Genomic DNA, 115,343 nt, shown 5'->3' with positions numbered 1-115,343 from the left:
AGCTGCATTTTTCCTCCTACAAACATTGCATCCAAGCCAATACCTCGCTGTGTCGGAAACGGACTGATCGGCCATGAACATTGAGTTTTATTGGTGATGGAAATTTGCCACTTTGGACATAGCGCCGCAGTGTCGCCGGTGATATTTGGGTGAGAGAACACACCTCTTGGTATGTGAGTAACCTTTCGTTGGTAGTTGAAGTAACTTGGTTCACGATGCCTCCTGAAAATTATTGAACCTTCATGCAGCATCATCCTAAAAATCAGTTATTAAACAGACCGCTGGAACAGCCCTTTTTGGGAACTTCAATAATAAATCTCAACACGCTGATATTTAATGACATTTTTTCAACATATAGATTAAAAACAGCCTCAGAAGAGCAAAAAGCTAAGCCATTGATGAGTTGGCCGACATTACCGTATCAATTTATGCGCCAGTGAATAACCAGAGAAAACTTTCACATGTGAAAGTTTTGAGACCTGACGATTTACAACTCTTTAAGACATGTCCCCCATTAAAAATGGAATCGTTTAGCTCAGGTCTTTTATTGGCAATAAAGCTTGTATGGAATAAATCGTACAAGGTCCCCCATCAGATAGTTATTGGAAAGGAATTGGTAGGGTCTTTTGGCCAAGACGTAACAACAAAAAGACCTGTGCGCCCAAAAAAGGCACGAAGGCAGGCGATGGATTAGGTCACACGACAATAAACTGACTCTGTATTCACGACACAGAGGATAATTCTATGACTGACACTTCGAATCCATTTACGACTTTGGAAAAACAAATTGCTGCTTGGAATACTTTTGTCTCAAGCGATGACAAGAAGATAGATCACGACGAGGCAATGCTTTTCACCCGTTCAACATCGCAGCAATATCTGAATTACATACATAAGTCTGTTGAGCTAGAACAATTGCGCTATTACTACATTGCACAACGGGTTGCTGAGTTGTATTGGCAGCACAACAAGGCTCACCGCGGCAAAAATACTCCCGGCTACCCCGGACATTACGGCTGTAGAGTGCGACTTCGCGATCGAAAATTTGAAATGTATTGGTTCTATAACGAATTCACGCGCAAAAAGGGAACTGAGGGCTATAACATCATCAGCCATTATTTGTCTCGTGGCGATCAATATCGCTATCTACGATCAACCTTTTCGCTAGCTCAAGACTGGGAAAAACCTGTAATTGAGGCAGTTGAGGACGCTTTTGCCATCATCCGCAGAGCTAACTCAAATCTAATGCGGGTTAGACAACTATGCCGTTGGAATGACACCAATCTATTCAAAATGACAGGCGATATCGACGATTTTAAGATGGATAATCCTTTATAGTTATGATCTTACAACACAGCCCTCAACTCATTAGAGATCAGGGCTGCACTATATCGGCTATTTATCTTTTTTGAGTATGGCCTTGAGTGCTGCAATATTAGCCCGCGCGCCTTCGGCTTCTTTTAAACGACGGCGCTGCTGGGCAAAGAGGTCAAACTCCAATTTCGCTTTATCATCAGCGTCTTTCTTGGAGATTTTTCCAGCTCCGCTTAGTACGTCCCGATCATTAAAACTTAAAAACTGGTCAAGCTTATCAGCCCAGTCCTGTAAGAATACCTGCTTGCGACGCAGCGCTTGATCTTCGGCAAAGTCGAGCCACATATTGACGATGCGATTAAGCTCTTTGATTTCATCTTCACGCAGATAGTTCTTGGCAACAGTAACGTCTGTCTTGCGAACTTCATCGCCTTTATAGCTGGTTAAGCCCATATCCGGCTTACTGGCATCCACACGGCTGGCGATAAGCTCAGCAGCCGTCATATGCGTACAAGCATAATGCAGCTTGTTCTGAATGGTTTGGAAGAAGCGGTTGGTCTCTTGGTTAGATGGCTCGTAATCAGCAGCCATGGTAAAGATTTCTTTCACCCGCAGATAAACGCGACGCTCACTAGCTCGGATATCGCGAATGCGTTCCAGCATCTCGTCAAAGTAGTCAGGCACCGCAGAGTGACCAACGGGCGGATTTTTTAACCGCTCGTCATCCATGACGAATCCTTTGATCAGGTATTCTTGCAACATTCTGGTTGCCCATTGGCGGAACTGGGTGCCACGTGTTGAGCGAACTCGGTATCCTACTGCAAGAATAACCGGAAGACTGTAGTGACGAATGCTTCGCTTTACTTCTCTGCCACCTTCCAGTTGAACTTGTAAGTAATCCTTACAAGTTGAAATTTGCTCAAGCTCTTCTTCAGAATAGACAGCTTTTACGTGTTGGGTGATTGCTTGAGAGCTAACTTGATAAAGCTCTGCCATTGCAGCCTGAGAAAGCCACAAGGTGTCAGACTCAAAACGACACTCAACGCGGGTTTGACCATCAGCACTGGTGAAAAGAACAAACTCACCTTGAGGAGCTTGTGGGATGTTATCGGCCATTGAATCAACCTTCATATGTTACTGATAATGGGCTATTATTTATCCATAGCGGTTACAGAGTTAGCGAGCCTTTTTTCTTTGCCAAACGGGGTCGTATAGAAGCGTTGTTCAATGCCATAAAGCAGTAACTTCAACTCATCGTCATTAGATATTTCAAACTTCTGATTTTCTTTATCGAATTTCAGCTTCTGTTCACCGCAGTAACCGTCGATATAATCAAGCATGTTAGTTTTATCGTCAGCAGACATCGCATCAAGTGTTGCCATAGCAAGGCCAATACGTTTTCTATTAGGTTTTGAGACGCTATCTACGTTGTAGTCATTACCCAACTCTATAAACTGTGCATCTAAAAACTGCTCAACTTCTTCTTTTGTTGCTTCCTTGTACAACTCATCGATACCTTTAAAAATGCTCGAGATCGTTGCCAGATTTTTGAATATCAAGGTATCGGCCACTTTGAAGTACACTGCATCAGGTAAGGCGTTTATTACTAAACGTGTTTGGCTCTTCTCAATTTCTGCGGCTTCACCAAAAACAAGCGTTTTGCGTTTTACGAATAGGCTTGGAGTGATTTTTTGAAAGTAAAAATCATTACCTTGAATTGCAAATAAGTAGGCGATCTTGGCGAAGTTATCTTTGGTTAAGTCATCGTAGTCTTTTGAATCATAGTCTTTTTTTAGCAGTTCAATACAAAACTCTTTTTGACTAAAGCCTTCAATTTTAAACCATGAGTCTTCGTCAAGGTTATGGTCTGGATTGTATGGAATACAGGCATTTAAGTCGATTGTGACGGTATCAAAAAGAGATTGATCAGAAACCAATTTGAAAATGCGTTTTTTTGCTCTGGTTTTTATATGTGCCAGTACATGGTCCATCATTATCCTCGCTCGATAAATGTGTAATTATTGATTCGATAAGCCAATGGTATTTCGATGTCATCTGGCTTCTTGTAGCGCTCTCGGCTAATAAGGAAAATGGCCGTTCCGTTTTTGGTTGTAATGTTATAAAACTCATAACCAAACAGTAAAAACAATGGGTTAAAGTAGAGTGCTTGCGATAAGAGAGTAAAAACAAACAAAACGCCATAAACAAACCACAATGTCTCCCAGTTACCAATGCTCAACGCCACGAAAAAGTAACCCAAATAACTTGGTAGGAAGCTGTTATTGGCATGCTCAATACTCGCTACTTCACCCGCCTTAAAATCGTCTTTACCCAAATACTTACTCAGCCAAATACTCAATCCAGTCGATAAGACAGGGATAAGAAAATAGAGTAAATATGATACTGCGTTCGGAAGTGCTGCTATCCAATCGAAGCAAGCGAAATCACCAAAGAAATATCCGAGTGAGTACCCTTTTTGTACCGCAAAGATAATCACTAGTAGTGATGTTGCATTGAACGTAAGTAAAACCCGAAACGCAGTATTCATTATTTCACCGCCGCCTGTTCTGCACCTTGCTTCATCATGTCAAAAATCAACTCAACATAACTTGCCATAACTTGTGGGTCTTTGAGTAGCGTTCGGGCTATATCACCTTCTTTGAGCAGAGCTTGTACAACGGCTTGCTTCACCGCTTGTGGCAAGTCGCCTTTGAGGGCTATCGACTTGTCGTGCTTTTCTACTTGCTCAACCACAATTGGGTTTTGGGTGACACGCGTAATGGTGCCGTTGGCAAAGTTTCGGCGGCCTGGCTCATCGCCGACATCGCCAAACAGTTCATTGAGGCGACGAATGATATCGGCAAGAAATGCCTGTTCACGATCGGTAGGGTCGTTGTAATTGGGGCGGATAGGTTCAAGTACCTGATTCACTGCCATTGGAAGCGGCTCTTTGTCATACTTGATTTTGAATTTCTCTAACACCAGAGCACTGAGATCGATGTTTTCTGGTGTTACCCCTTTCAATCGACGTGATAGCAAATGGGCAAACGCGGCAAAGTTTTCCAGCTCAGGATCACCAAACTCAATCAATTGCGCCATGTAGCTGTAATGCTTCACAAATCGAGCCAAATCCGACTTAAAACGCATCAGTGCTTCACGTTGCTTGGTGAACTCACTGCGTTGCGATTCCGCGTAGTTCGCCGCTTTCTCATCACCAGCAAGGTGCGCTTTGTTGTATTGCTGATCCCAATGGTTTGCAGCATCAACCAGCTCTTTGAGCTTAACGTTGAACACATCGGTAGGGCGTTGTGTGGCAGCAAGCAGCTTTTTGTGTGCGTGTGACTTTTTGTCGGGTGCCTGGCCGAGAATCGATTTACCACGCGCTTGCTTAAACAACTCTAAATCTTGATGGTTGTAGATGCTTTGCTCATCCAGAATCTCTTTGATGTCATAAATGACATTCACATCTTGCACTTCGTTAAGCTGCGCGCCGTTGTCGTACTTTTTGAACGCATTGAGAATGGTTTGCGGATCATTGGCAAAATCAATCACGTAAGTGGTGTCTTTGCCTGGGTAGGTGCGGTTTAGGCGCGACAGCGTTTGCACAGCTTCTACATCTGAGATCTTCTTATCTAAGTACATTGCAACCAGTTTTGGTTGGTTAAAGCCCGTTTGGAACTTGTTGGCGACTAACATGACGCGATAGTCGGTTTTCTCAAACTCATGGCGCAGGTCAGCCCCGTGCGTGTCTGGGTTTAAGTTGTACTCGGTGTACTCTTTGTCGAAATCAATCCCCAGCGGGTCTTGACTGTCTTCATCACCCAAATCTTTGCCGGGGACTTTGCCTGAGAAGGCAACCAAGGCTTGAATACCTTCGATACCATGCTTTTTAATGTACTTATCAAAGGCAAGCTTGTATTTCACCGCCTGCGGCCTGCCAGATGTGACCACCATGGCTTTGGCTTCACCTTCCAGAAGGTGAGCGATATTGGCTTTGAAGTGCTCAATAATGAATTCGACTTTTTGGCTGACAGTGGTTGGGTGCAGTGACATCCAACGAGCCAAGGCACGACGGGCTTGTTTGCTGTCTACGCGCTTCTCATCCAGATTGTTCTCACCAATTTTGTAAGCCGTATCGTAGTGGGTGTAATTCTCCAGCACATCAAGAATAAAGCCCTCATCAATGGCCTGACGTTGGGTGTAGAGGTGGAACGATTCTGGTTTGTTTTCATCTGACACTGGCTGGCTAGGGTCTTTCGGGCGACCAAACAGCATCTTAGTGCTGTGCTTGGGTGTTGCTGTAAAAGCAAAGTGCGAGACGTTCTTGGGCATGGCACGCGCTTCTTGCACCTTAGTAAGAATGTCCTCAATACTCATTTGTTCCAACTCTTGAGGGCTCAGGTTTAGCGTAAGCGCTGCGCGTAAACCTTTGGCTGTAGAGCCAGTTTGTGAGGTGTGCGCCTCATCAATGATCACTGCAAAGTTACTTTGTGCCAAAGATTGATTGGTCAGAATTGCTTCTAACGCATACGGGAAGGTTTGGATGGTAACAACAATGATCGGCGTGCCTGTTAGCAGTGCTTCTGTCAGCTGTTTTGATTTCGACTCGCTACTCTTTTCGCGGTCAATCGCCTTAATCACCCCATATTGATGATCCAGCTGCTGTACCGCATCTTGCAACTGCGAATCCAGCACGGTGCGGTCGGTCACAATGATCACGGATTTAAAGACCGCTTTACCATCGGTGCTGCGTAAACGAATCAAATCATGGGCCGTCCACGCAATGGTCGAGGTTTTGCCTGAGCCTGCGCTGTGCTCACAAAGATACTGCATGCCTGCGCCGTTCTGGCGGGCATCATCAATCATCTTGTTTACCGCATCAAGCTGATGATAACGGGGAAAAATCTGTGTTTCCTTACGCTCAACCTTGCCATTGCTATCGGCAACCTCTTTGGTTTCGACATACACAAAGCTGTAGAAAATGCGTAGCCAATTATCTTTTTGGGCAATTTCTTGCCAAAAATAGCTGACCGGATACTCTCCATCTTCACCCGGCAAGTTGATGTGTACGGGCAAATCAGAGGTAGAACCATCATGGCCTTTATTGAAGGGCAGAAAATAGGTATTTTCTCCCGCCAGTTTGGTCGCCATGGCGATTTCTGTATCAGACATGGCAAAGTGCACTACTGCGCCGCGTTTAAAGGTTAACAGCGGCTCTTTGCGCTTGGTTTTTGGGTCAACGGGCAAACGGTCTTGCTTGTACTGCGCTATGGCTGATTCTATCGACTGAGTGAAATCGGTTTTTAGCTCGGCAGTGGCAACGGGTAGGCCGTTGATAAAGAACACCAAGTCAATTTCCCACTCGCGAGTCGGGCAATATTTCAGTTGGCGCACCACGCGCAAAATGTTGTGCTCATAACGGGCAATACGCTCTTCATTACGCGCATCTTCGGGTTTGCGTTGGCCCATGGCAATGGTGCCGCAGCCTGCAATGGTAAAGCCTTTACGCAATACATTAATGGTGCCACCTGTTTTACTGGCAAGGGCTTTTTCTAAACGCTCCAGTAGCACCTGCTCGGCATTCGCACCATGCAGTTTATTCAGTTTGTGCCAGGCATCTGGCTGGGTGGCCTTTACCCAATCCATGACATCTTGCGGGTAAAGGGCGCGTTGTTGGTCATAGTGGTTGGAATGGCCTTCTTTCCAGCCATTGTTCACCAACTGCTCGGTAATATATTGTTCAAAATGCACTTCATGATGTGCTGCCATTACACCGCCTCCCTGACGTCAATTTTCCCTGTTACCGCTGCGCTGATAAGGGAAGTCTTACGTTCTTTTAAAAGAGCAATAGAGTTATTTGTTTCAATAATTAAATCTTCAATTTTTGAACTTACTGACTTTATGTGAGAAGTAATCGCTTCCTGCTCAGTTTTTGGTGGTTTAGGAATAAGTAGTTTTTTAATATTTGCTTGCGATAGGTTGTTTGCTAAGCCTTCAGCACCGCCAATAGCAAGCTCAATTTGGCGTCGCAATGGAAATGAGCCTAAAGCAATTGCTACGAACTCAGCGTCCACGTCTTCTTTGCAATGTAGCCGGAATAACTTATCTGAGAGCATTAGTCGTTCTCTTGTCGCGTAGACATAAGCCGCAGAGCCTATTAACTCTCTTGAACCACTGGCTCGAGACATTATGAGATCGCCAACCTTTACTTCGATTTCTGGTCTTGGAGATAGTGTTTCAGGAAGCTCTTTATTTTCATCTTGACTGTAAACACCCCCATTAACTGCACCAGACTTTAGCACTCCCCATCTTTCGTTTTTGGCTGGGGTAGCTAAACACTCAGGGCTCCAGCCTTGTTCGATTGAATCAATAAGGCGTTTTAGTTGCACGACACTCCAATGCTTCGGCACTTGCCCAATCCACTCAATGCCAGAGTCCTGCATCTCCACATTGGGGTAAAGCCCCTTAGTGACCACATGGCTAATAAGAGCTTGGCGTTTTTCTTTTAGTAGCTTAATAACAGTCTGTTTTTCTTCGATCAGGCTGTCGATACGCTGGGTTTCGTGATCGAGGAATGTCGCAATGGCTTTTTGTTCTGAATCGTTTGGAATGTAAACAGCACAATCTGCGATATCTTTGAAAGAAATGGTTTGTCTGATCCCAGCACCCAATGTTTTCATATGGCGCACATCAAACAGATAAAGCAACCATCTGAGGTAGGCTTTATCAACGACATCTAACGATTTGAGGACGATATAGCCTGAGCTAACAATAACGTCGATATCTGCCAATGCTGTTCGCAAACTCTTCAAGTCATAGTTCAGATTCAAAGGGTTGACGAGAAACTCTCCGGACAATACCTCTTGGTATGCAGCCTTTGTCTCTTCGCTTAAACGTTCTGAATCTTTGAACACGACGTGCCCAAAACTAATAGAGCCACAAGGTAGTTCTAAATTTTGTGTCTTCGTTTTTTCATTGAGTAGGAACTTGAATTTATTCTTGGCCCAATGCTTAGGAACCTTACCTAACCAACTAATATCACTTTGCTGATACTCAGTGTACGGACGCGTCATTCCGCCACCTCATTGAGTAGTGCCTGAATGCGCGCTTCACATGCTTTTAGCTCACTATCAATCACACTCAACTCGCGTGGCGGCACGTATTGGTAGAAATAGCGGTTAAAGTTAATTTCATAGCCGACAATGCCCACTTCGCCGTCCTTTTCATCACGCACCGAGTGATCGATAAAGGCATCCGGCACATGCGGTAGCACTTCTTGTGCAAAGTAATCCTCAACATCACGATCAAAGGGAATGCTTTCGGTGTCTTTGAGTTTCGGGTCGGCGATCACTTGGCCTTTTTCATCCAGAGCAGGCTCGAATTGCGGATCTATCAACATAAAGTGCGAAGTTAAGGCCGTAGCCAGTGCTTTCGGGCACTTACCAAAGTCATTCTTATTGTTATTTTTCTTCACGGCCAAACGCGCCCACTCATAAGGCTGAAGGCCAAGGTTATCAGTGAGGTGTTGTACCCACGCCGCTTGCTGTTCTGGTTTGAGCTTTTGGAACGTAGCTAAGTCTTTCAGCTGGGCGATACCATCCTCAGTGAGATTGAGTTTGGCGCGTAGTGGACGTTGGATAGTGACTTTGCGGTAGGCAAAATCGGTAGTGCTAAAGAGTTTGCAGTTATCACTGGTTTCAAAGCCATCGTACGCACGGACAATATCATCAATCTGTTCATCACTCAGGTATTTGCGTTTACTACCTTGCGATTTACGCATTGGGGTCCAGATATCTGCCAAGTTAATCAGTTGCACTTGATTCTTGCGTCTTGGCTCTTTATGGTTAGACAAAATCCAGATGTAGGTGCCAATTCCGGTGTTGAAGAACATATCGGTTGGCAGAGCAACAATCGCTTCTACCAAGTCTTGTTCGAGCAGCCAGCGGCGGATTTCGGATGGGCCGGAGCCTGCGTCACCGTTAAACAGTGGCGATCCTGAGAGCACGATGCCGACGCGGCCACCACCATTTTCAGGTGTTTCCATTTTCGATACCAAGTGCAACAAAAACAGCATGGAGCCATCAGAGATACTGGGTAGACCAGGGCCAAAGCGACCTGCGTATTTGAGCTGTTTGTGCTCACGTTCCACTTCTTTTTTAGCTTTTTCCCACTTAATGCCAAATGGCGGGTTGGCAAGGCCATAGTGGAACTTGTCGGTACGTAACTGATCGTCGGATAGGGTGTTGCCTTGTTTGATGTTGTTGGCATCAAAGCCACGGATCATCATATTGGTCAGCGCCATGGCATGGGTCGCTGGGTCGAGCTCTTGACCAAAAGGCACCACTTTGGCGCTGCTGCCCATTTCTTCAATTTGGCTGATGGCATCGGAAAGGAAGCCGCCCGTGCCACAGGTTGGGTCATAGATGGTGCGGATCACGCCCTTTTCACTAAAGATATCTTCATCCGCTGCCAGCACCAGTTTGGTGGCAAGACGCACGGCATCGCGCGGGGTCATAAATTCCCCCGCCTTTTCATTGACTGAGCTGGCGAATTTGAAAACCAGCTCTTCATAGGCATCAGACAATACGCGATCAGACACCACATCAGGATGCAGGTCGAGATTGGCAAAGTAGCTCACCATGCGGTAGAGCAGCTTGGCTTTTTCCAGATCTTCTATGGTTTGACCAAATTTGAACTCATCAAAGATGGTACGAACGTTTTTGCTGAACTGGCTGATGTAGAGTTCTAGGTTGTCGCCTGTATCTGACGCGCCTAAGGTTTCTAGGCTGTATTCACTGGTGTTGTAAAAGGCGAATCCCGCGACTTCTGGCAACACTAAACCAAGGTCAATGCCCGATTGTTTCTCGGCCAGATAGAACTTACGCACTTCCTCACGGGTGGGTTCCAACACGCATTCAATACGACGCAGTAGCAAAAAGGGCAGGATGATTCGTGCAAAGTCGGTGTGTTTGAAATCACCCCATAGGTCGTCTGCCATACGCCAAATAGCACTGGAGAGTTTGGCGCTTTGTTCTTTGTCTTGTAAGTTCATTGATACTGCCTAAATAAAGTTAAGTCGTTAAAAATCAGTGTTTTGTTTGTTTTTTTGTGCTAGCTAAAGATGGCTTGCCAACGACAAAACGCATTGCGGTGCCTGTCTGTCCATTGGGTGCAAATCACGTAGGTTTTTTCATCTCTCTGGGCCACTTTAGTGGTGGAGTAGCGGTTGCGCTCTTTGGCATCTTTGGCTGCACTACGAATGTCTTCTGGCCGTGGTGATTTAGCCAGTTTAAGCACCGGGAATGACAACCCAAAGGTGTTGCGACAATAGGTTAGCTGTGTGAGGTTTTCTATTTCACTCTGTGGCAGAGCGTGCTCAACCAGGTCTTGGATAGCCTCGGTTATCTCGGCATTGCTGATTTTTCGCTGTGTTTGAATGTGTGAGGCATCCTGTTCCTCAATATCCAGAGCAACTGAAAACGGAAAGCCTTTGGCCTGAACGGACTTTGCTAGAAATACGTTGATGGCCTGCTCAATCGGTAAACCTAATTCAGCAAAGATACTCGTTGCTTTTTCAAGAAGTTGAGGGTCTATCTTGGTTGCCTTCATATGACTCACAAAACCTACAAATTGTAATTTTTGTATCCTATAGGCTTTGCATTTTCACGGCTAGCAATAAAGTCAAAAAATGAGAAATAATTGATCTTAAAAGACTTAAAACTGGCTAACAAAACAGCAGTTACACTTGTCATGCCTTATTGAATAACTTGCTAGTGAGAGGAACTTATCACTTTCGATATTGATGCAATCAGGTGCCGCGAACACCCCAACATGTCCTGAATGTCACTATAGCTATGGCCAGTCTTCAATAGGCTGGCTATGTGCTGATGCCGTTTAAGGTCAGGCTGACGCCCATTGTATTTACCATCGGATTTAGCCTTTGCGATTCCCTGTGATTGACGACGTCGCCGGTCATCATAATCTTTGCGAGCAACGGCAGCGAGCATGTCCAACATCATGGCATTAACCGCTTGTAAAATCGCACCGGTAAAGTCAGTTTCGCTATGTTGTTGTAAAGCCAGCCAACTGGTAGGAAGTTCTGGTGAAACAATGGCTAGACGTTTGCTAGCCAGCTTTTGTTTCAACGTATCCCAATCACTTTGTTTGAGCCGCGCCAGACGGTCGATTTGTTCAACCAGCACAATGTCACCCTCGCCTGACTCAGCAATCAAACGCATCAACTCAGGTCGGTGCAAAGTGGCGCCAGAAACATTCTCTATATAAAAGGCAGCGATTCGCTGGCCATGCTGAGCAGCAAACTGAATGAGTGATTCGCGTGCCCGTTCAGCATTTTGTTCTTTGGTTGATGCACGAAGGTAAGCTCGAATGAACATCTAGGTCTCCACAGTCTGTTATAAGTGGTGCTTTATCTCTGGTCTGGTTTAGGTGGTTCTGTTGGTAGTAAAACCAGTCTGATGGCTAGTTCCGTTGATGTGTACTCAAAAGGAACCAGCTAAGGGCCAAAAATCAGTCATTAAACCCAATATGGTTTCGGTAGTCGTAATCAAAGCTATCAGGAATGCCAATACCAGTACCTAAATGCCCGCGTTTATCTATATCTATTGAGGTGTAATCACCATAGAACTCTGAATCGTACTTACGACTTTTCACCTTTTTACGATTATTTATTGGGTAATTACTATTTAAATCAATTGGATATTTAAAAGTTGCAACCACTATATATCCAATCCAAAGCGCCAAAGACATTTGCCAACACAAATAAGTAAGTGCACACCAAAAAGGAACGGCTAGCCACCATCTGCGTTGGATAAATGCGAAAGCTTTAAAACACCAAATAGCTAATGGCAAACCTGCAAGCAAGAATCCCCATGCAGAGTCTTGAGCCAGCATCAATCCGAGTAGCAGAACACCAAGCAACATTATATTTACTAAATCATTTTTGAGATTTTGAATCATGTTTCCCCTCCCACTTTTCGGCTTGAGGTTTGCCTTGGCCTGACAATTTCTGGTTGGCTCTATAGCTGTAAAGACACCAGAAGGTGACCAAACTAAAAAATAGGAATAGCCCAAGCATTCCCCACTCAAATGCAGTCATAGCAACCTCCGCTCACTCGAATATCCAGTCCTTGCACACTGAATAACTTGGAAAACATAAAATCAGTCATTTCATCGAGTTCAGATGGTTCGAATTCAGGCACGGTAAGAGGCATACCGAAATACTGAAGGCTCCGGTAGGATGATGGCTCGAAAATGCCTTGCGGATAGCGGTCGAACGTGTTGAAAGCCTGATTCAGTCTAAGATCAACAGTCCAACCGCCTGGAAGCTCAATCCAGCTATGGGGATAAACTAGTTCTCCCGTGCTCTTGCATTTGACACATCCCACTCTAGGCTGATGAAACACCGAATTTCTCGTCAATAGATAACTGATCAGGTAAGTAAGAATTACGGGGTCCGTTTGGACTTCATCCATCGCCAAAACAATATTGTCTAGCTCCTGATATTCACTTTTCATAATGCAGGCTCCTTAAACAGCAGTTGTTCCCCTTGCTCATACAACACTGGATATTGGAGAGATTGGCCATCCTTAACCACATGGTTTGGTGGGTAATAGATCACCATCCACGATGGCAATGCAGCACTGACGGCTCTATAAAACTCATCAATTGGAAAGTCTTTTGGGCCTGACTGGCGGAAAACAAAGCGAGAATAGTTCTTCAGGTGATTAGCAGCGATGTTATAGCTTTCTGACTCACCATCTTTAATGTAGAGCGGGCTCTTCCAGAGATAAGGAGTCGTAATGTTGTAAGCAACCACACATTGACCAATACCGCATCCATGCTCAGCGCTTTCAACAGACCAAAGAATCATGGGATGACCATCAATTTCTGGCGTTTCTACATTACTCAGTTTAGTGACATTCAATGCCATATCATCGGCCACATGCTGGATAGCCTGATCGACAAGATGCACATATTTCTCATAAGCCTGAGATTCTGAGGTAGCAGCAGATGCCGGCATCCATCCCATTAGACTTGGTCTAGCCGAGGGATTGTCTGGTGTCATCATTATATCGGTAGCGTTAAACGCGAACGTCTGCGTACCAGAAAGACGCCGAAGCGGATCATCAAATGAAGTCGTTAGCCTGGCGAGATCAAGCAATGGAACCAACATACTCTTACTATAAGAGTGGGTACCATCGTGGGAATCTCTCAAATCCAAATCGTAGATGCCCCCGGCTCGCGCTAGATTTAAAGCCCGAGATTCATCTTGAGCATAATGACGAAGTCCGGCTGCACAACCTGACAAGGACACACATAAAGCAATTAATGATAAAGACGGGTATTTTTTCATGATTACCTCCTGCTTTATAAAGATTCGCATGGAGGCAGAAAAACGCAAGGGCGTTTACTAAATTTTTATTTAAAATCAATAGCTTGTACTGATAAAACAAACTTCAAAATGAGTAACAATAAAGATAATAATTTTGTCCCACTTTCCCAGACATCCCACTTTAAAAATGCTGCAAATCCCCTAGAATGGGTTCTTCCATGGCAAAACCTAACAAAAGGTTGCACTCCATATGTGCGCCAATAGCTTTCTAACACTTTGAGTGGTTTTACATTTTTAGTTTCTGTATCGGCAAATAATTTCGCGTTAGCGGTTAGTTAAACTATCCATAAAAAATCAGCCCACTAAGTTCGCTTAGGGGCTGATTTTTTATTTAAAGGCGCTTTGTCTTAAATGGTTAACCTAGACTTGGCGATAATGGTCCTGCATTTGATAGGACCTAGCATAGAGCGCAAAGATAACCGCCGCCAAGATCGCAAATCCCGCGAAGAAGAACATTTGGAATGCCGTCACACTCATCCCGGTTTGGACGATTTGCTCCGTCACCGCAGGGCTTTTTACGCTCACATTGGCCAGTAATACCCAAAGGTTACCGACGGTGACTGATAAGGTCCAAAAGCTCATAATAGTGCCCTTCATTGCCTTAGGAGCTTGGCTGTAGGCAAATTCTAAACCCGTCGCCGAAACTAATACTTCACCAAAAGTCAGTAAGGCATAGGGTAAGATCTGCCAGAAGATAGATAACGCCGAACCACCGTCCATCATCAACTGAATCGTCCCAACCACAATCCAGCTTAAGCCAGTTATCGCGATCCCCGCCCCCATTTTACGCAGCGCGGTTAATTTCACGCCCATACGCTCAATCGCAGGATATAAAACGAAGTTATTGAATGGAATCAACAGCATCACTAACAGCGGGTTTAATGCCTGCATCATCGCAGGTTCAAACCACGAAGGTTTAACCATATCGTTAGCCTGCAAAATCCAGGTCGACGCCTTTTGATCGAACAAAGACCAAAATGGCGTCACTAAGGCGAACAACACTAAAATACGTAACACTGAACGCACGCCATCCACGGCCGCATCTGGATGAATCCCTCGCGCGCGCTCAAGCTGTAATGAAGCTCCAAGGCCAACAAATCCCATCAGCAGCACCATAGCGCTACATAAACCTGCCACAATCCCGAGCGTCGGAATATTCACCAGCGCATAAGCAGCTGAAACACCACCAATTAAGGCTAACACTAAACCGATATTAGCCTTGCCTTCGACCTTAGTAAGCAAGGCACTGCGGATCACGGGTAAAAATCCATGGGGATCCTTTGGCTCTGGTGGCATATGCACATAACGTTTGCGACCCAACCAGAAAAATACCGTGGCGATAAACATCAACACACCGGGGATCCCGAAAGCCACTGCAGCGCCAAAGTTTTTGAGTAACAATGGCATAGATAAGGATGCGAAGAAGGAACCAAAGTTGATCGTAAAATAGAACATATCGAAGGCTTTTTGCGCCAAAGACTTGTTGCTCTGATCAAACTGATCGCCCATAAACGAAGAAACTAAAGGCTTAATCCCGCCCGAACCTAAGGCAATTAAAAATAAGCCAGTGTAAAAGCCTTGCACGCTGTGCTCAAAAATCGCCAAGAACGCATGGCCCAGACAGTAAAGTAAGCTTAGCCACAGAATAGTGTTGTACTTACCAAAGAATCTATCTGCAATCCAACCACCGAGTAAGGGGAAAAAATACACCCCTATCACGAACGAGTGGAACACATCCTTGGCCACAGCTCCACGAAGATCTTCGGGAATAGAGAGCAAAAGTGCCGTCATCAAGAATGGTGTTAGAATGTTGCGCATGCCATAAAAACTGAAACGCTCACACGCTTCACTGGCAATAATATAGGGTATTTGGCGTGGCCACTTTGGCGCATCAGCAGGAGTAGTCATCAGTTATCCTATTATAATTGTTATAAAAACCTTACGGCCTATGTATAAAACAAGGATTGCAGCCAAGGATACTAGCAGACTGCAAATCAATAGTGAGTAAATTTATACAGCAAAACACTGTAAGTAGATGTAAGCCCCAAAAATGATAGAAATTAACGACCACAGAGAGCAGTAACAATGACCAAGATCGCGATATTAGTCGGAACCACCCTCGGCAGCAGTGAATATATAGCGGATGAAATGCAGGCCCAGCTCACTCCATTAGGCCATGAAGTCGATACCTTTTTGAGCCCAACTTTGGATGAATTGCAATCATATCCCCTTTGGATCATCGTTTCATCGACCCATGGTGCCGGCGATCTGCCCGACAATTTACAGCCATTTTGTAAAGAACTGCTGCTAAACACACCGGAGCTGGCCAATGTTCAGTTCGCCTTATGCGCGATTGGCGATTCGAGTTATGACACCTTTTGCCAAGGCCCAGAAAAGTTAGTTGAAGCGCTGGAATATAGCGGTGCAAAAGTCATTGTGGATAAGATCCAGATCGATGTTCAACAAGCTCCAGTGCCAGAAGACCCAGCTTTAGCGTGGTTGGCACAATGGCAAGATCAAATTTAAGATCCTCTCTTGGAAAACATACCAAACCACCCACAGTTTAGATCTTATTTATCCACAAAAAGCTACTTATATGTATATTTTTGTGGATAAACTATTATTTAGATCTGATCAACCTCTGTGCTATTCACAACCTGATCTGCTTAAAGATCCCCCTTGTGGATAAATAGCCGATCTATCCCCACCTTTTCTGGCAGTAGATCTCGGCTAGATCACAAGAATAAAAGCTCGTTACTGTTTGATCTAAATAAGAAAATAAGCTTACCCACAGGAAAGTGCGATCCTAATAGTAAACATAGTAAGAAGATCTATATAAAGATCTTAAGATCTATTAGTCCCGATCCTATGGATCCATTTTCTAAAAATGATCATTCACCTCATTCAAAGCAAATGCTAAAATGATCGGCTCACGTTGGGTCTCTTAAGTTACTAAAGGTAGGGTCATGCATTTTCATGAACGGTTTGATGTTATTGTTGTAGGTGGTGGTCATGCCGGAACTGAAGCCGCATTGGCTGCAGCAAGAATGGGCTCTAAGACATTATTGCTGACGCATAATCTTGATACTTTAGGCCAAATGTCATGTAACCCTGCGATCGGCGGTATTGGCAAAGGTCATCTGGTAAAAGAAATCGATGCGTTAGGCGGTGCAATGGCGATCGCAACCGACTATGCAGGGATCCAATTTAGAACCCTAAACTCGAGCAAAGGCCCAGCAGTAAGAGCGACTCGTGCTCAGGCTGATCGCGCTTTGTATCGTCAGAAGATCCAAAATATTCTGCAAAACCAAGCCAACTTACGTATTTTCCAACAAGCCGTAGATGATCTGGTTGTTGATAACGATCGCGTAGTCGGCGTAGTGACCCAAATGGGCTTAGCTTTCGAAGCGCCTGCAGTGGTCTTAACCGCGGGTACTTTCCTCAGTGGTAAAATTCACATTGGTTTAGAAAACTACAGTGGTGGTCGTGCTGGCGATCCGCCATCTATCGCACTCGCCCACCGTTTACGCGAGTTACCAATCCGTGTTGGCCGCTTAAAAACCGGTACACCACCACGTATCGACGCCAACACCATCGATTTTACCCAGATGACAGAGCAGAAAGGCGATACGCCATTACCTGTGATGTCGTTTATGGGCGATGTGAGCCATCACCCGAAACAAATTTCTTGTTGGATCACCCATACCAATGAAAAGACACACGATATTATTCGTGGAGGCTTAGATCGCAGCCCTATGTATTCAGGCGTGATCGAGGGGATTGGTCCACGTTACTGCCCTTCTATCGAAGACAAGATCCATCGTTTTTCAGATAAATCATCGCACCAGATCTTTATCGAACCCGAAGGCTTAAACACCAACGAGATCTACCCTAACGGTATTTCCACCAGCTTGCCTTTCGATGTGCAGTTAAATTTGGTTCGTTCGATCCAAGGTATGGAAAATGCTGAGATTGTTCGCCCAGGTTATGCGATTGAGTACGACTATTTCGATCCAAGGGATCTTAAAAACTCGTTAGAAACCAAAACTATCAATGGTTTATTCTTCGCGGGCCAAATCAACGGTACCACGGGTTACGAAGAAGCTGGTGCCCAAGGTTTACTCGCGGGGATGAACGCTGCATTGCAGGTTCAGGGCAAAGAAGCTTGGTGTCCTCGCCGTGATGAAGCCTACATCGGTGTATTGGTTGACGATTTATCAACCTTAGGGACTAAAGAACCCTACCGTATGTTTACTAGCCGCGCCGAATACCGCCTATTGCTGCGTGAAGACAACGCCGATCTGCGTTTAACGGCAAAAGGTCGTGAACTGGGTCTGGTGGATGATGCGCGCTGGGCCTCTTTCAGCGAAAAAATGGAATCGATCGAGTTAGAACTGCAGCGTCTACGTAGCCAATGGATCCATCCAAATTCTCCATTGGTGCCAGTATTAAATCCGCATTTAAACACGCCGATCTCCCGTGAAGCGTCGTTTGAAGAGTTGCTGCGTCGTCCTGAAATGGATTACAGCAAGTTGATGCAGATTGAAGGCTTTGGTCCAGGACTTGCCGATCCACTCGCAGCCGAGCAAGTACAGATCCAAGTGAAGTACTCTGGCTATATCCAACGTCAGCAGGAAGAGATCAACAAAGCGGTACGCAATGAGAACACAGGTTTGCCATTGAATCTTGATTACAAAGAGGTTCCAGGGCTTTCAAATGAGGTTATTGCTAAGTTAAATAGCCATAAGCCCGAAACCATTGGCCAAGCATCGCGTATCTCAGGTATTACTCCGGCGGCGATTTCAATTCTACTGGTGCATCTGAAAAAACGCGGTTTATTACGCAAGAGCGCGTAAAAGCTAGCTTAATCGCCAGTTTGGTCGCAGAAGGGAAGCATTCAGGCTTCCCTTCGACGTTTCAGGGCTTCATAATAGCCAGCGAGTTTATAATCGTATCTTTATTGAGGTTGTTCAGTGTTATCTGCCCAGTTAGAGGCCTATTTAGCCGAAATTAATCTGCCCGCCACGGCTGAGCAGAAAAAACAACTGCTTGATTTTGTTAGTATGCTCAACAAATGGAATAAAGCCTATAACTTAACCTCGGTCAGAGATCCTGAGGCGATGCTTGTCCGCCATATCATGGACAGCTTAGTGGTGTCGCCCCATTTGCAGGGCGAGCGCTTTATCGATGTAGGTACTGGTCCTGGGCTTCCCGGCATTCCTTTAGCGATTATGAATCCAGATAAAACCTTTGTGCTGCTCGATAGCTTAGGCAAACGTATCCGTTTTCAAAAGCAAGTAGCCTTTGAACTCGGGATCCACAATATTAGTTCGATAGAGAGCCGAGTCGAGGCCTATCAACCCGAGCAAAAGTTCGATGGAGTGCTCAGCCGCGCCTTTGCCTCAATCCATGATATGTTGACATGGTGCCATCACTTGCCTGCCGAGCATGGACAATTTTATGCGCTCAAGGGACAACTGAGTGATGAAGAGATGCAACAAATCCCCGCTGGATTTGTGGTGACCGAAACCATCGAACTCCAAGTGCCTAGACTCGATGAGCAAAGACATTTACTCAAAATAATCAAAGAATAACAGGCTTAAAGCTCCTCATTTCGCATGGATTTTTAAGTAGGCAATAAACCAGAATTTACATACAGGGTGACATTGTGGGTAAAGTAATTGCCGTGGCCAACCAGAAAGGTGGCGTAGGGAAAACAACAACTTGTGTCAACTTAGCCGCCTCTTTAGCCGCGACTAAGCGTAAAGTGCTGCTGATCGATCTCGATCCTCAGGGCAATGCCACCATGGGCAGCGGTGTCGATAAATACGAAGTCGAAAACACGGCTTACGAACTGCTGGTTGAAGAAAAGCCCTTCGATGAGATCGTGGTTAAAGACACCACGGGGAAATACGATCTGATTGCCAGTAACGGCGATGTGACCGCGGCAGAAATTAAACTCATGGAGTTCTTTGCCCGTGAAGTGCGGTTACGTAATGCGCTCGCACCGATAAAAGATCAATACGATTATATCTTTATCGATTGCCCGCCTTCGCTCAACATGTTGACGGTTAATGCCATGTCGGCGGCGGATTCCGTGCTAGTGCCAATGCAGTGTGAGTATTTTGCACTGGAAGGTTTAACCGCCTTGATTGATACCATCACCAAATTAGCGGCGGTGGTGAATCCTGGTTTGGGGATTGAAGGGATTTTGCGGACCATGTATGACCCGCGTAATCGCCTGTCAAATGATGTGTCCGATCAGCTAAAACAGCATTTCGGTGATAAGGTTTATCGTACTGTGATCCCTCGTAATGTGCGTTTAGCCGAGGCGCCAAGCTTTGGTGCACCTGCCATGTACTACGACAAATCGAGTGCAGGGGCTAAGGCATATTTGGCGTTAGCGGGTGAGATGATCCGCCGTTCCGAACAGAAAACTCAGGCTAAGCGAGCGTAAAGGATAACCATGACGTTAAAGAAAAGAGGGTTAGGTAAAGGTTTAGATGCTTTACTGAGTAACAGCCACGCCGCGAGTAAAAAACACACGGAAGAAGTGGTTGTTGTCGATAAAAAAGAAGAACTTATTCATCTGGATCTTGACCTGCTACAACCGGGTAAATACCAACCTCGTAAGGACATGTCTCCCGAGGCGTTAGAAGAACTCGCCCATTCCATCCGCAATCAAGGCATTATTCAGCCGATTGTGGTGCGTCCTGTTAGCGATAGCCAGTATGAAATCATCGCCGGTGAGCGCCGTTGGCGCGCGTCCCAATTGGCGGGTGTCGAAAAAATCCCTTGTATCGTTAAATCGGTTCCCGATGAAGCGGCGGTTGCCATTGCGTTGATTGAAAACATTCAACGTGAAGACTTAAATGCCATGGAAGAAGCCATTGCATTACAACGTTTGATGCAAGAATTTGAGCTGACTCACCAACAGGTTGCCGATGTTGTGGGAAAATCTCGCGCGAGTGTATCTAACTTGTTACGGTTAAACGGGTTAAATGAACCGGTTAAGCGTTTACTCGAGTATGGCGACATTGATATGGGCCATGCACGCGCTTTGCTCGCAATTGAGGGTGAAGAACAAACAAATCTGGCGAGATTAGTGGCTGCCAAGGAATTAACCGTTCGCGAAACTGAACGATTGATTAATCAAACCTTAAATCCGCCCAAACCCGTCGAAACTACGACTAAAGATCAAGATGTTTGTCGTTTAGAGCAACAGTTAATTGAAAGATTAGGTGCTAAGGTTTCGATCGCTCATAGCAGTAAGGGTAAGGGTAAAATTGTAATTAACTATCAGAATCTGGCTGAATTAGACGGAATTCTTAGCAAAATTCGTTAATGTCTGTAGATTAACAGTTTTTAATGTAAATTTGTGACATATGTTAATTTTGGATTTTGACTGTTTTGGCGCTATATCACGTTAAAAGTGCTGTTTTTCCTTATCTCAAAGTTGCAATGAAGGCGTGAAAAGGTATACTTTCGCAAGCTTTTTGTGCATCGACAAAAATACGGATATTTGTCATCCGGTCATCGAAACAAAAAGTATGAATGCGGAGAGGATGAGTTGAGTAAGGTTTTAGCGCGTCGTGGCCGGTGGTCAGCCTATAAATTGGTGATGATGCAGGCGGCGGTGGCTGGGGGTGCTTCAATTCTCTTTTTCGTCGTGTGGGGAGTTCAGTTTGGCTATTCTGCGTTAGCAGGTGGTTCAATTGCTGTGCTCCCTAATTTTGTATTCGCAACCCTCGCTTTCTCTCATACGGGAGCAAGTTCAGCAGCAAAAGTGATTAAAACTTTTTACTGGGGGGAAGCGGTAAAGTTGCTGTTAACCATCGCAATGTTTTCATTGGTGTTTAGCAAGCTTGAGGTGGCATTTATGCCGCTTTTTGTTTGTTATGTGCTGACGTTAATAGTGCATTGGACAGCTCCTTTATACTTCAAGCAAAGTTAAGTGGGATGAATCATGGCTGCACCTGGTGAAGCGTTAACACCGCAGGGCTATATCCAGCATCACCTTACCAACTTACATGTTGGTGAAGGTTTCTGGACATGGCACATTGATTCGTTGTTCTTTTCGGTTGGTCTTGGTGTTCTGTTCCTGTGGATTTTCCGTAGTGTTGGTAAAAAAGCGACTTCAGGGGTTCCCGGTAAGCTGCAATGCTTTATCGAGATGATCGTTGAGTTCGTTGATAACAGCGTGAAAGAAAGTTTTCATGGCCGCAATGCCCTGATCGCGCCTTTAGCTCTGACCATTTTTGTATGGGTATTCATGATGAACTTCATGGATATGCTTCCTGTTGACTGGCTGCCTTGGTTAGCAAGTTTAGCGGGCGTTCCATACTTGAAAGTGGTTCCGACAACTGACGTAAACATCACCTTCAGCTTAGCTATCGGTGTGTTTGTGCTGATTATTTACTACAGCATTAAGGTCAAAGGCGTGTCTGGTTTTGTTAAAGAACTGACGCTACAGCCCTTTAACCATAAGGCAATGATACCCGTCAACCTCCTATTAGAGACTGTTACTTTAGTTGCTAAGCCAATTTCATTGGCATTGCGTCTATTCGGTAACTTGTACGCAGGTGAGTTGATCTTCATCCTTATTGCGCTGATGTATGGTACCAACTTGTTATTATCTTCCCTGGGTGTGACTCTGCAACTAGGTTGGTTAATTTTCCACATTTTGGTTATCACGCTGCAGGCGTTTATCTTCATGATGTTGACCATTGTTTACTTAAGCATGGCGCATGAAGATCATTAAGGATTGCTGAAGAAATTTTAAACTAAATCATCAACTAATTAGATTTAGATTTTAGATACTGGAGATACAGATGGAAACGATTTTAGGCATGACAGCTATCGCTGTTGCTCTGCTGATTGGTATGGGTGCTCTTGGTACTGCAATCGGTTTCGGCTTATTAGGTGGCAAGTTCCTGGAAGGCGCTGCGCGTCAACCAGAAATGGCTCCTATGCTGCAAGTTAAAATGTTCATCGTAGCGGGTCTGTTAGACGCCGTAACAATGATCGGTGTTGGTATCGCATTATTCATGCTGTTCACCAACCCACTGGGTGCAATGCTGTAAGAAAACGCTTCTGTCTTAACTCTAAATAGGAGGCTGTTGTGAATTTCAACGCTACCCTAATCGGTCAGACGGTCGCCTTTATCATCTTCGTGTGGTTCTGCATGAAGTTTGTATGGCCCCCTTTGATGAATGCCATCGAAGCGCGCCAAAAAAGGATTGCTGACGGTCTAGCTGATGCTGATCGTGCGGTAAAAGACCTAGAGTTGGCTCAAGCGAAAGCGACTGACCAACTAAAAGAAGCCAAGGTGACTGCTAACGAAATTATTGAGCAAGCTAACAAGCGTAAAGCTCAAATAGTTGAAGAAGCTAAAGCCGAAGCAGACGCTGAGCGTGCAAAAATCATCGCTCAGGGTAAAGCAGAAATTGAAGCTGAACGTAATCGCGTGAAAGAGGATCTGCGTAAGCAGGTTGCTACTCTTGCCATCATGGGTGCTGAGAAGATCCTTGAGCGTTCTATTGATCCAGCCGCCCACAGTGACATAGTTAATAAACTAGTCGCTGAAATTTGATAAGGGAGTTTGAGTTATGGCTGAATTAACCACCATCGCTCGCCCTTACGCAAAGGCAGCTTTTGACATTGCTGTTGAACACAATGCAGTGGATACCTGGGCAGAAATGCTCACGTTTGCCGCTCTGGTTAGTGAAAACGAAACCATGCAGCCACTGCTAACTGGCTCTTTAGCCAGTACTAAACTTGCCGCACTCTTCATTAGTGTTTGTGGTGAGCAAATCAATGAGCAAGGTCAGAACTTGATAAAGGTAATGGCTGAAAACGGTCGCTTAAAGGTACTACCTGCTGTATCTGAGCTTTTTGCTCAATACCGTAATGAGTGGGCAAAAGAAGTGGAAGCCGATGTGGTTTCTGCAGCTGAGCTCAGCTCTGAACAACAGCAGCAGATCAGTAATTCTTTAGAGAAACGTCTCGCACGCAAAGTTAAGCTGAATTGCAGCACTGACGCCGCGCTCATCGCCGGTGTAATTATTAAGGCAGGTGACTTAGTCATTGATGGCTCTGTCCGCGGTAAGTTATCGCGTCTGTCTGAAAAGCTGCAGTCGTAATTGGGAGTTTGAGCATGCAACTGAATTCCACTGAAATCAGCGATCTGATTAAGCAGCGGATCGAGCAGTTCGAAGTCGTTAGCGAATCTCGTAACGAAGGTACTATCGTTGCGGTAAGTGACGGCATTATCCGCATCCACGGCCTAGCCGATGTGATGCAAGGTGAAATGATCGAACTGCCTGGTAGCCGTTTTGCAATCGCGTTGAACCTTGAACGTGATTCTGTCGGTGCCGTAGTAATGGGTCCTTATGCTGATTTAGCAGAGGGCGTAAAAGTTAAAACTACTGGCCGTATTCTGGAAGTTCCAGTCGGTCGTGGCCTGTTAGGCCGTGTAGTTAACACTCTGGGTGAGCCAATTGACGGAAAAGGCGCTATCGATAACGATGGTTTCTCTCCTGTTGAAGTTATCGCTCCAGGCGTTATCGACCGTAAGTCAGTAGATCAACCAGTTCAAACTGGTTATAAAGCCGTTGACGCTATGATCCCAATCGGTCGTGGCCAACGTGAATTGATCATTGGCGACCGTCAAACTGGTAAAACAGCTATGGCGATCGACGCAATCATCAACCAGCGCGATTCTAGCATCAAGTGTGTGTACGTAGCGGTAGGCCAAAAGGCTTCTACAATCGCTAACGTAGTACGCAAGCTAGAAGAGCACGGTGCATTAGCTAACACTATCGTTGTAGTTGCAACAGCTTCTGAAGCTGCAGCACTGCAATACTTAGCACCATACTCTGGTTGTGCTATGGGTGAATACTTCCGCGACCGCGGTGAAGATGCTCTGATCGTATACGATGACCTGTCTAAGCAAGCAGTTGCTTACCGTCAGATCTCGTTACTGCTGAAGCGTCCACCAGGCCGTGAAGCTTATCCTGGTGACGTATTCTATCTACACTCTCGTTTATTAGAGCGTGCTTCACGCGTAAACGAAGATTATGTAGAGAAGTTCACTAAGGGTGCTGTAACAGGTCAAACCGGTTCTTTAACCGCGCTGCCTATTATTGAAACTCAGGCGGGTGACGTATCTGCATTCGTACCGACCAACGTAATTTCTATTACTGACGGTCAGATCTTCCTTGAGACCGATCTGTTTAACTCTGGCTTACGTCCAGCGGTTAACCCAGGTATTTCTGTTTCTCGTGTTGGTGGTGCGGCTCAGACTAAGATCATCAAGAAACTGTCTGGTGGTATCCGTACCGCTCTAGCACAGTATCGTGAACTTGCTGCGTTCTCACAGTTTGCATCTGACTTAGACGATGCAACTCGTGCTCAACTTGAGCATGGTGTGCGTGTTACCGAACTGATGAAGCAAAAACAATATGCTCCTATGAGCGTAGCCGCTCAAGCTGTGTCAATTTTCGCAGCTGAAAAAGGTTACCTGAAGGGCGTTGAGCTGAACAAAGTCGGTGATTTCGAAGCCGCTCTGCTCTCGTACATGAACAGCGAGCATGCTGCTTTAATCAAGCTTATCAACGAGACTGGCGATTATAACGCCGATATCGAAGCTGAATTAAAAGCTGGCCTCGACAAGTTCGTAGCAACCCAAACCTGGTAACAATGATAGAGGTGTCTTAAGGCACCTCAGGTCCAGATTGGAGAGTAGAGATGGCCGGCGCTAAAGAGATTAAAACCAAGATCGCGAGTGTGAAAAACACTCAGAAGATCACGTCCGCCATGGAAATGGTGGCAGCCAGCAAAATGCGCAGAGCGCAGGACCGCATGGCTGCAAGCCGTCCATACGCGGAAAGCATGCGTAAGGTGATCGGTCACGTAGCGCAAGGTTCTCTCGAGTATAAACACCCCTACTTAGAGGTGAGAGAGGCTAAGCGGGTTGGTTACATTGTTGTAGCAACCGACCGTGGCCTTTGTGGTGGTCTGAACGTCAACCTCTTTAAAAAGGTTGTCGCAGACGTGAAAAGCTGGAAAGAGCAAGGTGCAGAATTTGAATTTTGCCCAATTGGTGCTCGTAGTGTTCAGTTTTTCAAAAGCTTTGGCGGTCATGTATCTGCCCATGCTTCAGGTTTAGGCGATGCGCCAAAGCTCGCTGACCTGATCGGGACAGTACGTGTAATGCTAGATGCTTACAACGAAGGCAAACTGGATCGTCTGTACGTAGTGTTCAACAAGTTTGTAAACACTATGACGCAGACTCCTGTGATCGAGCAGCTGCTACCTTTGCCTAAATCGGAAGAAGATGAGGTTGCTCATCGTTGGGACTATATCTACGAGCCAGATCCAAAAGCCCTTTTGGATACCTTATTGGTTCGTTATGTAGAATCTCAGGTTTACCAAGGTGTTGTTGAAAACATTGCTTCTGAACAGGCTGCCCGTATGGTGGCGATGAAGGCGGCAACAGACAACGCGGGTACACTGATTGACGATTTGCAATTGGTCTATAACAAGGCTCGTCAGGCTGCGATTACGCAGGAACTGTCGGAAATTGTTTCTGGTGCCTCTGCGGTTTAGGTTAGGTAACGAATACAAGTTTTAGAGGATTAATCATGAGCACAGGTACTGTTGTCCAAGTGATTGGCGCGGTTGTGGACGTAGAGTTTCCACAAGATGCCGTACCTCAGGTATATGACGCTCTGAAGATCACAGGTGAAGGCTCCTGTAATGGTTTGGTGCTGGAAGTTCAGCAACAACTAGGTGGTGGTGTAGTTCGTACCATCGCTATGGGTACTTCTGATGGTCTGCGTCGTGGTCTTGAGGTAGTAAACTCAGGTTCACCTATTTCTGTTCCTGTTGGTACCGCCACTCTTGGCCGTATCATGAACGTATTAGGCGACCCTATTGATGAAGCTGGCGCAATTGGCGAAGAAGAACGTTATGTGATTCACCGCAGCGCTCCTTCATACGAAGAGCAATCAAACACGACTGAACTGTTAGAGACTGGTATCAAGGTTATCGACCTTGTATGTCCATTCGCTAAGGGTGGTAAAGTAGGTCTGTTCGGTGGTGCGGGTGTTGGTAAGACAGTTAACATGATGGAACTGATCAACAACATCGCTAAAGCTCACTCAGGTCTTTCTGTATTCGCCGGTGTAGGTGAGCGTACTCGTGAGGGTAACGACTTCTACTACGAGATGAAGGATTCTGGCGTTCTCGACAAAGTAGCCATGGTTTATGGTCAAATGAACGAGCCACCAGGAAACCGTCTGCGTGTAGCACTGACCGGTCTGACTATGGCTGAAAAATTCCGTGACGAAGGTCGTGACGTTCTGTTGTTCGTTGACAACATCTACCGTTACACCCTAGCCGGTACTGAAGTATCAGCACTGTTAGGTCGTATGCCTTCTGCAGTAGGTTACCAACCCACTCTGGCTGAAGAAATGGGCGTTCTGCAAGAGCGTATTACTTCAACTAAGACTGGTTCTATTACCTCTGTACAAGCGGTATACGTACCTGCGGACGACTTGACTGACCCGTCACCAGCAACAACCTTCGCTCACTTAGATGCGACTGTTGTATTGTCACGTCAAATCGCTTCTCTGGGTATTTACCCAGCGGTTGACCCACTGGATTCTACTTCTCGTCAATTAGATCCATTAGTAGTTGGTCAAGAGCACTATGACGTAGCTAACGGTGTACAAACTGTTCTGCAACGCTACAAAGAGCTGAAAGACATCATTGCGATTCTCGGTATGGACGAACTGTCAGACGAAGATAAGATGACCGTTTCCCGTGCACGTAAGATTGAGCGTTTCTTGTCTCAGCCTTTCCACGTAGCAGAAGTCTTTACTGGTTCTCCTGGTAAGTACGTATCTCTGAAAGACACTATCCGTGGCTTCAAGGGAATTCTGAGTGGTGAGTTCGACCACATTCCAGAACAAGCGTTCTACATGGTTGGTTCTATCGACGAAGCTGTCGAGAAAGCTAACAAAAAGAAATAACTAAGTAGTCATACTTAGTTTTTTAAGGAGAACGGGATGGCAGCCATGACAGTACAGCTTGATATAGTAAGCGCAGAGAGCAGCATCTTCTCAGGTCGCGTAGCTAGCCTACAAGTGACCGGTTCTGAAGGTGAGTTGGGCATCATGCATGGCCACGCTCCACTGTTAAGCTATATCAAACCTGGCATGGCGCGCATCGTCAAACAAGACGGCAGCGAAGAAGTGTTTTATCTTTCTGGTGGTTTACTGGAAGTACAACCTTCTTCTGTTTCTGTGTTGGCTGATGTGGTTATGCGTGCCAAAGATATTGATGAGCAGGCAGCATTAGAAGCCAAGCGTCGTGCAGAAGCCCATATGGCGACTGCGGGTGCGGACTTCAATTATGACGCCGCTATGGTTGAGTTAGCGAAAGCAATGGCTCAACTACGTGTTGTTGAAACCATCAAGAAAAACATTGCCAGATAAAGGTTATTGTTTGTGATAAAAGGCGGTTATCGAAAGATACCCGCCTTTTTTGTTGGTTTTTTCGCTGCATTTTGAGTTCTGCCTTTCGCTTTGCTGCGCCTTTCCGTTAAAATTGCGCCATTAAATCGAGCTCAGTTTATCCCTTTGGGATGTTAATCAAGGATATGGCAATGGCATTAAATGTAGTTATCTTAGCGGCAGGAAAAGGAACTCGCATGCGCTCGGATCTTCCCAAGGTATTACATCCTATCGCCCACAAGAGCATGGTGCAGCATGTTATCGATACCGCCCACTGCATCGGCAGCGATGCCATTCAACTAGTGTACGGCTATGGCGCCGACAAATTAAAATCCGCACTGGGTGAGCAGCAGTTAAATTGGATGTTGCAAGCCGAGCAGTTAGGTACAGGCCATGCGGTCGCTCAGGCGATTCCCAATATCGATGATAATGACACTGTGCTGATCCTTTACGGTGATGTGCCGTTAATCCAAGCTTCAACCCTCGAAGCTCTGCTTGCCGCGCGTCCTGATCAGGGCGTGGCGATTTTAACCGTCAATCTAACCAATCCAACTGGCTATGGCCGCATCGTGCGCGAGCAAGGTAAGGTTGTTGGTATCGTCGAGCAAAAGGATGCCAATGCTGAGCAGTTAGCCATCAATGAAATCAATACCGGCATTATGGCGGTGCCTGGTAAGGCATTAAAAACCTGGCTTGGCCGCCTATCGAATAACAATGCTCAGGGCGAATACTACCTGACTGATATTATCGCCATGGCTCACGCCGATGGCGTTGAGATTAATACCGCTCAGCCACAATCAGCCATTGAGGTGGAAGGCGCCAATAACCGCGTGCAGCTTGCACAACTCGAGCGCGCTTATCAGGCCCGTGAAGCCGAAAAATTAATGATTGCTGGGGCTAATCTACGTGACCCAAGCCGTATCGATATCCGTGGCGAAGTGACTGTGGGTATGGATGTGATGGTCGATGTGAACGTTATTTTCGAAGGTAATGTGGTGATTGGCAATAACGTTAGCATCGGCGCTGGCGCGATTCTTATCGATTGTGAAATTGCCGATAACGCTGAGATCAAACCTTACTCTATTATCGAAGGCGCTAAGCTAGGCGTTGCCGCCAGTGCGGGGCCTTTTGCTCGTTTACGCCCAGGAGCAGAGTTAATGCAAGATGCCCATATCGGCAACTTTGTTGAGATGAAAAAAGCTGTTTTAGGTGTGGGTTCTAAGGCGGGTCACTTAGCCTATTTAGGCGATGCGCAAATCGGTGCGGGTGTGAATATTGGTGCTGGCACTATTACCTGTAATTACGATGGTGCCAATAAACACTTAACCGTGATTGAAGATAATGTGTTTGTGGGGAGTGATACTCAGCTGGTGGCGCCAGTGACCATTGGTAAAGGCGCGACGCTCGGTGCGGGGTCAACAATTACCCGTGACGTGGGTGAGGATGAGCTAGTGATCACCCGTGTTAAGCAAAAACATCTAACTGGCTGGCAACGTCCGGTAAAGATTAAGAAATAACGGCGCTGTACCCAGTAAACATAAAGCGGCTTATTGCCGCTTTATGACTTTTTTGTCAAAGCTAAAAATCCCTATCAAATAAAAATCAGCTAAATTAATGTTCAATTAAGACTGTGATGTTATGGCTAATTCATTGTTTTTATTCAAAGTTGATCCAAGTCACGCTAGATTGTAAATTCGTGTAAAGATAGTTAAATAAAAACAATTCTTATTTATATTGCCTGCAATTCTAAGACGAAAGGTCTACTTGAGGTGTTGGCAATGGTATTTAAATATTCAGTGGTTGGTTTGGCCGTAGGGTCTGCATTAATGGCGATGCCTGTTATGGCTGAAGCGCCAAATGATGAGAACATTGAGCGCATTAATGTGACTGGCCGTACGTTTAACGACTATAAAGTCGGCAGTGCATCCGGTGCTATGCGTGGTGATATCGATTTAATGGATACACCACAATCTGTAAATGTTATCCCCGACTTTGTGACCGATGAGCAATTAGCGACTAACCTTGCGGAAGTCTTAGTTAATGACTCGAGCGTAACGGCGGGAACCACTCGCTGGAACCGCCAAGTCTTTAGTATTCGTGGTTTTGAATTAGATTCAGGCAACGGTTATCTGATCAACGGCCACCAGCAATGGTCTCACTACGTTCAACCTATCGAAACTCTGCAACAAGTCGAAGTGCTGAAAGGCCCTTCGAGCATGTTGTATGGCCAATCTGGACCTGGCGGTTTGGTGAATATGGTCACCAAGAAACCCACCTACGATTCTATGCTCAACTTAGGGTTTGATACCGACGGTTACGGCTCTACCCGCGCACAGTTAGATGCTGGTGGCAGCTTAAACGAGGCGCAGAGCATTCGTTACCGCGGTGTGTTAGTCAAACAAGACACTAAATACTGGCGTGAATATTCAACGACCGATGAAAACCAAGAGCGTGATCGTTGGTTAGGTTATTTGAACCTAGAATTTGATATCAGTGATGATTTGTTATTGTCACTGAAATACGACCATACCCAAGATAAAACCGGTATCGATGCTGGCAGTTGGTTAGATAAGCAAGGCAATGTTGTCGGCCAGCGTAAAACCATCTGGGATGCGCCTTGGGCCTTTACCGATAACACGGTTTCAAACTTAGGTGCCGATTTAACTTGGCATATGAATGACGATTGGAAAGTTAAACTGGGTTATAACGATCAACAGTTTAATCGCCAGCGTTTCGATTCTGCACCGCAATATAATGAAGATCCATTCACCTCGGGATACAGTATTAGGCCATTCGATCGTTACGATGATTGGCAACATAAAACCGCTTATGTCGATTTTACGGGTGAGTTTGCATTGGCGGGTATGGAGCATCAGTTGCTGATCGGCGCTAACTATCTCGATTATTTCTACCAGCAACAAATCGCTCGTGGCGCAGCTCAAACCGTTATTCCTGGTCAGCCGGTGATTCAGCCGGATCTTGATTACCATACAGGTAAAAAAGGTACTCCAAGTGAATACAAATACTATGGTTTCTATCTGCAAGATTTAATGACCATCAATGAACAATGGAAGTTGCTCGCAGGGGTTCGTTATGACGAACAGAAAAAAGATGGCGAAGGTGAAAACAGTTATGCCGTATCGCCTAAATTTGGGGTGATCTACTCACCTACAGATAACGGCAGTGTTTATGTTAACTACTCAAAAAGCTTCACCCCGCAAGGTGCGGTGAATAATGAATACGATATCAATAATAAACTTAACCTAAAGCCTGAATACGGCATTCAATATGAAGTGGGAACAAAGTGGGAACTGTTTGACGACAGCTTGCTATTAACGGCAGCGGTATTTGATATCACACTTGAAAACATTACTATTTCAGAAAAATTGCCTACACCTATCGGTGATTTCACTGATATCACCACCCAAGGCGGAGAGCAAAAGCACCGCGGCTTTGAAGTAGGTGCCCAAGGTAAGCTAGGCGATAGCTGGTTTGTGACTTCATCTATGATGTACCTCGATGCTGAGTATCAAACGGGTGATGAGCGCGAAGGTAAAACTCCTATCGATGCCCCTGAATGGTCGGCTAATATCTGGACTCGTTATGAAGTAACCGATAACTTTGCAATGAACTTCGGTGCTATCTATGTTGGCGAGCGTTTTGCAAACGTGGATAACACTATCAGTAAAGACGGTTATGTCCGCTTCGATATCGGTGCTGCCTACACTATGGATATTATTGGTAAAGATGTAAGCATCCGCGCGAACGTGAGAAACCTGTTTGATACCGATTATATTGATGGCGGACAATACAATATGGTGACTCTAGGCCAAGACCGTAACTTCAGCGTGGCACTTGAAGCTAAGTTCTAACTTCACTTTCTATGCTTAAGTTTTAGCTCCCTTAAAGCAGTTCACCGATAGGTGGACTGCTTTTTTATTGCTTTTCATTAGGTTAATTTTAAAAACTCATCTATTTCATCACTTTCATTCCAAAAACACCTTTCGAATACTAGTAAAAATGTTTCGTTTCTCTATAATGTAACTTTCGAACCGAAAGTTAACTGAAAGGTTTTATGAATAAACGAAACACACAGCAACGACGCCACAGTATTATCAGCATTCTGAATGAACAGGGTGAAGTGAGTGTCGATGAGTTGTCATTACGTTTCGAAACCTCAGAAGTGACTATTCGTAAAGACTTGGCCGAACTTGAAAAAACCGGATTACTGCTGCGCCGCTATGGCGGTGCTGTGGCTATACCTGATGAAGTCACGCAACAGTTTTCTGCCAAGATTGCCCCTAATAAGTTATCCATTGCTAAAGCAGCGGCGCAGCTGATCAAAGATCACAATCGCATCATCATCGACAGTGGCACCACCACTTCTGGCCTGATCGCCGAGCTGAATCACAAGCGTGGGCTGGTGGTCATGACCAATGCCTTACATTTGGCTAATGCGATTCATGAGCTTGAAAATGAGCCCACCCTATTGATGACTGGCGGAACCTGGGATCCGCATTCAGAGTCGTTCCAGGGGCAAGTGGCCGAGCAAGTATTACGCTCCTATAACTTCGACCAACTCTTTATCGGTGCTGACGGTATCGATTTAGCGCGCGGCACCACCACCTTTAATGAGCTGACGGGGTTAAGTAAGGTGATGGCAGAGGTTTCCCGCGAAGTGATCGTTATGGTGGATTCGGACAAAATTGGTAAGCGGATCCCTAACTTAGAACTACCTTGGTCGCAAATCAGCGTACTAGTTACCGATGCTCGCATCGAAGAGAGCGCCCTTAACCAAATTACCGAGCAAGGCGTGAAAGTCATCTTAGCGCCCTACTCGTCTTAGGCATTTGCCCGTGATAAGCCAAAGCAAATGTCTCAAACAACTTCATTTTTATTTTTCATTTTATAGGTAAAAACTATGTGCGGAATCGTTGGCGCAGTGGCGCAAAGGGATGTGGCCGAAATTCTGGTCGAAGGTTTACGTCGTTTAGAATATCGTGGATATGACTCCGCTGGTGTTGCCGTTATCCACAATGGCGAACTTAATCGTACTCGTCGCGTGGGTAAAGTGCAGGAGCTCTCTGCCGCTCTCGAAACCGACCCGTTAGCGGGGGGCACTGGTATTGCACATACTCGTTGGGCTACCCATGGTGAGCCAAGCGAGCGCAATGCTCACCCACATTTATCTGAAGGCGATATTGCCGTGGTGCACAATGGCATTATCGAAAACCATCATAAACTGCGCGAAATGCTAAAAGAGCTGGGCTATCACTTCAGCTCTGATACCGACACCGAAGTGATTTGCCACTTAGTTCATCACGAATTAAAAACGCACGACACCTTACTGGCCGCTGTGCAAGCCACAGTTAAACAACTCGAAGGCGCTTATGGCACTGTGGTTATCGACCGCCGCGATAGCGAGCGTATGGTCGTTGCGCGCTCAGGCAGCCCATTAGTGATTGGTTTTGGTTTAGGTGAAAACTTCGTTGCATCTGACCAATTGGCGCTGCTGCCTGTGACCCGTTCTTTCGCGTTTTTAGAAGAAGGTGACGTGGCAGAAGTGACTCGTCGCACCGTGAGCATTTTCGATGTGCATGGCAATAAAGTTGAGCGCGAAGTTAAAGAATCAGAAATCACCCATGATGCCGGCGACAAAGGTGAATATCGCCACTATATGCTCAAAGAGATTTATGAGCAGCCATTGGCACTGACGCGCACTATCGAAGGTCGCATTGCTAACAAGCAAGTGCTCGACACGGCTTTTGGTGATAACGCCGCAGAGTTTTTAAAAGATATTAAACACGTACAGATTATTGCCTGTGGTACTAGTTATCATGCGGGGATGGCGGCGCGTTATTGGTTAGAGGATTGGGCTGGCGTTTCATGTAATGTCGAAATCGCCTCCGAATTCCGCTACCGCAAGTCGCATTTGTTCCCTAACAGCCTGTTGGTGACCATTTCTCAATCCGGCGAGACTGCCGATACGCTGGCGGCGATGCGCCTAGCCAAAGAAATGGGCTACAAGGCGACGCTAACTATCTGTAACGCACCTGGCTCTTCCTTAGTCCGTGAGTCTGACATGGCATACATGATGAAAGCGGGTGCTGAGATTGGCGTTGCCTCTACCAAAGCCTTTACTGTGCAGTTGGCTGGTTTGTTAATGCTGACGGCGGTGATCGGTCGCCATAATGGCATGTCGGAGCAAATGCAGGCGGAGATCACTCAAAGCCTACAGTCTATGCCAGCCAAAGTGGAACAAGCATTGAGCTTAGATGATGCGATTGCTGAATTGGCGGAAGATTTTGCCGACAAACACCATGCGCTATTCCTTGGCCGTGGCGATCAGTATCCGATTGCGATGGAAGGTGCGCTGAAACTTAAAGAGATCTCTTATATCCATGCTGAGGCGTATGCCTCTGGCGAGCTGAAACATGGCCCACTGGCGTTGATTGATGCCGACATGCCCGTCATCGTAGTCGCGCCAAACAACGAACTGTTAGAAAAGCTGAAATCTAACGTTGAAGAAGTGCGTGCCCGTGGTGGTTTAATGTATGTCTTTGCCGATGTGGATGCTGAGTTTGAATCTGACGAGACCATGAAGGTTATCCCAGTTCCACACTGCGATATCTTTATGGCACCGCTGATTTACACTATCCCATTACAGTTGCTGTCGTATCACGTTGCCTTAATTAAGGGCACGGATGTGGATCAACCGCGAAACCTCGCTAAATCGGTGACGGTGGAATAAATCGGAAGTCATAAAAAACCGCCTGAATGGCGGTTTTTTATTGGGGCTTTATTAGAGTATATGCTGGTGGCTAAGTGTGTTAAGCCGTTATAGCATTAAGTGCGTTTTGCTTTTTTTCTTCGAAACGCTTCCACACTTTATCGTGGAAATAAAACACTACCGTGTTTATTGCGGGTTCAACTAAGGCAACGGCACCACCTACCAAAACACTACCGGTTAATAAATAGGTAACGGTGAAGGCGACGCTGAAATGTAATACGGCAAAAGTAAATGTCTTGGTCATGATCTTATCCTCTAATGTAAGCCCCAATTGGGAATGGTTAGATGATAACAGTTCTCATTAAAATTTAAACCCGTATTTTGAGATTAGTTTAAACGGTTTTTTCTATCTATAAGCGCTAAAAAATATAAAGCCCTCAAATGAGGGCTTTATATGACAATCAGCTTCGATTAGTAATGCCAAGGAAACGCTGAAAAGTCCTGATCGCGTTTTTCGAGGAAAGCATCGCGCCCTTCCTGAGCTTCTGCGCTGGCATAGGCTAAGCGTGTCGCTTCACCCGCAAACAGTTGCTGACCGACCATGCCATCGTCTGTCATGTTAAAGCCGTACTTCAACATACGCATCGCTGTTGGCGATTTGGAGTTAATCTCTTTGGCCCATCTTAATGCTTCGACTTCGAGTTCTGCATGGGGAACCGATTTATTGACCATTCCCATGGCAAAGGCTTCATCGGCACTGTAGTTAAAGCCGCAGAAGAAAATTTCTCGCGCGCGCTTTTGGCCAATCATTTTGGCAAGATAAGCACTACCATAGCCAGAATCGAAACTCGCGACATCGGGATCGGTTTGTTTGAAGACGGCGTGTTCCTTCGAGGCTAAGGTTAAGTCGCAGACAACGTGTAAACTATGGCCGCCACCCACCGCCCAACCCGGCACGACGGCGATCACCACCTTAGGCATAAAGCGGATCAATCGTTGGACTTCGAGGATATGTAAACGCCCCATTCTGGCTAAATCGGCTTTGCCTTCTTCTGCGCCTTCATATTTATAACCATCTTTGCCGCGAATACGTTGATCGCCACCGGAGGAAAACGAATATTGTCCTTTGGCGGAGGGGCCATTGCCTGTGAGTAACACACAACCTACATCGGACCATTGGCGAGCGTGATCGAGGGCGATATACAACTCGTCGACCGTCTTTGGGCGGAAGGCATTGAGGCAATCTGGACGGTTGATGGCGATACGCACTGTGCCGTGGGCTTTGGCTCTATGGTAAGTGATATCGTCGAAATTAAATCCGCTGACTTCATCCCACAGTGCGGGATCAAAAATATCTGATACTGGTTTAGTCATGATACAAGGCCTATGTAATTGAAGTTCAAAGGCTAGGCGGAATCATGTCTTTGGTCAATCGCCTAAGCGTCATGCTTAGTGATGGGCTGCAAAATTCCGTTTGCCTGTAAGTGGGATTAGAGGTTATCGCAGATAAAAAACAGGTTATCTCGGCTAAAAATGGGGTGCTCGGGCGCTTTAGTGCCGCAATAGCTGTCTTTAAAATCGGCAATGCCGTCTTCGGTAAGTGGGATTTTATTAAATTCTTCGACTTCAGGAGCCGATAGTCGCTCCAAAATCTCTTTTCGAGCCTTAGTGCGTTTCTGATCGATCTTAATAATTTGGGTGCCCGTCATCGAACCCATTTTATTTTCTATCTTCTGAACCATTTCCTCTGTTTTAGCTATAGGTGCATCTAATTTGTCTGTTTCGGTGTATAAGTAATATAATGCACCACACAGGAGCGCTAATATGATCCAACCTTTCATCTTTTAGTCCAACATAAGTGAATAACCATTAATAATATGGGTATAATAAGCCAGTTTTCGTCCAATATTAAAGCAGTAAAAGGCTGTCACGATGAACGCAGAATCTAATAACAAGGACTATTCGAAAACCAATCGAATTAAGATTCACCAGCCAGATGAAAATAAGGCTGATCGCTTTAACCCCCGCAACCGGATTTATGTCCGGGCAATCGATGGATTATGGAGTAGCGTACGCCGCCGTATGGGTTGGGTCGCAATGCTCTTCTTCCTTATTCTGCCGTGGATCCCTTGGGGAGATCGTCAAGCCGTTTGGTTCAATCTGGGCGAGCAGAAGTTTCATGTCTTTGGCCTCACCATTTGGCCTCAGGATCTCACCTTACTCGCGGCTCTCTTTATGATAGCTGCCTTTGCACTGTTTTTCGTCACAACCTATCTTGGCCGCGTTTGGTGTGGTTATACCTGCCCGCAAACCGTGTGGACGTTTATGTTCATTTGGTTCGAGGAAAAACTCGAAGGTGCACGTAATAAACGCATCAAGCTAGATCAAATGCCATGGAACTTTGACAAACTTTGGCGCAAGACGGCAAAACACACTGCGTGGATTTTATTGTCGCTGCTCACAGCCATGACCTTCGTGTCTTATTTTGTGCCGAGCCGCGAAGTGTATGTCGATGTCTTTACCCTTAACGCATCAGGCGCAATCTACTTCTGGGTGGTGTTTTTTACCTTCGCAACATACGGTAATGCGGGTTGGATGCGTGAAATTATGTGTATCCATATGTGCCCCTATGCCCGTTTCCAATCGGCGATGTTTGATAAAAACACTTATATCGTAGGTTACGATGCAAAACGCGGTGAGACCCGCGGCCCGCGCTCACGCAAAGCCGACCCGAAAGAAATGGGATTAGGCGACTGCATCGACTGCGACCTCTGTGTCCAGGTTTGCCCAACGGGTATCGACATTCGTAACGGCTTGCAATACGAATGTATTAACTGCGGCGCCTGTATCGACGCTTGTGATCAAACCATGGAGCGGATGGGATATCCTCTGGGGCTGATTAGCTATACCACAGAGAATAAACTCGAAGGTATCAAAGAGAAGGTATTGCGTCCTAAGCTGGTGGGCTATGGCGTGGTGTTGGCTGCCATGATCCTGATCTTTATCTACGCGAGCGCGACGATTGCACCCGTGCGTATGGATATCATCCGCGACCGTAACCAACTTTATAGGGAAAACAATCAAGGGCTGATTGAAAACACCTTCACCCTGAAAATTCTCAATAAGACAGAACAAGCCCATGAATACACCATGAGTGTTGAAGGCCTCAACAACTATAAATGGTATGGACCAACCTCAGTGACGATTGCGGGTGGAGAGGTGTTAACTCTACCTATCAGTGTCGGGGTCGATCCGGTCGAACTTTCGCGCTCAGTGACTAACATCGAGATAAAAGTGAAAACCCATATCGATGGTGAAGAAGTCGAAGTCGAGCAAGAATCGCGTTTCTTCAGTCCGTAGTAAGTTTTTTGTTAAGTAAATGCATTCAAAAAGGGGCTGTTTAGCCCCTTTTTTATTCATATTGCTGGATATCTAGGCGTCTAGATGATTAATCGAAACTTTCTGTCAAAAAGCCCTTGCGTAAAAAGTTCTGCTGCCTATAATGCGCATCCACTGACACGGCAGACAGCGAAAGCAACCGCGGTGACAGTGCGAATCGAATGCAAAATGTGCAGTTGGTTCGAAAGCCTCAAGAAGTTTGCAAAAACGCCTTGACGCGACAGGGGAAATGCGTAGAATACGCAGCCCTGACCCGCTGAGCGGTAACGCGAAAGCTGAGGTCAAATGCTCTTTAACAATCTAAACAAGAAATCTGTGTGGACACTCACAGGTGTTGAGTTAATCGAAATTACTCTGCCGTTTGGCGAGTAATCAAAATTTAAATCAATGAATGAGTGTTCATAGCAATATGTACAACGACTTATTAAGTTAAGTCGATTCAGAATTCATTGAGTCGAATCTTCGGATTCACAAAACTTTTAATTGAAGAGTTTGATCATGGCTCAGATTGAACGCTGGCGGCAGGCCTAACACATGCAAGTCGAGCGGCAGCACAAGGGAGTTTACTCCTGAGGTGGCGAGCGGCGGACGGGTGAGTAATGCCTAGGGATCTGCCCAGTCGAGGGGGATAACAGTTGGAAACGACTGCTAATACCGCATACGCCCTACGGGGGAAAGAGGGGGACTTTCGGGCCTCTCGCGATTGGATGAACCTAGGTGGGATTAGCTAGTTGGTGAGGTAATGGCTCACCAAGGCGACGATCCCTAGCTGTTCTGAGAGGATGATCAGCCACACTGGGACTGAGACACGGCCCAGACTCCTACGGGAGGCAGCAGTGGGGAATATTGCACAATGGGGGAAACCCTGATGCAGCCATGCCGCGTGTGTGAAGAAGGCCTTCGGGTTGTAAAGCACTTTCAGTAGGGAGGAAAGGTTGTAAGTTAATACCTTGCAGCTGTGACGTTACCTACAGAAGAAGGACCGGCTAACTCCGTGCCAGCAGCCGCGGTAATACGGAGGGTCCAAGCGTTAATCGGAATTACTGGGCGTAAAGCGTGCGCAGGCGGTTTGTTAAGCGAGATGTGAAAGCCCCGGGCTCAACCTGGGAATTGCATTTCGAACTGGCAAACTAGAGTCTTGTAGAGGGGGGTAGAATTCCAGGTGTAGCGGTGAAATGCGTAGAGATCTGGAGGAATACCGGTGGCGAAGGCGGCCCCCTGGACAAAGACTGACGCTCAGGCACGAAAGCGTGGGGAGCAAACAGGATTAGATACCCTGGTAGTCCACGCCGTAAACGATGTCTACTCGGAGTTTGGTGTCTTGAACACTGGGCTCTCAAGCTAACGCATTAAGTAGACCGCCTGGGGAGTACGGCCGCAAGGTTAAAACTCAAATGAATTGACGGGGGCCCGCACAAGCGGTGGAGCATGTGGTTTAATTCGATGCAACGCGAAGAACCTTACCTACTCTTGACATCCAGAGAATTCGCTAGAGATAGCTTAGTGCCTTCGGGAACTCTGAGACAGGTGCTGCATGGCTGTCGTCAGCTCGTGTTGTGAAATGTTGGGTTAAGTCCCGCAACGAGCGCAACCCCTATCCTTATTTGCCAGCACGTAATGGTGGGAACTCTAGGGAGACTGCCGGTGATAAACCGGAGGAAGGTGGGGACGACGTCAAGTCATCATGGCCCTTACGAGTAGGGCTACACACGTGCTACAATGGCGAGTACAGAGGGTTGCAAAGCCGCGAGGTGGAGCTAATCTCACAAAGCTCGTCGTAGTCCGGATTGGAGTCTGCAACTCGACTCCATGAAGTCGGAATCGCTAGTAATCGTGGATCAGAATGCCACGGTGAATACGTTCCCGGGCCTTGTACACACCGCCCGTCACACCATGGGAGTGGGCTGCAAAAGAAGTGGGTAGCTTAACCTTCGGGAGGGCGCTCACCACTTTGTGGTTCATGACTGGGGTGAAGTCGTAACAAGGTAGCCCTAGGGGAACCTGGGGCTGGATCACCTCCTTACCTATACGACTAACTCGATGTTTGTTGAGTGTTCACACAGATGGCTTGTTGAACTTCTCGAAAGAGGAGGGAGAGCGAAATGCACCGCGAGCCGGTAAGCATTGTTCTTTAACAATTTGGAAAGCTGATAGTAATTAATACAATGATATCTGTCGTTGTGTTAATACGAAAAAAATTGAGTTCTTAAAACACTTTTTAAGTGTCTTGAATATTCAAGTCTAAGGCGAGTCCATCTTCTTGGTCGAAGATGAGACAAGTAAAACCAGCTGGTCGCAACAATTCAAGTGAAACTCATTTGGGTTGTATGGTTAAGCGACTAAGCGTATACGGTGGATGCCTTGGCAGTCAGAGGCGATGAAGGACGTAGTAACTTGCGAAAAGCGTTGGCGAGCTAGTAACAAGCATTTGAGCTAACGATGTCCGAATGGGGGAACCCAGCAGCATAAGCTGTTATCACTACATGAATACATAGTGTAGTGAGGCAAACGAGGGGAACTGAAACATCTAAGTACCCTTAGGAAAAGAAATCAACCGAGATTCCCCTAGTAGCGGCGAGCGAACGGGGATTAGCCCTTAAGTCAGAGGGGTGTTAGTGGAATGGTCTGGAAAGTCCAGCGGCACAGGGTGATAGCCCCGTACACGAAAACTAACCTTTGATGAAAACGAGTAAGGCGGGACACGTGATATCCTGTTTGAATATGGGGGGACCATCCTCCAAGGCTAAATACTCCTGACTGACCGATAGTGAACCAGTACCGTGAGGGAAAGGCGAAAAGAACCCCTGTGAGGGGAGTGAAATAGAACCTGAAACCGTATACGTACAAGCAGTGGGAGCGGTTCTTGAGACCGTGACTGCGTACCTTTTGTATAATGGGTCAGCGACTTACGTTTTGTAGCGAGGTTAAGCGAATAGCGGAGCCGTAGGGAAACCGAGTGTTAACTGCGCGTTTAGTTGCAAGGCGTAGACCCGAAACCCGGTGATCTAGCCATGGGCAGGTTGAAGGTTGAGTAACATCAACTGGAGGACCGAACCGACTAATGTTGAAAAATTAGCGGATGACTTGTGGCTGGGGGTGAAAGGCCAATCAAACCGGGAGATATCTGGTTCTCCTCGAAAGCTATTTAGGTAGCGCCTCGGACGAACACCTTTGGGGGTAGAGCACTGTTAAGGCTAGGGGGTCATCCCGACTTACCAACCCTTTGCAAACTCCGAATACCAAAGAGTGCTATCCGGGAGACAGACGGCGGGTGCTAACGTCCGTCGTCAAAAGGGAAACAACCCAGACCGTCAGCTAAGGTCCCAAAGTGTATGTTAAGTGGGAAACGATGTGGGAAGGCTTAGACAGCTAGGATGTTGGCTTAGAAGCAGCCATCATTTAAAGAAAGCGTAATAGCTCACTAGTCGAGTCGGCCTGCGCGGAAGATGTAACGGGGCTAAACATACCACCGAAGCTACGGGTGCAATCCATTAGGGTTGCGCGGTAGAGGAGCGTTCTGTAAGCCGTTGAAGGTGAAGGGGTAACCCACGCTGGAGGTATCAGAAGTGCGAATGCTGACATGAGTAACGATAAAGGGGGTGAAAAACCCCCTCGCCGAAAGACCAAGGGTTCCTGTCCAACGTTAATCGGGGCAGGGTGAGTCGACCCCTAAGGCGAGGCCGAAAGGCGTAGTCGATGGGAAACAGATTAATATTTCTGTACTTCCGCTAACTGCGATGGAGAGACGGAGAAGGCTAGGCTAGCGCGGCGTTGGTAGTCCGCGTTTAAGGTGGTAGGTGGAACGCTTAGGCAAATCCGGGCGTTCTTAACACTGAGAGCTGATGACGAGTCCCCAAGGGGATGAAGTAGTTGATGCCATGCTTCCAGGAAAATCTTCTAAGCTTCAGGTTAGCGGGAATCGTACCCCAAACCGACACAGGTGGTCGGGTAGAGAATACCAAGGCGCTTGAGAGAACTCGGCTGAAGGAACTAGGCAAAATGGTACCGTAACTTCGGGAGAAGGTACGCTGCTGTTGGTGATGGGACTTGCTCCCTAAGCTGACGGCAGTCGCAGATACCAGGTGGCTGCAACTGTTTATCAAAAACACAGCACTGTGCAAAATCGCAAGATGACGTATACGGTGTGACGCCTGCCCGGTGCCGGAAGGTTAATTGATTGGGTTATCGCAAGAGAAGCTCATGATCGAAGCCCCGGTAAACGGCGGCCGTAACTATAACGGTCCTAAGGTAGCGAAATTCCTTGTCGGGTAAGTTCCGACCTGCACGAATGGCGTAATGATGGCCACGCTGTCTCCAGCCGAGACTCAGTGAAGTTGAAATTGCGGTGAAGATGCCGTATACCCGCGGCTAGACGGAAAGACCCCGTGAACCTTTACTATAGCTTGGCACTGAACATTGACCCTACATGTGTAGGATAGGTGGGAGACTTTGAAGCGGGAACGCTAGTTCTCGTGGAGTCGTCCTTGAAATACCACCCTTGTAGTGTTGATGTTCTAACTTGGGCCCCTAATCGGGGTTAAGGACAGTGCCTGGTGGGTAGTTTGACTGGGGCGGTCTCCTCCCAAAGAGTAACGGAGGAGCACGAAGGTTGGCTAAGTACGGTCGGACATCGTACGGTTAGTGCAATGGCATAAGCCAGCTTAACTGCGAGACAGACACGTCGAGCAGGTACGAAAGTAGGTCATAGTGATCCGGTGGTTCTGAATGGAAGGGCCATCGCTCAACGGATAAAAGGTACTCCGGGGATAACAGGCTGATACCGCCCAAGAGTTCATATCGACGGCGGTGTTTGGCACCTCGATGTCGGCTCATCACATCCTGGGGCTGAAGTCGGTCCCAAGGGTATGGCTGTTCGCCATTTAAAGTGGTACGCGAGCTGGGTTCAGAACGTCGTGAGACAGTTCGGTCCCTATCTGCCGTGGGCGTTGGATGATTGAGGGGAGTTGCTCCTAGTACGAGAGGACCGGAGTGAACGAACCGCTGGTGTTCGGGTTGTCATGCCAATGGCATTGCCCGGTAGCTATGTTCGGAATCGATAACCGCTGAAAGCATCTAAGCGGGAAGCGAGCCCCAAGATGAGTCATCCCTTGGACTTTAAGTCCACTAAAGAGCCGTTCGAGACTAGGACGTTGATAGGTCAGGTGTGTAAGCGTTGTGAGGCGTTGAGCTAACTGATACTAATGACTCGAGAGGCTTAACCATACAACCCAGATGGGTTTTACTAAGTAATCCTTAGACGAATACAAACACTTAAGAAGTGCAACTCAATCCAGCTTTCCGAATTAACTGGAATAAGAATTTATCAACTACATCCATGTAGTTGACCCTAACGGGCCGCGCTAAAGCGCGTTAAAAATTGTTCCAGACAATTTTTTGCTTGGTGACAACAGCATTGTGGTCCCACCTGATCCCATCCCGAACTCAGAAGTGAAACGCAATCGCGCCGATGGTAGTGTGGGGTCTCCCCATGTGAGAGTAGGTCATCGCCAAGCGCCTAATTAAACAATGAAGCCAGCTGAATAAGCTGGCTTTTTTGTTTTTGTGTTTGCCATTTCAAGGTTCAGTTCTTCAAGTTTCTATTGATTATCGATTCCCTGCTCTTATCCCGTAGATTCTATTATTTAGTCTAAAATAGCGGCACTTATGTTAAGTCTTTTTGCTTAGTCATCGGTTTCCCGTTAGCATACGAGGCGTCCATCTCTTTATTGTAGATATTTGGCTACCCATGCTTCGCAAACTCTCGCTCGCCGTATTGATACCTGCATGTATGCTGGCACTGTATTTAGTGTTAGTGACGGCTGAGTATTTTTATGAGAGTGAGTTGGTGCGAAATGAATTAGCCGACCGCCAAGTCAGCCAGATCAAGCAGCAGTTATTACGTATGCAAGCCGTGGTGCAATCGGCGCAAGCGTTACAAGACATCGAACGGATTGAGCAGGAAGTCTCTCTGGCAACCTTAGATATGAACGTTATGGTTTATATCTTACTGGACGCAAATAGTCGGATCCGCTTTGCAAATCATACCGTTTGGCGTGATAGCAATGCCATTGAGGTTATCGATGGATATGATGTAGTTAAGCATCATGCGGTAGTGCAATCCGGTCAGGCGAGCATTTTGGTGAATCCTGAGCGGTTGTCTATTCAAGCTTATTATCCTGTGGAAGCTCAATATCCAGGCGCGACAGAGCTCGTCTATCTCGAGTCGGATTTAGCGCCTCTGGTTGCGAGGGCTTCAACTGAGCAACAACAACGATTTATGCGTGTCTGGGGGCTTGGGGCGCTGCTGTTAATCGGTTTTACCTTCGTTTTATATTATCTGCTGATCCGCCCATTCAAGATGTTGAGTCAATCGGCCAAACACGTTGGAACTCCCGAATTTTCAACTCAAGTGCCTTGGAGCGCGTCCGAGGTTTTATCCCTACAGACAAGTCTGCAGCAGGTTCATGAGCGCTTAGCGCGAGCCGTTAAGCAGCTAAACGACAGTGAGCAACGTTGGTTGTTTGCGGTCGAAGGCTCGCGAAATGGTATATGGGATTGGGATATTCGGACTGGCGAGGTGTTTTTGTCTGATCGCTGGAAGGAAATGATTGGCTATCAGCCCGACGAACTCGAAGGTGCATTCCAGACTTGGGAGAGCCGTTTGCATCCCGATGATAGACAAAGCGTGCTGGACTGTCTGCAGGAATACGTCAGCGGCAAGACAAAAGAATTTGAGAGTGTGCATCGTTTACTGCACCGCGATGGCCATTATGTCTGGGTATTCGACCGTGGCATGTTGGTCGATTGGGATCATCTCGGCCGCCCCACTCGTATGATCGGTATTCATGTGGATGTGTCTGAGAGTGAGCGAAATCATGCCGCTATCGCCGAGTTGGTTAAGCAGTCTGAGTCTGACGATAGAATGCTGCCCGAAGCTTTTATGCAACAGTTATCCCAATATATCAGCCAACGACCCTGCACAGGTCATTGGGGCGCGTTATTGTTACTCAATGTGGAAACTCATACTGTTAGCAATACGCTAACACCCCACGAACTTGATCGCTTGTTGTCGCAACTGAATGCGAGGCTCTCAAGTTATTTTGCTGAAAATATCCTGGTATCCCATATCGAGCTTGGGCGTTTTGCCATTTTGACCAAAGAGTTGGCGGCTGACGCTACGATGGCCGGGCGCAGAGCCTTGGCGTTAGCAACCGAGTTAAGGCACATGACGACGCGTCCATTCCATCAAGGCGAGCAAAGTGTCAGCTTCAATGCCGATATTGGTATTTGTTTATTGGATTCGGTTGAAACCCTCGCTCCCGAAATCGCACTGCGCCGCGCCGAATTGGCGCTGCAACATGCTCATTCGTTCGAGCAGGCCGGTTGTGCCTTCTATCATCCTGATTTAGAACATATTCAAGATCCCGAATTGTCGTTATGCCAGCAATTAAAGCGTGCGATTACAGACAATCAGTTGTCATTGATGTTCCAGCCCGTTGTGGATATGCAAGGGAAGATAGTCGCTGCGGAAGTCTTATCCCGTTGGCATTTAGCCAACGGTGATATTATCCCCGTCGCGAAGTTTATTGGCCTCGCCGAGCGCCATGGTCTGATTGCATCACTCGATTTAAATGTGGCTACGCGCGTTTGCCAGTTGATTAAACAATTTAAACAGCAGGGCATTAGCCTGCCTCGTTTAACTTTGAATATCAGTACTTTATCTTTCTGCCAAGCTGATTTCGTCGAGCAATTAGTTGCCTTAACCCGTCGCTATGAGCTGGATGACAATCAGCTGGGGATTGAGTTAACCGAGAGTGCATTACTAACATCAGCCTCCTTTATTCAGCCGAGGATCAGTCTGCTTGCGGAAGCTGGAATTGCGATAACATTAGATAACTTTGGTGCGGGACAAGGCGCCTTGAGTTGCTTGCGTCACTATCCCTTGAATGAGGTGAAGCTCGATTTACATTGTGCCGCTAACTTAACGACTGATACGAGCTGGGGCCAAGCGCTGATTCAGTCGGTACAAGCCTTTAACTTGTCTATCGTGGCCAAAGGTGTCGAGTCACCACAGCAACAACAACTCTTTAGCCACTTAGGTTGCACCCACTTCCAAGGCTACAATATTGCGCGTGCCTTAAGTGTTAATGACTTTAAACAGCTTGTTTGTCCACGTCCCTTGTTGCGTAGCGTTTAAAAAAGTCGAGCGCGTAATTAAGCGCTTGATTACGGTAGCTATCTTTCTCCATAAAAATCTCATGGGCAGCCCCTGCAATCACCTTTAATTGGCAATTTGAGCTTACCGCCAGATTTTGTGCGGCATTATCGACGATCTTATCTTCACTGGCTTGCAGGATTAGAATAGGCGTACGGATATGTGCTGTGGCCAATACACAGGCATCGGCCGCGTCTAAGGATTCAGTCAACCAGCGGTTAGTGGGTGAGCCTAACTGCAGCTTTGGCGCCGCATCGTACAATTCTCGGTAGGCTTGATAACGACTCTGGCAATGGGTGAGATCATTGCCCTTAAAAGGAGCGGCCTTATAGTTTTGCCCGCTGAGGACATAGTTAGGCTCTCCGCCGTTGAGACTGGCATCGAGTTTACTCGCAAGCCAACGGACAAATCCTTTGGGCATAGGTAACTTAATGCCATACATGGGGGCTGAAAATGCCGCCGCGGTAAACACATCCGGATGTTGTTTGAGATACAAGGTACCGATGGCGCCGCCCATAGAATGCCCGAGCAAGAATAATGGCGAAGTGGCATGTTTGAGTACAACGGTTTGCATAAACAGGGCAAAGTCGTCGATATAGTCGTTGAACCGCCGCACGTGGCCTTGATGGGGATTGGCCGTCATGCGACTCGATAATCCCTGGCCGCGGTGATCAATAGCAAATACCGAATAGCCTTGCTGATACAAATCAAAAACGAGTTCTTGATACTTTAAGTAGGACTCAACCCGGCCACTGCTGATGACTATGCTGGCATGGGCCTTGGGATGCTTGACCATCATATAGGCCAAAGTTAATCCATCGGGCGTTTTGAGTGTGTCTTGGACAACGGTTTGCCAGAAGGCTTGCTGTTCAGAAGTATTTAAATCGTGTTCCGTTGAAAAAGCTACCTTGGAAAACTCTTCCCTTGGAAAGTTTAGGGGCGTTTGGCTCATACTCTGTCGCACATCTCGGGCAAAAAGGTTTGCTAGAGTGTATCAGAGAACTGGGGCGGGCAGGAAAGGGAGCTGGAAAATACCCGCTCCCTTGGGATGAGCTTAAATCGCGGCTTTTTGCGCTTCGATAAAGTCGTTTATTTGCTGCTCCAGCACCGACATAGGCACAGAACCATTTTCTAATACGGCGTCGTGGAAGGCGCGAATATCAAATTTATCGCCTAAGGCTTGCTCGGCTTTCGCGCGTAGGCGTTTAATGGTTAGCTCACCAATCTTGTAGGAGAGCGCTTGCCCTGGCCAGGTAATGTAACGGTCAATCTCAGTCGTTACATTGTGGAGCGATAACGCCGTGTTGCTCGCCATAAACTCGATGGCTTGTTCTCGGCTCCAACCTTGGGCGTGCATCCCCGTATCGACAACGAGACGAGCGGCGCGCCACATCTCATAGGTTAGACGACCAAAGTTACTGTAAGGGTCTTGATAGAATCCCGCTTCTAAGCCTAAGTACTCGCTATACAATCCCCAACCTTCACCAAAGGCCGAAATATAGCTGTAGCGACGAAAATCGGGCAATGAACTCAGTTCGGAGTTGAGTGAAATCTGCAGATGATGCCCGGGCACGGCTTCGTGCAGCGTTAGTGCTTCGAGTTCATAGAGAGGGCGCTTATCTAAGGCGTAGGTATTAACCCAGTAGTAACCCGGCTCGTCATCACGATTAGATCCTGAATAACGGCCTGAGGTGTATTTAGGGGCGATTTCGGCCGGCACTGGCGCGATACCATAGGGTTTTCGCGGCAATTTACCAAAATATTTGGGCAAAATGGCATCGGCTTTTTTGGCAATAAATGCTGCTTCTTTCAGGAGCTGATCCGCACTGGTGGTGTAAAACTGGGGATCGGTTCTTAAGAAATGTAAAAAGTCGGCAAAGCTGCCTTTAAAGCCAACAGACTTAATCACTTGCTCCATTTCCTGGCGGATACGCTTCACTTCTTTTAAACCAAGCTCGTGCACTTCGGCCGAGGTCATATTTAAGGTCGTGTAGTAACGAACGCGGTTCTCATAGAAGGCATCACCATCGGGTAAGCTGTTGGCGGCAATATTTTCCCGAGTGTTGGGCATATACTCCTGAGTCATAAAATCATAAAAAGCCTGATAGGTCGGGAGCACATTCTGCTCGACCGATGCTCGGCCTTCTTGGGTCAGTTGCGCTTTTTGCGCCTCAGTAAAGTGGCTTGGGTATTGAGTAAAAGGCTTGAAATAACTGCTTTTCTCTACCGGTAAGATGTAAGCACTAATGCTGTTTTCAAATCCCTTGAGCGTGGCTTTAGGCGGTGTAATACCTTCCTTTAGTCCTTGTTTTAACCAATGGGTTTGCTGGGCAAAATAGGTCGGTAGCGCCTTGAGCTTACCTAGGTAGTTTTGGTAATCCTCTAGGGTGTTGAATCGCCCTTGCGCAATGGAAGATATATAGGCGTGGAAGCCACTCTCTGCGGTGATCGGCAGGTAGTAATCCTTGTATTTATACAGGTCGACCTCGTTTTGGATCTGATCTTCGAGGATTTGGGCGTTGATTTTATCCTCTTTACTCAGCTTGCTGCGATCCAGTGCTTTCAATTGGGCGAGAATGGCCATTTGTCCCTGATTGAGCTTAGCTAAGGCTTCGGGAGACAGATCTTGCAGTTTACCCGCAGCACTCTTATCCCCCATTCCATAGGCCATTTCTGGGCTGGCACTGAGTTGGAGTTGCCAACTTTGATCCACAATCGCTTGCAGTGCTGGGGCCATAGTCTTGGCTGTGGACTGCGCAACGGCTACCGTTGTTTGTTTGGTGGATTCGACTGGGGGCTGAACCGCGCTACAGGCACTAAGTGCGCAAATCAGTAAGCTTGGGGTAAAGAGTTTATGCATGATTTATCTCGGATATTTTCGTTGTTATTGAACTCATTATGCCTGAGGTTTACCCCAGATTGTTGTACGCATATTAAGCAGAATTGTGACTGAATGTGAATTTAAATCCCGCCCTTAGCTAAGTGCCACCAAAGAATGCGTGTTAAACTTAGGGTCCGCCCTAGACCAAATAACAAAAGCATTGGCTGGGTAGTTCACATAGGGGTTAATTATGATCAATACATCCATTCCATTGGTGGATTTGCATCGTCACTTAGATGGTAACGTGCGAGTGAACACCATTTGGGAACTCGGACACCAACACGGCATTGCTTTACCTGCCGATTCTTTAGAGACTCTCGCGCCATTTGTACAAATTCAGGGGAAAGAAACCAGCTTAGTCGCCTTCTTGAAGAAGCTTGATTGGATGGTGGCAGTGCTAGCTGATTTAGATGCGGTAAAACGTGTCGCCTATGAAAACGTGGCCGATGCGGCGTTATCTGGCCTTGATTATGCGGAGCTGCGTTTTAGTCCATATTACATGGCGATGAACCATAAACTACCGATTGAAGGTGTGGTTGAAGCGGTTATCGACGGGGTGAAAGCGGGCCTGAAAGATTACCAAGTTAAAATCAATCTTATCGGGATTATGTCGCGCTCATTCGGCCAAGCTGCTTGTACTCAGGAGCTCGAAGGCCTGCTCGCCCATAAACAACATTTAGTCGCGATGGATTTAGCTGGCGATGAGCTAGGCTTCCCTGGCGAATTGTTTAACGAGCATTTTAAGCGAGTGCGAGACGCGGGCTTAGCCATTACCGCCCATGCGGGGGAAGCGGCCGGTTCACAAAGTATGTGGCAAGCGATTCAGGAGTTGGGTGCAACACGTATCGGCCATGGTGTGAATGCGATTCACGATCCTAAGCTGATGGAATATCTCGCTAAACACCGTATCGGTATCGAATCTTGCCCAACCAGCAACCTGCACACGTCGACCGTGTCTTCCTATGCTGAACATCCCTTCAGAACCTTTATGGATGCTGGTGTGTTGATAAGCCTTAACACCGATGATCCAGGCGTGAGTGCGATTGATATCAAGCATGAATACCGCATTGCCAAGTCTGAACTGGGCCTAAGCGATGCTGAGCTGGCTCAAGTGCAACGCAACGGGGTGGAAATGGCGTTTTTATCCGAGAGCGAGCGCAAGGCGCTATATGCGGCTAAAGCTTAAGTAAGCGGCTCTATTTCCCAATAAAAAAATCCGACATTAGAGTCGGATTTTTTATTGGAGATGCGTCTGTGTTAGATCACACGGGAGAACTGTTGTTGACGCGCTTTTTGACGGTAGTAAAGGTCGAAGCACATACAGATATTGCGGATCAACAGACGGCCAGTGGGGCTGATAGTGATCTTTCTGTCGGTTACCTCGACTAACTTATCGTCGATAAAGGTTTGCAGCAGTTTTAAGTCTTCGGCGAAGTATTCCTCAAACTTAATACCTAGTTTTTCGTCCATTTTTGCCATATCTAAATCGAAGTGGCAGATCAGTTGTTTGATCACGACACGGCGAATTTCGTCGTCACGATTCAGGCTACAGCCTTTCCACAGTGCATGTCCGTCTTTGTCGATGGCTTCGTAGTAAGGACGAATGTCCTTCTGGTTTTGCGCATAACAATCGCCGATTTGGCTGATAGAAGACACGCCAAGACCGAGCAGGTCGCATTCTTCTTGGGTGGTGTAACCCTGGAAGTTGCGGTGCAGTTTGCCTTCGCGTTGTAACTTAGCCAACTCATCATCGGGCTTAGCGAAGTGGTCCATGCCGATGTACTGATAACCCGCGCCAGTTAAAGTCTCGATTGTTTGATGCAACATCTCGAGTTTTTGTTTTGGCGAAGGTAAATGTTCATCTTTAATTTTACGCTGCGCGGCAAAACGCGCGGGTAAGTGGGCATAGTTGAACACAGATAGACGATCGGGCGACAGGTCTAACACGCGCTGCATGGTGGCGGCGAATGTTTCGGGTGTCTGATGTGGCAGACCGTAAATTAAGTCGATATTGGTTGAGACAAATCCCATGGCCTTGGCTTTGGCCATTAAATCGAAAATAAATTGCTCGTCCTGCTCACGGTTAACCGCGACTTGTACTTCTTTATTGAAGTCCTGCACCCCGATAGAAATGCGGTTAAAGCCCGCTTCTTTCAAGGTATCGAGCATTGAAAGCTCAATCTCACGCGGGTCAACTTCGATAGAGAACTCACCTTCATCGGCAAAGTTAAAATTAGCCTTGATTAAGTCGGTTAACTTCAGAATTTGCTCAGGATTTAAGAAGGTTGGAGTGCCGCCGCCCCAGTGCATTTGGGTGACTGTGTAGTGCTTAAACAGCGGAGCGCGCTTAATAATTTCGTGGCTTAAATACTCGATATATTGATCGGCCTTGTGGGCGTGGCGAGTGATAACTTTATTACAGCCACAGTAGTAGCAAAGTTTGGCGCAGAAGGGGATGTGAATATACAGCGACAGTTTGTCACTCTTACTGTTTTCAATCGCCGTTAACAGGTTTTGTTCAGTGAATGAATCATCGAACTCCAGCGCCGTTGGGTAAGAAGTGTAACGGGGACCGCTGTAGTTATATTTTTCGATCATCGACTGATCCCAGCTTATCTGAGTGGGCTGCTTCAAGGCGTGTCCTCCGAGGGTAAATTAGCAACAAGCGAAGTATGCAAGGTTCTTAGCCAAATAACCTTGATCTAGGTTGTAAAAATGATGTCTGTCCTTTTAGAAGTTACGCAATATCTATGAAAAAGGAGCCAATGTCTGTTGTTTTTTGGAGGTTTTGTGCACAGGCTCACGTGAAGCCGTACTCTGTGTGGGAAAAGAAATGCGGGAGCGATTGGGCCTCAAAGCCAAGGTTTTGGCCTTGAGGTTAATGTCGTCAGCTTAATGTGGGGCTTTTAATTGATAATTTGAGAGCTTTTTGGCATCGGCGGTAATACCCTCAGCCAGTTCTGCTTCAGATTTCATGCGGACAAAATCGAGCTTCATGCGTTCTTGCTTTGGCAGGGCTTGGCGAGCTTCCATAATCGGGTGATCTTTAATGAGCTCAAAGTGTTGGAAGAATGCTGGGAACTCAGGCGCCACGCGCTCGCTCAAGGATAAAATTTCAAATAAACGGCCAATCCTCACCACACCTTCAGAGATTTCGCAGCGGTCATCGATCATGGCAGTGGCGATATAACGAATATCTTCCAGTACTTGGGCGCGCTTCGCGTTAGCCGCCGCTTCACGTTCTGCTGTGAGCGCCTGTTGGCGTTGTTTCTGTTGCTTGAGCTTGAGGAGTAAGAAAGTGGCGTAACTACTGAGGGCAACAATGATGATAAAACCAAGCAGGATAAGAGTGGTAGACACGTAAACTCCTTGTTTAGACTGCATAAAAACAAAGGCTGAGCGCTTTGTTTTTATGCATATTCTAAGATTTAAAACTTATCTTGATAATCTTTTAGCAGGTCGGCACCCGATTCAAAGCGATCGAACAGGTCATCATCTGAATCGACTTTAGATTTTTTCGCTGGCGCTTCATCTTCTAACTCATCGCTGATACCCAGTTTAATCATCAGGGCTTCAATCTTGTTCAGCTGCTGATCTAACCATTGTTGGTCGTCATTGCTTAAGTTACGGCCTTCTTCCAGCATATCGAGTAACTGGTTCAGTCTTGGATCTTCTTCCAGCTTCAACAGTTTTTGCTCGTCAGTTAACTTGGGTTGCTTAACCTTTGGTGTGGCTGGTTTTTCTGTTGCAGTTGGTAAAGCCAATGCCACAGGCTTTTTGCTGCCATGGCGAGGATCTTTCTTCTGTGCAGCCTTTTTCTGTGGTGCTTGAGCCTGGATCAGCGCCTCATTATGACGACTGCCAGACTTATTGCCCTTTTCGGCGCGCTTGCCAGTGACTTCTGCACGGTCCTGCTTTTTCACTCTTGGCTGTAATTTAGGGCTATTCTCGCCGCCCTTGCGTGTTTTCTTGCTACGAGACATGATTTTCTCAATTGTTTACAACGTGTGGCCTAGCCGATACGGGATCGACTCGGTACTAAATTCGGTCGGCTGTTATACCAGATTATGATGTTTTTTGCATCAAAACGAGGTCTTTCGCGGCAAATAATAGTTCAAAATCGCTATTACTCGCTAGGTATTCAAAGGTTTGTCTTTGGTAAAAACTCACGTGAGTGAGATTGTTTTTATAATGCCATTTAGCAAAGCCTTCTAAATCAATTAATAAGGGTGTGCTAATCGCTAACCAGCCCCCCGATTTGAGTAAACGGGTCAGTAAACTCCATTCTCTACTGGGGTGCTGAAAATGCTCAAAGACTCGGTAGCAACAAATAAAATCATATTCTTGCTTAAGTGTTTCGTGGTCGGGCGCGAAGAAAGGATCATACTGCTTGAAAGTGTGTCCCGCCGATTCAATGGTCGCCAGACTGGTTTGATCTAACACGCGTCCAAAATTTAAGCCTTTGAGGCTCCCTTTTTGCTGCAATTGTATTTGTGTCAGTAGCGGTAAAATAAATTGTGAGAGTTGGCGTTGTTTGGCGGCAATCCGCGAACGGCCATAACGCTGTTTTTCTGCCGTGGGAGGAAGATGGCTATTTGCGTCTGCAAAGGTGAGTCCGCATGTCTGGCAAACATAAAAACACCGTTTCTTGTCCTGAAGGAGCAACAGTGTTTGCGTGCTATGACAAAGGGGACATCTGCGCATTGAGTCAACTAGAAAAGTATTAAGGTCTTGATTGTAACAATTATATTGCGGAAGTGCACTTTCGGTGCTGGATGTATGCTGGTGGAGAATCACAAAGAAAAAAGGCGGCAGTTTAACTGCCGCCTTACAAACGGTGCATTTTGCACCCTATTCTGATTCCAAGTATCCTTACTTGCTATGCGACTTTCCCGGTCGGTATCCTTCTTTTTTTTACTGCTTTCCCTGCATCATTTTAGTTATCGGTCTTCCAGACACTTAATTAGTTTCTGTTGCCATCCAGACCACAGTTTCCGTAGATGGTCTCAAGACACATCTTTATTACAGCGTCATCAATGACGTTAAGTTAACCATCCATGTTGCTTGAAGTACCTTCCAGTGATAACAAGCTTCCAGCCAGTGCATCCAAAGCTATTAGCTTCCTTTGCTACAGTTTGAATCATTCAAACTGTGTCCTGATGGGGCAAGTTACCCTGAGTGTAAGGCGATTTGCTTATCGCAAATTGGCGTTATCGGCCATCCCTTACAAAAATGTACTGACCGGGATTTCAAGGCGAAATCACTGCTCTTATTATTATTAGAGAGTGGTCTTAGTTATATTATTGTTATTGAGAGTCTTTATTCTTATATCTTGAATGTTAATTATACCGAAATCTGCAAGTTATTATTAATTTATTTGTACAAACAGATGGGTTTATCTCGGTACGGGGCTTATTAAACCCAAATCTGTGATCTATGTCAAGCATGAATCTTTACCAGTTTACGTTAACGTAAACTTTGTGGCGATAAAAAAGGGTGACAGTGCACCCTTTTTTATCGCTAAAACCTATTTCAGGCTAGCAATGTACTTAGATAATGCTTCGATATCACTGTCGCTTAACTTTTTCGCGACATCTTGCATCATGCCGTTGAGGTCGTTGTGGCGACCAGCATCACGGAACTTAGTCAGTTGGATTTTGATGTAGTTAGCGTGTTGACCGGCTAATGCTGGGAAACCAGCTGATTCAGCACCTTTAGCATCTGGACCATGACATGCCATACAAGCTGTGATGCCGCGAGATACATCGCCACCTTTGTAAAGTTTTGCACCTAGCTCAGGAACATCTTTCGCTTCAGCAACTTGGATTGCTTGGCTAGAGAAATAAGCGCTGATATCAAGAATATCTTGATCGCTTAGAGGCATTGCCATACCACTCATGATAGGATCCATACGACCATCTTTACCGCCAGATTGCGCCGCACTACGGAAATCATGTAGTTGCTTTTGGAGGTATGTGGCGTGTTGGCCCGCAAGCTTAGGGTACATATCGATCATACTGTTACCGTCCATGCCGTGACAGGCAGAACAAACGATAACTTTAGTTTTTCCCGCTTCAGCATTACCTTCAGCAATCGCAGGTGAAGATATGGCGGCAACTACAACAGACAGCGCAAGAGCTAACTTTTTCATGGCGTTCCAACTTCTGGTTAAGATTATTATCCTGAGCTTACTAGGGTGACCCGCAAGCGTGGTAAAATATGTTTAATGTGATCGGGGTAATATTTTACACGAAAACGTGGAAAAGTAAGCAATTCTTCATAAATTATGGTATTGCGCAGTAAATATATTGGAGTAAATAGTGACTGAATCTCATATAGATTTTCGCAGGGCGAAGTTTTTAATCAGTGCACCAGACATTGCACATTTGGATCAATATCTGCCCGGCGACGTTGGTGTTGAGATTGCTTTTGCTGGTCGTTCCAATGCCGGAAAATCGAGTGCACTCAATGCATTAACTGAGCAGAAAAACTTAGCGCGTACCAGTAAAACCCCGGGGCGCACTCAGCTAATTAACGTATTTGAACTCGATACGCAGCGTCGATTAGTCGATTTACCGGGTTACGGCTTTGCCCAAGTGCCTCTAGCCATGAAATTAAAGTGGCAACAATCCCTCGGCGAATATTTGCAGAAGCGTGCGTGCTTAAGTGGCGTTGTGGTATTGATGGATATTCGTCATCCGTTGAAAGATTTGGATATGCAGATGATCGAATGGGCGGTTGCGAGTGAAATTCCAGTACTCGCATTACTGACTAAGTCCGATAAATTGGCGCAAAGCGCGAAGATGAAAACCGTGAACGAAGTGCGTAAAGCGCTGGTTGAGTTTGGTGATTGGGTACAGGTTGAGCCTTTTTCTGCGCTCAAAGGCACGGGCAAACCTAAAGTGCTTAGTATCTTAAATGAATGGTGTCATCCGCAATGGTTGGCCGATGAGTTAGAAAACCAAGACGACGCCGAGTAAGTCTTTTGCTTTTATGGTCGGATGCCATGAGTGCATTCGGCCATTTCTTTCTGCAATATCCTCTTATAAAACATCGATTTCACCCCGCAAATTTTGGGCAAAAAAATAGCCGATAACATTAGTCACCGGCCAAAATTTTAGCTCTTTTGGGGAGAAGCTAAATTCAACAAGACTCAAGCACCATCAAATTACCTTCAATGGTTCTCAATGAAGACAGCATACATCGAATTTACCTTTTATTAAAGTAAATACTCTAAAATTTACTCGCCTTTGTTGAAATCATCCCTAGACCGAAAAAAGAGCAAAAAAAAGCCCCAGCAAACAAGTTGCTGGGGCGCCAGAATTTGGCTCGTCACTATAAGTGAAATAAAGGTCTGAAAGATAGAACATCTTAACCTCTGTACCCTACGCAGAGAATAATACGCTATTTATCTCTAAATGGAAAACAGTTTTTTTGAAAAAGTGATAATTGTGTGCGGTAGATCTCAAGTTTTAGGTGAAAAAAGCAGCGGTGTTTGATCTGATATTTTCACAAAAGACATTTAAACCACTGATTTCGCTAAATTTACCGTATTTTTAGTACAGAACTGATCAATTCGTCAGATTTAATGTTTTTACTCTATTTTGGTGATTGTTCTGGGTTGTATCCATCAGCGAACGATTGTTTAGGCTTGTATGGAGTGTCACGCAGATAGCTGGTTGTGTTTATAGCGGTGTTGAAGCTGCGAGAATTGAGGGGAGATAACATTTAGTGACTGAGAGTATTGTATGGAGAGTCGAATGCTGCTTCCCGCTCTTGAGAGGGGAGCCCATCAGGGGATTCGCCAGAGTAAACAATTTCTCCTCATCTTGTTCTCTGCGATGTCGAGTTTAGCGGCACCTAAAAGTTGCACCAAATACAAAGGCCCATCCTGTAACGGATGAGCCTTAGTACGAGTCAGCAACGAGTGTTAGAAGTTAAAGTCTAGCGTTTGAATGCTAGTGGGCTTGGTCCCAGTTATCGCCAATACCAGCTTCTGCCAGAAGTTCCACATCCAGATTGGCTGCTTTTGCCATAAGTTCACACACCTTGAGCTTGAGTGTTTCGGCTTTATCTGCATCGACTTCGAATACTAATTCGTCGTGGACTTGCATGATCATGGCGATTTCACCTTGGGTATCGGTTTTTATCCAATCGGCAATGCTGATCATGGCTTTTTTAATGATATCCGCGGCGGTGCCTTGCATTGGGGCGTTAATCGCGGCTCTTTCTGCTGCTTGGCGGCGCATAGCATTGCGGTCGCGAATTTCGGGTAAATACAAACGGCGCCCAAATAGCGTAGAGACATAGCCAAGTTCTGCTGCACTGGCTCGTGTTTCTTCCATATACCTTAATACGCCTGGATAGCGAGCGAAGTAAGTGTCGATGTAAGTTTGTGCCTCGTTGCGGGGAATGTCGAGCTGACGCGCCAATCCAAAGGCGGACATGCCATAGATAAGGCCAAAGTTAACGGCTTTGGCGCGGCGACGCTGCTCCGAGGTGACGCTGTCAAAGTCGGTGCCAAATACTTCGGCGGCGGTGGCTCTGTGAATGTCTTTGCCTTCAGCGAAGGCTTTGAGTAAGCCCGCATCTTGGGATAAATGCGCCATGATCCGTAATTCAATCTGCGAATAGTCGGCGGCCAAAATCTTACGTCCTTGAGGCGCAATAAAGGCTTGGCGAATACGACGACCTTCCTCGGTGCGGATAGGAATATTCTGTAGGTTTGGTTCGCTCGAGGATAAACGCCCCGTTGCGGCGTTGGCCTGATGGTAGCTTGTGTGTACCCGACCCGTTTTCGCGTTCACCATTAGAGGGAGCTTGTCGGTGTAAGTACTCTTTAGCTTGGTTAGGCTTCTATGTTCAAGGATCACTTTAGGTAGAGGGAAATCCAGCGCCAACTCAACCAGTACTTCTTCCGCGGTAGAGGGGGCGCCCTTAGGGGTTTTTTTGATGACAGGATAACCCAGCTTTTCAAAAAACAGCACTTGTAGTTGCTTTGGTGAGCTTAAATTGAATTTTTCACCTGCAATATCATAAGCTTTTGTTTCTAACTCATCGATTTTACGGGCAAGTTCATCACTCTGTTGGCCGAGCAACATACTATCGATAAACACACCTTGGCGTTCAATATCGGACAGTATTTGGATCAGCGGCAGTTCAATATCGGTAAAGACTGAGGCTAATTCGGTCTCTTTTTCGAGTCTTGGCCACAAATGTTGATGTAGGCGTAGGGTAATATCGGCATCTTCCGCCGCATAGGGCGCAGCTGTTTCCAACGGAATTTGGTTGAAGGTCAGCTGTTTAGCACCTTTACCTGCGATATCTTCAAAGGCGATATTTTTATGGCCTAGGTATTTAAGCGCCAACCCATCCATATCATGGCGTGAGGCGACCGAGTTAAACACATAGGATTCGAGCATAGTGTCGAATATCACGCCTTGGAGTTGTATGCCTGCATTGGCCAATACGCTGATGTCATATTTCAGGTTTTGACCGACTTTTTTGAGCTTGGCGTCTTCGAGTATCGGGCGCAGTTTTTCGAGTGCAGTTTGCTTGTCTAATTGTTGAGGCGCGCCAACATAATCGTGGGCTAAGGGCAGATAGGCGGCTTTACCCGCTTCAAGTGCAAAGGACAGGCCAACCAATTCCGCAACCATATAGTCGAGGCTGGTGGTCTCGGTATCCACGGCCATTAATGGCGCTTGCTTGAGTTTGGCAATCCACTCATCGAGCTGAGCTTCGGTCAGAATCGTATCGTATTGAGTTTCAATCGTGACGCTGGGCGTTGATTCTTCTTGGGTTTCGGTCGTTTCGACTTTTGCAGCGACCGTTGTTGGCGCTTTATTATCTAAGACTTCGGCAAGCCAGCGTTTAAATTCCATTTCGCCATAGCATTTGATCAGCTCATCCCTGTCAGCGGGTTTGGCTTCGAGTTCATGCCAATCTTGTTCGAGCTCGACATCGGTTTTAATGGTAGCAAGCTCATAGGACAGTTTTAGCATGTCGGCATTGTCGATTATTTTCGCCGCCATGGTTTTTGCGCCCCTAAAGCCTAATTCGGTGACTTTTTCGGGCTCTGCAAGCAAATTGGCGACACTACCCGCCCCTGTGAGCATAGCTAATGCGGTTTTTTCGCCTACGCCGGGTAAACCGGGAATGTTATCTGCCTTGTCGCCCATCAACGCCAAGAAATCGATAATTCTGTCTGGGCCAACACCATATTTAGCCGCAACCTCTTCAGGACCCATGATGGTATCTGTCATGGTGTTGATCAGCGTGATATTTTCATCAACCAGCTGCGCCATGTCTTTATCACCAGTGCTGATGAGTACAGCGCGGTTTTCGCGGCTCGCTTGGCGAGCGATTGTGCCGATAACATCGTCCGCCTCAACACCAGGAATAGAGATTAAGGGCAGGCCTAAGGCACGGATAATACGGTGTAGTGGTTCAATTTGTGAGCGCAGGTCATCCGGCATAGGCGGGCGATGTGCCTTGTATTCTTCATATAAGTCATTGCGGAAGGTTTTGCCTTTAGCATCGAACACCACAGCGATATGGCTAGGTTGATAACGGCTTAATAAGCTGCGGAGCATATTCACTACGCCATAAACAGCACCAGTAGCTTCGCCCTTTGAGTTTGTCAGGTGAGGAGGCGCATAATAGGCGCGATATAAATAAGAAGATCCATCCACAAGGACAAGTGGGTTATTGGCTATGGTAGGCATAAGTAATTTTCGTTTATCGATGACTTAGATGGCGGTAAGCATGCCACAGATACGGTATTTCAGCCACGGCAAATTGACTCTCAGCCTGTGGATAACTCTGTGAGTGAAAAAGTCAACTGTGAATAATGGCGATGTTTACGGCTTGGTGCGATATTTTTAAGTTGTTGATTTTTATGTTTTTAAAATATTTGTGTGAGTTCAATACTGTTTCTTGAAAAATCTTCCTGATTTGTGGATTTTTTCTTGACTCCGTAAAATACCTAAAGGCTGCGTTAATTTTCACCGACCCTTAGATTCGACGAACTAAGTTAGCATGATTTTTAAGCAGATCAACCATTTTGTTTACAGTTTGTTAAAACCAAATGACATAAGAAGGATATTTATAATGAAAAAAATCGCAGTATTGCTCAGTGGGTGCGGTGTTTTCGATGGAACAGAGATCCATGAATCGGTTTTAACGTTATTATCTCTGTCGAAAGCGGGGGCTCAATATCAATGTTTTGCTCCCGATATCAATCAGATGCATGTTGTTAATCACTTCACGGGCGAAGTAGACAAGACGGCGACACGAAATGTGCTGGTTGAATCGGCACGTATCGCCCGTGGCGAAGTAAAAGCAACCACCGAACTTGATATTACCGATTTCGATGCACTGGTTATCCCTGGCGGATTTGGGGCGGCGAAAAATCTGTGTAACTTCGCCACCAATGGTAGTGAGTGTGAAGTGAATCCACTCGTTACTGATTTTATTAATGAATTTATTCTAGCGAAAAAGCCTGTCGGCTTTATTTGTATCGCGCCTATGATGATCCCGCGTTTATATGGACACGGCGCTAAGGGCACTATTGGTAATGATGTGGATACGGTAGCAGCCTTTAATCTGATGGGCGGCCATCATCAGGCGGCGACTGTGCATGATATTGTGGTGGATGAGGCGAATAAGATTGTCAGCACGCCCGCTTATATGCTTGCGGGGAACATTGCCGAGGCGCACTCTGGCATCGAGAAGTTGGTCGCCAAAGTATTAGAGTTGGCCAAGTAACGGCACCTAAATGCAGCAGGGTAAACTCTAAGGCTTACCCTGCATTTGTATCTGAATATGGAAGAAATCGCGGTGAGTTAGCGAGTGGCTTTACTGCGACTATCAAGCCAGCCTTGGGCGAGACCTATCAATAGCCCACCAATATGGGCGCCATTCGCAACTGAAACACCTAAGAAATCCGTAAAGCCTAACACCAGCCAAATCAGCATAAATCCCATGTAGGATGGCGGTAAGCCTATACCCGCCTCTGGTTTACGTCGCCCCATGACCCAAGTGTAACCGGCGACCGCATACACTACGCCTGACAGCCCGCCAAAGTTGGGACCGCTAACATAGTATTGGACGATATTGGGCAAAGTACCCGCGACCAGTAGCAGGATTAACAGCGGGGCTGTGCCTATGCGAGTCTCGATTTTTCCACCCAAATACCACCACCAGAGCAAATTGAAGATGATATGCATGGCGGAAAAGTGCATCAGGCTTGGGGTAAACACGCGCCAGAATTCACTAAAACTGGTGTCAGACACTGCGCCAAAATAGGAGAGTGCTTGGTAAACGGGGCTGGCGAAGCCTAAATTCATCGCAGCATAAATCAGTACACAGAGGCCGAAGATGATAAGAGTAACTGGGCCTGCGCCTGTGATAAATTGGGTAAATAGCTGTAAAGAAGGGGCGCCATAGTCGAGCTTAGTATTGGTATCACCATGCTCCCACGAGGCTTGTAAGTATTTGTTATCGTAAGGATGAGCGATAAAGTGGGCAAATTCTTTACGGGCTTGCTCGGCATCCTGATCGCGGATAACCAGAATAGCGACTCCCTGCGGCAATGGCTGAATTTGGCAGTCTATCTGTTCACCTTTGAGGTAATCGACAAAGGCCTGCGCGGCTCTGCTGTTGGGGAGTCTGCCAATCTCTATCATGCATTGGCCTCATGCCAAGCGCTAAAGCCACCATCTAGGCTATAAACGTCATCAAACCCTTGCTCACACAGATATTGCGCGGCATTTTGGCTGCTGATGCCATGGTAGCAAACCACCACTAAAGGACTGTCCATATCCGCTTGGCCAATAAAGTGCGCCAGATTCTCGTTATTCAAATTAAATGCGCCATCAATGTGGCCGTTGTTAAAGCTGTGACCATCGCGAATATCGACGATTTGCACTGGCTTTGACTCGGTCATTTGCACTAATTGATTCACGCTAAGGTGTTTAAAGGAAGACATAATAAAACCTGAAATAACTTAAAAGGGATAAGCGATGGGATAAGTGTGCAACATGGGGCTGCATGTGTACAGCCCCGTGATTGGCATAGCTAAGAGAATTAATCCCAGCTGAGGATGACTTTACCAGATTGGCCCGAGCCCATAGCGTCGAAGCCTTTTTGGAAATCATCAATCTTGTAGTGATGGGTGATGATAGGCGAAATATCTAAGCCAGATTGGATCAAGCTTGCCATCTTGTACCAGGTTTCGAACATTTCACGGCCGTAAATGCCTTTGATGACCAGACCCTTGAAGATCACTTTGCTCCAATCAATCGCCATTTCACCACCCGGAATACCGAGCATCGCGATTTTGCCGCCGTGGTTCATGGTATCTAACATGGCGTGGAAGGCAGAAGGTACGCCAGACATTTCTAGACCCACGTCGAACCCTTCAGTCATACCGAGTTCTTTCATCACGTCTTTCAGGCTTTCCTGAGCCACGTTAACTGCGCGGGTAGCACCCATTTTACGGGCCAACTCTAAGCGGTATTCGTTAACGTCGGTAATGACCACATGACGAGCGCCAACGTGGCGACATACGGCCGCAGCCATAATTCCGATAGGACCAGCGCCAGTGATTAACACGTCTTCGCCCACTAAGTCGAATGACAGCGCAGTGTGCACTGCGTTACCGAATGGGTCGAAAATAGAGGCTAAATCGTCGCTGATATCATCGGGGATTTTGAAGGCGTTAAAGGCCGGGATAACCAAATATTCGGCAAATGAACCTTCGCGGTTTACACCCACACCTGAGGTGTTACGGCATAAATGGGTGCGACCAGCGCGGCAGTTACGGCAGTGGCCGCAGGTGATATGGCCTTCGCCAGAAACGCGGTCACCAATGTTAAAGCCACGAACTTCTTGTCCGATATCAACCACTTCACCCACATATTCGTGACCTACCACCATAGGTACAGGAATGGTTTTTTGTGACCATTCGTCCCAGTTGTAGATGTGCATGTCGGTGCCGCAAATGGCGGTCTTTTTAATCTTGATCAGCAGATCGTTATGGCCCATTTCAGGTTTAGGCGCATCGACTAACCAAATACCTTTTTCGGCTTTTAACTTGCTTAGTGCTTTCATTTTGTAGGGTCCTAAATAATCGCCATTTCTTTAGCAATACGGGTAAAGGCTTCAATTGCTTTGTCGAGTTGCTCACGGGTGTGGGCCGCTGACATTTGCGTACGGATACGGGCTTGTCCCTTTGGTACCACAGGGAAGGAGAAGCCGATAACGTAAATATGTTCTGCTAATAAGCGGTTAGCGAAATCGCTCGCCAATTTGGCATCGCCAATCATCACAGGGATAATCGCGTGGTCGGCACCGCCTAAGATAAAGCCTGCCGCTGACATTTTCTCGCGGAAATAACGGCTGTTTTCCCATACCGCTTCACGCAGTGCTTGGCCCGATTTGAGCATCTCTAATACATGGATAGAGGCCGTTACAATCGAAGGCGCCAATGAGTTAGAGAATAGGTAAGGGCGAGAGCGTTGGCGTAACCAGTCGATGACTTCTTTTTTACCTGAAGTGAAACCGCCCGATGCGCCGCCTAAGGCCTTGCCTAGGGTGCCAGTGATAATATCGACACGGCCCATCACGCCACAGTGTTCGTGCGAACCACGGCCGTTTTGACCAACAAAGCCCACGGCATGTGAGTCATCAACCATGACTAATGCGCCGTATTTATCGGCTAAATCACACACGCCTTGCAGATTGGCGATGACGCCGTCCATTGAGAATACGCCGTCGGTGGCGATCAGAATATTGCGCGCGCCAGCGGCTTTTGCGGCGATCAATTGCGTCTCTAAATCCGCCATATCGTTGTTGGCGTAACGGAAACGTTTGGCCTTACATAAGCGCACGCCATCGATAATAGAGGCATGGTTTAGGGCGTCGGAGATAATGGCATCTTCGGCATCTAACAGGGTTTCAAACAGACCTGCGTTGGCGTCGAAGCAAGAAGAATACAGAATCGTGTCTTCCATGCCGAGGAACTCGCTCAGGCTGGCTTCGAGTTGTTTGTGGATGTCTTGGGTTCCACAAATAAAACGGACCGACGCCATGCCAAAGCCGTGGCTGTCTAAGCCTTGCTGTGCGGCTTTAATCAGTTCTGGGTGGTTGGCTAAGCCTAAGTAGTTGTTGGCGCAAAAGTTAACAACTTCTTGGTGATTAACTTGAATGGCAGTCTGTTGCGGTGAGGCAATAACACGCTCGCTTTTATATAAACCTTCGGCTTTAACATCGGCAAGCTGTTGATTAATCTGTGCGTAGAATGAGGTAGAGGCCACCTGATATCTCCTTAGTTAACTTTATTCTGATTCTGGGAGTTGCGGCATTTTAACGCTAAACCCTATCGGCCTACAGCCTTTTTTTCATGCAGGTTAGCTAGATAAATTAGTTTAGGGCTAAAGGGGTTGTTACATTATAAAAACTAATGTGCAACATGGTCGGCTACGCTGCACTTTGAGGGTTGCATCACCGCAGAGGGTATAAATTGAGCCCGCATTTAGCACCTTTAACCTGTTGAGTTTAGTGCTAAATGCGACGGCTTGGGGCGATTAGAGCGAATCTTGGGTCGCTAGCTCGTGGTAGTGCTGCTCTAAACGGCTGAAGGTCGCTTGAGATGTTGGGGTGGCGTAGGCCTTAAAAATCATCAATACCCGCAATACACCTTCGTACAGAATGCCTTTAGTGATGGTTGAGGTGCTGGATTGGGTGAGTTGATAACCAATCCAAAAACTCACAATCATCTTAATGGTGTCGGCAAGTTGGGTGATTTTGTCATTGTCGATATTTAAAAAACCGTCCTGCTTGAGTTTATCCAGCACGTGGCTCGAACGCGTTAATACTTGCTGCTGCGCCTGCAGATAACGGCTTTTTAATTCTTCATCGCGGGCGAGAATATCGGCCAGATTGGCGTACATAAAACGGAATTGCCACAGGGTATAAAACATCGCGTCGAAATAGCCGATCAATTGCTCCACATTGACTTGCTCGCCTTCATAGGGTTGGAATCCCGATTCGAGGTGCGCCTCGTAGAGACTGAAGATCGAGCGAATAATGTCTTCCTTATTACGGAAGTGATAATAAAGATTCCCGGGACTCATATTCAGGTGAGCGGCAATATGATTGGTGGTGATATTTCGTTCGCCGTGCTCATTGAATAGCTCAAGGCTGGCATAGATGATTTTGTCGCGGGTTTTCATATATTTTCCAAGTGGCTAGTGAACGCTACAAATTGATTAAAGAAGGCTAACCAACGACCGCTACACTGCTGGTAAATTATCCCTAATTTAAAATCGTATGGATTCATCTCAATGAACAAAAATTCAATACGATTGATATCCCCAAACAATCTCAAGAGGCTGAAACTCGTATCTTGAGGTCGCTTGGGGATATTATGCTAACATTGCCACTATTCATCAGGCAAAAACTCATAAGCACGATTTTTATGAATCGATTTTTTTACAGTGTGCTGCTTTATCTATTATCCCCTCTGCTCATTGTTTATTTGGCGTTCCGTGCCATTAAAAGCCCTGATTACCGTGGCCGCTGGGGCGAACGTTTCGGATTAACACGACTGGCACCAACGGATTTACTGATCCACTCGGTTTCTATGGGCGAGACGCTGGCGGCGATTCCATTAATCCGCCAGATCCAACAGGCGCATCCACAGCTTAAGATTACGGTCACAACCTCAAGCCCGACGGGTTCTGCTGAGGTGCGTAAAGCCTTTGGTGATCAAGTGCAGCATTGCTACTTACCCTTCGATTTGCCTTGGTGTGTGAACCGCTTTCTGCGCCAGTTATCCCCTAAATGGTGCATCATTATGGAGACTGAGCTGTGGCCGAATCTCGTGGCGCTGGCGGCTAAGCGCGGCGTGCGCTTGATGCTCGCTAATGCTAGGTTGTCGGCTAAATCGGCGGCGCAATATGCCAAGCGTCCACAGTTGAGTCGCCCCATGTTGCAACGTTTAGATGTGGTTGCGGTGCAGACGCAAGCCGAGGCACAGCGGTTTATCGACCTTGGGGTGCCTGCTGATAGAGTCACAGTCTGCGGCAGTTTGAAGTTTGATTTAACTATCACCCCTGAACGATTAACCCTAGCGCGAGAGCTAAGGCAGACTTGGGGGAAAGAGACTGCGCCCGTATGGGTGGCTGGGAGTGTTCACCCCGGTGAGTTTGATGCAGTGCTGAGCGCCCATAAGCAGCTGCTCGCTAAATGGTCAGAGGCGTTATTGGTGATTGCACCGCGTCATCCTGAGCAGTTTGCGGCGGTGGCCGATGTCGTTGCCAGCCAAGGTTTTGAATTTGTGCGCCGCAGTGAGGCTCAAGCGATTACTGCCACGACGCAGGTGCTGGTGGGCGATACCATGGGTGAATTGTTAACCTTCTATGGCGCAGCCGATCAAGCCTTTGTGGGCGGGACGTTAATTGAAAATGGTGGCCATAATCCCTTAGAGCCCGTGGCCATGGGCGTACCTGTGATGGTGGGGCCGAATCATTGGGACTTTGCCCAAATTACCCAAATGTTGGCTGACGCGGGCGGCCTGCGAATTGTGAGTTCAGGCCAAGAGTTGGGTGAGAATTTAATTCAGTATTTTGAGCTGCCTGCATTACGCCAACAAGCCGCTGAGGCAGGCCTTGCCGTAGTAGAGGCTAATCGTGGCGCCTTGCAGCGCCAGTTTGCTCTCGCCGAGTCGTTACTCTCGCGCCAAACAGCCTAACGCTATTCAGGTCACTAGGCTTGGGGAATAACTGAGTGATAGCCCGCGAGCAGAGCCGTCCAGTCGGCGGGCGTAAAGGCGAGCGTAGGCTGTTTTCCTTGTTCTTTATTGAAGGAGCGTAGCAACCTATCAAGGTTCGCCTTCTGCCATTGCGCATGGGGCGTTTTGATTTCACCCCTGTCAAAATCAATCAGATAGAAACGTTCTTGTACGCCATCCGTTTGCTGTGGTTGCCACAAAATATTCTTTGCGTTTAAGTCGGCATGGTAAACGCCGCGGCGATGAAATTGGGCAATGGTGGCGCCTAATGCTTGCCACTGCTCTGGAGTCATAGCGCCTTTGGTTAACTTAGCGACCAAGTCTTCGGCGCCATTGACCCGCTCGATAATAATGTCGGCACGGTAGAACAAGCCATCGCGCACAATATTGGCGGCAATAGGTTTAGGCACCGCAAATTGCTCGCGGTAGAGCAAGTCAAGTAGCCTTAATTCGCCCATGGCGCGGGTATTTTCAAGCCCGGTATAGAAGTAGGCATCCTTACTGAATTTCTCCATCAGGCCACCACGCCAGTAATGTCGCAACACCCAATGACGCTCGCTAAAGGCCACAAACCAAGTGGTGTAACGTCCCTTGGATGATCCCACTACCGCGGCTTTTTCACGCCAGAAATCCACCGAAAACCAAGCCGGAGTAATGTCTTCAGGCGTATCTTGGCAAAGTGCCATATAGCCATCTGCGGTATTTATGATTTTGATTTGTGCGTTCATGGGAGATTTGTTGACTTAAGCGTGGCACCTGCGGCCATTCTACATTAAGATCCTTAGCTTGCGCCAAATAACCTTAAGAGCTATTCGCTTGAGTTTAAATCCCAACACCATGAATTCTCTCTGCCTGCTTAGGCTATCGGCTATCGGTGACGTCTGTCATGCCGTGGCTATGGTGCAGGCGATTCAACGCCAATATCCCCAGCTCAAAATCACTTGGGTGATAGGCAAGCTCGAATACCAACTATTAAAGCACTTGCCCGGTATTGAGTTTGTGATTTTCGATAAATCCCAGGGCTGGCGCAGTTACCTTAATCTGCATAAGGCGCTGAAAGGCCGTCGCTTCGATGTCTTGCTACATATGCAAGTGGCGCTACGTGCTACCTTGGCCTCCCTCGCGATTTCGGCAAAGGTTCGGGTCGGATTCGACCGTGCCCGCGCCAAAGAAGGTCAATGGCTGGTCACCAATCATAGAGTCGAACCTTTAGCAGAGCCCCATGTGCTGGACGGCTTTATGGGATTCGCCAAGGCGATTGGCGTGAGCGACATCACCCCGAGTTGGAATATTCCAGTCCCTCAAGCGGATACTGAATTTGCCCAGCGCCAGATTGCCGATGGCGAGAAGGTATTAGTCATTTGCGCGGCTGCCAGTAAAGCCGAGCGAAATTGGCTGCCCGAGCGCTATGCCGCCGTGGCGCAACATGCGGTGAATAAGGGTTATCGAGTCATTCTCTGCGGTGGCCCAACAGCACTTGAAAAGACATTGGCCGACGATATTGCCAATGCATGTTCTGCGAAACTCGATAACTTAGTCGGCAAAACCAGTTTGACTCAATTGCTGGCTCTGCTGAAACGCGCCAGCCTAGTGCTAGCGCCCGATACAGGCCCTGCACACATGGCGGTCACGCAAGGGACGCCTGTCATAGGTTTATATGCCCATTCCAACCCAGGTCGCACCGGGCCTTATTTATCGCAGCAGTATGTGGTAAGCGCCTACCAAGAGGCCATCGCCTCACAGCAAAGCGGTGAGGTGAAATGGGGCACCCGTGCTAAGGGTGAGCACCTTATGGCGCTAATTAGTGTCGAAGCCGTGATAGAGAAATTTGATCAGGTTATTCAGCAGACACACAGTTAACCACTGTTAGCCTGTCACCCTGAGTTTTAGATTATCGTTTAGGAGAAAAATCATGCGGATAGCCATAGCCATCGACAGTTTAGCGGGTGGTGGAGCCGAGAAGGTCATGATTACCTTGGCAAAGCAGTTTATTAGCCTAGGGCATGAGCCGCATTTTTTGGTCATGGAAGATAATCGTTATTACGAAACTCCTGAAAATTTACCTGTACATCAATGTTTTGCCGACAAAGATAAAGATTATGACCACTTCGGGCGCCTAGGGGCATCGGTCGATAAGTTACGGGCAAAGATTGCCGAGATTGAGTACCGAGTCGGTAAGTTCGATCTGTTTTTATCTAATCTTGATAAAACCAATTTGATGATGACCAAAACTGGGGTGACACCACTCTATGTGATTGTGCATTCATCGGTTGAAGAAGAGTTGAGTCGTCAGTTTAAGTTAGGCCCCTTCGCCTACTATAAGAAACTGCGGGCGAAAAAAGCGCTCAATGGCCAGCATTTGATCACAGTGTCCAACGGCATCGCCAAAGAGATTCAAGCTAAGGGACGCTTGCAGCCAGCATCCATGCGAACTATCTACAATCCATTTGAATTTAATGAGATTGTTGCTCAGTCACAGCAAGATAATCCGCAAATCCCTCAAGGTGACTATCTGATCCACGTGGGACGTTTTGCTAAGCAGAAGCGCCACGATGTGTTGTTTGAGGCCCTTAAACAGACCCAAAATCAGTTACCCGTAGTGCTGTTATGCCATAACCATAAGAAGGCGATTAAAGCGGCGAAGAAATACGGCATCGAGAAGCGCTTAATCATTCCTGGATTCCAGAGTAATCCTTTTCCTTGGATCAAACGTGCGAAAGCTCTGGTGCTGAGTTCCGATTTCGAAGGATTGCCGACGGTATTAATCGAATCCTTAGCCTGCGGCACGCCAGTGGTCAGTACCGATTGCCCACATGGGCCTAATGAGATTTTGACCGGCAATTTGGCTCCCTATCTTGTGCCCCGTCGTAATCCTGCTGCCTTGGCCAAGATGATTGACGCCGTGGTCGCCCAGCCGCCATCCCTCGACAATGTGGAGATTTTAGCTAAGGTGGATGCGACTGCGATTGCCGAACAATATCTCGCGCTAGCGAAATAATTTACCCAAGGAGAAAGCGGTGGAAGCGCGTAAATCAAATAAAAGACGTTATTTGTTCTACATAGCACAGAACTATTCCTATGCGATGCTAAGGCCGCTGCAGCAAGTGATTCTGGCGCGTGGCGATGAGGCGTGTTGGTTCCTCGAAGGCCGTGAAGTCGACCCCAAATTCCTTAAAGCGGATGAAAAACGCTTACCCGATATCGATGCCGTTAAGGCATGGAAACCCGATGCCGTGTTCGTGCCGGGTAACGTAGTGCCAAGCTTTATCCCTGGAGTAAAAGTGGGGGTGTTCCACGGTTTTAATGCGGGCAAAATGAATCATAAGGGGCGAGAAGATCACTTCGAAATCCGCGATTGCTTTGACTTGTATTGCACCCAAGGGCCCGCGACGACGTTGCCTTTCCTTGAGCTAGAGAAAAAAATCGGCACCTTTACCGTGGCTGAAACTGGCTGGCCAGCGCTCGATCCTTTATTTATTGAAAATAAAGACAATCCTTACATTAAGCCCGATGATCCTCGGCCTGTAGTGCTGTTTTGCTCTACATTCTCCCCCAGTCTGACCTGTGCGCCTGAGGTATTCGAGCAGATTAAAGCCCTGTCGCAAAAGAGCCAGTGGCGCTGGTTGGTACAATTCCATCCTAAGATGAAGCCAAGTATTGTTGAGCAATACAAGACTCTCGAAAATGAGAATCTGCAGTTTGTGGAAACCGACAACGTGATCCCGCTTCTGCAGGCGGGAGATGTGATGCTCTGCGATACATCCTCGATTTTATTGATGTTTTTAATGCAGCGTAAGCCTGTAGTGACCTTTAAAAATCAGTCACCGAAGGCGCATTTAATCGATATTAACCGAGTCGAAGAGATTGAACCTGCACTCACTAGAGCACTTAGCCGCCCCGATGATTTGATGGCGCATATCCATGATTATTGCAATCAAATCCACCCCACGGGAGATGGTCAGTCTAGCCAGCGTGTACTCGCGGCGACCGATGCCTTGATCGATAAGGGAACCGCTTGGCTTAAACCTAAGCCATTGAACCTACTGCGACACTTTAAAATGCGCCGCAAGTTAGGCTATTGGAAATTGTTTAGCTAATTGTTTCATGAATGTCTGATTTGTGTTTTTTATTTGGTTTTGTGATGGCGTATATAATATAGAACTGTATTATCATAAAGTTTATTTTTATGTTATTTTACTGTGCTTGAATAATTGAAAAGACGTCTTTAGGATTGAAGTGAATATGGAAATTTCAAATATACACCCTGTAATTTCTGTTATTATTCCAGTTTATAATGTTGAGAAGTTTTTAAGAAGATGTTTGAAAAGTGTTGTGTCGCAGACATTTAAAGACTTTGAAGTTATTTGTGTTAATGATGGTTCACCTGATAATTGTGATGTTATTTTAGATGAATATAAAAAATACGATGCAAGAATTAAGATTGTAAACCAGAATAATCAAGGTGTATCAGTCGCTCGCAATACTGGCTTAAACGTAGCTCTAGGTGATTACATTTTTTTTATCGATCCAGATGATGCGATACAACCGCAAACATTAGAAATAGCCTATTATTTTGCGCAAAAAAATAAAGCGGATTTGGTTGTTTGGCAGAGTGTTTATTCTGATGGCTTCGATCATCCAGATAAAAAGTTTGAAATTGAAAAAATAAATTATAAAGTAATCTCGGACCCTTTATATCATAAAAATAAAAAGCCTTATAAAATTGGATCGGTTGTGTGGAATAAGTTATATAAGAAACAGCTTGTTAAAGGGCTTTATTTTATTCCTGGAGTCAACTATGAAGATATCTCGTACAGTTTCTCCATTTTAGCAAAACGTCCAAAGACAGTCGTTATTCCAACCCCATTATATCTATACACAAGGTATGAGAATTCGATAACACAACAAAAGCCAACTCCAAAGCTTATTCGTGATTATCACATAGTAATCAATTCGATCTACAACACTTACCAAAAAAACTTAGGAAGTAAGGAGTTAAGCCATATAAAAAATACTTTGATGCGGCCTCTTTTAAGTTATCAGCTCAAAAAATGTAAGCAAGCAGGATTGGAACAACAAGCTGAAATGTTACCAGCATTTGCAGAAGAGTTGAGAGATCTTGATAGCAAAGGTTTGCTTACATGGCGCGGGCATCGTCTTTCACGATATATAGCTTATAAAAAACTCATGAAAACTATTTAGTTTTTATGATGATAATAGTCGTTAGTTAATACTCGTATTGTGTATATTTATTGGTATTTTAAAACCACCTCCTTTGGAGATGATGATCGTTCATGTGAGGCTTTGCCCGAAGAATGCTCATACAATTACTGCCTTTGTTACCAGTAATTGTATGAGCAGATACGAGTCATCATCGCATATATCTTACCGTTGTCAGTATCATCAGAAGATATGTAAGGCACCAAGATAAAGTCGCGAAAGAGGAAGTCGAGAGACTGATTCAGTTAGGATATGGAATATTAGTTTTTTAGCCCCCCCTTCTAGGGGGCTATTTGAAAGCCACCTGCTATAAAGGTGGAGTTTCACAATGGAGTTCTCAATTTTAATTCTTTCCCAGAGCAATATATTGAGCGGCAATATATTGGCTGTCTACGGCTTTTAATATTTCGAGATTGTCTAAAGCTGGCGGTGAAGCCAAGCACTCCAGTGTCTTTTGTGCAAGTAGAGCGGGTTGTCGAACGGGGACAAGATATTGTGCTAAATGTCCTGTGAGAATCTCGCTTGGACCATAAGGGCAGTCAGTGCTAACAACTGGAGTGTTACAGATTAATGACTCAACTATGACTAATCCAAAACCTTCAAAATCAGAACTTAATAGCATCAGTTCAGCATTTGCAATCCAAGGAAAAGGATTTTGTTGAAAGCCTGGAGTTATAATTCTATTTTCTACCCCATATTTTTTGGCTATTTTCCGTGCGCGCTCTGGACGATTAGTTAGTAAAACTAAGTCTGGTGCGTTTGGTGCGAGTTTCAAGGCTTGAAAGAGAATATCATGCCGTTTTTGGCGCGTAACTCGGCCGACGTGAATCATGTAAGGCTTATTAGGAATGTCAGCGTTGAATTCTTTTGACTTATTACGAATCTCTTCGATTTTAAAAGGATTATAAATAGTCTGTACGCTCTCTGGCTTAAGCCAAAATGTAGCTCTGAGTTCATCGGCGATGCCATTGGAAACTGTAATGATTTTTTTGCCAATCAGTGCCTTAGCCTTTTTCCAGCGACGCCAGAAATGCACTGGACCACGCTTTAATTCCATCAAGAGTTCTTGCTTAAGGGCGCAGTGGCAAAAGTAATAGCAGGGATCGAAATCGCAGCCGGAAACAACGACATCGCAATCGGTCGAGTTACTTAAAAATAGCGAGAACTTACCCGATTGTTCCGCTTCGGCCACCTTGGCCTGCAGGCGTTGTCTTTGCTCCTGTAGGCTTGGCTTTTGACCGGCGTCATAAAGATAATGAATCGTCACATTTTCTGGTGGCATAAAATCCCCCTCTTTATGGAACACAAAGAGGTGAACATCTTGCCCGGCTTCTTGCAGCACTTCGGCCTGAGATAAGGCGACTTTTACTGTACCGTTAGAGAAAAAGTTATGGCAAAAAATGGCGATTTTTTTCATATAAGTGCTCTGATTACGTGGACTTAATCGGTTGTGGTGTGGTTTCAATCCATCGAGGTTGGACGAAAAGCCGCTGCCTACTTAAGCCAATATATAGCGAGTCGGCATTATATCAGTTCATGCCTTTACATGGGCTTAATCCGAGGAATTCTTGCCAGTATTTCAATTTTTAACGGGATTTTCAGCGGTTTTTATCGGGATGATTCACTCAAGTGGCTAAAACGAGTAGACTGGCGGCAATGATTTTTGGGTATCTATCTGAGTTGAGTCAGCAAAGTGCATACAAGAGCGATTTATCCTGGGACTTTCGATCCCATTACCAATGGTCATGCCGATTTGATTGAGCGTGCGGCTAAGTTGTTTAAGCATGTGATTATTGGCATTGCGGCCAATCCATCTAAGCAGCCAAGGTTTACTCTCGAGGAGCGCGTTGAGTTGGTAAACCGCGTCACAGCCCATTTGGATAATGTGGAAGTGGTTGGTTTTTCGGGCCTGCTGGTGGATTTTGCCAAGGAACAGCGTGCGAGCGTGCTGGTGCGTGGTTTGCGTGCGGTTTCCGACTTTGAGTATGAATTCCAATTGGCCAACATGAATCGCAGATTAAGCCCTGATCTTGAGAGCGTGTTTTTAACGCCGGCCGAAGAAAACTCTTTTATTTCTTCCACCTTAGTGAAGGAAGTCGCGCTGCATGGCGGCGATGTGAGTCAATTTGTACACCCTGAGGTGGCAAGCGCGTTGACCGCCAAGCTTAACCTCGCAAAAGCCTGATAAGGCTGAGTATTTCCATAAAACCTTTGAGGCATCAGGCCTCGCGATGATAATGAAAAGGATGTTATGAAGGCTTTTTTGACCCCCACTATCCTCGCTGCTAGCGTTGCATCTGGTTTACTGTTTTCTGCTTCCGTTGCTGCCGCCCCTTGGGTGGATGCCTCGGATATTTATTTAAGAGCCGATATTCAAGCACTGGCCGATGCGGGCGTGATCCGTGTGCCAGTGAATACCTTTCCCTTGATGTGGTCTGGTATTGGTGGTGACTTAGCTAAAGTCGAACCCGAGCTATTGTCTCCCCGATTAGTGCAAGCCTTTGCTCGAGTTAACTTTTACTATCAAAATGCCGTCGATAATCGCGGCAATGCTAGGGTTAAACTCTCGGGGGCGACCGATCCTGCTCGCTTCCAGCATTATGGCTCAGACTACCGTGAAAAGGGTGAGGCTAAAGCCTCCTACGAATACTTAGGCTCACGTGTGGCCTATAAAACCACAGTTGCCGAGACCTACGATCCGCAAGATAACAAAAACTTTCGTCTCGATGAGTCTTACTTTGCGGTAATCATGGGTAACTGGATTGCGACCTTAGGTACGGTTGAGCAGTGGTGGGGGCCGGGATTTGATTCGGCATTGCATCGCTCTAACAATGCGCGCCCAATGCAGTCACTGTCGCTCAGCCGTAATAATGCCGCCGCCTTCGAAACGCCATGGTTATCTTGGATTGGGCCTTGGACCTTTAAGACCGGTTTTAGCATGGCTGAAAAAGAGCGTGCCGTGCCTAAAACGGCTGAATGGGATATGCGTTTCACCGCCAAACCCCTTCAGCAGCTAGAAATAGGCCTGTCTTGGTCGACGCTATTTTGTGGCGAAGGACAGAATTGCGACTTCGATTCTTGGTGGGACTCAGTGGCAAGCAATGCGGTGTGCATCGACGGTTCGGATTCTTGTCTTGCCGATCAACGCCGTGACGCGGGCCATAGAACCCAGAGCATCGATTTACGTTATGCCGACACTTGGCAGGATATCCCCGTTGGTTTGTACCTTGAGCATAGCTGTGAAAACGGCAGCGATTGCGGCTCACTTTGGGGGATAGATACCCATTTCGGTACATCTGGTAAGCAATTCAAGTTATTCATGGAATACTCGGATACCTTTGTCGAGTGTGATGGCAAGCCTAACTGCTTCTATGAAGATCCTGTTTACCTCAGTGGAGCGCGTTACTACGGCAGAGCTTTAGGTTCGACCTATGATAGCGATGCTCAAGTCTTTGTGTTTGGTTTGGTTGGTCAGTTCCATAACAGCCGAGGTTTTACCTCGCTCCTGCGTTATGCCAAGTTGAATAAAGACGGCACCAATGTGGCGACCACATGGGCGCCACAGCCACCGAAGGAAGACTTGTTGATGCTGGAACTTTCTTACCGTATGCCGGTGTGGAAGGGCATGTGGAGTCTGGGCGGTACAGTATCGAGATCGGAATTTGATGTACAAGAAAACGATACTAATGCGACTTTCTTCAGCAGTTTTGAATACCGTTTTTAAGCGCTAATCCAACAAAAAGGCCTGCTAATCAGCAGGCCTTTTTGTTTTCTCAGAGAGCTTACTTCGCATAAAACGCGCGGTACCACTCGACAAATCTACCCACCCCAGTATTGATATCCACTTGGGGTTTATAACCCACCGCCTTAAACAGGTCTTCGGTATCGGCCCAGGTGGAATGCACATCACCGGGCTGCATGGGTAAGAATTGTTTGTTAGCCTCAATGCCGAGTGCACTTTCGAGTGCGGTAATAAAATCCAGCAATTGCACAGGGCTGCCATTGCCTATGTTGAATACGCGATAGGGTGCGCTGCTATTAGCAGGTGTACCAGTTTCTACACGCCAGTCCGGTGTGGGGCGAGGAGGTTTGTCTTGTACCCTGATGATGCCCTCAACGATATCGTCGATATAGGTGAAATCACGGCTGAGATCGCCATGGTTATACACATCGATAGAGTCGCCTGCGAGAATGGCTTTTGTGAATTTAAACAAGGCCATATCGGGTCGTCCCCAGGGACCATACACAGTAAAAAAGCGCAAGCCTGTGGTGGGTAACTGATAGAGATGTGAGTAAGTGTGCGACATTAATTCGTTGGCTTTTTTGGTCGCCGCGTACAGGGATATCGGATGATCGACACTGTCCTCGGTCGAAAATGGCATCTTTTGATTCAAGCCATACACAGAGGATGAAGAGGCATAGACGAGATGCTCAATCTTATGGTGGCGACAGCCCTCTAAAATGGTGAGATGCCCAACTAAATTGCTATCGGCATAGGCGAGGGGATTATCGAGGGAGTAGCGCACCCCAGCCTGCGCGGCGAGATGGATAACCCGTTGAAAACCTTGTTCTGCAAACAATGCTGCTATGCCGTCTCTGTCGGCTAAGTCCAGTTTGATAAAACGGAAATTGCTTAAGGCTTCGAGCGGTGCCAGTCGGGCTAGCTTTAGCCCTACATCATAATAGTCATTGAGGTTATCGATACCTACAACCTCATGGCCCTGTGCGCAGAGGCGCTCACTGACTTTAGCGCCGATAAATCCGGCGGCGCCTGTGACTAAGTATTTCATAGTAAACCTTTAAATTTTGGACGCTTAGTCGTGATGGAACAGATCCCGGGTGTACACCTTAGCGGCGACATCTTCGAGTTCATTGGCCATACGGTTAGAAATAATCACATCGCACATGGCTTTAAATTCATGTAAATCACGGATCACCTTCGAGTTAAAAAACTCGTCTTCCTTGAGTACGGGCTCATAGACCACGACTTCGATGCCCTTGGCCTTTATACGTTTCATTACACCTTGTACCGCCGAGGCGCGGAAGTTGTCTGAGTCGGATTTCATGATTAAGCGATAGATCCCCACTCGCTTCGGTTGCTTACTGATAATAGCGTTGGCGATAAAATCTTTGCGGGTCGTGTTGGAATCGACAATGGCGCTGATGAGATTGTTAGGCACATCGTTATAGTTGGCCAGCAATTGCTTAGTGTCCTTGGGCAGGCAGTAACCGCCATAACCGAAGGAAGGATTGTTATAGTAATCGCCGATGCGCGGATCTAAACATACGCCTTCGATAATCTGGCGGGTGTTGAGCCCTCGGCTCTCCGCATAGGTGTCCAACTCATTAAAGTAGGCGACGCGCATGGCTAAAAAGGTGTTGGCAAACAACTTAATTGCCTCGGCCTCAGTGCTGTCTGTGAGTAAAATTGGAATATCTTGCTTAATGGCGGCGCGAGCAAGCAGATCGGCAAAGGCTTGGGCGCGCTCTGAACGTTCACCCACTATGATCCGCGAGGGGTGCAGGTTATCGTAAAGCGCCTTACCTTCGCGCAAAAACTCTGGCGAAAATAAGATATTGTCACTGTTGAGTTTACTTCTCAGCCCTTCGGTAAAACCCACTGGCACAGTCGATTTGATGACAATAGTGGTGTCAGGATTTAGGGCTAGCACTTCCTTCGTGACCCGTTCGACCGACTGAGTATTAAAGTAGTTGGTTTGTGGGTCGTAATCCGTAGGAGTGGCTATGATGACAAAATCGGCTTCTTTAACGACGTTTTTATCGCTCGTGGCACTGAGATTTAAGACTTTATGCTGCAGGTATTCTTCAATCAGACTGTCGGCGACAGTTGGTTTACGCGCATTAACTAACGCGATGCGCTCGGGCATCAAATCAATCGCTACTACATGGTTTTGCTGGGCGAGTAAAACCGCGTTCGATAGGCCAACATAGCCCATTCCAACTACAACTATGTTCATAGGTTTTATACAGTTTGGCATTTTGTTTCCCAAACTAGCATTTTCTGCGGCATTAGAATATGTCATTTCGATGAAATCCACAGTTCCAAATTAAGTGCTCTTTTCTCGATTTTCACCCGTATACAATGCTGGGCTCGCGTTCCGTTTAATTCATAACATCCTATCAATGCAGATTTTTGTTTGCCACAATCCTATGTTACCGTACTCATGGTTATTAAGCTTGGAGCCTTAACGTGATTTCAGTCGTGATCCCCGCCAAAGATGAAGTGGGCAATATTGGCCCATTAATGAAAGAGATATGCCAAGCCCTGCAAGGGTTGACTGAGTTTGAAATTCTTGTTGTCGACGACGGTAGTCAGGATGACACTTTTGGTGAAGTTATGCACACCGCAGAGGTGATGCAATGCGATGCTAAAGCTATTCGTCACGAGCGCAGTACGGGCCAAAGTACCGCTATTTCCACTGGCGTTTTACATGCCCGCGGTAAATACATTGTCACCTTAGATGCCGATGGGCAAAACGACCCTGCGGATATTCCCGCCATGTTGGCCCAATTGCCGCAAATTCATGCCGAACATTTTTGTATTGCCGGTTATCGCAAAAACCGCAAGGACACGGCGTGGAAGCGATTCCAGTCCCGCTTTGCGAATAAAGTGCGTGATGCACTGTTACACGATGGCGTACCCGATACCGGATGTGGCTTAAAACTCTTCCCCCGCGAAACCTTCCTGCGCATGCCTTACTTCGACCATATGCACAGATATATCCCAGCACTGGTGCGCCGCATGGGGGGCGAAGTGTTTATTTCTGTGGTTAATCATAGGGATCGCCAAGTAGGCGTATCTAAATATACTGCTTGGAATCGGGTCTGGGTCGGAATTGTCGACATCATGGGCGTCATGTGGCTCGGTCGTAGGGCGAAAATCGCTAAGGTCGCCCGTAGCGAAACCAGCTGGCACGATTAAGATGAAGCGACTCTATAAGGCGATTTTTATCGTCTTTATTTTGCTGGTGTTAATGTTTGCGGCCCAGCAAGGGTTATTCGAGCATGTGACCGATAGCAATTGGGTGGCACATTTTATTGCCGCTCAAGGGGCCTATGCGCTGGCGGTGTTGCTGATGGTTGGCGCCTTGTTTACCGCTGTCGGTGGGCCGAGGCAGGTGATCGCCTTTGTATTCGGCTTTGCCCTCGGTGGAATCTATGGTGGTTTATTTTCCACCTTAGCGGCATTGCTGGGTTGTGTGCTGGCGTTTTATACCGCGAGATTAACCATTCGAAGCAGTCTGCAACGACGTTTTGGCAATCGTTTACAAAAGTTTGAGGCGCTGATCATTCATCGGACTTGGTTAAAAGTCTTAATGATCCGTCTGTTGCCCGTGGGCAGTAATCTGCTGACGAATCTGTTTGCGGGGGCGACACATATCCCCGCGGGGGGATTTATGTTTGGCAGCGTGCTGGGTTATTTGCCGCAGATGCTGATTTTCAGTTTTGCGGGCGCGGGCATTGGCTTATCTGATCATAACCAACTGGGGATCAGTATCGGGCTGTTTATTATCTCGAGTCTTATCGGTGCTTACCTGTACCGTTCTAGCCTGCGTAAGCAGGTGGATGAATTGGAAAACTAAATAGGGATTAGGAATGGATGCATTGAATCGTCGTTTCAATAGCGAAGATTATTACCAAGTACTCTGGCCGCTGCTGTTGATGAGTTTGCTGATCTTGCTGGTTGGCATAGGTTTTCGTTCCCCTTGGCCCGCCGACGAGCCGCGGTTTGTTGAGGTCGCGCGGGAGATGGTTGCCTCGGGTCAATGGTTATTCCCTACCCGGGGCGGGGAATATTATCCCGATAAGCCGCCAGTATTTATGTGGGCGATTGCCCTGTTTTATCAACTCACAGGGTCGTTAAAACTCTCCTTCTTACTCCCCAATGCTTTCTGCGGCTTGCTGACGGTATTCCTTGTCTATGATCTGGGTGCCAGATTGTGGAATGTGCGGGTTGGCCGCAACGCTGCACTATTGCTCCTTATCGTGCCGCAGTTTTTGATGCAGGCGAAAAATGCCCAGATAGATGCCATGGTGATGTGTTGGATAACCGTGGGATGTTACGGATTAATCAGGCATTTTATGCTTGGGCCTAAGTGGCATTGGTATTTTATTGGCTGGGCATTTATGGGACTTGGGGTGATCACTAAGGGGGTTGGTTTCTTGCCCCTGTTGTTGCTCATTCCAATTGGGATTTACGCCTTCAAAGATAAGACCCGTTTCGAGGGCCGCTTAACTTGGCTTTGCCTCGCGGGGCCTTTGGCCATGCTGGCCGTGATTGCCTGTTGGTTAGTGCCAATGGTGATGACGGTTCAAGCCCATGGCACGCCCGAGATGGTTGCCTATCAAAATAACATTTTGTTTAAGCAAACGGGCGAGCGTTACGTCAATGCTTGGCACCATATCAAGCCATGGTACTTCTTCGTGCTGAGCGTGATCCCTTGGATGTGGTTCCCGATTTCGTTACTGGTGGTCGCCTATTGGAAACAGTGGGTGCAAAAGGTGAAAGCCGATCCCACCATCGCGATTCTGCTGATTTGGGTCGGGCTCGTGGTGCTGTTTTTCAGTATCAGTCCGGGCAAGCGCAATGTGTATATTCTGCCCGCATTACCTATGTTGGCCCTCGCGGCATCGGCGGTATTAACGGGTATTTCCCCCAAAGCTTGGTTTGAAAAACTAGTCACTGGTGTGCTGTGGTTCTTGGGCGCACTGGTGTTAGTGGCCGGCGTGCTGGCATTTATCCATCATCCTGCGCTTGTCAAAGCGCTGGCGGACTATACCGATGATCTCACTGGCATTGGTTACTTATTTATTTTGCTCGGGGTGCTTTGGTGTGCCTTGCTGTGGCTGGCGCGTCGTCAGTTTGCACTGGTGAAAGTGGGGTTAGTTTCAGCCTTGGGCTGGGTGCTGGTGAGCACTTGGGGTTACGCTATGCTCGATGAAATGCGCACTCCCAGAAGCCTGATGCTACACACTGCCGAGGTGATAGGTGAGGATGCCGAACTTGGCTTAGTAAACTTTAAAGAGCAATTTATTCTGTTCTCGCCCATGAGTGTGACGCACTTTAGTTATCTCGCGCCGGTAGAAGAACAAGAGCGTAACGCGTGGCAATGGATGCAGGAGAACAAACAGCGTTATGTGTTAGTGCCTAGCGGTGCTGAGCTGAGTTGTTTCGATATCAAAGGCGGTAAGAGCATGGGGATTGCCCACCGTGACGAATGGATTTTGTTATCTGCGTCAGAGCTTAAGCCTCAGTGCCAAGCGCCAGAGCGTGTTTACCGCTACTTTACCGATCATCCTGGCCGTTGGTTAAAAGAGTAATCAACAGCCATATCGAAGAAGCTAAAAATGCCTGCAATTGCAGGCATTTTTATCGGCGAGATTAACGCGTCTGGCAGATGCCGCAAAATACTGTGGTGCGTTGACCCAGGCGGATTTCGCTGAGTAGATTGCCGCACTGAGTGCAGGTTTCGCCGCCGCGGCCGTAAACATGCAGCTTTTGCGCGAAATAGCCGGGTTTACCCTCGGCATTGGTGAAGTCTTTAAGTGTAGTACCGCCCTGTTTGATGGCGTGGGCGAGGATTTGTTTGACCTCGGCAACCAGTACCGTTAAGCGTTCAATATCTATCTTGCCTGCCTCCGCCTCGGGGTGTATTCCTGCGGCAAAGAGTGCTTCGTTGGCGTAAATATTCCCCACACCTACCACAATATGGTTATCCATCAGGCAGAGTTTGATGGCCTTCTTCTTGCCCGCCAGTGCGGCAGCTAACTGATTGACGTTAAAGGCGTCGGTCAAAGGTTCTGGCCCGAGTTTTTCCAGTAGCGGATGGGCTTCCTCTGGCAATTGGCACCATAACCAAGCGCCAAAACGTCTCGGATCGTTAAATCGCAGAATTCGGCCATTGGCGAGGACAAGATCGATATGGTCGTGCTTCTCCACTGGCGTGTCATGGGGCAGGATCCGCAAGCTGCCCGACATCCCCAAATGCACTATGCTGGTGCCAGCATCGGTATCGATTAACAGATATTTAGCGCGGCGACGCACTTGGCGTATGGTTTGGCCGATGATCTGTTTGGCAAGTTCGGGAACGGGCCAACGCAGTGAGGCGTTACGGATTACGAGGTCAACTACGGTTTGTTCGACAAGATGTGGGGCTATGCCCTGACGGGTGACTTCGACTTCTGGTAATTCCGGCATGATTGAGTTCTTTTAGGTAATAAATTAGCTGGTAGATTTTGCATCGAGAATAGGCTGTAAATCGGCCCTTAGGCTGGGGGGCACTAAATACCAGTTGCCAGCGGGTGATTTGAGCACACCGTCCTCGGGGAAATAAATCCAACGTTGCGATTGGCGGATCTCGGCAATTTGGATCACCAGTTCCTGCGGTTTGCCTGTGGGTTGTGGTGCCTCGCTGAGGGGCGAGACTTTTAGGCCTTGCCAAGCCTTGGCCCATTGGGCGCAGTTGAGCACCAGCGGATCGCACTCCCAACCTGAGGCTTGTTTATGCAGCCACACACCATCTAGCTGCAATTGCGCCAGCGGCGCATTGTCATCAAATAACAGTTGGGCATCACTCGGCACATTATGGGTTTTCTTATCCATAAACGTCAGCACCGCAATGATAAAAATGCAGGCAAGAATAATGATGTTATTCCACTGTTTACGAGTAAGCGCCATAGGAAGAGTGACACAAAAAATGGGACTGATGCCATGAGTGTATCACGGCAAAATAGAGATGCTAGCCCTAGGACGAAGGGGTTAACCGCCAGTGCTATTCATAAAGCGCAGGATTTGCACGCCACTATTATCGAAAACATGCTGCTTAGGCTTGAGCTTGATACCTTGGAGAATCGCGGTTTTAAGGCGCTGAATATCCCCGGGGTATTCTCGCACAATGCTTTTTAAATCAATGGAGTGTTCATTACCTAGGCAGAGCAATAATTGCCCCTCTACGGTTACGCGCACTCTATTACATTCGTGGCAAAAGTTGTGGCTATGGGGTGAGATAAACCCGATATGAATCGGACTATCCGCCATGGTGTAGTAACGCGCGGGGCCGCCAGTACGTTTATTGGAAAGTTGCAGGGGATAATGCTCGTTAATCATGGCCTTAACTTCATCACTGCTGCAATGACGCGCGTCTTTACGCTCGTCCATTTCACCCAGCGGCATTTCTTCAATAAAGGCGATATCTAGGTTTCGGTCACGGCAAAAATTAACCAGATCAATCACTTCATGGTCATTTTGCTGTTTAAGGATCACCGCATTGATTTTAATTCGCTCAAAACCTGCGGCGATAGCCGCATCAATCCCTTCGATAACGCGTGCTAATTTGCCGTTACGTGTCAGTTGGGTAAAGAGCTCGGGGTTAAGGGTATCTAGGCTGATGTTTAAGCGCTTAAGACCCGCATCAAACATAGGCTTGGCAAACTTACTGAGCCTAGAACCATTAGTGGTCATCGATAAATCTTTAAGCCCTGGTAGCTTGCCCAGTAAGTGCACCAGTTGATCGCAATCGCTACGCACCAAGGGCTCGCCGCCGGTGAGGCGAATTTTAGTCACCCCAAGTTCAGTAAAGGCTTGGGCAATCCAAGCCAACTCTTCGAGGTGCAGAACATGGTCTTTGGGCAAGAAGCAGGGATCTTCCGTCATGCAGTAGACACAACGGAAGTCGCAGCGATCCGTCACTGAGAGTCGTAAATATTCGACCTGACGGCCAAAGGCATCCACGAGTTGGCTCATAGGGACTCAGTGGCTCTTATAGAAGATCGGCAAAAGGCTGAATAAACACGGTTTCACCCGCATTCACCGCTTCAGCATCATCTCCAATGATGATAAGGCAATTGCCTTTGACCATAGAGCTGAGCATGCCCGAACCTTGGTTACCTGTGCTGGTGACGTGCAGCCTGCCATCATTACCGAGGCGATAAATTCCGCGGATAAACTCAGTGCGGCCCGTGCGGCTACGCAGGGTTTCATCGGTAATCGCCGGGAATAACGGCGCCTGCCAGTTTGTTTCACCGCCGAGTTTACGCAGCGCAGGTTGCACAAATTGCAGGAACGACACCATCACAGCCACCGGATTGCCGGGTAAGCCGAAGAATAGACTATCGCCGACCTTACCAAAGGCGAGTGGGCGACCGGGGCGCATATTGATCCGCCAGAAGTCGATATTGCCAAGGCGTGTCAGCACTGCCTTGATGTAGTCGGCGTCGCCAACGGAAACACCGCCTGAGCTGATCACCACATCGGCCTGCGCCGCGGCTTTGGTTAAGGTCGCTTCGAGTGCGCTTTCGGAATCTTCAATAATACCTAAGTCAATGACGTCACAACCTAAACGTTTTGCCATTGCCTTGATGGTGTAACGGTTCGAGTCATAGATACAGTTTGGATTTAGTGCTTCGCCGGGTTGGCTGACTTCATCACCTGTTGAGAACACGGCCACGGTCGGGCGACGATAAACCGTTACTCGGTCAAGGCCGAGGGAGGCTAATAAGCCCTGTTCGGCGGCGCTTAGGCGTGTGGCTTGGGTGAGGGCAACTTGGCCTTGGCCTATGTCTTCACCTGCAAGGCGAACGTGTTGGCCCTGTTGAATGCGGCCATCGAAACTGACCTTGGCATTAGCCTCGTTAGCCAGCTCTCGAGGTTGAACTGTATCTGCGCCTGCGGGTACGGGCGCGCCCGTCATAATGCGCACGGTTTCACCCGCTTTGAGTGTGCCCGAATATTGATGTCCGGCTAATACTTCACCGACTAAGTTGAAGCTCGCTGGCAGCGGATCTTGATAGGCGAAGGCATAACCATCCATCGCCGAGTTGGTTTGCTGCGGGACATCCACGGGCGAAATGCTGTCGCGGGCGAGCACGCGGTTATCTAATGCATCTAAACCTATGTCTTCCACCTCAGTCACGGGGACGACATGGGATAAAATCTGCGCCAAGCCTTGGCTCACGCTGAGGTTTTTATCGCTGCCCAAGGTGCAGGCATCGACAGTCGCGATCGGTAATGCGGGGTTGGGTGCTTGCCAGCTATTGGCGTATTCCATAACAAAGTCAGCAATTTGCGCGACATTGTTAAGGTCGAGTCTTCTTAGCTCACTCGGCAGTTCTGTGTCATCACAGCAAGCGATGGCGAGAATGTTGTCGTCTTGGGTATAGATAAACGGCTTACCGTGGGCGGCGCGGTGCAGCTCAATTTTCGGTAATGTGAGTTTTTTAAAGCCTTCGACTAAGACGATATCGACTTTATCGGCTTCAATTTGCTTGAGTAGGTGGACTAACTCTGGGTCGCCATCGCGGGCATCTTCGGTCATTAGCGCCCAACGCACATGGGAGGCGACTAGCATTTGCCGCGCGCCGGCTTTGCGCATCTCGTAGCTATCTTTACCGGGAATATCGACATCGAAATTGTGGTGAGCATGTTTGATCACCGCCAGACGCAGGCCGCGCTGATTTAATTCGGGGATCAATTGCTTGAGTAGGGTGGTTTTCCCCGTGCCGCTATAGGCACAAAATCCGAGAACGGGAATAGATAGCGGATTGACGAAGGGAGTACTCATTTGCACCTCTAATCTAGGAAATTTGAAGCCTTAGCTTTGGTTTATCTCTGCTGCCAGTCGTTGTTTTTGTTCTGGCGTGTTCACATTGACGAAGGCATTGGGTTGATCGGCAAAGGCCGCCACGGCAAAGCGATGTTTGGCATACCAAAAATCAATTTTACGCTCACCCGCTTCGAGAAAGGCGGTCATCGACTCGCGCAGACTTGGCTTTAGTAACATCACCACCGGCTGCTCACGCTCACCATCGCTGGCAACGGCAAGTTCAGCATCGTTTGCCTCAATGGCGGCCAATAAACGGGCGACTAAATCCCGCGGCAGCAGCGGACAATCGCAGGGCACCACGAGCAGATAGTCTGCTTGAGTGTGACCCATAGCAGTGATCATGCCCGCCAAGGGGCCGAGAAACCCTGTATGCTCATCGCTCAACACCGTAAAACCGAACCCAGCATAACGTGTTTGGTTACGATTTGCGTTGATCAGGATCTCCTTAACCTGAGGTTTTATCCGCTCGATAGTGTGTTCAATCATGGCCTTGCCGTTTAGCTCGACGAGGCCTTTATCGTCCCCGCCCATACGGCGCGCCATACCACCGGCAAGAATTACGGCATCAATTTGCAACGACATATAAAGATCCCTGTGTGGAGTTTGTGGGCGTTTGCTGACGGGAGGTTATCACCTGTTGGTCTTCAATGTGCCACTGCTGCTCGCAAATGGCGGTGAGCGCACAGTTTTGGTGGCTGCTTAAGAGCATTCCCGTTCCTTGCTGTTTGAGCTGTTGGATCATTTGCAGCACTAAGGCTTGGGAGTCCTTATCCATATTGGAGGTCGGCTCATCGAGCATCAGTAACTTTGGCTGCAAAATCCAAGCGCGGGCGATGGCGAGTCGTTGCCTTTCGCCGCCGGATAAATTGCTGGCTCTGGCCTGTAATAGCGAGCCTAGTTGCGCCATCTCAATTGCTTGGCCAATTCTGCGTTTGGCTTCGGTTTTTGAGGCCGCAAAGGGTAAGCCGTAGGTCAGGTTGTAATTGACTGTACCATCGAATAGATAGGGATGCTGGTGGAGGTAAATGGCTTTGCCCAGCAAAGGGTTGCGTGTCCACCATGCGTCCTTTTTAAAGCCGCTGACGTCAATCTTGCCCTTAGATGGCTGCTGTAGACCCGCGAGGATCTTCATCAGGGTCGACTTGCCCGAGCCGTTGTCACCCTGCAAATAAATGACGTTCCCTTGGCACAACTCTAGGCTATGGGCTTTGAATAATAAGCGCGGGCCAAAGGACATTTCCAAGTCACGGGCGATCAGTTTGGCTTGGGTCATAAGTTAATGGCTCCTTGGCGTTTCTTTGCCGCGTAAACTACCTAAGGCAAAGTTGAGGATCAAGGCCAAGATTAGCAGCACTAATCCGAGGGCGATAGCTTGGGCGAAATCGCCTTTACTGGTTTCCAGTGCGATAGCCGTCGGGATATTACGTGTTACGTTTAAAATGTTGCCGCCGACCATCATAGAACAGCCGACTTCGGTGAGAATACGGCTAAAGGCTGCGACAATTGCCAGTAATAACGGCATACGCAGTTCGCGGCACACGGTCCAGACCGCGCTAAACCAAGAGGCGCCTAGGGTGCGTGAGGTTTCCCATGCACGGCGATCGACACTAGTGAAGGCCGCTTGACTCATGGCTATCATCACGGGGGCGCAAATCATCATTTGGCCGAGGATCATCCCCTCTTGAGTGAACAACCACTTTAAATCCCCAAGCGGGCCGTTGCGGGTCAAGATGAGATACACCAGCAGGCCGATAACGACAGTGGGGATCGATTGCAGCGTTTGTACTAAGTTAGTGACAAACCACTTTCCGGGGAAATGGGCAAACGCCAACACAAAACCGAGCACCATAGAGGGGACTAAGGTGATGAGCAGCGCCGCGAAGGATACCGAAAACGAGACAGAGATGATGGACCAAACGTCGGGGTCCAATGAAAACAGCAGGCTTAACGCCTGCTGTAACAGTGCTAACCAGCCTTCGCTCATTCGCTATAGGTTGCCTTGAACAGTTGCTCGCCTTCAACTTTGAAGTTGTTGATCATGGCTTGACCTTCTTTGCTGATCAGCCAGTCACTGAAGGCTTTAGCGCCTTTGTGGTTCAGATCTGGGTATTTAGCTGGGTTGATCAGAATCACTTGGTATGGGTTCGCCAGCGTTTTACCGCCATCGAAATCCACACCTAAGTCCAGCTTAGTTTTGTACGCCACGAAAGTACCACGGTCAGACAGCGTATAACCTTGTAATTCGTTTGCCATCAGCAGGGTTTTACCCATGCCTTGACCTACTGAAGTGTAACCTTTGAAGTCAGGAGTTACGCCTGCGGCTTTCCATACTTCTAACTCTTTGATGTGGGTGCCAGAGTTGTCACCACGAGAGACGAAAGGTAAGCCTGATTTGGCGATTTTCGCGAAGGCTTCTTCGGCAGTTTTGCTTTCACGTAGTTTTGCTGGGTCGTTTTTAGGACCTAACACCACGAAATCGTTTTCCATAATGCCACGTGGCTCAACACCAAAACCGTCGGCAACAAATTTTGCTTCAGCACTTGGGGCGTGGGTCATCACTAAATCCACATCGCCTTGCTCGCCCAGTTTCAGGGCTTTACCCGTACCCGTTGCGATAACTTGTACTTTGTAGCCTGATTCACTTTCAAACTTAGGCAGTAATTCTTTTAACAGACCTGAGTTTTCAGTACTGGTGGTGGTGGCTAACTTGATCACTTCAGCCGATTGAGCGGGTAACACTGTGAGCATGCTGGCTGCAACAACCAGGCCCAGTAATGACTTCATATGGGATTTCACGTTTAGCATGGATACTCCTTGGCGAAAAATAGGGTTCCGACTCAATTGCCTACTGAGTGGGAGGTTCCGTAAATTGTAATGCGTTCGATTGAAAGCAAATAGGATGCCAAACCAACAATGACGCATTTACGTTCACAGCTTGATCTAAATTGTGACCCCGATCTCAGGCTCAACAAATAGTTTGCAGACAAATTGTCTCAGCGCATGCTTCTTATGGTTCATAGTGACCTATTTGTCTAGTTTCAATGCTAGAATTGGTCGCAATTGAGTCAAAATGTCCAGAAGTGAGCACTATGAGCCAGATAGATAATAACCTCAAGCCCCTTCCTTCCGCTGTGTCTGTCCTGATCGTCGATGACGAGCCGGGGATGCGTAGCTTTTTGAATAAGGCGCTCTCGAAAAAATTCGCCTTAGTCGAAACGGCGGGCAGTATTGAAGATGCTGAGCAGTTACGTAGTCGCTGCCACTTCGACCTATTGATTGTCGATATCCGTTTACCGGGTCGCTCTGGCATCGAGTGGCACGAAGCCTTAGATGAACAAGGCCGCCGCTCCGATGTGATTTTTATGACTGGCTATGCGGATTTAGAAGTCGCGATTAAAGCGCTGCGGGCTGGTGCCTCAGACTTTATTATGAAGCCCTTCCACCTCGAGCAGATGATGTCGGCGGTTGACCGTTGTATTGAACGCCGTTTGCTGCGCCGCGAAAACTTAATGCTGCGCCGTGAAGTCTCTATCGGCTATTCCTCCACCATTATCGGTAGCAGCGAGGCAATGAAGTCGGTCAAGCAAGTAATTGAGCGCGTGGCACCGACCAATGCCGTGGTGTTAATTCAAGGCGAATCGGGCACGGGTAAAGAGCTTGTCGCGCGCCAATTACACTTACTCAGCGGCCGCCAAGGGCCATTTGTGCCCGTTAACTGCGGCTCTATCGCGCCAGAACTACTGGAGAGTGAACTCTTTGGCCATACGGCAGGGGCATTTACTGGCGCTAAGGGAAATCGCGAAGGCTTATTCAGTTTTGCCTCCGGCGGCACTATTTTCCTCGATGAAATTGGTGAGATGCCGCTCAAGATGCAGACGGCACTGCTCAGGGTATTAGAGCAAAAGGCGATTCGCCCCGTCGGCAGTGAGAAGGAAGTGAATATCGATGTCCGGGTGATTGCGGCCACTAACCGCACGCTGGTGGATGAAGTCGAAGCGGGTAACTTCCGTCGTGATCTTTATTATCGCTTGAATGTGCTGGATATTTTAATTCCTCCCCTGCGTGAGCGTCCGGAAGATGTGGTCGAATTGACCCACCACTTTACTCGCCAATTAGCAGCCGAATTGGGTGTGCGCGAAGTCGTGTGGAGCCATGAGGATATGGTGAAGCTGCAACAGCACGAGTGGCCAGGCAATATCCGTGAACTGCGCAATATGATTGAACGCTGCATTCTGCTTGGCAAGCCGCCTGCAGAATACTGGAAACAACAGGTGAAGACAGAGTCTTCGGCTTCCCAGGGTTATCCCTTAGATTGGCCGTTGAAAGAAGTGGAAAAACACCATGTGACCAGCGTGGTGGATCTGCACTCTGGCAATAAATCAGCAGCGGCGAGGGACTTAGGCGTTTCCCGTAAGACCTTAGATCGCAAGTATAAAGAGTGGTTTGACGTTAGCGACGAGCAGGAGTTCTAAGTGTCGTTTTTTACTCACTTTTTTGGTGTCAGTTGGCAGCAAATGCAGGCCAAAGTGCGTTATCGCATTCTGATCCTCACCTTGCTGCCGATTTTGCTCACCTTGGTGAGTTTAGTGTTTATCACGATTTACTGGAATATCAGTTACACAGGCAAGCAACTGTTTATGAAGGTAAAAGCCGATCTGGCTGTGGCTGAAAATACCCTGCAACAGGTGCAAGTTCGTCAGGAGAAACAGCTCGAGAGAGTGATGACCTCATGGACTTTTCAAAATGATTTTCGGCCCATTCTCACTGGCGAATTGGCCCACAGGGCGAGCATCGATGCCTTTTTAAATGAGCAAAAAAAGCAACTCGATCTGGATTTTCTAAGGCTTGTCAGTGTGGCCGAGGCCGCGTCTGACCCGGATTTACGACAAATTTTACCGAAAATGGGTGGTCTTTTACCCTATTCGGGGCTGATGGTGTTATCACCTGAACGTTTGGCGCGGGTTGATCCGGATCTAGCCCAAAGGGCGGCGATTCCCTTACTGGCGACATTGCGGGCGCAAAGCCCGAATAAACAAGTGGAAGACCGTGGTCTACTGAGCCGTAGTTTGCTGCCGATCCCCGATTTTGAGGGCAAAGTGGCTTGGTATCTCGATGGAGGCGTGCTGTTTAATCGGGATACGCGCATCGTCGACCATATCCGCGACCTCGTGTACGACAAGGGCACGCTGCCGGAGCGTTCCATCGGCACTGTGACCATTTTCCTCGACAATATTCGTGTCTCAACCAACGTGCCTTTACATTTTTTCCCACAGTCGAATGAACCCCAAGGGCGGGCACTCGGTAGTTTAGTGTCGGAGGAAGTGCGCGAAAAAGTGCTGAATCACGGTGAGTTATGGGTCGATCGCGCCTTTGTGTTTAACGATTGGTTTATTTCCGCCTACGCGCCCTTAGAGGATATCCGTGGGCAACGTGTTGGCATGATCTATACCGGATTCTCAGAGTCGCCCTTTATTCATAACTACCTGCTTAATATCATCGAGTTAGGCACGATTCTGATGCTGGTGCTGCTGATCTCCGGCTTATTGGTTTACCGCGGCGCTTACAGCTTGTTGCAACCGATTGAGCGCATTCACCATGTGGTGCAAGCGGTGCAGTCTGGTCGCAATGTGCGTATTGGCGCCTTGGGGCTGGACAGGGATAACGAATTATCGAATCTTGCCGAGCAGTTCGACCGCATGCTCGACTTATTGCAGCGGCGCAACGCGCAAATTCAAGCTGCCGCCGAACAACTCGAGATGAAGGTCGAGGAGCGGACTCGTAGCCTGCAGGATAAGACCTTAGAGTTGCAGCGCAACGTGGCGCTACTCAATGAGACTCGTCAGCAGTTAGTGACCAATGAAAAGTTAACCGCGCTGGGTGAGCTAACCGCAGGGATTGCCCATGAGATCAATAATCCAACGGCGGTGATCCTCGGCAATATGGAGCTGCTGCGTTATGAGCTTGGAGATAATGCCGAGTCGGTAAAAGAGGAAATCGACCTTGTTATCCAACAGGTTGGCCGTATTAGCACTATTATCCGCAGCCTGCTGCAATACAGTCGTCCTGGTGAGTTTAACGCTCCCTTAGAGATGCATCCAATTACGCCTATCATCGAGGAAATGCTGGTATTAGTACGGCACTCGATTCAAAAACAAGAAGTGGTGCTGATCACTGAACTGAACGCCAGTTGCCCAGTACAGGTTAACCGCCCGCAGTTGCTGCAAGTGCTGATTAACCTTGTGGTTAACGCCGCCCATGCGATGGATGGTAAGGGCAGGATTTGGGTGCGAACCTATGATTGGCTACAGCAAGATATGCCGATTGGGGTGAAAATTGAGGTTGAGGACGAAGGTTCGGGGATTGCGCCTGAGCAACTAGGGCGGATTTTTGATCCCTTCTACACCACGCGTAAAGACGGCACAGGCCTTGGATTATCCTTAAGTTACGGCATTATCAAGCGTATCGGCGGCACCATAGAAGTGAGTTCTGTACTGGGTAAGGGGTCTATCTTCACTATTGGTTTGTACCATGAGGCGAAGGAAGATCAGCAAAACAACCCCTACGATGGCTTACATTTTTCCGGCCAAAGCACCGAAATGTCATCTTAGAAGCGACTCTGCACGAAATGCTATGAGATTGATTCACGGAATAAAAAGCAAAAAAAAGCCGGATGATGAATCCGGCCACAAAAGAGTGTGTGTGAGCAATGTCGTGCTTGCAAACTCAGGAGCACTTTAACAACGTCAGATTACCAGTCATCCGTGTTAAAGATGAGTTTTGGAACGCAAGTTAACGATAATCATTCTCAATTAGCTTTGCAAGCTATTTCTCGCAAAAAATACACATTTTTATGTAAATCGCCTTTAAGCAGTCGCAATCGACTTGCTTAAATGCAGTTTATGGTCGATCAGGCTTTGCGGATCGGCCTTCAGTTCAGTAATCAAATACTGGTTTCTAATCAGCAGATTGAGCATGGCGGGGAAGCGGTTCATGGTCTTAACCTGGATCAGCTTGTAGCCTTGGCGGCTCGCCCAGGTTTCTTGGTATTCCAATAGGCTTTGTGCCAGACCTAAACGTCTAAAGTCGGTTACAACACCGCCTAACCAACTGTAAAACACGGCATCAGCTTGTTCGTATCCCAGCTTAAAGCCTGCCAATTCACCTTCCACATAGGCTAAGAGAATCAAGCAAGTCTTATCCGAGAGACGTTCTGCCAGTGTTTCGCTGGTCAGCGGACGGTCGAGTTCAGGGATTTGCTTGCTCAGTTCGATAAGCTGTGTGGTCAACTCAGGTGTCAGAGCTGTCAGTGCTTTGATTTCAATTGAATACATAATTTTCTCTCACAGAAAATCAGCCCCAAATGTGCATAAACACAGTGGGGCTGAACAAAAAATTGCTCAAATTATAACAGGTCTGGCCAGTTGAGTTAATCAGGAAAATGATTTTTGTGGACTGGTTTGCAAGATCTTGTCTTGTAAGACCTTCAGCAGGACGCCGTAGGCGGGCAGGAATAACCCTAAGCTCACGAGTAATTTGAAGCTGTAATCCACGGCCGCGATTTCGGGCCAGTTGGCCGCCATAAAGCTGTCTGTTGAGGCATAAAAAGCGACACTGAAGAACACTAAGGTGTCGACTAAGTTACCGACAATGGTCGATGCCGCAGGCGCGACCCACCAAGAACGGCTCTGGCGTAGGCGAGCAAAGACTGTGATATCCATCAGCTGGCCAATCAAATAAGCCGCGAAGCTGGCGAAGGCGATGCGAAACACAAAAGTGTTCCATTGGCTTAAGGAATCAATTCCTTGGAAGCTGCCTTGATGGAATACCACACCCATGACATAGGAAATCATCAACGCGGGCACCATGGCCTTGAGAATGATGCTACGGGCAGGTGTTTGTCCAAAGATGCGCACGGTGAGATCGGTCGCGAGATAGACAAAGGGAAAACTAAACGCGCCCCAAGTGGTGTGAAAACCAAACAATTGAAACGGTAATTGTACTAAGTAGTTGCTGACGCAAATAATCAGTATGTGAAATCCCACTAATAGCAGGAGTGCGCGGCGAAGCTGCGCAGGGGTTAACATTAACATATGTGGCCTTTTTAGTTGTGTAGGGCGGGGTGAGGGAACCCGCTAAATGATCTGTTGTTATTTTACCCAATATCAGCGTGCTGAAATCGGGGTCGCCATTATAGTGACCAGGTTCGAAGATGCAAGCTTACTGTTTATATTCCAAGCAATTTAACCTTGAGTTTCGAGGAGGAGTGCTAGATAAGGTCACAGCACGGGCAGGGAAATTATCCTACACTGTTAAGAAATGGGAGGAGAACGCGATGCGATCATTTCTTGCGGCCTTGTGTTTTAGTTTATTGAGTTTGTGTACCTACGCGACACCGGCTAAGCCCGTGGTAATTCATCTGGTCACCGCTTCGTGGCAGGGTTTCTCCAATCCTGATGAGACGGGTTATTACTTCGATATTCTCCGCAAGGCGTTTCCTGCTCCCGATTGGCAACTCGATGTGCAGTTTATGCCCTTTGCGCGCACGCTTTATATGGTTGAAACCAGCAGAGTGGATATGATCCTCAGTGTTTACAAGGGGGATGTGAAAAACAGCCTACTGAGTGAAAACCCCGTTGAACTTGATTCTATCGATGCCGCCGTTACCCCACAAATTGCGGCGACTTGGTCGGGTATGGAGAGCCTATCCCACAAGAAAGTGCAGGCCATGCTGGCTTATCGCTATAACATGCTGACGACGATCCCGATGTTTTATGAGGAAGGCAGCGACATCTTAAGCATGCTAAATAGTGTGAATGCGGGACGAACCGATGCTGTGCTGGATTACAGAAAGAATATGGAGACTCTCGTCCCTCAATTGAAGGCGCCGCAGCAGTTTGTGATTATTCCTGGAGTGCTCACCGCCGAAACCTATTTCGCCTTTGCCAATACGGAAAAAGGGCGGATGCTAAAGCAACATTTTGATATTGAACATAAAAAGCTTATTGATTCCGGTGAGCAGGAGCGACTCTACACTGAGACTAAAGCCAATGGCTATTGAGCTGGCCGTTAGAGTTCGATCAAAATTGACATAATCGTCGCCAGCTTATTCTCCAGCTCCTGCCATTCCGCCTCGGGATCCGAACCCGCAATAATCCCCGCCCCGGCAAACAGATTGATCTTGCCAGGTTCAATCAAGGCGCTACGAATCGCCACCGAAAATTCACTCTCGTACTTATTGAAATAACCACAGGCACCGGCGTACCAGCCGCGAATATAGCCTTCGCGTTCGCGAATAAAGCGCATGGCAGACTCGCGGGGAAGGCCACCCACTGCGGGAGTTGGGTGCAGAGCCTGTAGCAATTGGAAGTCATTCACGCCCTGCTTTAACTCGGCGCGAATGGCGCGGTGGAGATGCTGAATATGGTTTAGCTTAAAAATCGTCGCGGTTTCTTCGGCGCCCACATGTTGGCTCAAGGGGGAGAGCATACTGACGATATGGCGGCGAACCAGCTGGTTTTCTATGCTGTTTTTGTTGTCTTCGAGCAGCGCGTTGGCCAGTGCCGTGTCTTCTTCTTGGTTTAAGCCACGTACTGTGGTGCCGGCAAGCGCCTCGGTAAACAATTCCTGCTGACGACGGCGAAATAATCGCTCTGGCGAGCAGGAGATATAAGTGCGCTCGGGGCTAAATTGGAAGCCAAATTGGAAACTATTCGGATTACGCCCTTGCCAACAGGCCAATACCATCCAAGGATCGACCTGTGCATTGACCTCAAGCTCAGTGTGGCGCGACAGCACCACCTTGGGCGTCTCTTGGTTAAACTTGGGCTCAACTACTTGCTCGATTAAGGTCTTCCAGCGCGGAAAATCGGGAATATCGGTGCGGCTCAACAGCGCAAGTTTATTGGGCGGTGCGAGCGGACGAGCGGGCAGCACGGCTTCTATCGCGGCTATGGCGAGGTCGATTTCCTCTTCGGGATGCCTGTCGGCAAAGTTCAGGTTGACCCGCAAACTGAACTGGTTCGCGCTGCGTCTAAATTCGATACGCGGTAGCACAAAGCGACTATTACCAAACTCAGGCCAGGACTCTATGCTGCGGTCAAACGCCACGCCGCCGTAGTAACGGATCTCGGGATTTGTGGTTAAGGCGCGTTGCTGCTGATAAATTTCCGCTAAGGTGCCATCATCGACGCCGGTTTCAAACTTAAAGTCTTTACAGGCGCCAATCGCCGCCACTTCTTCAACCTTGTCACGTCCATGCCAGTAGATGCGCGGATATTGGTTTTGGGATGCCAGCCATGAAATCAAAGGGATAGAAACAGTTGTTAAGGATAACTGCACTATCGGCTCCGTCGGTGGAACCTGCTTCAATTGAATGAGTTTGTCGATGAGAGACTTAAGGTCTTCAGACAGGGCGTGAGCGGGCAAATAAAACTCCAAAGGTAACGAGATGAAGGTGGTGGCTGAAGTTCCGGCAGTCAGCGGTAAGTTAATCCATTCTTTTTAAAGCTATTTACACCGAGTGGGTGAGAGCGTGTAAATAAGAATCTTTCGCTCAAATTAAAGGCCGAGGCCGTCAGTGTCAAGATGCAACCCACGAGTGTGTGACTTTTGCCATAGTCTCATTTTGCGGCGCTTAAAAATGTGACCTAGATGGGTCTTTTTGTCGATACCGTTGTCTGTGTTGGACATTTTGTCTCTTTGTGATGCATCGCATTTTCCATTTGTTGCAATTAGTCGATCTGGGTTGGTTTTTGATTTTTTTTCAGTTGAGACGGAAATTCCTCAGACCACAATAGGGGGCACATCTTAAATTTCCTGTATGACAACAATAATATGATTACCAGAAATACCGTCTTTAGAGTGTCGTCCTTAGCGCTGGCAATTGGACTGAGTTTTACCGCCTCAGCCGATGAAATCGCCCGCGATCCCCTGTTGAATGTGAATGAAGTCATTGTCGTCCATGGTGAAGGTGCCGATGCGGAGCAATTGGCAACCACCCATTGGAGCATCGACGAAGCCGAAATTCGTGCCTTGGGTGCACAGACCTTAGATCAAGTGCTGAAGAATGTACCCGGGGTTTATATCCGTGTGGGTGGCGATGGCACTCCTAGGGTCGATATCCGTGGTTTTAAGACCCGCCATGTCACTCTGTTGGTGAACGGCGTGCCTATGAGCAGTGCCGATGATGGCCAGTTCGACCCAAGCGTGATCCCAACCAGCCAAATTGCCTCGGTTGAAGTGTCAGTTGGCCCGACTTCAGTGCTGTACGGCCCAAGCGGCGCCGGCGGTGTGATCAATATTATTACTAAGCAAGGCAGCACAGCACCCGCCTTGTCAGGACGCTTGGAAGCGGGTAAAGACAATACTTTTAATGGCGATATCAGCGCCGCTGGCTCGGGTGATGATTGGCAGGGATTGGTGAGTGTGAGCCGTCAACAGACCGATGGTTTCCCGATGTCGAACGATTTCGAGCCGACCCAATATCAAGACGGTGAGCTGAGAGTTAACTCAGATAAAGAAGTCACCAACGTCTATGCCCAAGGCAGCTATTGGTTATCGGATAAGACACAGCTGATCGCCAATATGGCACTGCGTAATGGTGAGTGGGGTAAACCCTCACGTGATGGTACTGGCAGCGGTAAGCTCAAGTATGAGCGTACCGACGACTATGATTCGCATACCTTCCAACTCGGCTTAGCCCATCAGTTTGACGATACCTTTACCCTGCGCGGATTTGGTTATCACAATCAAAGTGATACCTTAGAAGCAGCCTATGCGGATGAAACCTATCAAGCATTGACGCAAACCCAAGATGGCCGTTCCGTGGTGCAAGGGGTCAATTTACAGTTAATCACCGATTTTCATAAAGCAGGGCTGTTAACCACCTCTGTGATTGCTGAAGAGCAGAGCTGGAAGTCTGTAGTGGACACTTACTCCAGTAACGCTGGCAGCGGTACTGGCAATAACTCGGGTACCGGCACTGGTTCAGGTTCTGGCAGCGGCTCAGGTAGCGGCAGTGGAACAGGCTCTGGCGGTGGCACGGGTAGCGGCGGCGGAACAGGCTCTGGCGGTGGCACGGGTTGCGGCGGCGGAACAGGCTCTGGTGGTGGCACGGGTAGTGGCAGTGGAACAGGTTCTGGCAATGGTAGCGGTGGCGGTTCTGGCGGCGCTGAAAACCTAAATGATTCTGCATGGTTATATACTGCTGCGGCCGAATATCAGTATCAGTCTGAACATAACTATGGCTTCACCTTGGGCGGGGCTTTCCATTCACTCGATACCTCAGACGGTACAGATGATAACTACTCGGCGATGGCCTCTAGTTATTGGCAGATTGTGCCTGACTCTCGTTTGAGCCTGAGTGTGGCACGCAAAGTACGTTTCCCTTCTATGGTGAATTTGTACTCGCAATCATCGGGTAACAGTGATTTAGAAGCGGAAGAGTCTAAACATGTTGAGCTGGGTCTGGATCAAAACCTACCAGCCAGCACCGACTTCTCGCTCTATGGTTTTTACACCGATGCGAAGAACTATATCGCCAAAGATACCGATGGTTTCTACCAAAATATGGGGCGCTATGAGTTCAAAGGGGTTGATTTCCAGATTAACAATCATGCGATTGAGCATTTAGATCTGAGCTTCTCTTACAGCTTCCTAGACTCGAAAGAAATGGAAGGCGACGATACCTTAGATGCACTGCAATACCGTCCTCGTCACCAGCTGCGCTGGCAAATGAGCTACGAATTCCCATTCGAGACGCAAGTCCACCTCAATGTGGAGCGAATCCTCGATCAGGTTTATGCGACTCAGGTGAAAGTGAACGGTCAGAACCAGTATCAACAGCAGTCGCTGGATAACTACACCTTAGTGGATATCAACTTAGTGCAGCCGCTGATCGCCGATAAGTTAGAAGTGTATCTGCGCGCCACTAACCTATTGGATGAGAACTACTACCAGAGTGAAGCATTGCCTCAGGCTGGCCGTCAGTTCTTCGTTGGTGTGAACTGGCAGATTTAAGATGAAATTACTCGAGCTCGACGGTGTCAGCTTTAACTATGGCAGCCAATTAGCCCCGGTTTTACAGGAGCTTAAGCTCTCGATTGGCGCAGGCCAATGCCATTGTGTGAGCGGGCCAACGGGCTCGGGGAAATCGAGTCTACTCAATCTACTGGCGGGCGTGCTGTCGCGCCCCCATGAGGGCGATATTTGGCGTCACCCAGAGCTGGTGATTGGCTTAGTGATGCAGGATCCTCAAACCCAGCTACTGAGGCAAACCGTGGGCGCCGAAGTCGCCTTCGCCTTAGAGAATCTCGGCATCCCCGCCGAGAATATGTTACCTAAGGTGCAGTTAGCGCTGCGACGTGTCGGGCTGTTTTTACGGCTCGATACCCCTGTCAGTACCCTTTCCCTCGGCCAAAAATACCGTTTGATGATTGCCGCTCAGTTGGTGTGCGAGCCGCATTTACTCTTGCTCGATGAGCCATGGGCGCAGCTCGATGATCACGGTGTAAGCGAGCTATTGGCTGTGCTGCGAAATCTGATTGCCGAAGGTATGGCATTGGTGCTGGTGGAACATAATGCGGCGGCCTTTGCCGAGATTATCCAGCACTATTGGCAATTAGAGGCTGGTCGTTTATCCGAGGGAATATACACCGTCAACGATGCCCCAGTGCAGGATGTGCCAGTGAGAACTTGTTGGGGAGGCGCCCATCACTTAGGCAAAGTGCTGGTCAGCGCCGAGGCGTTTGATTTCTGCTTCGATGGTTGTCAGCCCTTGTTTAGCTGTCCGCAAGGGTTTCAACTGCATGCGGGCGAGATAGTTACCTTAGTGGGGGATAATGGCGCGGGTAAAACCAGCCTCTTAAAATCCCTCGCGGGCATGCTGCACTTAAAGCTGCGTTTGCCACTCAAGGTGCTAGGCCGTAAACCTAAACTCGGTGTATATGGCGCCGAGTTAGGACTATTGCTGCAAAGGCCGAGTCGACAACTGTTTGAAACTAATGTGCTGGCCGAAATGCAGTTTAGTTTGAATCGTTTCGAGCTTCCTACTGCGCGTGCCGAACAAATGCTGCTCGATCTCGAGTTGAGCGCTCTGGCCGAACAGTCGCCCCATAAGCTGTCCTATGGTCAGCAACACTTGATTGCCTTGGCATCCCTAGCCTGCTTGCAGCCTAAGGTGCTGCTACTCGATGACCCGCTCGCGGGTATGGATAAAGAGTACTATCGCAAAGTATGGTTCCTGCTCAAGCGCCTCAGCGCCCAAGGCAGTGCGATTCTGATGACCAGCCACAGGCTGGTGGAACACAGTGCGGTGTCGCGGCAGTTAAGCCTGCGCCAAGGGCTGTTGGCTGAAGAAGCCATAGTAATGGAGGAGCGCTATGTGGGTTAGTTGTCGTCGATGGCGACTACGTGCCCGCCGGCGTTGGAGTCGCGAGAAGCAAGAAACCACCCTGTGCGCGCTGTCGCTGTTTTTCGTCTGCGTACTTTCCGCCTGCGCTTTTGTATTGCCCGCCGATTTACTGCTACCGCTGGCGGCCGTGAATGGCTTGCTCGTGCTCCATGGGTTAGCGCGCCGAGGCAGTATTATGGGCGTGGTGAAACTCGGCGTGATTCAACTGACGATTACCTTAAGTCTTTATCTGCTGCTCTATGGTGTTGATCACCTTGCCCAAGGCGCCGTGGTGGTGGGACGCATTATTTTGGCGACTATCCCCGGATGGTGGTTGTGTATCACGGCGGCGCCTGAGCGTATCGGCGAAGTCTTAAGTGCATTCTTGCCGAGCAAATGGGCCTTTGTGGTGGCTGCATCTTTGAGTTTGCTGCCCTATATGGCGGACGAAGTGCGCGAGATTTACCAGATCCAGTGTCTGCGCGGCGCTCGTATTACCCCTAAGGCGCTGCGGAATCCCAAAAACTGGCCAGAACTGGTCTACTGCGTGCTGTTTCCTGTGTTAATCCAATTGCTTAAATTATCTCGCCAGATGGCGGTTGCGGCCCAGAGTCGCCACTTTGGTAAGAGTTCACGTGCCACCCATTGGCATTCACCCAGAGACAAAAAATGAATAAAAAACTCCCCCTGAGCTTACAGGATTCTTTGTTTATCGGCTTTTGCGCCACCCTGCTGGTGGCATTGACGGGCATGTTAAGGCTCAAGCTTGGGCTTTCTGGCCACAGCATGTTTTTAATGAGCTTCTTCTACTTGATTTGCTACGGTGTGCTTGGGCGTTTCGGCAGCATGATTGCCTGTGGCGGCATTGCGGGCTTAGTCGCCATGGCGCTCGGTGTTGGTAAGGGCGGCCCAATGATTTTATTAAAGTTTATCTTACCTGCTATCGCTATGGATCTGGTGGCCTTGTTGTTACCGCTCACATTAAGCCTGCATTGGCGCTGCGTGATTTTAGGCATTGTTGGTTGTATGGCGTGGGCGGTCAAAGTGGCGCTGACCAATGCGCTGGCGGGGATGGCGCTCGATGTCGTGCTGATCCAATGGGGCGCAAGCGTGCTTAAGGGCGGATTCTTTGCCACCTTAGGTGCCCTGTTAGTGCCTCCCGTGCTGCATAGGCTTAAGGCCCATGATCTCCTTCACCGTGACAAGTTTTAACTGCTAGGAATACCGATGAAAAATTGGCTTATTTGTATCGACGATACCGACGACATTGGCACTAAGGGCACGGGCGAAATTGCCGAGGAAATTGCACTCTTACTCGCGCAAACTTCGGGGGGCAAGGCCTCCTTTGTGACGCGGCATCAACTGTTTGTGCACCCTGACATTCCCTACACCTCACACAACAGTGCCATGTGTTTTGCGCTGCAGTCGCCATTATCGCAGGCGGAAATCCATCGTCTTGCGGTCGCGCATCTGGTGGCCGAATCGGCGCCTAAGGCGGATCCTGGGATTGCGATCTTGGATGTCGATTCCGACTATGATGTGCATGCGCTGATAGACTTTGGGCTTAGCGCCAAGCGTGAGGTGATTACCAAAGCGGCCGCCTATCAGCTTGCCGAGCAGTTACAGATCCAACTTACCGAGCACGGTGGTACTGGCCAAGGCGTGATTGGTGCCTTGGCGGGATTAGGGCTGCGCTTAATGGGGAGCGATGGGCGTGTTAAGGGGCGAATCAAACTCGGTCAACTTGAGGAAGTCTCTCTCGAATTAACTGTGGCAGAGATTCTCGAGCAGACTGGCCTCGATGCGGTCATTAGCACAGATAAAACCCGTTTAGCGGCGGATGAAAAGGTTCAACTCAAAGGCAAAGTGAAGGCCGTTTACCTTGAGCATCAATTTGTATTGTTAGTCGCGAAGGACGGTGAGTTGTGGCGTAATGCGGGTAAGCAAGCCTTACAGGACTATTGAGGTGAGAATGGAGCAAGAGCTACTTCAACAGTTTGAATACGAGACCGAGCGCTGGATTTTTCGGGCGGGTTTACAGCAATATTCCGAGGCGAGACGGGTGGCACAACTGTGCCCTCGCTTTGCTCCCGATGATGAAGATGAGCAGGTCGATGATGAACTTCGCTCCTGCTATAACTGCCAATATCGTCGTTGGATGATGACAAGCTTCGAGTGTTTGATGCTAAAAAATACCGTATTATTAACTAATTAGCTTATATTTGAACCGAGTCCCATCATTTTGCTTGGTTTTTGCCTTGTTCTTTGAGGCTTGTCATCAAAGCATATGGTGCTTTTAACCTCCCCAGCTTAGAATGCAAGTTATACTGTCCTATACTACCAAGATAAAAATGGCTTCATAATGTGCTAAATTAGCATTGTGTGTTGCGTGGTCAGTAGCAGTAATCTTCTCTATGCCTTGGGGTTGCTAGAAATGAGTGAGTCGGCAGAATCAGTTGAGCTAATCAAATTACCCGTGTCGCAATTAACATTGGGTATGTTTGTCTGTGCGATAGACAAAAGTGATCAAGGTCGACTCGCCATTGCAAACGCTGGCCAAATCAAGCACAAGGATGCGATTGCCAAATTAACCAAGAATGGGATCAAATTTGTTTGGGTCGACACTGAACGTTCGGCCGAACATTGTGGTTTTAAACGTAAAGCCAGCAACAACATTCCGCCAGAACCGAAAAAACCGTTTGCGACCCGCGAGAATCAACAAAAGCAGGCACAGGTCATTTTGACCGAAGCGAAAGATTTGATCCGCAAAGTCTTGTCAGAAACCTTTGAAGGTAAAGCGATAGAAGTCGCCCCCTTCGAAGCCTTAGCCGACAGCATGATTGAATCTGTCTTGTTGGATGAAGATGCGCTGAGATGCATGTCTGCACTGCGTTCAAAGGATGCTTATCTGCTTGAACATTCAGTGAATGTGGCCTTCCTGTTAGTCACCTTTGGTAAGTATTTAAAGCTCGACCGTTCGATTCTTCGGGAGATGGCGGTCGGTGGTATCTTGCACGATATCGGCAAGATCAAGGTCGATAACAAGGTGCTGCACAAGCCGGGTAAACTGACCCCAGAAGAATTCGAACATATGAAGCTGCATCAAGTGTATGCGCTTGAAATTATGAACGAAACAAAAGGCTTATCTCAGGTCAGTAAAGACGTTTGCCTGATGCACCATGAAAAGCTCGATGGCCGTGGATACCCAAGGGGATTAAAGGCTGAGGAAATCCCACTCCATGGCCGCATGAGTTGTATCGTTGATATCTTCGACGCCCTCACCGCCACTCGTTGTTACAAAGAGGCCATGAGCCCGGCGGCGGCTTTTAAGATCCTACTGAGTTTGACACCGTTCCATCTCGACCAAGAACTGGTATATGAGTTTATTCGCTGTGTCGGCGTGTATCCTGTCGGCTCTTTGGTTGAATTGTCCGATGGGCGAGTGGGCATCGTCTGGACCTCGAAGGACAGGGATGCATTAAACCCGATCGTAAAATGCTTTTATTCTTTAAAAACTAAGCGTTATACAGAAGTTGTTATGATAGATCTGCTCAAGTCGGAGCTGCATATTGAACGCGGAGTCTCACCTAGCTCGCTGGATATCGATCCTAAACCCTTCTACTAATGTGCGCCGTTGCGCCTGATATCTGCCAAGTTGTCAGGTGCCATTCATTGCCCCGATAAGGGGAAAGGCCGTACACTGGGCCAAAGTTTTTTTAGGGCCCAGTTATGAACAGTGTACGCAACTCTCTCCTTCCTATTCTCGTTATTCTGCTGTCTTTGGCGCTGTTAATTCCCGGCGTGACTCAACCCATTTTGAGCCTCAATGGCAGCATAGATAAGGCCAAACTCACCGAACAAGGGATTGAGCAGGTCGCACAAAGTTTCGATGAGGACTCGGGGCGCGACAGTGCCCGCGGCATGTTGAATATGGTCAGTGGCCTGTTGGGGCTGAACAATCTCAAGGGCGAGGTAGAAGTATTACAGCAAACCCGCAGTATTTGGAGCACAGTCACCGAATTATACAACTCAGGCAATGGCTTAGTGGCTGGTCTGGTGATGCTGTTTAGTATCATTATCCCCGCAGTGAAACTCAGTCTGATGTTAGTACAACAAAGCGTGAGTTCGGTTGCGCTGCAGTGGCGCATTCATCATCTAGTGTCTGCGCTGGCGAAATGGTCGATGGCCGATGTGTTTGTGGTGGCCCTGATTATTACCTTTTTGGCGGGTAATGCCTCGGGTGGCATGGGCGAAATGCTCAAGACCAAGGCGCAGTTTGAGAGCGGATTCTACTTCTTTACCGCCTACTGCATTCTCTCAATCGCCAGTGGTTACTTAGTGCGTCGTCCAACACCGATTCTGTAGTCACTCACTTAAAGGGCATACAGCAGGTTCTGTATGCCCTTTATCGTTAGGAAAGCGTGCCGTTTTGATAGATGGGCATAATCCAATAACGGCAAGGCTTGTGTTTACAGACCTTTGCTAGTGCTTCAAGCAGGGCGCTTTGCTGGCTTGCAGGGTGCATAATCTCAAACTTACAAAACTCCCGATAACCTTCCACTTGTTCCTTGATATTGAAATGGCTGTGCTCGCGGCTAAATCCGCAAATATTGCCCAAGCTAAAGCCGGATAAAAACTCCAACTCAATCAGGGTGTCGACTATATCGTCCTTAATATCGTTTTGGGCGATCAGGACTAGCAGTTGTTCCGTGCTCATCGGCGTTTCTCCAGCCAAAAATACAACATGGGCAGTAAATACAGGGTCGTAATGGTCGATGTGAGTAATCCTCCGATCACCACAATGGCCAAGGGTTTTTGGATTTCAGCACCAGGGCCCGAGGCGAACACTAAGGGGATCAAACCAAACATGGCGGTGGTGGCTGTCATCAGAATGGGCCTGAGTCGCCGGGCGGCACCCTGTTCGACTCGTTCCCTGAGGCTACCGAATAAGTATTTGGTTTGTTCGTAATAACTGACCATCACTACACCGTTAAGCACGGCGACACCTAGCAGGGCGATAAAACCTACCGAGGCGGGCACCGAGAGGTATTCCCCCGAGAGATACAAGCTGACGATACCGCCCATCATGGCAAAAGGGACGTTAGCAAGGATTAATCCCGATTTTGCTAGTGAGCCGAAGGTGGTGAATAAAATCAAAGTGATCAATGCGATAGCTATAGGGATCACCAGTAACAAATTGCTGGTGGCGCGCTGCTGGTTTTCAAACTCTCCACCGAAGCTAACGCTATAGCCGCTGGGCAGTTTGATTTCCTTAGCGATTTTCCTGTTAAGCTCCTCCACAAAGCCCACAATATCCCGCCCTTGGACGTTGGTAGTGATCACCGAAAAGCGATTTCCCTGTTCCCGCTCGATCAGGATAGGGCCTTGTTTATAGCTCAAAACAGCCACATCGCTTAGGCGTTTTAGGGAATGATCTGGCATCACCAATAGCTGATTTTGCAGTTCGTTAATGTTGCTGATCTGCGCCTGATTATTAGCGATAAGCACGGGCGTGCGCTTCTTCCCTTGCAGCACTTCGGTGACGACTACGCCTTCGAGTTGACTCTTGAGGTAGCGGGCAAACTCCATAGTGCTCATCCCAAATCCACGGGCCAGTTCGTTATCTAAGGTGAGATTGATAAAAGGGCTGCCCTCAATCATCGCCATCTTAACGTCGACGCTGCCCTGAGTGGCTGTGACCAGTTGTTCTATCTCACCGGTGAGCTTGCCTAAGGTCTCGATATCATTACCGAATACTTTAATAGCGACATCGCCAATGCTGCCTGTGAGCATTTCGGAGACACGCATCTGTATCGGTTGCGTAAAGTTAAAGTTCACGCCGGGATATTTGAGTAGCACAGTGCGGATGGCATCGATAAGTTGCTCTTTGGTCGAAAAACGCCATTCGCTGCGGGGCGCCAGCTCTAAAAACACATCGGTTTCGTTCAGTCCCATGGGATCTAAACCTATCTCATCGGCGCCGGTGCGCGCCACCATCTGCTTAATTTCGGGGATTTGGCTTAGCAGGGTTTGCTGGATCTGTTTATCGATAGCGATGGAAGCGTCGAGGGAAATCGAAGGGGATTTCTCTAACTGGAGAATAATGTCGCCTTCATCTAAGGTCGGCATAAAGGTTTTCCCCACCAGACTAAACAGGCCCAGACTGACGATCAGCAAGCTAAAGGCGGTGAGCATAAAAGGTTTTTGCCAACCAAAGCAGGCTTTTAGGCTGCCAAGGTAAAGATGCTTGAGCTTTTCGATGGCCTTAGGTTCTTTCGCGGCCTTTTCGTTGACTAGGTACGAGGCAATCACGGGGATCACAGTCAGCGATAACACCAGCGCCGACAGCATGGCAAACACTATGGTGATGGCGACTGGGGTAAAGAGTTTGCCTTCTAAACCACTGAGGGTGAGCAGTGGCGAGAACACTATGATGACGATAACCGTGCCCGATACTACCGGAATGGCAACGTCTTTGGTGGCGCGAAAGATCAAGTGTAAACGCGGCAAACGCTGTTTAGTGGCGATTAAATTCACCATGTTTTCAACCACGACCACGGAGGAGTCCACCAACATGCCGATAGCGATAACGAGGCCTCCAAGACTCATCAAGTTAGCGGAGAGATTGAAGTGATCCATCATCAAAAAGGTGAACAGTGCGGCCAGCGGTAGCGATAGGGAGACCACTAACGCGGCGCGCACATTACCTAAAAACAGCGCCAGCAATACGATGACCAGCACAACGGCCTCGAATAGCGCATTGGAAATAGTCTCGATAGCGGTATTGATCAGGTTAGCGCGGTCGTAAAAGGTGTTTATCTGGCTGCCTTCGGGGAGAGTCAGGCTGATTTGCGCTAGCTTTTCCTTAATGTTGTTAACCACTTGTGCCGTATTGGCGTCCTTGAGGGCAATGATTAAGGCTTCGGCGGTTTCGTTACCATCCTTAGTGACGGCGCCGTATCGCGCAAGGTGACCTATCTGGATATCGGCGAGATCCTGCAAGCGATAGACCTTAGCATTATCGGCTTTGATCACTAGCTGTTTAAGCTCGTCGATATCATCGATACGTCCCTCGGAGCGCACTATGATGGTGTCTGTACCTATGGTGAGCTTACCTGCACCTTCGTTGTGATTATTCTCCACAATCGCCTGTTGCAGCGCGGCAAAGCTCACACCCGCAGCCGCCATCGCCGCAGGATTGGGGCTGATGCTAAAACTCTTGGCATAACCGCCGAGGATATTCACATCGGCAACACCGGGCACTGTGCGCAGCAGCGGCCGAATTTCCCACTCGAGTAATTGACGTCGCTCCAGCAGGGAAAGATTGGGGTTTTCGAGTGAAAACATAAAGATTTCACTGAGCGGTGTGCTCATGGGCGCCACGCCGCCACTCACGCCTTCGGGAAAACTATCCCAGACCGCAGTGAGTCGCTCGCTCACCTGTTGGCGCGCCCAATAGATATCCGTGCCTTCTTCAAAATCGAGGGTGATATCGCTAATGGCGTACTTAGTGGTCGAGCGCAGAATCGATTGCTTCGGAATGCCGAGCAGCTCGGTTTCAATCGGAACCGTAATCTGCGCTTCGATTTCTTCCGGCGTCATGCCGGGAGCCTTGAGGATAATCTTCACTTGGGTTGGGGAAATATCCGGAAAGGCATCCAAGGGAATCGCAAACCAAGCGCGTGCGCCAGCCAACATGAGGATCAGCGCCACTATCAGCACAAAGAGTCGCTGAGTGAGCGAAAAACGGATCACAGAGGGGAGCATCTTATTCGCCTCCTAAACCGAGCATGATGCCTTTCACCGCGGCAACCGACTGGGATAGGACTTGCAGCTGACTCAAGTCTTGATCGCTGGCGACAATATATTGCTCTGGTGTCGAACCTAAAATATCGACCGTCAACGCATTGAGCTGGTTATCGGACAGAGTGAACACTTGGCTGTCTTGCTCCCAACTAAACACACTGTTTTTTGGGAGTAAATACACGGCTTTTTGATACTCGGGAACCACAGTCATTTGCTGACCTAACAACAGGTTACATTCCTGCGGCACCGCTGATGACCAAGCCGTAACAAAGGCGCCTTCGGCGATAGCTGACAGTGACTCAATCGCGATATGGCATTGATTAATGTTGATAGCCGATAGAGAGTGTGACTGCCCCGTCGGCACATTCACTTTGACGCGGATGCTGTTATTGGGCACCAGTGAAAACAGCTGATCCCCGGCCATATAAGGGCCGCTGATGGCATTGAGTTTAACGATACCGTCAACGGGCGCGGCGACAACTAAGGAGTCGGTAGCCGCATCCGTGCTGTGGACGCGCTCCATAAAGTGCTGCATATGCTCGTATTCGAGGTGAGTCGTGAAATAGTCCTGACTGATCTCACGCCATTTTTCGGCGCTTATGCTGCCATTGGCGAGCAAAGGTTTGTTGCGCTCATAACGACTCTTGGCGAGTTGATACAGGCTCGCCGCGGCCTCGACTTGGGCGAGGTAGTGGAACACTTCTGGCCCTGTGAGTTTGACTATCGCTTGGCCTTTACTGACGCGCTGGCCTTGGCCGACGAGAAAGTGCACCTGCTGGATATTCTCGGGCGTGCTGATCCAGTAATCATTGCCGGGGAGGATTTCAACCTGCGCTGGCAATGGACTGCCCTCATAACTGGCGACCCTTTGTGGTTGGGTGTAACTGAGGTCGAGATTGCCTAAGGCACTGATGGCTAAGCTTTCGGCCTGTGCCGAACCTACAACACTCGCGGATAAACAGAGAAGGCATGCGCCGTACTTGGCCATCATAATGAAATTCCTAAGGCTTGGAGTTGTTGAGAATGCAGTTGTTGCAAGCTGACGCGGTTGAGCGCCAAGCGGGATTCGGTGTCGAGCGCCTCCATATAGCGGCGCAGCCAGACTTCATAACTCACCTGATCTTGATCTTTTACCTTGGCGAGTTCCTCGGTAATGGTGCGACTAAGGGCGAGCGCTTGGGTGAGTAATCGCTGTTGCTCGACGAGGTTTGTTTGCTGGCGGACTAATTGATCCCACTGGTTTTTAAGCTCGAGTGCGCTGCGGTCAAGATTGAGACTTTGCTCGGTATTCGCTTGTTGCCATTGGGATAAATCGCTCTGGGACAGCGCCGAGCCCAAGGTTAAGGGGACTGACACGGCTATGCCTAACTGCTGATCATCCACGCCCGTATCCGCGGTATTTTTTGCTGTGAGTGAGACGGTCCAAGGATCGCGCTCACCCGCTTGCTGAGTTTGGATCAGCAGCAGGTGTTGCTGTTGTTGCAGCTTTAGCAATTGCCATAGGGGATGTTGGGCTAAGGTCTCGGCGCCCTTGCCAAGCGGGCGGTCAGTTTCTTCTATCGCGCTTGGCATCTGATCTTGGCCCGTCAGCTGTTGATACAGGGCTAAAGATTGGGCTTGTTGTTGCAGAATATCGGCGCGGCTTAAGGCGATATCGACACTTTCCCGCTCCAGTAGCAGAGTGTTGGCCAGTGGCAATTCCCCTGCATCGGTCAGTTGTTTTTGCTGGCGATGTAGTTTATCGAGCAACTGCTGTTTGCGCTCAAGCTGTGCCAGTTTGACTTCGCTCTGGCGGTATTCCCACAGGCTTTGCCTTAATAATCCCGAGAGATACAAGGCTTGCAGCGCCGTTTGTTGTTGATGAATTTGCTCGGCGAGCTGTTTTATTTGCTTATCGCTGCTGTGTAGCGCGGGCGATTTAAATGGCAAATTGACTGAGAGTTCCTGCTCGTAGCTGTTACTATTATCCAAACTCCCGAGGTGACTTAAGCTAATGCTCGGCAGGCCAATGAGCCAGGTCGAGCTGGTTAAATTGGCCGCTTGGGTATTCGACGAAGTGAGATGAGTCAACCTCGCTTGGCTGCTCGAAAGCGCTTGGGAAAGTTCGGCTTCCGCCGCAAGACACAGGAAACTACTGCCGACTAAGCTGGTCAACAGACATAACTTGATACAAGACGAACTGACAGACATGAGATGATTCTGTGGTATTAAACAATGCTGTCAGTGTAGGGATTGACGGCTGAAAGTCGTCGGGGACCTGTATCATAAATCCGCCTATGGTACATATGTCTCATAAAATAATTGATTGATTTTGCTTTTATTTAGGAGTTTTAGATGAAGGATATTGTCATTATTGGTCTGCTGGCACTCATCATGTGCTTTAAGCTTTTTGACATTAGTTCCGACATTCAATTAGGCATTCCGCAATGGCATTTAGTGCAGGAAGCCATACTCTTAGTGCTCACCGCCGTCGGGGCCATCTACCTCAGTTACGATTTAATTCGCCGCTCGCGCGAGGTTAAAGCCTTAGCAAAACGCCTCGAGTATGCCGATAAAAAAATCGACAATATGTCGACCCAAATGCGCTCCGCCAGACAGGAATACAGCCAAGCCGTATCGAACCAGTTTGATACTTGGGGTTTTACCAAGAGCGAGCAGCAAGTCGCATTTTTATTGCTTAAAGGGCTGAGTTTTAAAGAAATTGCCGAAGTGAGACAGACAAAAGAGAAAACCGTGCGCCAACAGGCGTCGACCATTTATGGCAAGGCCGATGTGGATGGCCGCCACACCTTTTGTGCTTGGTTTATGGAGGATTTTATTCAAGAACATAACCAAGAACTGGCGGCAAACGAGTCCGATAGCGCCCATAAAGCCGCTTAAGCTAAACTCTCAGGCTTAGTTGTTATAGCTATTTGTTATTGAAAATCGATATTGGCTGGCTTTTTGGTTCTAAACAATAATGAGCATCCCCTAAGTTTGTCGGAGGATGCAATTGAAAAACTCGCTGCTGATTGTGTTTTGCCTTATTGCCTTGGTTGCATCCACGCAAACCACAGGATTACTCCGCTCGCTGATCGAATTTTCCGCCTTTTTAGGCGTACTGGGGTTGGCTTGGCGGATTAAACCCAACGCCGAATAAAGCATCCCGCGTTAGCACGTCAATCTGAGCCGCTAGGCTAAAATCCAATCTATTGAAAATAAAGAATATAACCTAAAGACGTAATACCTATCGCCGCCCACAGAACCACGCCCAGCAGCAAAGGCTTAGGGCCGCTCGCCCGCATTTTTTGCACCGTAATCCCCGCGCCAATCAAGAATAGACACAGAACTAAGGTGCGTTTCGATACCATAAACAGCGTGTCGTAGAGTGGTTGAAACTGCGGTAACCAATGGGCGATTGCGATGGCTAAACAGTAAAATCCGATAAAATACGGTAGGTTAAGCTTACGTTTATCGCCGCCAAAGATCAGCGCACTGACAAGGGCGATAGGGATAATCCACAATGCGCGCGCCAGTTTAATGGTCGTCGCGGTTTTAAGTGCTTCATCACCATAGGCAGAGGCCGCGCCGACGACTGAGGAGGTGTCGTGAATCGCGATGGCACTCCACACGCCAAAATCGTATTGGCTCATATCGAGCAAATGCCCGAGGGCGGGGAATAAAAACAAAGCCACCGAGTTGAGTACAAATACACAGGCTAATGCGGTGGCGGTTTGGTCTGGTTTGGCATTAATGGCGGGCGATACGGCGGCAATGGCGCTGCCGCCACAGATGGCGGTACCAGAGGCGATTAAGTGCCCTGTGATCGGGTCAAATTTTAAGGCGCGAGTTACCAAAAAGCCTAAGATCAGCGTAAAAATAATCGAGCCGACAATTAATCCGAGGTTATGGCTGCTGGCCTCAATCGCGGCGTTGAAGTTAATCCCAAAGCCTAAGCCGATAATCGAATAGGACAGTAATTTTTTGGTGAGGGCGGCGATATTCCAGTCGTTTGGCACCCAACCTAGGCTGGCCAAGGTAAAACCGAGCACAAGCGCCATAGGGGATGAGATAACAGGCGCGAGACACAGTAGCGCAGCGCAGATAAACACAAGGCGATGGGGTTGCTTAAGTTGCGAGACTATCGATGAAAAATTCATAACGCCTTAGGTTTGCGACTGAGTGTTATCGTTCCAATCTTGGGTTTTAAGCTCCATCCATATAGGCATGGATACTCGAATAAACCAATCGAATAAGCATTGGGACGCTGACAAAGACGGGCATTATAACGATTGCGTTCAGCTTCAATAAAATCAATTTAATTTATTTTGTAAGTCAATTTTATTGAGTCTCAATGGGCAGGTAGGTTTGAGGCTTAAAAAGGAGAGTCGCTGATGGCAACTCTCCCGTGATAATTCGCGGAATTTAGAGATTCACGATACGTTGCAGGCTGTAGTCGCCGCCATCTTTAGCGGTAAACAGCTTGTCTTGAATATCGTTAGCGCTTGGCATTCCTGCATGTAACAGGCTTAACCAGTGGCGCGAGGTGGTATTGCGTGTCTCCGTGGGTTCGGTGGCTAACTCAACGGGCGCTTCGATTTGCACATCTTCCAAATTTGCTAAATCCCGCGCGCCTATCATGCCAGTTCGGTCGAAACACAATTCAACATGGCAGCCTTGATCCTGTAACACTATGGCGCTTGGCGCATCTTTAGTGCCGTTGAAGGCAACAAACTGCTTGGTTTGGCGTAATCCGCTGTGGCTGCCGTCGGCAAAAAATGCCAGCAGGTGTTGGTAGTAAACCACATAGCTGATCACATCCTGGTGCGACCCCGCATCCAGTGGGAAATGACGGTCGAGGAACTGCTTCGCCTGGGCTAGTTTTTCATGCTCGGCCACGTTCACTTGGGCGACGGCAAGCACTTCTTCTGCGATGAAGCTGTTTAGATTCGGTTGGATCTGGTGGCTATTGATAATTGACATATTCATCGCTGTATCCTCTACACATTCAAATTAAAAATTAGGGCCTTGATTTCACTTCTAATGGTTCAACGTTTGTCTTCAATTTGGTTTGTCCGACAGAGTTAATGGTTAAGCAGTGTCAGGTGGATAACCTGCCTCGATTGCTTAATTTGTAGTCTAGTCTTTTTTTGACTACAATTTCACAATAAAAATTTTACAATGTGAATTTTACAAAATGCGCAATGACCAGAGCTTGATGAGAAAGTCACATTTCCTAGGGACAAAAATACGTAACCTAAGGAAACGTAACAATTTAACCATGGAAGATTTATCGGCACGTTGCATCCGCGTCGATGCGGGCAGTGCGCCCTCTGTGTCATATTTGTCGATGATCGAGCGTGGAAAACGCGTACCCAGTGCCGAAATGTTGGCCGTGATTGCCACGGTTTTTCAAAAGGACGTTGACTGGTTTTTAGACGACGTGCCCGAGGAAAGTGCCATCACGCCGGACAAGGGCCGCCGTGGTGGCATCAGCGGCATGGCGCTCGAACCCAGCTTTTTGTTTTCAAATGATATTTTGCAAATAGCCATCCCTGAAATGCTATCCCAGACTGGGATCTCGGGTCGACAATTCGCCCACTTATTAATCCGCGCCCATCAGGAACATCATCAAAACCATTTCCCCGATCTTGAACGTGCCGCCGAAGAAGTTGGGTTAAAACGTATGCCCTTATCCCTCGAGGAGATGCTGGATATTGCCAAGGGCGTAGGCTTAAAAATCAAATGGATAGATAGTACGCCTCAGGAAGTGATCGACGAGCGCGGCGTAAGCTCGCATCAGTTAGTGACTTCTTTCTTCGAGCCGCCCAGCACCATTTACATCAATAAAGTCCTTAAAAATCGCCCCAGTCGACTGAAGTACGATCTCGCCGCCCATATCGGTCATTGTGTGTTGCACAACAAAGATGGGCTTAAGAGTGTGATGATTTCTGGCCGAAAACTGGAGATGGATGAAGAAGTAACCATGCAGTCTAATACTCTGAACGCGCAGGATATTTTGCATGCGTGGCGCGACTTTGAGTCCAGCTTTTTTGCCGGAGCCCTGTTATGTCCTAAGGTGCCGTATCGACAATTGCTCGACCGCCACGGTTACGAAATTGAGGTGCATAAACAGCTGCAAGTGTCGGCTTCGGTCGCCATGCGGCGGATGACGGTCGTATCGCCTTATCCCCATTGGCATTATTTTGATGCCTATGCGCCGGGCAAACTCAAGGCCGTTTACCGTGGCAATGGTATTCCCCTGCCTTGGGGCAATATGCGGCTGGTGGAAGACCCTTGTCAGCACTGGGCGGTATTTAGAATGATCAGTGAGCCCAAGGTCGGCACCTCGGCGCAAATTTCGATTTTAAATGTGGGCAATGAACCACGGATTTACTGCTGCGAGTCGATTAAGGTCGAAGACTCGGCGGGTAACCCCCATGTGCTTTGTGCCGGTATCGATTTGAATCCGGCCATTGAAGCCCAAGGCAAAGATGCACTCTCTATCGCCCATGATTTAAAAGCCGCCTGTGTGTCAGGTGGCGGCTCGGTCGCGATTCCCAAGCATATTAAAAGCGATCTAGTAAGCGTGGCTAAAATATTGAATATCAACTGGATTGAACGTGGTATTAAAAATGATGCCCGGCTTATCTGCTCCCGCGGCGCCGTCTGCCCACGGCAACCCAGCTGTTATCAAGCGGGTAAATCGCAGTGTGATGGGGTGGAGTAAACTATGCCGCGAAGTTTTGCATAGGGTTTAGTAAATGGCTGCGATTAAGCACTCTCACTTCAGTGACACGCCATGAACTCATCCCTGAGGGCTCGACGGCGGCATCCATGCCGCCAACGGTCACTGCCGCGAGAGTGCTTAACTCTGCGAACTCAGTTGTCTGTATTGCTCATTGAGTTGATAGTGCACACATTATGACTTTATTCTGAAGTATCCGTCATTCCGCAGCTAATTCCAGAATTTAAATAGTGTGATCTGGCGATCAGCTTTTCATAAAAACTACGACACCATCTTGACCGCGATCGACAGTTTTGATCTATTACTGCTATT

Annotated in this window: 100 protein-coding genes and 3 rRNA genes (1 of these 103 cut by a window edge); 52 read left to right on the top strand and 51 right to left on the bottom strand. The window is 47.8% G+C overall.

Annotated elements, in window-relative coordinates:
- Together N5E87_RS21155 and N5E87_RS21150 are read right to left on the bottom strand one after the other, a co-directional pair.
- On the bottom strand, positions 1–8 hold the start of the coding sequence (locus N5E87_RS21155; protein ID WP_096812344.1) for a DUF927 domain-containing protein. 1,663 nt of this gene lie to the left of the window's left edge; only the first 8 of its 1,671 coding nucleotides appear in the window; its start codon is at positions 6–8; the stop codon falls past the left edge of the window.
- Between the two features lie 8 nt (positions 9–16).
- On the bottom strand, positions 17–214 hold the full coding sequence (locus tag N5E87_RS21150) for a helix-turn-helix domain-containing protein (RefSeq protein ID WP_096812345.1): 198 nt from the start codon (positions 212–214) through the stop codon (positions 17–19).
- Between the two features lie 28 nt (positions 215–242).
- Between N5E87_RS21150 and N5E87_RS21145 the strand changes: the two genes are divergently transcribed.
- On the top strand, positions 243–440 hold the full coding sequence (locus tag N5E87_RS21145) for a hypothetical protein (protein ID WP_134908546.1): 198 nt from the start codon (positions 243–245) through the stop codon (positions 438–440).
- Between the two features lie 304 nt (positions 441–744).
- Positions 745–1,338 carry a conjugative transfer protein MobI(A/C) gene (mobI, locus tag N5E87_RS21140; protein ID WP_096812346.1) on the top strand — a complete coding sequence of 198 codons (594 nt, stop codon included), beginning with the start codon at positions 745–747 and terminating at the stop codon, positions 1,336–1,338.
- Positions 1,339–1,395: 57 nt separating this feature from the next.
- Here the strand turns inward: mobI and rhuM are convergent, their stop codons facing one another.
- From rhuM to N5E87_RS21080, 12 genes are all read right to left on the bottom strand, one after another.
- Positions 1,396–2,430 carry a RhuM family protein gene (gene rhuM, locus N5E87_RS21135; RefSeq protein WP_096812347.1) on the bottom strand — a complete coding sequence of 345 codons (1,035 nt, stop codon included), beginning with the start codon at positions 2,428–2,430 and terminating at the stop codon, positions 1,396–1,398.
- A gap of 35 nt (positions 2,431–2,465) precedes the next feature.
- Positions 2,466–3,308 (bottom strand): ATP F0F1 synthase synthase, encoded by an 843-nt coding sequence (locus tag N5E87_RS21130; RefSeq protein WP_257014245.1) that lies wholly within the window; start codon positions 3,306–3,308, stop codon positions 2,466–2,468.
- Positions 3,308–3,862, bottom strand: a complete 555-nt coding sequence (locus tag N5E87_RS21125) for a hypothetical protein (RefSeq protein WP_001090218.1) — start codon at positions 3,860–3,862, stop codon at positions 3,308–3,310. Before N5E87_RS21125 ends, N5E87_RS21130 begins: the two co-directional genes overlap by 1 nt.
- Positions 3,862–7,083 carry a DEAD/DEAH box helicase family protein gene (locus tag N5E87_RS21120; RefSeq protein WP_096812349.1) on the bottom strand — a complete coding sequence of 1,074 codons (3,222 nt, stop codon included), beginning with the start codon at positions 7,081–7,083 and terminating at the stop codon, positions 3,862–3,864. Before N5E87_RS21120 ends, N5E87_RS21125 begins: the two co-directional genes overlap by 1 nt.
- Positions 7,083–8,387, bottom strand: a complete 1,305-nt coding sequence (locus N5E87_RS21115; RefSeq protein WP_096812350.1) for a restriction endonuclease subunit S — start codon at positions 8,385–8,387, stop codon at positions 7,083–7,085. The genes N5E87_RS21120 and N5E87_RS21115 overlap by 1 nt, the downstream gene beginning before the upstream one ends.
- Complete coding sequence (locus tag N5E87_RS21110; RefSeq protein WP_096812351.1) at positions 8,384–10,366, bottom strand: class I SAM-dependent DNA methyltransferase; 1,983 nt, start codon at positions 10,364–10,366, stop codon at positions 8,384–8,386. Before N5E87_RS21110 ends, N5E87_RS21115 begins: the two co-directional genes overlap by 4 nt.
- A 59-nt stretch (positions 10,367–10,425) precedes the next feature.
- Positions 10,426–10,923, bottom strand: a complete 498-nt coding sequence (locus N5E87_RS21105; protein WP_096812352.1) for a type II toxin-antitoxin system RelB/DinJ family antitoxin — start codon at positions 10,921–10,923, stop codon at positions 10,426–10,428.
- A 161-nt stretch (positions 10,924–11,084) separates the two neighbouring features.
- Positions 11,085–11,708: a recombinase family protein gene (locus tag N5E87_RS21100; protein ID WP_096812353.1), complete on the bottom strand. Its 624-nt coding sequence runs from the start codon at positions 11,706–11,708 to the stop codon at positions 11,085–11,087.
- Positions 11,709–11,841: 133 nt separating this feature from the next.
- Positions 11,842–12,291: a hypothetical protein gene (locus N5E87_RS21095; RefSeq protein ID WP_257014246.1), complete on the bottom strand. Its 450-nt coding sequence runs from the start codon at positions 12,289–12,291 to the stop codon at positions 11,842–11,844.
- Positions 12,292–12,416: 125 nt separating this feature from the next.
- Complete coding sequence (locus tag N5E87_RS21090; protein WP_096812355.1) at positions 12,417–12,848, bottom strand: hypothetical protein; 432 nt, start codon at positions 12,846–12,848, stop codon at positions 12,417–12,419.
- The gene (locus N5E87_RS21085) at positions 12,845–13,687 is read right to left on the bottom strand and encodes a hypothetical protein (protein WP_096812356.1); all 843 of its coding nucleotides are present in this window, start codon (positions 13,685–13,687) and stop codon (positions 12,845–12,847) included. Before N5E87_RS21085 ends, N5E87_RS21090 begins: the two co-directional genes overlap by 4 nt.
- A gap of 399 nt (positions 13,688–14,086) precedes the next feature.
- The gene (locus N5E87_RS21080) at positions 14,087–15,634 is read right to left on the bottom strand and encodes a POT family MFS transporter (protein WP_126512191.1); all 1,548 of its coding nucleotides are present in this window, start codon (positions 15,632–15,634) and stop codon (positions 14,087–14,089) included.
- 177 nt (positions 15,635–15,811) lie between these two features.
- On the opposite strand from N5E87_RS21080, the gene mioC reads away from it, so the two are divergent.
- From mioC to glmS, 18 genes are all read left to right on the top strand, one after another.
- Positions 15,812–16,252: an FMN-binding protein MioC gene (gene mioC / locus N5E87_RS21075; RefSeq protein ID WP_126512190.1), complete on the top strand. Its 441-nt coding sequence runs from the start codon at positions 15,812–15,814 to the stop codon at positions 16,250–16,252.
- A gap of 440 nt (positions 16,253–16,692) precedes the next feature.
- A complete protein-coding gene (gene mnmG, locus N5E87_RS21070) occupies positions 16,693–18,582 on the top strand; it encodes a tRNA uridine-5-carboxymethylaminomethyl(34) synthesis enzyme MnmG (protein WP_011715299.1) in 1,890 nt (629 codons plus the stop codon).
- Positions 18,583–18,699: 117 nt separating this feature from the next.
- Positions 18,700–19,320: a 16S rRNA (guanine(527)-N(7))-methyltransferase RsmG gene (gene rsmG, locus N5E87_RS21065; protein WP_126512189.1), complete on the top strand. Its 621-nt coding sequence runs from the start codon at positions 18,700–18,702 to the stop codon at positions 19,318–19,320.
- 74 nt (positions 19,321–19,394) lie between these two features.
- Positions 19,395–20,183 (top strand): ParA family protein, encoded by a 789-nt coding sequence (locus N5E87_RS21060; protein WP_011718840.1) that lies wholly within the window; start codon positions 19,395–19,397, stop codon positions 20,181–20,183.
- Between the two features lie 9 nt (positions 20,184–20,192).
- Positions 20,193–21,071 carry a ParB/RepB/Spo0J family partition protein gene (locus tag N5E87_RS21055; protein WP_126512188.1) on the top strand — a complete coding sequence of 293 codons (879 nt, stop codon included), beginning with the start codon at positions 20,193–20,195 and terminating at the stop codon, positions 21,069–21,071.
- A 225-nt stretch (positions 21,072–21,296) separates the two neighbouring features.
- A complete protein-coding gene (locus tag N5E87_RS21050) occupies positions 21,297–21,680 on the top strand; it encodes an ATP synthase subunit I (RefSeq protein ID WP_011624652.1) in 384 nt (127 codons plus the stop codon).
- 12 nt (positions 21,681–21,692) lie between these two features.
- A complete protein-coding gene (gene atpB, locus N5E87_RS21045) occupies positions 21,693–22,487 on the top strand; it encodes a F0F1 ATP synthase subunit A (RefSeq protein WP_011718837.1) in 795 nt (264 codons plus the stop codon).
- 70 nt (positions 22,488–22,557) lie between these two features.
- Positions 22,558–22,809 (top strand): F0F1 ATP synthase subunit C, encoded by a 252-nt coding sequence (gene atpE / locus N5E87_RS21040; RefSeq protein ID WP_006083840.1) that lies wholly within the window; start codon positions 22,558–22,560, stop codon positions 22,807–22,809.
- A 38-nt stretch (positions 22,810–22,847) separates the two neighbouring features.
- Complete coding sequence (gene atpF, locus N5E87_RS21035; RefSeq protein WP_011624650.1) at positions 22,848–23,318, top strand: F0F1 ATP synthase subunit B; 471 nt, start codon at positions 22,848–22,850, stop codon at positions 23,316–23,318.
- A gap of 16 nt (positions 23,319–23,334) precedes the next feature.
- On the top strand, positions 23,335–23,868 hold the full coding sequence (atpH, locus tag N5E87_RS21030) for a F0F1 ATP synthase subunit delta (protein WP_086903508.1): 534 nt from the start codon (positions 23,335–23,337) through the stop codon (positions 23,866–23,868).
- Positions 23,869–23,882: 14 nt separating this feature from the next.
- A complete protein-coding gene (atpA, locus tag N5E87_RS21025; RefSeq protein ID WP_086903507.1) occupies positions 23,883–25,424 on the top strand; it encodes a F0F1 ATP synthase subunit alpha in 1,542 nt (513 codons plus the stop codon).
- Between the two features lie 50 nt (positions 25,425–25,474).
- Positions 25,475–26,335, top strand: coding sequence for a F0F1 ATP synthase subunit gamma (gene atpG, locus N5E87_RS21020; protein ID WP_086903506.1), 861 nt, complete (start codon positions 25,475–25,477; stop codon positions 26,333–26,335).
- A gap of 35 nt (positions 26,336–26,370) precedes the next feature.
- Positions 26,371–27,762, top strand: a complete 1,392-nt coding sequence (atpD, locus tag N5E87_RS21015) for a F0F1 ATP synthase subunit beta (RefSeq protein WP_011718832.1) — start codon at positions 26,371–26,373, stop codon at positions 27,760–27,762.
- Positions 27,763–27,798: 36 nt separating this feature from the next.
- On the top strand, positions 27,799–28,227 hold the full coding sequence (locus tag N5E87_RS21010) for a F0F1 ATP synthase subunit epsilon (protein ID WP_011624645.1): 429 nt from the start codon (positions 27,799–27,801) through the stop codon (positions 28,225–28,227).
- A 170-nt stretch (positions 28,228–28,397) separates the two neighbouring features.
- On the top strand, positions 28,398–29,762 hold the full coding sequence (gene glmU / locus N5E87_RS21005; RefSeq protein WP_086903505.1) for a bifunctional UDP-N-acetylglucosamine diphosphorylase/glucosamine-1-phosphate N-acetyltransferase GlmU: 1,365 nt from the start codon (positions 28,398–28,400) through the stop codon (positions 29,760–29,762).
- Between the two features lie 261 nt (positions 29,763–30,023).
- Complete coding sequence (locus tag N5E87_RS21000; RefSeq protein ID WP_279775833.1) at positions 30,024–32,117, top strand: TonB-dependent receptor; 2,094 nt, start codon at positions 30,024–30,026, stop codon at positions 32,115–32,117.
- Positions 32,118–32,320: 203 nt separating this feature from the next.
- Positions 32,321–33,091 (top strand): DeoR family transcriptional regulator, encoded by a 771-nt coding sequence (locus N5E87_RS20995; RefSeq protein ID WP_086903503.1) that lies wholly within the window; start codon positions 32,321–32,323, stop codon positions 33,089–33,091.
- A 75-nt stretch (positions 33,092–33,166) separates the two neighbouring features.
- Positions 33,167–34,996, top strand: a complete 1,830-nt coding sequence (glmS, locus tag N5E87_RS20990) for a glutamine--fructose-6-phosphate transaminase (isomerizing) (RefSeq protein ID WP_011624641.1) — start codon at positions 33,167–33,169, stop codon at positions 34,994–34,996.
- A gap of 79 nt (positions 34,997–35,075) precedes the next feature.
- On the opposite strand, the gene N5E87_RS20985 is transcribed toward glmS, so the two are convergent.
- The 3 genes from N5E87_RS20985 to N5E87_RS20975 all read right to left on the bottom strand — a co-directional run bounded on the left by N5E87_RS20985 (position 35,076) and on the right by N5E87_RS20975 (position 36,816).
- Positions 35,076–35,279, bottom strand: coding sequence for a DUF2061 domain-containing protein (locus N5E87_RS20985; protein ID WP_011627708.1), 204 nt, complete (start codon positions 35,277–35,279; stop codon positions 35,076–35,078).
- Positions 35,280–35,446: 167 nt separating this feature from the next.
- Positions 35,447–36,349, bottom strand: coding sequence for a 1,4-dihydroxy-2-naphthoyl-CoA synthase (locus tag N5E87_RS20980; protein ID WP_011627707.1), 903 nt, complete (start codon positions 36,347–36,349; stop codon positions 35,447–35,449).
- 116 nt (positions 36,350–36,465) lie between these two features.
- Positions 36,466–36,816: a hypothetical protein gene (locus N5E87_RS20975; protein ID WP_086903502.1), complete on the bottom strand. Its 351-nt coding sequence runs from the start codon at positions 36,814–36,816 to the stop codon at positions 36,466–36,468.
- A 91-nt stretch (positions 36,817–36,907) separates the two neighbouring features.
- On the opposite strand from N5E87_RS20975, the gene ccoG reads away from it, so the two are divergent.
- From ccoG to N5E87_RS20950, 5 genes are all read left to right on the top strand, one after another.
- Positions 36,908–38,335 (top strand): cytochrome c oxidase accessory protein CcoG, encoded by a 1,428-nt coding sequence (gene ccoG, locus N5E87_RS20970; RefSeq protein ID WP_086903501.1) that lies wholly within the window; start codon positions 36,908–36,910, stop codon positions 38,333–38,335.
- A gap of 519 nt (positions 38,336–38,854) precedes the next feature.
- Positions 38,855–40,397: ribosomal RNA gene (locus tag N5E87_RS20965) — 16S ribosomal RNA — on the top strand.
- Positions 40,398–40,703: 306 nt separating this feature from the next.
- Positions 40,704–43,597: ribosomal RNA gene (locus N5E87_RS20960) — 23S ribosomal RNA — on the top strand.
- Positions 43,598–43,771: 174 nt separating this feature from the next.
- A 5S ribosomal RNA gene (gene rrf, locus N5E87_RS20955) occupies positions 43,772–43,887 on the top strand.
- Together the 16S, 23S and 5S rRNA genes form the textbook arrangement of a ribosomal RNA operon.
- A gap of 233 nt (positions 43,888–44,120) precedes the next feature.
- Positions 44,121–46,571, top strand: coding sequence for an EAL domain-containing protein (locus tag N5E87_RS20950; RefSeq protein WP_086902515.1), 2,451 nt, complete (start codon positions 44,121–44,123; stop codon positions 46,569–46,571).
- On the opposite strand, the gene N5E87_RS20945 is transcribed toward N5E87_RS20950, so the two are convergent.
- Together N5E87_RS20945 and N5E87_RS20940 are read right to left on the bottom strand one after the other, a co-directional pair.
- Positions 46,528–47,541 (bottom strand): alpha/beta fold hydrolase, encoded by a 1,014-nt coding sequence (locus tag N5E87_RS20945; RefSeq protein WP_011624635.1) that lies wholly within the window; start codon positions 47,539–47,541, stop codon positions 46,528–46,530. The genes N5E87_RS20950 and N5E87_RS20945 overlap by 44 nt on opposite strands.
- A 102-nt stretch (positions 47,542–47,643) precedes the next feature.
- On the bottom strand, positions 47,644–49,449 hold the full coding sequence (locus tag N5E87_RS20940) for a DUF885 domain-containing protein (protein WP_086902514.1): 1,806 nt from the start codon (positions 49,447–49,449) through the stop codon (positions 47,644–47,646).
- A 211-nt stretch (positions 49,450–49,660) separates the two neighbouring features.
- Here N5E87_RS20940 and add point away from each other — a divergent pair, with 211 nt between their 5' ends.
- Positions 49,661–50,656, top strand: a complete 996-nt coding sequence (gene add, locus N5E87_RS20935) for an adenosine deaminase (protein WP_011718822.1) — start codon at positions 49,661–49,663, stop codon at positions 50,654–50,656.
- Between the two features lie 71 nt (positions 50,657–50,727).
- On the opposite strand, the gene hemN is transcribed toward add, so the two are convergent.
- From hemN to N5E87_RS20910, 5 genes are all read right to left on the bottom strand, one after another.
- Positions 50,728–52,104, bottom strand: coding sequence for an oxygen-independent coproporphyrinogen III oxidase (gene hemN, locus N5E87_RS20930; RefSeq protein WP_086902513.1), 1,377 nt, complete (start codon positions 52,102–52,104; stop codon positions 50,728–50,730).
- Positions 52,105–52,362: 258 nt separating this feature from the next.
- Positions 52,363–52,830 carry a DUF2489 domain-containing protein gene (locus N5E87_RS20925; RefSeq protein ID WP_011624631.1) on the bottom strand — a complete coding sequence of 156 codons (468 nt, stop codon included), beginning with the start codon at positions 52,828–52,830 and terminating at the stop codon, positions 52,363–52,365.
- 68 nt (positions 52,831–52,898) lie between these two features.
- Positions 52,899–53,453 (bottom strand): Der GTPase-activating protein YihI, encoded by a 555-nt coding sequence (gene yihI, locus N5E87_RS20920; RefSeq protein WP_011718820.1) that lies wholly within the window; start codon positions 53,451–53,453, stop codon positions 52,899–52,901.
- Positions 53,454–53,535: 82 nt separating this feature from the next.
- Positions 53,536–54,174, bottom strand: coding sequence for a class I SAM-dependent methyltransferase (locus N5E87_RS20915; RefSeq protein ID WP_086902522.1), 639 nt, complete (start codon positions 54,172–54,174; stop codon positions 53,536–53,538).
- A gap of 823 nt (positions 54,175–54,997) precedes the next feature.
- Positions 54,998–55,621 carry a c-type cytochrome gene (locus N5E87_RS20910; protein WP_011624628.1) on the bottom strand — a complete coding sequence of 208 codons (624 nt, stop codon included), beginning with the start codon at positions 55,619–55,621 and terminating at the stop codon, positions 54,998–55,000.
- A 169-nt stretch (positions 55,622–55,790) separates the two neighbouring features.
- On the opposite strand from N5E87_RS20910, the gene yihA reads away from it, so the two are divergent.
- Complete coding sequence (yihA, locus tag N5E87_RS20905; RefSeq protein ID WP_023266199.1) at positions 55,791–56,450, top strand: ribosome biogenesis GTP-binding protein YihA/YsxC; 660 nt, start codon at positions 55,791–55,793, stop codon at positions 56,448–56,450.
- 978 nt (positions 56,451–57,428) lie between these two features.
- Here yihA and polA read toward each other — a convergent pair.
- Positions 57,429–60,197 (bottom strand): DNA polymerase I, encoded by a 2,769-nt coding sequence (gene polA / locus N5E87_RS20900; RefSeq protein WP_086902512.1) that lies wholly within the window; start codon positions 60,195–60,197, stop codon positions 57,429–57,431.
- 385 nt (positions 60,198–60,582) lie between these two features.
- Between polA and elbB the strand changes: the two genes are divergently transcribed.
- Entirely contained in the window at positions 60,583–61,239 is a 657-nt protein-coding gene (gene elbB / locus N5E87_RS20895; protein ID WP_011718815.1) for an isoprenoid biosynthesis glyoxalase ElbB, read from the top strand.
- Positions 61,240–61,316: 77 nt separating this feature from the next.
- On the opposite strand, the gene glpG is transcribed toward elbB, so the two are convergent.
- The 5 genes from glpG to N5E87_RS20870 all read right to left on the bottom strand — a co-directional run bounded on the left by glpG (position 61,317) and on the right by N5E87_RS20870 (position 65,708).
- Positions 61,317–62,159, bottom strand: coding sequence for a rhomboid family intramembrane serine protease GlpG (gene glpG, locus N5E87_RS20890; protein ID WP_086902511.1), 843 nt, complete (start codon positions 62,157–62,159; stop codon positions 61,317–61,319).
- Entirely contained in the window at positions 62,156–62,461 is a 306-nt protein-coding gene (gene glpE / locus N5E87_RS20885; RefSeq protein WP_011718813.1) for a thiosulfate sulfurtransferase GlpE, read from the bottom strand. Before glpE ends, glpG begins: the two co-directional genes overlap by 4 nt.
- Before the next feature lie 98 nt (positions 62,462–62,559).
- The gene (gene tdh, locus N5E87_RS20880; RefSeq protein WP_086902510.1) at positions 62,560–63,585 is read right to left on the bottom strand and encodes an L-threonine 3-dehydrogenase; all 1,026 of its coding nucleotides are present in this window, start codon (positions 63,583–63,585) and stop codon (positions 62,560–62,562) included.
- 11 nt (positions 63,586–63,596) lie between these two features.
- On the bottom strand, positions 63,597–64,790 hold the full coding sequence (locus tag N5E87_RS20875; RefSeq protein WP_086902509.1) for a glycine C-acetyltransferase: 1,194 nt from the start codon (positions 64,788–64,790) through the stop codon (positions 63,597–63,599).
- 270 nt (positions 64,791–65,060) lie between these two features.
- A complete protein-coding gene (locus N5E87_RS20870) occupies positions 65,061–65,708 on the bottom strand; it encodes a TetR/AcrR family transcriptional regulator (protein ID WP_011624620.1) in 648 nt (215 codons plus the stop codon).
- Positions 65,709–65,953: 245 nt separating this feature from the next.
- On the opposite strand from N5E87_RS20870, the gene waaA reads away from it, so the two are divergent.
- The gene (gene waaA, locus N5E87_RS20865) at positions 65,954–67,228 is read left to right on the top strand and encodes a lipid IV(A) 3-deoxy-D-manno-octulosonic acid transferase (RefSeq protein WP_086902521.1); all 1,275 of its coding nucleotides are present in this window, start codon (positions 65,954–65,956) and stop codon (positions 67,226–67,228) included.
- Between the two features lie 14 nt (positions 67,229–67,242).
- Here the strand turns inward: waaA and N5E87_RS20860 are convergent, their stop codons facing one another.
- Positions 67,243–67,995, bottom strand: a complete 753-nt coding sequence (locus tag N5E87_RS20860; protein ID WP_086902508.1) for a 3-deoxy-D-manno-octulosonic acid kinase — start codon at positions 67,993–67,995, stop codon at positions 67,243–67,245.
- 88 nt (positions 67,996–68,083) lie between these two features.
- Here N5E87_RS20860 and N5E87_RS20855 point away from each other — a divergent pair, with 88 nt between their 5' ends.
- From N5E87_RS20855 to N5E87_RS20840, 4 genes are all read left to right on the top strand, one after another.
- Positions 68,084–69,127, top strand: coding sequence for a glycosyltransferase family 9 protein (locus N5E87_RS20855; protein ID WP_037428319.1), 1,044 nt, complete (start codon positions 68,084–68,086; stop codon positions 69,125–69,127).
- Between the two features lie 52 nt (positions 69,128–69,179).
- Complete coding sequence (locus tag N5E87_RS20850; RefSeq protein WP_011627686.1) at positions 69,180–70,265, top strand: glycosyltransferase; 1,086 nt, start codon at positions 69,180–69,182, stop codon at positions 70,263–70,265.
- A 19-nt stretch (positions 70,266–70,284) separates the two neighbouring features.
- Positions 70,285–71,364 carry a CDP-glycerol glycerophosphotransferase family protein gene (locus N5E87_RS20845; protein WP_109277653.1) on the top strand — a complete coding sequence of 360 codons (1,080 nt, stop codon included), beginning with the start codon at positions 70,285–70,287 and terminating at the stop codon, positions 71,362–71,364.
- A 145-nt stretch (positions 71,365–71,509) separates the two neighbouring features.
- A complete protein-coding gene (locus tag N5E87_RS20840) occupies positions 71,510–72,469 on the top strand; it encodes a glycosyltransferase (RefSeq protein WP_050991351.1) in 960 nt (319 codons plus the stop codon).
- A gap of 361 nt (positions 72,470–72,830) precedes the next feature.
- Here N5E87_RS20840 and N5E87_RS20835 read toward each other — a convergent pair whose 3' ends face one another.
- Positions 72,831–73,904 (bottom strand): glycosyltransferase, encoded by a 1,074-nt coding sequence (locus tag N5E87_RS20835; protein ID WP_037428321.1) that lies wholly within the window; start codon positions 73,902–73,904, stop codon positions 72,831–72,833.
- A 276-nt stretch (positions 73,905–74,180) separates the two neighbouring features.
- Between N5E87_RS20835 and coaD the strand changes: the two genes are divergently transcribed.
- Together coaD and N5E87_RS20825 are read left to right on the top strand one after the other, a co-directional pair.
- Entirely contained in the window at positions 74,181–74,672 is a 492-nt protein-coding gene (gene coaD, locus N5E87_RS20830; RefSeq protein WP_011718800.1) for a pantetheine-phosphate adenylyltransferase, read from the top strand.
- A gap of 66 nt (positions 74,673–74,738) precedes the next feature.
- Positions 74,739–76,211 (top strand): capsule assembly Wzi family protein, encoded by a 1,473-nt coding sequence (locus N5E87_RS20825; protein ID WP_069453919.1) that lies wholly within the window; start codon positions 74,739–74,741, stop codon positions 76,209–76,211.
- A 58-nt stretch (positions 76,212–76,269) separates the two neighbouring features.
- Here the strand turns inward: N5E87_RS20825 and N5E87_RS20820 are convergent, their stop codons facing one another.
- Both N5E87_RS20820 and N5E87_RS20815 read right to left on the bottom strand, forming a co-directional pair.
- Complete coding sequence (locus tag N5E87_RS20820; RefSeq protein ID WP_086902506.1) at positions 76,270–77,277, bottom strand: NAD-dependent epimerase; 1,008 nt, start codon at positions 77,275–77,277, stop codon at positions 76,270–76,272.
- 24 nt (positions 77,278–77,301) lie between these two features.
- Positions 77,302–78,465 carry a nucleotide sugar dehydrogenase gene (locus tag N5E87_RS20815; RefSeq protein ID WP_086902505.1) on the bottom strand — a complete coding sequence of 388 codons (1,164 nt, stop codon included), beginning with the start codon at positions 78,463–78,465 and terminating at the stop codon, positions 77,302–77,304.
- A gap of 233 nt (positions 78,466–78,698) precedes the next feature.
- Here N5E87_RS20815 and N5E87_RS20810 point away from each other — a divergent pair, with 233 nt between their 5' ends.
- The 3 genes from N5E87_RS20810 to N5E87_RS20800 are packed head-to-tail and all read left to right on the top strand — an operon-like array spanning position 78,699 to position 81,829.
- Complete coding sequence (locus tag N5E87_RS20810) at positions 78,699–79,430, top strand: glycosyltransferase family 2 protein (RefSeq protein WP_011624605.1); 732 nt, start codon at positions 78,699–78,701, stop codon at positions 79,428–79,430.
- A gap of 1 nt (position 79,431) precedes the next feature.
- Positions 79,432–80,091, top strand: coding sequence for a VTT domain-containing protein (locus N5E87_RS20805; RefSeq protein ID WP_023266183.1), 660 nt, complete (start codon positions 79,432–79,434; stop codon positions 80,089–80,091).
- 13 nt (positions 80,092–80,104) lie between these two features.
- Positions 80,105–81,829 carry a glycosyltransferase family 39 protein gene (locus tag N5E87_RS20800; protein ID WP_086902504.1) on the top strand — a complete coding sequence of 575 codons (1,725 nt, stop codon included), beginning with the start codon at positions 80,105–80,107 and terminating at the stop codon, positions 81,827–81,829.
- 61 nt (positions 81,830–81,890) lie between these two features.
- On the opposite strand, the gene mutM is transcribed toward N5E87_RS20800, so the two are convergent.
- The 8 genes from mutM to N5E87_RS20760 all read right to left on the bottom strand — a co-directional run bounded on the left by mutM (position 81,891) and on the right by N5E87_RS20760 (position 88,914).
- A complete protein-coding gene (gene mutM, locus N5E87_RS20795; protein ID WP_011624602.1) occupies positions 81,891–82,706 on the bottom strand; it encodes a bifunctional DNA-formamidopyrimidine glycosylase/DNA-(apurinic or apyrimidinic site) lyase in 816 nt (271 codons plus the stop codon).
- 24 nt (positions 82,707–82,730) lie between these two features.
- Complete coding sequence (locus tag N5E87_RS20790; protein ID WP_011624601.1) at positions 82,731–83,186, bottom strand: hypothetical protein; 456 nt, start codon at positions 83,184–83,186, stop codon at positions 82,731–82,733.
- Between the two features lie 81 nt (positions 83,187–83,267).
- Positions 83,268–84,251 carry a GTP 3',8-cyclase MoaA gene (gene moaA, locus N5E87_RS20785; RefSeq protein ID WP_086902503.1) on the bottom strand — a complete coding sequence of 328 codons (984 nt, stop codon included), beginning with the start codon at positions 84,249–84,251 and terminating at the stop codon, positions 83,268–83,270.
- Positions 84,252–84,267: 16 nt separating this feature from the next.
- Positions 84,268–86,067 (bottom strand): bifunctional molybdopterin-guanine dinucleotide biosynthesis adaptor protein MobB/molybdopterin molybdotransferase MoeA, encoded by a 1,800-nt coding sequence (locus N5E87_RS20780; protein WP_055648182.1) that lies wholly within the window; start codon positions 86,065–86,067, stop codon positions 84,268–84,270.
- A gap of 30 nt (positions 86,068–86,097) precedes the next feature.
- Positions 86,098–86,691: a molybdenum cofactor guanylyltransferase MobA gene (gene mobA, locus N5E87_RS20775; RefSeq protein WP_086902502.1), complete on the bottom strand. Its 594-nt coding sequence runs from the start codon at positions 86,689–86,691 to the stop codon at positions 86,098–86,100.
- Positions 86,675–87,382, bottom strand: coding sequence for an energy-coupling factor ABC transporter ATP-binding protein (locus N5E87_RS20770; RefSeq protein ID WP_086902501.1), 708 nt, complete (start codon positions 87,380–87,382; stop codon positions 86,675–86,677). Before N5E87_RS20770 ends, mobA begins: the two co-directional genes overlap by 17 nt.
- Positions 87,383–87,385: 3 nt before the next feature.
- Positions 87,386–88,093 (bottom strand): ABC transporter permease, encoded by a 708-nt coding sequence (locus N5E87_RS20765; protein ID WP_011624596.1) that lies wholly within the window; start codon positions 88,091–88,093, stop codon positions 87,386–87,388.
- The gene (locus N5E87_RS20760) at positions 88,090–88,914 is read right to left on the bottom strand and encodes a substrate-binding domain-containing protein (protein WP_011624595.1); all 825 of its coding nucleotides are present in this window, start codon (positions 88,912–88,914) and stop codon (positions 88,090–88,092) included. Before N5E87_RS20760 ends, N5E87_RS20765 begins: the two co-directional genes overlap by 4 nt.
- Before the next feature lie 284 nt (positions 88,915–89,198).
- On the opposite strand from N5E87_RS20760, the gene N5E87_RS20755 reads away from it, so the two are divergent.
- Positions 89,199–90,581 (top strand): sigma-54 dependent transcriptional regulator, encoded by a 1,383-nt coding sequence (locus tag N5E87_RS20755; protein WP_011718787.1) that lies wholly within the window; start codon positions 89,199–89,201, stop codon positions 90,579–90,581.
- Positions 90,582–92,717 (top strand): cache domain-containing protein, encoded by a 2,136-nt coding sequence (locus tag N5E87_RS20750; RefSeq protein WP_023266176.1) that lies wholly within the window; start codon positions 90,582–90,584, stop codon positions 92,715–92,717.
- Between the two features lie 255 nt (positions 92,718–92,972).
- Here N5E87_RS20750 and N5E87_RS20745 read toward each other — a convergent pair whose 3' ends face one another.
- Together N5E87_RS20745 and N5E87_RS20740 are read right to left on the bottom strand one after the other, a co-directional pair.
- Positions 92,973–93,440, bottom strand: coding sequence for a GNAT family N-acetyltransferase (locus N5E87_RS20745; RefSeq protein ID WP_089068843.1), 468 nt, complete (start codon positions 93,438–93,440; stop codon positions 92,973–92,975).
- Positions 93,441–93,539: 99 nt separating this feature from the next.
- Positions 93,540–94,199 carry a 7-cyano-7-deazaguanine/7-aminomethyl-7-deazaguanine transporter gene (locus N5E87_RS20740; protein WP_039977624.1) on the bottom strand — a complete coding sequence of 220 codons (660 nt, stop codon included), beginning with the start codon at positions 94,197–94,199 and terminating at the stop codon, positions 93,540–93,542.
- 242 nt (positions 94,200–94,441) lie between these two features.
- Between N5E87_RS20740 and N5E87_RS20735 the strand changes: the two genes are divergently transcribed.
- Entirely contained in the window at positions 94,442–95,167 is a 726-nt protein-coding gene (locus tag N5E87_RS20735; RefSeq protein ID WP_086902499.1) for an ABC transporter substrate-binding protein, read from the top strand.
- Between the two features lie 8 nt (positions 95,168–95,175).
- On the opposite strand, the gene N5E87_RS20730 is transcribed toward N5E87_RS20735, so the two are convergent.
- Positions 95,176–96,534 carry an isochorismate synthase gene (locus tag N5E87_RS20730; protein ID WP_126512176.1) on the bottom strand — a complete coding sequence of 453 codons (1,359 nt, stop codon included), beginning with the start codon at positions 96,532–96,534 and terminating at the stop codon, positions 95,176–95,178.
- 408 nt (positions 96,535–96,942) lie between these two features.
- On the opposite strand from N5E87_RS20730, the gene N5E87_RS20725 reads away from it, so the two are divergent.
- The 8 genes from N5E87_RS20725 (at position 96,943) to N5E87_RS20690 (ending at position 104,863) form a co-directional block, all read left to right on the top strand.
- Positions 96,943–99,126, top strand: coding sequence for a TonB-dependent receptor plug domain-containing protein (locus tag N5E87_RS20725; protein ID WP_126512175.1), 2,184 nt, complete (start codon positions 96,943–96,945; stop codon positions 99,124–99,126).
- A 1-nt stretch (position 99,127) separates the two neighbouring features.
- A complete protein-coding gene (locus N5E87_RS20720; protein WP_086902496.1) occupies positions 99,128–100,498 on the top strand; it encodes an ATP-binding cassette domain-containing protein in 1,371 nt (456 codons plus the stop codon).
- Complete coding sequence (locus N5E87_RS20715; protein WP_086902495.1) at positions 100,488–101,171, top strand: energy-coupling factor transporter transmembrane component T; 684 nt, start codon at positions 100,488–100,490, stop codon at positions 101,169–101,171. The genes N5E87_RS20720 and N5E87_RS20715 overlap by 11 nt, the downstream gene beginning before the upstream one ends.
- Positions 101,168–101,710, top strand: coding sequence for a hypothetical protein (locus N5E87_RS20710; RefSeq protein ID WP_011624585.1), 543 nt, complete (start codon positions 101,168–101,170; stop codon positions 101,708–101,710). Before N5E87_RS20715 ends, N5E87_RS20710 begins: the two co-directional genes overlap by 4 nt.
- 15 nt (positions 101,711–101,725) lie before the next feature.
- Positions 101,726–102,463 (top strand): DNA-binding protein, encoded by a 738-nt coding sequence (locus tag N5E87_RS20705; RefSeq protein WP_086902494.1) that lies wholly within the window; start codon positions 101,726–101,728, stop codon positions 102,461–102,463.
- A gap of 7 nt (positions 102,464–102,470) precedes the next feature.
- The gene (locus tag N5E87_RS20700) at positions 102,471–102,713 is read left to right on the top strand and encodes a hypothetical protein (RefSeq protein WP_023266167.1); all 243 of its coding nucleotides are present in this window, start codon (positions 102,471–102,473) and stop codon (positions 102,711–102,713) included.
- A gap of 219 nt (positions 102,714–102,932) precedes the next feature.
- Positions 102,933–104,123, top strand: a complete 1,191-nt coding sequence (locus N5E87_RS20695; protein ID WP_086902493.1) for an HD-GYP domain-containing protein — start codon at positions 102,933–102,935, stop codon at positions 104,121–104,123.
- A 104-nt stretch (positions 104,124–104,227) separates the two neighbouring features.
- Complete coding sequence (locus tag N5E87_RS20690) at positions 104,228–104,863, top strand: paraquat-inducible protein A (RefSeq protein ID WP_023266165.1); 636 nt, start codon at positions 104,228–104,230, stop codon at positions 104,861–104,863.
- Positions 104,864–104,909: 46 nt separating this feature from the next.
- Here N5E87_RS20690 and N5E87_RS20685 read toward each other — a convergent pair whose 3' ends face one another.
- Genes N5E87_RS20685 through N5E87_RS20670 form a run of 4 tightly spaced genes read right to left on the bottom strand, consistent with a single transcriptional unit; the run spans position 104,910 to position 110,494 of the window.
- Positions 104,910–105,215 (bottom strand): DUF3240 family protein, encoded by a 306-nt coding sequence (locus N5E87_RS20685; RefSeq protein ID WP_261730217.1) that lies wholly within the window; start codon positions 105,213–105,215, stop codon positions 104,910–104,912.
- The gene (locus N5E87_RS20680) at positions 105,212–108,265 is read right to left on the bottom strand and encodes a CusA/CzcA family heavy metal efflux RND transporter (protein WP_279775829.1); all 3,054 of its coding nucleotides are present in this window, start codon (positions 108,263–108,265) and stop codon (positions 105,212–105,214) included. The genes N5E87_RS20685 and N5E87_RS20680 overlap by 4 nt, the downstream gene beginning before the upstream one ends.
- A 1-nt stretch (position 108,266) precedes the next feature.
- Positions 108,267–109,295: a membrane fusion-like protein gene (locus N5E87_RS20675; protein WP_086902491.1), complete on the bottom strand. Its 1,029-nt coding sequence runs from the start codon at positions 109,293–109,295 to the stop codon at positions 108,267–108,269.
- The gene (locus tag N5E87_RS20670; protein ID WP_086902490.1) at positions 109,292–110,494 is read right to left on the bottom strand and encodes a metal transporter; all 1,203 of its coding nucleotides are present in this window, start codon (positions 110,492–110,494) and stop codon (positions 109,292–109,294) included. Before N5E87_RS20670 ends, N5E87_RS20675 begins: the two co-directional genes overlap by 4 nt.
- 144 nt (positions 110,495–110,638) lie before the next feature.
- Between N5E87_RS20670 and N5E87_RS20665 the strand changes: the two genes are divergently transcribed.
- The gene (locus N5E87_RS20665; protein WP_011627653.1) at positions 110,639–111,184 is read left to right on the top strand and encodes a LuxR C-terminal-related transcriptional regulator; all 546 of its coding nucleotides are present in this window, start codon (positions 110,639–110,641) and stop codon (positions 111,182–111,184) included.
- Positions 111,185–111,296: 112 nt separating this feature from the next.
- Positions 111,297–111,443, top strand: coding sequence for a hypothetical protein (locus N5E87_RS20660; protein ID WP_083758005.1), 147 nt, complete (start codon positions 111,297–111,299; stop codon positions 111,441–111,443).
- A gap of 49 nt (positions 111,444–111,492) precedes the next feature.
- Here the strand turns inward: N5E87_RS20660 and N5E87_RS20655 are convergent, their stop codons facing one another.
- Both N5E87_RS20655 and N5E87_RS20650 read right to left on the bottom strand, forming a co-directional pair.
- Positions 111,493–112,443 (bottom strand): putative sulfate exporter family transporter, encoded by a 951-nt coding sequence (locus N5E87_RS20655; protein ID WP_086902489.1) that lies wholly within the window; start codon positions 112,441–112,443, stop codon positions 111,493–111,495.
- 265 nt (positions 112,444–112,708) lie between these two features.
- Positions 112,709–113,272: a malate synthase gene (locus N5E87_RS20650; protein ID WP_086902488.1), complete on the bottom strand. Its 564-nt coding sequence runs from the start codon at positions 113,270–113,272 to the stop codon at positions 112,709–112,711.
- Positions 113,273–113,480: 208 nt separating this feature from the next.
- Here N5E87_RS20650 and N5E87_RS20645 point away from each other — a divergent pair, with 208 nt between their 5' ends.
- The gene (locus tag N5E87_RS20645) at positions 113,481–115,013 is read left to right on the top strand and encodes a DUF3612 domain-containing protein (protein WP_039977616.1); all 1,533 of its coding nucleotides are present in this window, start codon (positions 113,481–113,483) and stop codon (positions 115,011–115,013) included.
- Positions 115,014–115,343: the final 330 nt, after the last annotated feature.

The organism is Shewanella sp. GD03713, assembly GCF_029843705.1.
GTDB lineage: Bacteria > Pseudomonadota > Gammaproteobacteria > Enterobacterales > Shewanellaceae > Shewanella.
The sequence above is the reverse complement of the archived record's forward strand: the minus strand, read 5'-3'. Positions and strand labels throughout refer to the sequence as shown.

Excerpts from the sequence above, each read along its gene's own strand:
- N5E87_RS20725 (WP_126512175.1), top strand. The coding sequence starts at position 96,943 with ATGATTACCAGAAATACCGTCTTTAGAGTGTCGTCCTTAGCGCTGGCA.
- N5E87_RS20715 (WP_086902495.1), top strand. The coding sequence starts at position 100,488 with ATGTGGGTTAGTTGTCGTCGATGGCGACTACGTGCCCGCCGGCGTTGG.
- N5E87_RS20835 (WP_037428321.1), bottom strand. The coding sequence starts at position 73,904 with ATGAAAAAAATCGCCATTTTTTGCCATAACTTTTTCTCTAACGGTACA.
- N5E87_RS20850 (WP_011627686.1), top strand. The coding sequence starts at position 69,180 with ATGCGGATAGCCATAGCCATCGACAGTTTAGCGGGTGGTGGAGCCGAG.
- N5E87_RS21085 (WP_096812356.1), bottom strand. The coding sequence starts at position 13,687 with ATGAAAAAATACCCGTCTTTATCATTAATTGCTTTATGTGTGTCCTTG.
- mioC (WP_126512190.1), top strand. The coding sequence starts at position 15,812 with ATGACCAAGATCGCGATATTAGTCGGAACCACCCTCGGCAGCAGTGAA.
- atpA (WP_086903507.1), top strand. The coding sequence starts at position 23,883 with ATGCAACTGAATTCCACTGAAATCAGCGATCTGATTAAGCAGCGGATC.
- N5E87_RS20760 (WP_011624595.1), bottom strand. The coding sequence starts at position 88,914 with ATGCTAAACGTGAAATCCCATATGAAGTCATTACTGGGCCTGGTTGTT.
- elbB (WP_011718815.1), top strand. The coding sequence starts at position 60,583 with ATGAAAAAAATCGCAGTATTGCTCAGTGGGTGCGGTGTTTTCGATGGA.
- N5E87_RS20675 (WP_086902491.1), bottom strand. The coding sequence starts at position 109,295 with ATGATGGCCAAGTACGGCGCATGCCTTCTCTGTTTATCCGCGAGTGTT.
- glpG (WP_086902511.1), bottom strand. The coding sequence starts at position 62,159 with ATGATAGAGATTGGCAGACTCCCCAACAGCAGAGCCGCGCAGGCCTTT.
- atpD (WP_011718832.1), top strand. The coding sequence starts at position 26,371 with ATGAGCACAGGTACTGTTGTCCAAGTGATTGGCGCGGTTGTGGACGTA.
- N5E87_RS20950 (WP_086902515.1), top strand. The coding sequence starts at position 44,121 with ATGCTTCGCAAACTCTCGCTCGCCGTATTGATACCTGCATGTATGCTG.
- N5E87_RS20780 (WP_055648182.1), bottom strand. The coding sequence starts at position 86,067 with ATGAGTACTCCCTTCGTCAATCCGCTATCTATTCCCGTTCTCGGATTT.
- ccoG (WP_086903501.1), top strand. The coding sequence starts at position 36,908 with ATGAACGCAGAATCTAATAACAAGGACTATTCGAAAACCAATCGAATT.
- N5E87_RS20975 (WP_086903502.1), bottom strand. The coding sequence starts at position 36,816 with ATGAAAGGTTGGATCATATTAGCGCTCCTGTGTGGTGCATTATATTAC.
- N5E87_RS21100 (WP_096812353.1), bottom strand. The coding sequence starts at position 11,708 with ATGTTCATTCGAGCTTACCTTCGTGCATCAACCAAAGAACAAAATGCT.
- N5E87_RS20740 (WP_039977624.1), bottom strand. The coding sequence starts at position 94,199 with ATGTTAATGTTAACCCCTGCGCAGCTTCGCCGCGCACTCCTGCTATTA.
- N5E87_RS20670 (WP_086902490.1), bottom strand. The coding sequence starts at position 110,494 with ATGTCTGTCAGTTCGTCTTGTATCAAGTTATGTCTGTTGACCAGCTTA.
- N5E87_RS20940 (WP_086902514.1), bottom strand. The coding sequence starts at position 49,449 with ATGCATAAACTCTTTACCCCAAGCTTACTGATTTGCGCACTTAGTGCC.
- atpH (WP_086903508.1), top strand. The coding sequence starts at position 23,335 with ATGGCTGAATTAACCACCATCGCTCGCCCTTACGCAAAGGCAGCTTTT.
- glmU (WP_086903505.1), top strand. The coding sequence starts at position 28,398 with ATGGCATTAAATGTAGTTATCTTAGCGGCAGGAAAAGGAACTCGCATG.
- atpG (WP_086903506.1), top strand. The coding sequence starts at position 25,475 with ATGGCCGGCGCTAAAGAGATTAAAACCAAGATCGCGAGTGTGAAAAAC.
- N5E87_RS20995 (WP_086903503.1), top strand. The coding sequence starts at position 32,321 with ATGAATAAACGAAACACACAGCAACGACGCCACAGTATTATCAGCATT.
- atpB (WP_011718837.1), top strand. The coding sequence starts at position 21,693 with ATGGCTGCACCTGGTGAAGCGTTAACACCGCAGGGCTATATCCAGCAT.
- N5E87_RS20765 (WP_011624596.1), bottom strand. The coding sequence starts at position 88,093 with ATGAGCGAAGGCTGGTTAGCACTGTTACAGCAGGCGTTAAGCCTGCTG.
- N5E87_RS20790 (WP_011624601.1), bottom strand. The coding sequence starts at position 83,186 with ATGGCGCTTACTCGTAAACAGTGGAATAACATCATTATTCTTGCCTGC.
- N5E87_RS21080 (WP_126512191.1), bottom strand. The coding sequence starts at position 15,634 with ATGACTACTCCTGCTGATGCGCCAAAGTGGCCACGCCAAATACCCTAT.
- N5E87_RS21110 (WP_096812351.1), bottom strand. The coding sequence starts at position 10,366 with ATGAACTTACAAGACAAAGAACAAAGCGCCAAACTCTCCAGTGCTATT.
- N5E87_RS20710 (WP_011624585.1), top strand. The coding sequence starts at position 101,168 with ATGAATAAAAAACTCCCCCTGAGCTTACAGGATTCTTTGTTTATCGGC.
- N5E87_RS21090 (WP_096812355.1), bottom strand. The coding sequence starts at position 12,848 with ATGAAAAGTGAATATCAGGAGCTAGACAATATTGTTTTGGCGATGGAT.
- N5E87_RS20840 (WP_050991351.1), top strand. The coding sequence starts at position 71,510 with ATGGAAATTTCAAATATACACCCTGTAATTTCTGTTATTATTCCAGTT.
- N5E87_RS21000 (WP_279775833.1), top strand. The coding sequence starts at position 30,024 with ATGGTATTTAAATATTCAGTGGTTGGTTTGGCCGTAGGGTCTGCATTA.
- N5E87_RS20980 (WP_011627707.1), bottom strand. The coding sequence starts at position 36,349 with ATGACTAAACCAGTATCAGATATTTTTGATCCCGCACTGTGGGATGAA.
- N5E87_RS20680 (WP_279775829.1), bottom strand. The coding sequence starts at position 108,265 with ATGCTCCCCTCTGTGATCCGTTTTTCGCTCACTCAGCGACTCTTTGTG.
- mobA (WP_086902502.1), bottom strand. The coding sequence starts at position 86,691 with ATGTCGTTGCAAATTGATGCCGTAATTCTTGCCGGTGGTATGGCGCGC.
- N5E87_RS20690 (WP_023266165.1), top strand. The coding sequence starts at position 104,228 with ATGAACAGTGTACGCAACTCTCTCCTTCCTATTCTCGTTATTCTGCTG.
- N5E87_RS21010 (WP_011624645.1), top strand. The coding sequence starts at position 27,799 with ATGGCAGCCATGACAGTACAGCTTGATATAGTAAGCGCAGAGAGCAGC.
- N5E87_RS20705 (WP_086902494.1), top strand. The coding sequence starts at position 101,726 with ATGAAAAATTGGCTTATTTGTATCGACGATACCGACGACATTGGCACT.
- N5E87_RS20720 (WP_086902496.1), top strand. The coding sequence starts at position 99,128 with ATGAAATTACTCGAGCTCGACGGTGTCAGCTTTAACTATGGCAGCCAA.
- N5E87_RS20700 (WP_023266167.1), top strand. The coding sequence starts at position 102,471 with ATGGAGCAAGAGCTACTTCAACAGTTTGAATACGAGACCGAGCGCTGG.
- N5E87_RS21105 (WP_096812352.1), bottom strand. The coding sequence starts at position 10,923 with ATGAAGGCAACCAAGATAGACCCTCAACTTCTTGAAAAAGCAACGAGT.
- N5E87_RS20805 (WP_023266183.1), top strand. The coding sequence starts at position 79,432 with ATGAAGCGACTCTATAAGGCGATTTTTATCGTCTTTATTTTGCTGGTG.
- moaA (WP_086902503.1), bottom strand. The coding sequence starts at position 84,251 with ATGAGCCAACTCGTGGATGCCTTTGGCCGTCAGGTCGAATATTTACGA.
- N5E87_RS21145 (WP_134908546.1), top strand. The coding sequence starts at position 243 with ATGCAGCATCATCCTAAAAATCAGTTATTAAACAGACCGCTGGAACAG.
- N5E87_RS20825 (WP_069453919.1), top strand. The coding sequence starts at position 74,739 with ATGAAGGCTTTTTTGACCCCCACTATCCTCGCTGCTAGCGTTGCATCT.
- N5E87_RS20910 (WP_011624628.1), bottom strand. The coding sequence starts at position 55,621 with ATGAAAAAGTTAGCTCTTGCGCTGTCTGTTGTAGTTGCCGCCATATCT.
- N5E87_RS20685 (WP_261730217.1), bottom strand. The coding sequence starts at position 105,215 with ATGAGCACGGAACAACTGCTAGTCCTGATCGCCCAAAACGATATTAAG.
- N5E87_RS20755 (WP_011718787.1), top strand. The coding sequence starts at position 89,199 with ATGAGCCAGATAGATAATAACCTCAAGCCCCTTCCTTCCGCTGTGTCT.
- N5E87_RS20735 (WP_086902499.1), top strand. The coding sequence starts at position 94,442 with ATGCGATCATTTCTTGCGGCCTTGTGTTTTAGTTTATTGAGTTTGTGT.
- N5E87_RS20745 (WP_089068843.1), bottom strand. The coding sequence starts at position 93,440 with ATGTATTCAATTGAAATCAAAGCACTGACAGCTCTGACACCTGAGTTG.
- N5E87_RS21120 (WP_096812349.1), bottom strand. The coding sequence starts at position 7,083 with ATGGCAGCACATCATGAAGTGCATTTTGAACAATATATTACCGAGCAG.
- N5E87_RS20915 (WP_086902522.1), bottom strand. The coding sequence starts at position 54,174 with ATGCGCAGATGTCCCCTTTGTCATAGCACGCAAACACTGTTGCTCCTT.
- N5E87_RS21130 (WP_257014245.1), bottom strand. The coding sequence starts at position 3,308 with ATGATGGACCATGTACTGGCACATATAAAAACCAGAGCAAAAAAACGC.
- mobI (WP_096812346.1), top strand. The coding sequence starts at position 745 with ATGACTGACACTTCGAATCCATTTACGACTTTGGAAAAACAAATTGCT.
- tdh (WP_086902510.1), bottom strand. The coding sequence starts at position 63,585 with ATGAAAGCACTAAGCAAGTTAAAAGCCGAAAAAGGTATTTGGTTAGTC.
- add (WP_011718822.1), top strand. The coding sequence starts at position 49,661 with ATGATCAATACATCCATTCCATTGGTGGATTTGCATCGTCACTTAGAT.
- polA (WP_086902512.1), bottom strand. The coding sequence starts at position 60,197 with ATGCCTACCATAGCCAATAACCCACTTGTCCTTGTGGATGGATCTTCT.
- N5E87_RS21125 (WP_001090218.1), bottom strand. The coding sequence starts at position 3,862 with ATGAATACTGCGTTTCGGGTTTTACTTACGTTCAATGCAACATCACTA.
- N5E87_RS20665 (WP_011627653.1), top strand. The coding sequence starts at position 110,639 with ATGAAGGATATTGTCATTATTGGTCTGCTGGCACTCATCATGTGCTTT.
- mnmG (WP_011715299.1), top strand. The coding sequence starts at position 16,693 with ATGCATTTTCATGAACGGTTTGATGTTATTGTTGTAGGTGGTGGTCAT.
- waaA (WP_086902521.1), top strand. The coding sequence starts at position 65,954 with ATGAATCGATTTTTTTACAGTGTGCTGCTTTATCTATTATCCCCTCTG.
- N5E87_RS20820 (WP_086902506.1), bottom strand. The coding sequence starts at position 77,277 with ATGAAATACTTAGTCACAGGCGCCGCCGGATTTATCGGCGCTAAAGTC.
- glmS (WP_011624641.1), top strand. The coding sequence starts at position 33,167 with ATGTGCGGAATCGTTGGCGCAGTGGCGCAAAGGGATGTGGCCGAAATT.
- N5E87_RS20815 (WP_086902505.1), bottom strand. The coding sequence starts at position 78,465 with ATGAACATAGTTGTAGTTGGAATGGGCTATGTTGGCCTATCGAACGCG.
- yihI (WP_011718820.1), bottom strand. The coding sequence starts at position 53,453 with ATGTCTCGTAGCAAGAAAACACGCAAGGGCGGCGAGAATAGCCCTAAA.
- N5E87_RS20645 (WP_039977616.1), top strand. The coding sequence starts at position 113,481 with ATGCGCAATGACCAGAGCTTGATGAGAAAGTCACATTTCCTAGGGACA.
- N5E87_RS20655 (WP_086902489.1), bottom strand. The coding sequence starts at position 112,443 with ATGAATTTTTCATCGATAGTCTCGCAACTTAAGCAACCCCATCGCCTT.
- N5E87_RS20985 (WP_011627708.1), bottom strand. The coding sequence starts at position 35,279 with ATGACCAAGACATTTACTTTTGCCGTATTACATTTCAGCGTCGCCTTC.
- N5E87_RS20770 (WP_086902501.1), bottom strand. The coding sequence starts at position 87,382 with ATGACCCAAGCCAAACTGATCGCCCGTGACTTGGAAATGTCCTTTGGC.
- glpE (WP_011718813.1), bottom strand. The coding sequence starts at position 62,461 with ATGTCTTCCTTTAAACACCTTAGCGTGAATCAATTAGTGCAAATGACC.
- N5E87_RS21055 (WP_126512188.1), top strand. The coding sequence starts at position 20,193 with ATGACGTTAAAGAAAAGAGGGTTAGGTAAAGGTTTAGATGCTTTACTG.
- N5E87_RS20870 (WP_011624620.1), bottom strand. The coding sequence starts at position 65,708 with ATGAAAACCCGCGACAAAATCATCTATGCCAGCCTTGAGCTATTCAAT.
- mutM (WP_011624602.1), bottom strand. The coding sequence starts at position 82,706 with ATGCCGGAATTACCAGAAGTCGAAGTCACCCGTCAGGGCATAGCCCCA.
- N5E87_RS20860 (WP_086902508.1), bottom strand. The coding sequence starts at position 67,995 with ATGAACGCACAAATCAAAATCATAAATACCGCAGATGGCTATATGGCA.
- N5E87_RS20695 (WP_086902493.1), top strand. The coding sequence starts at position 102,933 with ATGAGTGAGTCGGCAGAATCAGTTGAGCTAATCAAATTACCCGTGTCG.
- rhuM (WP_096812347.1), bottom strand. The coding sequence starts at position 2,430 with ATGGCCGATAACATCCCACAAGCTCCTCAAGGTGAGTTTGTTCTTTTC.
- N5E87_RS21115 (WP_096812350.1), bottom strand. The coding sequence starts at position 8,387 with ATGACGCGTCCGTACACTGAGTATCAGCAAAGTGATATTAGTTGGTTA.
- N5E87_RS21095 (WP_257014246.1), bottom strand. The coding sequence starts at position 12,291 with ATGATTCAAAATCTCAAAAATGATTTAGTAAATATAATGTTGCTTGGT.
- N5E87_RS20800 (WP_086902504.1), top strand. The coding sequence starts at position 80,105 with ATGGATGCATTGAATCGTCGTTTCAATAGCGAAGATTATTACCAAGTA.
- N5E87_RS20945 (WP_011624635.1), bottom strand. The coding sequence starts at position 47,541 with ATGAGCCAAACGCCCCTAAACTTTCCAAGGGAAGAGTTTTCCAAGGTA.
- atpE (WP_006083840.1), top strand. The coding sequence starts at position 22,558 with ATGGAAACGATTTTAGGCATGACAGCTATCGCTGTTGCTCTGCTGATT.
- N5E87_RS20650 (WP_086902488.1), bottom strand. The coding sequence starts at position 113,272 with ATGAATATGTCAATTATCAATAGCCACCAGATCCAACCGAATCTAAAC.